Consider the following 115,343-nt stretch of genomic DNA (forward strand, 5'->3'; position numbering starts at 1 on the left):
TGATATTTTGAGGATGGGGGAAACTATAATCTTCAAGATAAATATGCCAAATCTTCCTAACTTTGATATTGTGGCTTTAGCGGCTTCTGCTGGTGGGTTGACGGCGTTAATTGAGGTACTTTCACATTTACCGGCAGATTTCAAAGCAGCAATTGTGATTGTTCAACATTTAGATCCTCGTCATCCATCTCTCATGGCAGAAATTCTCAGTCGTCGGACTCCACTGACAGTAAAACAGGCAAAGGAAGGAGACAAACTCACACCCGGGACTGTTTATATTGCTCCTCCTAATAATCATTTGTTGGTGAATAGTGATGGTACAGCCTCTTTATCGCAGTCGGAAATGGTGCATTTTCTCCGTCCTTCGGCAGATTTATTGTTTGAATCTCTGGCTGGAAGTTATAAAGAAAGAGCGATCGCTGTTGTCCTCACAGGAACCGGCAGTGATGGGGCAATGGGAGTAGAAGCAATTCAAAAAATGGGTGGGACGGTAATTGCCCAAGATGAAAAAAGTGCTGAATTTCCAGGAATGCCGTCCGCAGCAATTAAGACTGGGAATGTAGATTTTATCCTGCCTTTAGCAGAAATTTCTTCAGCTTTGCTAACTTTGGTGATGCCTCATCCTGATTTGTAATCTATTACCAATTTAGTTTATTATAAAAGATTGACTATAAAAACATAGATACCCGACTTCTTTGAGAAGTCGGGTATCTGGGGGGATCTGGTGATTCTGTATCTCTATAACGTAGTTCATTTATTAGCAAAATCCTGATTTATTTTATGAATGTCCCACAGAAAGACCCTGATTTTGAAAACCTCCTCGAATATTTACGAATCAACCGAGGCTTTGATTTCACAGGTTATAAACGTTCAACTTTAATGCGCCGTGTTACGAAAGAAATGGAGACTTTAAATATAGATACTTTTGGCAATTATCAAGATTATTTAGAAGTTCATCCAGATGAGTTTAAAAATTTATTTAATACTATTTTAATTAACGTCACCGCTTTTTTTAGAGATGCTTCAGCGTGGGAATATTTAGCCAAAGAAGTTATTCCTAATATCATCAAAAATAAACAACCAGATCAACAGATTCGATTTTGGAGTGCTGGTTGTGCTTCTGGGCAAGAAGCTTATACTTTAGCAATAGTAATAGCGGAAATATTGGGAATAGAAGAGTTTCGTAATCGGGTAAAAATCTACGCAACAGATGTAGATGAAGAAGCTCTCGTTCAAGCTCGTCAAGCTAGTTATTCAACCAAAAATATTGATGAAGTCCCGTTAGAATTACGCGATAAATATTTTGATATAGTCAATAAAAATTATGTTTTTCGCCAAGATTTGCGTCGTTGTGTAATTTTTGGTCGTCATGATTTACTTCAAGATGCACCGATTTCTCGGTTAGATTTATTGATTTGTCGCAATACCTTAATGTATTTTAATTCGGAAACCCAAGGAAAGATTATCAATCGCTTTCATTTTGCTCTTAATGATCATGGCTATCTGTTTTTAGGAAAAGCAGAAATGCTAGTTATGCACTCTAATTTATTTATCCCTATAGATTTAAAAGACCGTGTATTTGAAAAAGTAGCTTTAGGAAACTTCCGCAGTCGTCAAATAGTTATGAACAATTTAGAAAATCAAGAATCAACTACTGATTTGTCTCAAGAAATACGCATTAGAGATTTGGCTTTTGATACAGCATCTAGTGCCCAAGTTGTAGTAGATAATGATGGCATATTAATTATGATTAATGAACAAGCTCGTAATTTATTTGGTCTGACAACAAAGGATTTAAATCGCCCTTTTCAGGATTTAGAATTATCCTATAGACCTGTGGAATTACGCTCAGTAATTGAGCAAGTATATAATGAACGTCATCCGATTACACTCACAAATGTTGAACGTTATCAGTCTAATTCAGAAATTCAAAATTTAGATGTGCGGGTGATTCCTTTACAAGATAATAATCAAATTATTCTTGGTGTAACAGTTGCCTTTAATGATATCACCCGTTATCTGAAACTCCAAACAGCATTACAACGTTCTCGACAGGAACTAGAAACAACCAATGAAGAATTGCAATCAACTAATGAAGAGCTAGAAACAACCAATGAAGAATTACAATCTACCAATGAAGAATTAGAAACAACCAATGAAGAATTGCAATCAACAAATCAAGAAATGGAGACAATGAATGAAGAACTGCAATCGGCTAATGAGGAGTTACAAACAATTAATCATGAATTAAGCGATCGCACCAGTGAACTTGACCAAAGTAATATTTTTCTTTCTTCTATTTTAGGCTGTCTGCAAATGGGAATGGTAGTCTTAGATAATAACTTGAATATTTTAATTTGGAATCATACAGTTGAAGATATGTGGGGTTTACACAGTGAGGAAGTAGTTCATAAATCTTGGTTTAGCTTGGATATTGGTTTACCTGTAGAAAAATTGCGAAATCCAATTCGTGATATTATGTCCGGTAAAAAGAAGTTCCAGGAAATACTCCTTAATGGCACTAATCGTCGCGGCAGACAAATCCAATGTTATATTGCCTGTAGTCCCCTAATGAATGAAACAGTAAAAGGTGTTATTATCATGATGACAGATATTGAAAAAATCAACAGTATGATTTCTCCAACAAAAATTGAAGAAAGACAACGGGAAGGATAATTGTCAGTGGTCAGTGGTCAGTGGTCAGTAGTTAGAATATATGATCTTAGAGGTTGTTTGAAAACTTTTTCGTGTGGGATCTGACACCCGCAGATCCCCCTAAATCCCCCTTGAAAAGGGGGACTTTGAGGAATTTAGCCCCCCTTTGTAAGGGGGGTTGGGGGGATCTCGATTAATTCTGATACTTTTCAAACATCCTCTTAGTTTTTAATTGTTAATTTTGAATTTTTAATTGTTGATCTATGTCTATAATTATTGCTGGAGAACGGAGTGGAGTCGGGAAAACAACAGTTACACTTACCCTATTAGCATCTTTACGTCGTCGTGGTGTGAAAGTACAATCTTTTAAAGTCGGACCCGATTATATTGATCCGATGTTTCATCAATATGTAACTGGTCTTCCTTGTCGAAATTTAGATGCTGTACTAACTTCAGAAAATTATATTCAAAAATGCTTTAACCATCATTCTCCTCAAAGTGAATATACTTTAATTGAAGGTGTAATGGGTTTATTTGATGGTATTGGTCAGTTAGCAAATACAAATGGAAAAACAGACTTTGCAAGTACAGCGCACGTTGCCAGATTATTAGATATCCCCATCATCTTAGTCATAGATTGTAGTCGCTTATCGGGTTCAGTAGCCGCAATTGCACACGGTTATTGTTCTTTAGATAGTAGAATTAAAGTTGCTGGTTTGGTATTAAATCGGGTAGGAAGTGATCGACATTTATCATTATTAAAAACTTCCCTTGCACCTTTACAATTACCCATACTTGGTGTTTTAAGAAGACAAGATAACATTACCATTCCTGACCGTCATCTGGGTTTAATTCCCACTTCAGAATTACCAGAATTAGATCAGATAATTAATAGTTTAGCAGATATAGGTGATACTTACTTTGATTGGGACAAACTTCTACCACTTTTAAAATCATCATCTTCCCCAATTCCCAATTCTCAATTACCAATTACCAATTCCTCAGTAAAAATTGCCGTAGCGCGAGATCAAGCTTTTAATTTTTATTATCAAGATAACTTAGATTTACTAGAACAATTAGGAGCAGAATTGGTATTTTGGAGTCCATTAAATGATTCTCAATTACCAAAAGATATCCAAGGAATGTATTTTGGTGGTGGATTTCCTGAAGTATTTGCACCACAATTAGCTGCAAATATTAGCCTAATTCAAGCAGTCAAAAATTCAATTTCAGCAGGAATACCCACAATTGCTGAATGTGGAGGATTGATGTATTTGTGTGAGCAAATTATTGACTTTGACGGTAACTCCTGGCCAATGGTGGGAATATTACCCACTCATGCACAAATGGATAAAAGATTAACATTAGGATATCGTCGCGCGGTAATTTTAGAAAATACTTTTTTACTTGATAGCAATAAACATATTTTTGGCCATGAATTTCATCGTTCTCATTTAATCACTAATTCTCCTCAACCATTATTTAATACCTATCGCTATGATTGTGATGAAAATACAGGTTTTGAAGGTTGGTATTTACCTAATGTTCATGCTTCCTATATTCATCAACATTGGGGAGAAAGTAGAGAAATACCTCAAAGATTTATCCAGGAATGTTTAAAATCCTAGTGAAAAATGACATTAAATGTTTTAGAAATGAAAACTATTAGAGTTTTTATAGGCTGTTTGGGTTTGTGGCTATTCTTAGATATAGCTGCTCATTTGGGTGCGGAAATTTTTTGGTTTCAGGAAGTTGGTTATCTAGAAGTATTTCTACAAAGATTGTTAACTCAGGGGAGTTTATGGTTATTTATTGTGAGTTTGAGTGCCATTTACTTGTTAGGAAATCTCACTTTGGCCCAGAGGTTAGAATATCCCCCTTTTCCTAATTCTATGCCGATACAGGAAATAAAAATTAGTCGGAAATTAACCACTTTTCTTAGTCCTCAGTATCCCACAAATAATCAATCTCCTCAATGGCATAATTATACCAATAAAATTAAATTGCGATGGCTTTTACCTCTAATCCTAGGATTAATTTTTTTGATGTGTTTAGTGTTAGCACAATATGGAGAAATTGCCCTCTCTTATTGGCCAGGGAAAGTTAATCAATCCAGTTTATCAGTGCCACTGCTATTGCGAGTAGATATAATTTTGCAGTTGGGAAAACAGATAATTTCTCAACCTTTGTATTTAGGATTATTTGGGGGATTGTCCATGGCTATATTAATTTATAGCAAATTCTTCCTCAGAGCGATCGCTATTATTTTTAGTCTCAGTTTGGGCTGGATAATGTCTCAATATTGGTCAAAAATTCTCTTATCTTTTCATCCTATTTCCTTTGATCATTCTGAACCATTATTTGGCAAAGATATCAGTTTTTATATTTTCCATCTGCCGATCTGGGAACTCTTAGGATTTTGGTTAATAGGATTATCTCTATATGGTTTTATTAGCGTTATTCTCACCTATTTATTATCAGCTAATAGCTTCAGAGAAGCTATTTTTCCAGGATTTTCTTCTCCACAAATGCGCCATTTATTGGGCTTATCTGGCTGTTTAATGTTAGTAGTATCTTTAAATTATTGGCTGAGTCGTTATCAACTGCTTTACTCGGTTCGTGGAGTGAGTTATGGAGCTAGTTATACTGATGTTAAAGCCCAATTACCAGCAGATACAATATTATATATTTTATCGGTAGCTATAGCCTTATATTTATTGTGGTTAACTGTATTTTGGCAACAAAAATCCTCACATCATCGCTGGGCAATTTATACATTAGGTATGTATATAACTTTTATATTAATTGGTAATTTTATTTTACCTATGGCTGTACAAAGTTTTATTGTTGAGCCAAATGAATTACAAAAAGAACAACCTTATATAATGCGAAATATTGACCTTACTCGTCAAGCATTTAATTTAGATGTCATTGATTCTCAAATATTTAACCCCACAGGAAAACTCACAGAAGCAGATATTAAAGCTAATGAATTAACAATTAAAAATATTCGGCTTTGGGATCAAGAACCATTATTAAAAACCAATCGTCAATTACAACAAATTCGTCCTTATTATCAATTCCCTGATGCTGATATTGATAGATATTTAATTAAAAATAACGGGACTCAAGAAAAACAACAGGTACTAATTGCAGCGAGAGAATTAAATTATCCAGATGTTCCTCTCCCCGCACAAACATGGGTAAACCAAAATATGATTTATACTCATGGTTATGGCTTCACTATGAGTCCAGTTAATACCGTTGCTGCTGCTGGATTACCAGAATATTTTGTCAAAGATATTAGCCAAAATGGTAGCGTCTTAAATACTTCTAATGCCAATATTCGTGCCAGTATTCCCATCGGACAACCCCGAATTTATTATGGAGAAATTAGTAATACTCATGTTATGACTGGGACAAAAGTTAAAGAATTAGATTATCCCAGTGGCAGCGATAATGTTTATAATACCTATGATGGATTAGGTGGTATTCATATCAACTCTCTATGGAAAAGATGGCTATTTTCTATATATTTAAAAGATTGGAAAATGGTATTTACCAGAGATTTTTTGCCAGAAACTAAAGTATTATTACGACGAAATATTAACCAACGAATTCAAACTATTGCCCCTTTTTTAAAATTCGATAGTGATCCTTATTTAGTTGCGGTAGATGCCCATATAGATGGTAAAAATCAACAATTTCCTGGCCAAGAAAATTATCTTTATTGGATAGTTGATGCTTACACCACAAGCGATCGCTATCCTTACTCAGACACAGGTAAAAATAGTATTAACTATATCCGTAATTCCGTCAAAGTCGTTATTGATGCTAATAACGGTACAGTCAGATTTTACATTGCCGATGCCGCCGATCCATTGATTACAGCTTGGTCAAAAATATTTCCCAAAATGTTTCAACCACTGAGGAATTTACCAGTCAATCTCCGCAGTCATCTCCGTTATCCAGTAGATTATTTCAAAATTCAATCTGAACGCTTAATGATCTACCACATGACAGATCCTCAAGTATTTTATAACAGAGAAGATCAATGGCAAATTCCCAATGAAATCTATGACAACGAAAGCCGTAAAGTTGAACCCTACTATTTAATAACCAGTCTCCCCAACGTCTCCTTTGAAGAATTCATCCTCTTACTTCCCTACACACCCAAACAACGCACCAATTTAATCGCTTGGTTAGCAGCACGTTCTGATGGCGAAAATTATGGCAAATTACTATTATATAACTTTCCTAAAGAACGCTTAATTTATGGACAAGAACAAATTGAAGCCAGAATAAATCAAGATCCAGTTATTTCTCAACAAATTTCTCTGTGGAATCGTCAAGGTTCAAGAGTAATTCAAGGTAATCTGTTAATAGTTCCCATTGAGCAATCATTACTATATGTTGAACCAATTTATTTAGAAGCCACACAAAATAGTTTACCAACATTAGTAAGAGTAGTTGTAGCCTATGAAAATCGCATCATTATGGCACCCACCTTAGAACAAGCACTACAAGGAATCTTTCAACCAGAAATTGCACCACCAACAACTATCATTCGTCCCCTGTAGGGGCAATGATCCTGTGCTTACCCCAAAACCCTATCAGGACAACCACGAGGGTTTACCCCTACCATTAAATTAATAGACATCTCCGGTAATTAAATGTGCGTGGTTTGAAACCCTTGTACAGACGTTCTATAGAACGTCTCTACATTCATTTTCGGAGAGGTCTAATGTATCGGTCTTCTAGAAATTCAAAAATTTAAACAACTATTACAATACTGTATTTTTAATATCCACCTACCACTTCAGGTATATATTCACATAATAAAAAACAAAACTATTGACAGAGATAACTAATCTTTGCTTTTGCTAAACCTATAATCAGAAGCTATATACAGCTTTACCTAAACAAATCCTAGACTTAAATTAAAAGTTTGAAAATTCAACATCAGTCACAATTAAAACAGACTTTATATTGAGGGGTTTGCCACTTGGTTCTGTCACACTTGTTAATTAAGAACCATTATAGATTATTAAGGAAAATAAGATGTATATAGAGCAGGTATTGGGAAATACACTCATGGCCGACAATACCAATTTGTCCATTGCTCAAAGTGCAGTTCAACAGGAAAAAGTCCAAGTCCAATATCACAACATCCAAATACCAGATTTAGCACTATCTTTAGCTCCTCTGGGATTTATTTTTGTTTGGGCTATGTTTCTCCTACTTTTTCATAAAATCCGCACCAATACAGATGATCGGATATGCGTGAAAAGTAAAATTCTACAAAAAGTTCCCTGTAAAAAATGTCAATTTTTTGCCAATAACCATTATTTAAAATGTGCTGTCAAACCTGATTCTGTTCTCACAGAAGCAGCCATAGACTGTTCTGAATACGTACCTAAAAAAGTTGGCTTTTCCCATAAAAAGTTATTTCGCTAAATACCAAATCATACCAGATCCCCGACTTCTTCAAGAAGTCGGGGATCTATTTCCGATTAGTCCATAAGTGCCATCTATCCGTCCTAAAAAGCGTCTGTGAGTACGTGGAATCCCGATTTCTAAATAGGGCTTGCTGAAAAAGTGGAAAAAGGCAAGAAAAAAGATGACTAAGTAATTAGGCAAAAGTAAGTATAAGTTTTTGTTGTTTAAAATTAGGCAAAATATCACCTTTACTAATAAAATCAGAGAAATTAAAGAGAATTGCGGTAAAATTGCTGTTGTAATTCGTTTTTCAGAGGATGTTTGAAAAGTTTTAGAAAGTGAAAAATTAAGCAAGCCGTCTAACCATAATACGGATCATGGCAAGGTAGATAAAAGTTTCAGAAGTTTCGGGCAATAATTCATAATCTCTAACCAAACGCCGACACCCCATCAGCCACCCAAAAGTGCGTTCTACGACCCAACGCTTTTTGAGCAAGACAAAGCCCTTGGTTTGTTCTGGGCGCAAAACTACCTGTACAATCCAACGAAAAAAATCCATCACCCATTGCATGAACGGTTCACCGTCAAAGCCGCCATCTACCCAAATAGTTGTTAAACCTCAGAAACTCATATTGGGCAAGGGTCAGGTTACTGGGGTATGCTTTACTCATCTCACTCTCTCGGTGCTGTCTATTATCTATTTACAGCTTATACTGAGAGAGCTTTTTTACCACCTTTCCGACTTTTCAAACATCCTCTTAGACTTAGCAGGAAACAATCACGGTACGGTGATTGAGGCGATTACTGTAAATGATCAGACTTTACCCATTGCCTCTAATGCCCTGCTGTGTAATGAGTATAGTAGCGTTTCCTTAGATTCCAATACGAAGCGGAAAGTAGCGATGATGCGCCGTTTCTTTGCTCATCCCTCACCCAATGGCGTTACATTACTCCCTGATAAGCGGGTTGAGGCTTTGGAATTGAAATGGATTGGTAACGCCCAGTTTGCGCCGACGTTGTTGGGCTACATCGAAGGACCACCTCCCGTACCCAGTGAAAACCTGACCTTAGAGGACGATTACAACGGTGCGACATCTGTGGAATTAACCATGTCGGAAGATGTGGAATTTAACTGGACGCGATCGCAGGATTCTGGTTTAGGAGGAACTTTGGACACCTTTATCGGTGCCGGAGGTGCAATGTCGATTCTAACCGCGCCAATGGGTGTCGGTTCGTCAATCGAAACCACTGCCAAGGTGGGTTTCAAAGGGAATTTTGATTTCAACTACCAATTCCAAAATGAGAGTAGCATTACCTCTAGTTCGTCTTTGAGCATGACGGATAAACTAGAACTACGAGGAACACCAGAAGTTACTCCCAAATTCCCTCATCTAGGGACTCGTTTTGTTCCTAAAAACATCGGTTATGCCTTAGTCGTTTCGGCTATGGCTGATGTTTTTGTGACTCGTCTTGCTCGCAGTGGTAAAATGATCGGCTATCAAGTGCAACCTGTGGATGGCATTCCTCCCGATGTCAATACCATCACCTTTTTAATGAATCCTGCCTATACCATGAATGGCAGCTTAGATGGGATGACAGGTAGCAGTGCTACGAGCGATCGCTTCTTTAAGCACGTTCCTGAAATGCGCTCTCAGTATGGCTCTCTCTATCCAGCTAGTTACTACCGTCTGCAAGAAGCCTACGATCTCAAACGGCAAATTGAGGCTGAGGATAAACGCCGAGAATCCTATTTCTCTAACTTTGATGTGCGTTTAGTGGATGAAACCTCCTTAAACCGCAATATTGACAGTGGGGATGCCCCCTCAACGGTGGGATTACAACGGGAAGAAGACAAACCGGGTACTCAGATGACAGATGAGGAAAAGAAAAAAGCCCAAGACGACAAAGCACAAAATTTTCAAGATAGTGCGGCTCAGTCTGCTGACAAGACGAGTGCAGCTACTAAACGGAAACAGGCCGAAATCCAAAGCAAAATCGACGACCAAGAGAAACGGGTACAAGCTACTGACAGTTTTGCGGGTTGGCAAAAACGCATGGAAAGTATCCAAATTCGCTCCGGTAAGCGTAATATTGTCAATACCTACGTTTGGGATGCCGATGGCGGACTACGCACAGAAGCTCAAAGTTTTGCTAATACGGTAGAGCATACCATTGGTGGGTCTTTTAGCATGAATGCAGGGTTAGGGCTTCAAAGTGAGTTTTCAGCCTTTGGCGTTGATGTAGAACTCACCGCCCAAGCTACGGTAAACTTAACTCAAACCATGAGTAAAACGGAACTGCGGAGTAAGGGGTTTGAGTTGAATGTGGATTTGAGTGGTTTAGAGTATAAAGGAATTACGGATTATAAAGACCGACCCATTTTACCCGGGGAAAAAGTCGATCGATATCGGTTTATGAGTTTCTACCTCGAAGGTAGCACCAATCACTTCCAAGACTTCTTTAACTATGTGGTTGATCCCGAATGGTTAGCAAGTAATGATGAGGAAGCACGAGCGTTACGTCAAGCTCAAGCCGGAAAACCCAATAAAGCCTGGCGGGTTTTACACCGTGTGACTTATGTAGAACGTCCAGCTTTGATGGGTTTTGGTCATGATGTTCGCAAGTTACGGGCGGCTACTGAGACTTCCGAAAATCAAAGACTCATGGATAAAATTGGCGATTTGGAGAAGAAAAACCAAGAATTAGAGAACAAACTTGATCAAATTCTTGACTACCTAAAACCAAAGCAATAGTTGATCATTGAAGAAGAGCTTAAAAGATCCCCGACTTCTTAAAGAAGTCGGGGATCTATTTCTGATCTATTTCCTGAGTTGTAAATCTACTCCAATCCGATGAGCGCAAGCAAACCCAGAAAAAGCCACAGCATTCACACCTTGTCCGGGGAATGTACTATCTCCTACACAATACAAATTAGGAATCACAGTACGATTGAAAGGCATTCCCAATAACCCCGACAACTTACGTTTAGGTATTGGTCCATAAGTTCCATCTATCCGTCCTAAAAAGCGTCTGTGAGTACGTGGAGTCCCGATTTCTAAATAATCTAACCCAGCATTTAAACCAGGAAAAATAGCCTCTAATCTGTCAATAATTTGCCCCGCTGCTATTTCTTTTTTATCCGCATACTCGCTTTCGGAAAGTCCTTGCCAATTACTAATCCAGTCAGGTGTAAAGGCATGAATAATATGATATCCTGGTGGTGCTAAATCCGGGTCAAGGAGGGTAGGAATAGAAACAAAAATTGTTCCTGTTGCTGTGGTCATTTCCTGCCAATCTGTTAATAAAATATGATGGCATTCTGTTCCTAGAGGTAAAACAGATGATTTTACCCCTATATGCAAACTTAAAAAACTAGGTGATTTAATATATCGTTGTTGCCAATTTTTTTCTTTAACTGGCATTTTTTTGGCTGGTAGTAGTTTTGTAAATGTGTCCCAGCGAGTGGCATTAGATACTATTTTTTTACCATAATAAACTTGACCATTTGCTAATTGTACACCTACAGCTTTTCCCTGTTTGGTAATGATTTTTGTGACTCGCGCTTGGTATTTAATTTCACCCCCCAATTGTGCTAAACCTGTGACTAATTTTTCGGCAATTTTCCCAACTCCACCCCGAGGATAATTAACTCCTCCATAATGTCTATCAGAAAAAACCATACCAGCATTAATCATTGGTGTCATGTCCGCTGGAACGACTGACCAGCAATAACACTCGATATCAATAAATTTTAATAACTGAGGATCTTGAATATACTTTCGTGCCACTTCTCCCACATTTAAGGGTAAATACTTGGCTAAACCTAGACAAGCTAATGGATTTTTAAGAAATACCCGCAGTAGATATTTAGGTTCTTCTAATGATAATAGTTCAATGTTATTCAGGCAATTAAAAACTTTTTGACATTCATCATAAAATCGCCTGATTCCCTTGGCTTCCTGGGGAAAATAAGCAATTAGATTTTGGAGAAATTTTTCATAATCTCGATCAATTTTTAAGTCCAAGCCATTGGGTAAATGATAGTGAATCTGGACAGAATCAGGAATGGTTTCGAGATTAACATTGACTGCATCTAAGGCACGGGTGAGTAAGTTGGTTGTTCCTTTATTTCCCATGCCAAAAATCATTGATGCACCGACATCAAATGTATATCCTTGGCTTTGAAAATAACCGGCACTACCACCGGGAATAAGATAACTTTCAAAAACTATAACTTTTGCACCTTTGGCTGCTAATTGGGTGGCTGTCACTAAACCACCAATACCAGAACCAATGATAATGACATCAAATAATTCAGAACTCATAATTTGTAATTTAATCCAAAAAAGAGGGAAAAGTCTGCTGCTGCTGACTAATCCCGCCTGCCGATTCTTTAAAGAGAGGAGAACACTTGAGAATAATATAACTCTGATTGAGAATCTTTGTCAACTATTAATGAGAAGATTTATCAATAAATATATTTAGGGCTTGCACATAATTCACTTTTTTAACCCGGAAACTCTTAATATATCTAGGTTTTCGGTTTATATGGCTAACTATCAGCAACCCCTATTTACTCCTGACTTCTTCCTGGGCGCAGACCCTGCGCCCCTACCTTCTTCTTTCTTCTTTCTCCTTTCTCCTTTCTTCTTCCTGACTCCTGACTCGGTGACTCCTGACTCGGTGACTCCTGACTCGGTGACTCCTGATTCGGTGAATTCTGCTATGATGTTCCAGTAAAAAGACAATTATCCAGTCGCCCTTTTCTAGCTATGACACAACAACTCCGTGTTTATGTTCCACCTCATCCTTTAATTCAGCACTGGTTGGGAGTTGCTCGTGATGTAGCTACGCCATCTGTATTATTTCGTTCTGCTATGACTGAGTTGGGTAGGTGGCTAACTTACGAGGCTGCTAGGGAGTGGTTGCTGACTCAAGAAACAACGGTGCAAACGCCTCTGACTACCTGTTCAGCAACTTTTATTAATCCTCACATACCTGTGGCTGTTGTGCCGATTTTACGGGCTGGTTTAGGCTTGTTGGAGGGAGCGCAGGGTGTACTGCCTTTGGCATCAATTTACCATGTTGGCTTGGTGCGAAATGAAGAAACTCTAGAACCTAGTTGTTATTTAAATAAATTACCTGAAAGATTTGCCCCCGAAACGCGGGTGTTAATTACTGAGCCGATGTTGGCTACTGGAGGCTCTATAATGGCAGTAATGGCGGAATTGAGCCAAAGAGGTGTTGATCCGGCGTTAATTCGGATTATATCTGTAGTTGTTGCTCCCCCAGCGTTAAAAAAATTGGCTGCTGTCTATCCTGGCTTAATCCTTTACACCGCTACTATTGATGAAACGCTTGATGATCATGGGTATATTGTACCAGGGTTGGGTGATGCGGGCGATCGCATTTTTGGAACTTGAGCTAGGATGCCGCTAAGGCCGGAAAATAGCTAAAGTATTGTCAAAGTTGCTTATTTTCGAGAAGACGGTAAAAAATATGAGTCAGCAAGATGGTTTTGCTAGTGGTTTGTTACTGGGGTCATTGATTGGGGGTGTAGTTGGTGGTGTTTTAGGGGCGGTGATTACTTCGCGCTTAGATGCTAAGTTTGCAAATGAAGAGAATGAAGGGTTAACTGCTGGGGAAAATGATGGACAGACAGGGACTAAAAAGCGGCAAATGAGGGCTTCTGCTCATGAAAGTTTGGAAATAGAAGCAACCAGGCGATCGCTCGAAGATAAAATTGCCCAACTTAATGCCACAATTGATGATGTGCGGAAGCAATTAGGTAATGTCAACAGCAACTCATCCCAGGAAGTTAATGAGCATTCTTAAGCTTTCCCTTAGTTATATTGATTGGCTACACAATGCGACGTGAGCTAAATTAAAATCAATCATGAATCTATGTTTGACATTTAACAGGAAAGTTACCCATGAATTTACTAATTACAACCCTAGCCACCTTTGTCTCCCTTTACAGCTATTTGCTGATTATTCGAGTCTTGTTGACTTGGTTCCCTACGGTTGACTGGTCTAGTCAACCATTTGCGGCTTTAAGCCAAATTAGTGATCCCTACCTCAATCTATTTCGTTCCATAATTCCCCCCTTGGGTGGCATGGATTTCTCCCCTATCCTGGCATTTTTGGCATTGAACATAGTTGGTGGTGTTTTAGATAGTTTAGCTCGCGCCACCTTGGTACAAGGGTTTTAAGCCCCAAATTACGATTTTCAATGTAAGGACGTTCCCAGGAACGTCTCTACACTCTTATCTTCTCACTTGTCCGCTAAATCCAGCAGCTTTAAATTGTTTAAGTTGTAATGGTAAAGGTTGATTACTAGGGACAGTGATTCTAAATTCAAAATCACTAACTCCGGGAGGAACTTCCGCGATTAAACCCAGACGAGTCCGATTTTGTAAGGTTGAATCACCGTTAGCATCATATATGCGCCCAAAAATATCCGCATCATAGACGGTTTTACGAGTGCTATTTTCCGCTTTACCTGTAACTATGAAGCAACTAGCAGAATTTGAACCGCTACTACCCACTACTCCGCTTGTAAGTTCTGATGGACATTCGTGGTAGGAAATATTAGATAGTTTAATCTGTGTTAATGCTAAGGCTGTGGGTGTCCATATCCAGGAAAGTAACCCCATTAGTCCTGCTATAAAAATTAACTGCATTGAGCGTAACCGCATAAAATACACCTTTGATTGGAAATTTACGAATGTCACGAGTACAATTTTACCTCACGCAGAGGCGCAGAGTCCCAAAGACTAAAATTTCCAGTTATTGATTTTTGGTGTTACATGATATAGATATCAAAGTCTGCTAAAGCTATTTTAGGAATAAATCATAATTAAAACTTATAAAAATATAATAATACTTTTAATATTCATAACTCATCACAATTCAAGTTTAGATTTTCTTAATAATTAATTGAGAATTATTTTTATTTAGCAACGAGCTTGCAATACTTTCGGCGATTTGCTATAATCATGAAGATTTTCATAATTGGCCTTATATTGTCAATTTTATATCTGTCTGACAATATGATCCTCAAAACCCTTTATTTATAGTCGTTTCAGAAATCAATATCTAGAAATAATACAAAACTTCATAAATTAGCAGCAATTTTTGAGAGAGATTTAGACAAAAATTAGCCAAGAAATTATGGAAGTTGACTGGGAGAAAAATGTACTGTTGACAAATAAGTTAATTTATGGTATGTAACCCGTGCGACTTAACGGAAGTTTTCTTACCCAATAATCAATCTAAGTAGGTAAACACAATAAAACCAAACTGTGTAAAGAAACGTAAAATCGCTGAAAACTTCTTTACTCTTGCCTCAAGCCTAGTGCTATAACGACCATTTTCAACGCCAACCTACTTATGTGACGGAAAAATTTATTCATGATTTTATTGTCAAGAAGCTTGAAAAATTTGATTTGCTGTAATATTTAAGTCAGGAAAAGTTTGGGAAATAATCCGTTCATGATCTCTAAACTTACTAATTTGATATTCTTCATCAACCAAATTACAAACAGAAATTGTCGGTTGTTTAGGATTACCAATAAAATTCCTGCCACCTAAAGCTGCATAATCTACAATCCAATATTCAGAAATTCCCATTTCTTCATAATCAGCATATTTCAAATGGTAATCATCACGCCAATTAGTTGAGACAACTTCAATCACCAAAGGTATAGATGCACCATTACTCAGAATAGATTCTTTTTTCCATAATTTTTCGTTTACCAGATTTTCACGATTTAGCACCAACACATCTGGAAAATAACCAGAATCTTTACCTTCTGGTCTAACTATAACTTGGTTGGGAATACCGTAGGGTAATCCAAGTCGTTTGATTTCAAAGGGAATTTCTACGCCTAGAAATCCTTTTACTTCCTCGTGTTCTCCTACTGGTTGTGCCATTTCAATGATATTCCCATTATGTAGTTCGTAACGTACCCCAGAATTTTCAGGAAGCCCAGCGACAAATTCCTCAAAGGTAGTAACTTTAGATAAGGTTTGAATCATGGCTGTTGAGTATTGCTGACAATAAAAATATTATAACGGCATCGTCATCTTAGAGGATGTTTGAAAAGTATCAGAATTAATTGAGATCCCCCCAACCCCCCTTACAAAGGGGGGCTAAATTCCTCAAAGTCCCCCTTTCCAAGGGGGATTTAGGGGGATCTGCGGGTGTCAGATCCCACACGAAAAAGTTTTCAAACAACCTCTTACAGTTATCACAATCAAGGGCAGGGTTTCCCCGCCCCTAAAGGTTTTGCATACCGCTATATCAGCAACGCCGATTTTTTAAGTTGTATACTCAGCGTTAATTTTCACATAATCATAACTCAAGTCACAACCCCAAGCCTGACCTGTTCCATGACCATTACCAACACCGACGGAAATTAACACCGTGTCTGATTGCAGATATTCACCATTAGCTGCTGCTTTTAAATATGCACTAGCTGCGGCTTTATCAAAGGGTAAAGGTTGACCATTTTCAAATAGCAAAATATCCCCTAATTTAACGGAGAGGTTTTCTTGTTCAAAGGGGACTCCAGCCCGTCCAGCAGCAGCAGCAATCCGTCCCCAATTGGGATCATGACCGAAAATGGCAGCTTTGACTAAAGATGACCCGGCAATGGTTTTGGCGATTTGTCGGGCTGATAATTCATCGTGAGCGCCAGTGACTTGGACTTCTATTAAACAAGTTGCACCTTCGCCATCACGAGCGATCGCTTTCGCCAAATGCTGACACACATAAGTTAACATAGCTTCTAGCTTCTGTGCCTCTGCCCCCATTTCGGTAATTGCTGGGGTGCGAGATTGACCATTTGCTAAAGCAATTAAACAATCATTTGTACTTGTGTCACCGTCAACTGTGATAGAATTGAAGCTTCTATCCGCTGCTCTGGTTAACATTTGTTGCCAAAGCGTAGAAGAGACTGCTGCATCACAGGTAACAAAGGCTAACATTGTCGCCATGTTGGGGTGAATCATCCCTGAACCTTTAGCAATGCCACCAATTCGCACTGGACGGTCATGGATAATGGTTTCTAAGGCTATGGATTTGGTGATTAGATCTGTGGTGACTATTGCTCCTGCGGCTGCGTCTGAGCCTGTTTCTGATAGTTCTGCAACTACTTTGGGGATACCACCCCGCAATATATCCATTTTAATCCGTTGACCAATTACGCCGGTGGAAGCTAATAAAATGGATTCTGGGTTAATACCCAATTCTTTACCTAACAAGTCTGCACTTTCTTGAGCATCTTTAATCCCTTGTTCACCTGTTGCGGCGTTAGCTTGTCCCGCATTACAAAGAATGGCTCTCGCGCTATGTTTCCCTTGTAATACCTGACGACAGTAATCTACACAGGCTGCTTTAACTTGGCTAGTGGTGAATACACCTGCGGCGATCGCTTCCACGTCTGATACAATTAAAGCTAAATCCGGTAATCCCGAAGCTTTCAGTCCTGCTGTAATTCCCGAAGCTTTATACCCCCGCGCTGCTGTCACACCACCAGTAATTATTTGCCAGTCTGCCATAATTTTGCTCACAATTATCTATATCACGTTTACTGCTCAATTACCTTCCGCCTCTGGTTTGATATCAGCGTCCAGTATTTATCTCTATAAGTGAGTTTATCTGTTGACGACAATCTTTTTTAGGTTGGCGTTGAAAATTGTCGTTATAGCAAGAGGCAATACTTCGACTTCGCTCAGTAACCAGAGGCAAGAGTAAAGAAGTTTTCAGCGATTTTACGTTTCTTTACACAGTTTGGTTTTTTCCGTTCACCTACTTACCGAAATTTAGTTTTATCAAGTACCAAACCTCGACGGGAAAAATTTTCGTCATTATTGACTGGAATCTGCCAAATTTTAATTAAATTATCTTCACCACCACTAACTAAAAACTTCCCGTCAGCACTAAAAGCAAGGGAGATAACAGCATTACTATGTCCCGTCAATGTTAGCATTTCCTCTCCTGTAGCCACGTTCCAGAGTTTAATGGTGTGATAGATTTGTTCTTCAGAAATATTTCGTCCAGCACTTGCTAAAATTTTACCATCAGGACTAAAAGCAATAGTATTAACACTATTATCTTCTACCATGAGAGTCCGAATTTCTTTTAGGGTTTGTAGATTCCATAATTTAATTGTGCGGTTGCGGCTGGAACTTGCTAAAATTTTACCATTAGGACTAAAAGCCACAGCTATGACTGTTTGTGAACTGGTACTTAAAGTCTGAATCGGTTCTTCTTGATTAATATTCCATAGTTTAATAGTTTTATCAAAACTACCACTTGCTAAGGTGACACCATCAGGACTAATATCTACAGAACGTACCCAATATTTATGACCAATTAAAGTACGAATTAGCTTACCTGTTGTTAAATTCCAAATTTTGATAGTTTTATCATCACTAGCACTAACTAAAGTTTTACCATCACCACTAATAGCTAAACTATGAATTGCATCAGTATGACTTTTTAAGGTGTGAATTAATTGATTTGTTTCTAAATTCCAAATTTTAATAGTTTTATCATCACTACCACTAACTAAAGTTTTCCCATTAGCAGTTATAGCTAGTGCATTAACATTTTGGGAATGTCCCTGGAGACTGGTAATTTCTTTACCTGTTATGACATCCCATAATTTAATATTATGACATTGACTATTACTACTTTTCTCGCAATCACCACTACTGATAATCAGTTTACCATTTGGACTCATAACCACTGACAAAACTTTGCTTTTATGTCCAGAAAAAGTATTGACTAAAGATAATTTTTTTGCTGATATTTCAGATATTGGTGGACTATTGTGAGGTTGACTCCAACTAAAAGAAAAATTAGTTTTTAACTTGCGAAATTCTCGATAACCAGATTCTGCTAATCCAAAAAAAACAATTATCCCCAAGATGAAAATTAAATTTCTAACCCAAATATATTTTGATGAATGTGGGTGAGAATTTTTTCTAGGTGATTCTATAATTGTAAGATTCGCTGCTGGTAGAATATGAGTATGCTTTTTCATCAAATCTCTAATTACTTCATCAGCAGATTGATAACGATCCTGTATTTCTTTTTGTAGTAGCTTATCTATAATTTCTGCTAATTCTAAACTCAAAGGAAAACGTAAATAATGCCGCCAATTTCCTACCCAAGCATAACCATATTCCATCCATAATTGAAAAGGAGAAATTCCTGTTAATAGATGAAAACAAGTCGCACCCAAACCAAATAAATCACTTGCAGGATAGGCTTTTCCATCTCTAATTTGTTCAATGGGAGAATAACCATGGGAACCGATAGAAGTACCATTTTTTCGCTGTACTTGTGCAGTTAACTGTTTAGAAGAACCAAAATCAATAAGTGTTAATCTCCCATCAGATTTTCGACGAATAATATTTTCTGGTTTAATATCACGATGAATTACCCCATGTTGATGCACAAATTTGATAATTGGTAATAAATCTAATAAAATAGATTGAATATCCCAATCTTTATAAATTCTTCGAGACTTTAATTCATTAAATAAATTTTGACCATCAATAAATTGTTGTACTAAATATAAACAATTATCTTGTTCAAAATAAGCTATTAATGTGGGAATTTGGGGATGTTCTCCTAATTCTTGAAGTCGTCTTGCTTCTTCTGAGAATAGCTGAATTGCTTTTTTTTGTGACCAAGTACCTTGAAATTTTGGTGCTAGTTGTTTAACTACACATAATTCATTTAATTTATCAATATCTTCTGATATATAAGTTCTGCCAAATCCGCCTTCATCAGAAAGAACACGGAGTACACGAAACCGATTTCTCAAAAGTGGCACTAACGGAGTGTGACAAGTTTGACAAATTTGATGATGATCTGGATTTTGAGGATTTGAACAATCGGGATTTAGACAGCAGATCATAATCTATATGGTGCATCTGCATGATAAAATATATAGATAAACCTAGATTTTACTAAGGCAATTAGTAATTATATTTAACCTGGAACTTCACAAGTAGGGAAGATGTATTATTGCCAATTATTTTGATGATATCTCATTTTAAATAGAAAATAACGGCATTTTGCCATTATTATGGTGATGTATATTTTAGTGGAAAATGGCAGTTATATTTTAGGTAAAAATAATTATTTCTTTACCTATATTCTCCCATACAAATCATTTGTTAAACTGTATTTTTGTTTACAGATATGTCAAATTGTGATGAGAATTTACAAGATTTTATCTAGCTTCTCAATAAAAATGTCCAAAAAATAAACTTGCCCAAAATCTATTGCTTTGTCACAACGTTTCACAAAGTATATTTTATTTGATTTCTGTTGCGGATATTGCGTTTAGAGGATATAAAAGATATGATGTAGATATCAAAAATATATTCATTATGAAGACTATCACTGAGCAAAACCTGCCTTTAGAGTCAGTTATGGCTCAAGAACCGGAAAAATCATCTATCAAGCATCTTGAAAGTATACTCCAGCTTGAAGGCTCTCAAGCAAAATTAGTAGGAGTAGACGGTCAAGAAATTCCCATTCCCGAATCGGTTTATCAGATTTTACATCAAGCTGTTCATGCACTAGCATTAGGCAAGGTAATATCTGTAGTCATTCAGGATAGAGAACTAACAACACAAAAAGCCGCAGACATTCTCAAAGTTTCCCGTCCTTACCTGATTAAGTTATTAGACCAGGGTGAAATTCCTTGTATTAGAGTGGGAACACATCGCCGTGTCCGGTTTGATGATTTAATGAAATATAAAGAACAACGTGATATAAACCGGAAAAAATGCCTACAGGAACTTATTGAAGTAACTGAAGAAGCGGGACTGTATGATTATGAGGAATGAGTAAATTTTCTTGGTGAACTATTTGAAGAATACCCTCAAACAATGGTTCAAATTTTACTCACACAATCTCAAAAATATAAAAGAACTCCTTTAACTTTGATTCAATTACTAGATAAATTAAATAACCAAATACCAGGATTTGTTGAAAAAATCCATACTTCCATAACCTAAAGTTGACCACAAAATGTTAAATCTAGTAACGTTAAATAGTGGAAAACCAACGTGAAAGCACAAGTATTTAGAGGCGTAAATCAATTATCCTACGAAGAAGTCCCAGTTCCTACCCTAGACGCAGATGAAGTGCTGGTGCAGGTGCGGGTTGTGGGTTTGTGTCAGTCAGATATTAAAAAGATTCGTTATCCTTTGTATGAACCGCCACGCATATTTGGACATGAAACCGCTGGAACTATTGCGGCTGTTGGTTCACAGGTAAAAGGGTGGCAAGTAGGACAACGGGTAGCGGTGATGCACCATATACCATGTATGCGTTGCGCTTACTGTTTAAATGATAATTTCTCGATGTGCGATGTTTATAAAAATATCTCTACTACCGCAGGTTTTAACGCCAGTGGTGGCGGTTTTGCGGAGTATGTGAAAGTTCCAGGTCACATTGTCGAAAATGGTGGCTTAATTCCCATCCCTGATGATATCAGTTTTGAAGAGGCGAGTTTTGTTGAACCAACTAATTGCTGTTTAAAAGCGGTGAAAAAAGCCCAAATTGCACCGGGACAAACTGTATTAGTAACTGGTGCAGGTCCAATCGGGTTAATGTTTATGATGTTGGTGAAGTATTTTGGAGCGAAAGCGATCGCTACTGACCTCTTGCCATCTAGAATTGAAAAAGCTCTAGAAGTAGGCGCAGAAGCGGCTTTTGATGCCCGTGACGCTGATTTATCTACCAAAATTCAGGCTTTAACTGGGGGAATGGGTGTTGATGTCACCTTGTTAGCTGTTCCCAGTGATAAAGCGTTTTTCCAAGCTTTAGACTGTACTCGCAAAGGTGGAAAAATTCTCTTCTTTGCGGAGTTCCCAGACGAGTTGACAATCCCCATTAACCCCAATACTCTCTACCGTCGGGAAATAGATTTAATGGGCAGTTATAGCTCATCCTACCGCCTGCAAAGCCTATCTGCGGACATCGTATTTAATCGCCGCATTGATGTGAAAGCCTTAATTAGCGATCGCTATCCCCTCCAAGATTTACCACAAGCAGTAGACCAAGCGATCGCCCCCACGGCGGAAACTTATAAGATTTTGATTTATCCCTAGTGGAGGAGTAGGGGAGTAGGGGAGTAGGGGGAGTAGGGGGAGTAGGGGGAGTAGGGGGGGTAGGGGAGTAGGGGGAGTAGGGGAGTAGGGGGAGTAGGGGAGTAGGGGGAGTAGGGGGAGTAGGGGGAGTAGGGGAGTAGGGGGAGTAGGGGGAGTAGGGGGAGTAGGAGGGGTAGGGGAGAGAAATATTCTTTTGCAACTGACAACTGACAACTGACAACTGACCAATTTCATGAAGTTTTATAACAAAAATATCATTTTGTAGTTTACGCTACAGATTTTTATGTTCTCATCGAAAATGCAAGCAGGATAGAGGAGATATAATCATATCAATCCTATTCATTTAAGATTCTGTAGCGTAAACTACAGATTTTTGTGTTATCATCAGATCGCAGGGAATAGTAAATTATTCCTTAGTAAATAAATACAGGGAGGTAGTGTCATGTCTATTCAAGAAAAAGCCCGTCAATCAATGGTACGTCAACATCAGCAAGCTAAGAATCGTCAACAATCCATGTTGATGCGGGCTGCACAGGAACTTAATTTGCATGAAGGAATATCTCACTACTGGAATCCCATTCAAGGTAAAATGGATGCAGCTACTCAGACGCTTTATGGACGTAGCCAAGCGACTATGAGTTAAGTGAAAAAGAAAGCCACCCTCTGGGGTGGCTAAAAAATTCACTAGTTGTACGTTAGTAATTGTTGTAATTAGCAATCGTAATACAAGAAGAATTCATAAGGATGTGGACGCAATTGCATTTGCTTAACTTCGTTAGCAACCTTGTAGTCAATCCAATTTTGGATAAAGTCTTCAGAGAAAACGCCAGTTTCAGTTAAGAAAGCGTGGTCATTTTCCAAAGCTTCCAAAGCCAATTCTAAAGAACCAGGAGTAGAAGGAATCTTAGATAATTCTTCTGGTGAAAGTTCATAGATATTTTTATCTAAGGGTTCACCAGGATGAATTTTGTTTTTGATACCATCAATCCCAGCACAAAGCATAGCCGCAAAAGCCAAGTAAGGGTTAGAAGTAGCGTCTGGACAACGGAATTCTAAACGCTTGGCTTTGGGGTTGTCTCCAGAAAGAGGAATCCGCACAGAAGCAGAACGATTACCTTGGGAATAAGCCAAGTTTACAGGTGCTTCATAACCAGGTACAAGGCGTTTGTAAGAATTGGTAGTGGGGTTGGTGATTGCCAACAGTGCTGGAGCGTGTTTGAGAATACCACCAATGTAGTAAAGTCCCATTTCGCTCATACCAGCGTACTTGTCACCTGCAAATAGGGGCTGACCATTTTTCCAGATAGATTGGTGACAGTGCATACCAGAACCGTTATCGCCAAAAATGGGTTTTGGCATGAAGGTGACGGTTTTGCCATACTTTCTAGCCACGTTTTTGATCACATACTTGTAAGTCATCAACCAATCAGCGGCTTCAATCAACTTACCAAATTTGAAACCAAGTTCGCACTGACCACCAGTCGCAACTTCATGGTGTTGCTTTTCAATGGGTACGCCACAATCTTTCATGGTTAGCAGCATTTCTGTCCGCATATCTTGAAAGCTGTCAGTGGGAGGAACTGGGAAATAACCTTCTTTGACGCGGGTTTTGTAACCCAGGTTAGGTCCTTCTTCTCTACCAGTGTTCCAACGACCTTCTACAGAATCAACGTAGTAGTAACCGGAGTTGGTGGTTTGGTCGTAACGGACATCATCAAAAATGAAAAATTCAGCTTCAGGACCAAAGAAAGCTGTATCACCAAGTCCAGTAGAAGCTAGATAATCTATCGCTTTTTGGGCAATAACGCGAGGACAACGGTTGTACCATTGGCCAGTACGTGGTTCTTTAATACTACAAATGATACTGAGAGTTGGCTCTTTCATGAATGGGTCAATCCAAGCGGTGTTAGGATCAAGCACCATGGTCATGTCAGATTCTTCGATACCTTTCCAACCCCGAATACTAGAACCGTCGAAAGGTACACCGTCAGAGAATGAACTTTCATCAATCTGGTCTTGGTACATGGTCAAATGTTGCCAAGTTCCCAGTGTATCAATGAATTTCAGATCAATCATCTGAATTTTTTCGTCTTGAATCTTCTTCAAGATTTCTTTTGGGGTTGTCATTTTTACTTTACTCCTGATGTAGCCAATTACCTAATATAAACCCAGAGTCTGCCCAAGCGTCCTCACCTTGTTACGCTAACCCAAGTTGTCATACACCACCTGGAATATCGTAAATAGTTAACTTGACATGATTTTGTCATGTTTGTTACAGATTGTCTGGATTACAGGTTATGTTAACCTTTCTTTCTTAATCTGTACAAAACTAGAAAATTCATGATCAGGGGTCAACTTTGGCATAAAATCCTTAGATAGCAGATGGATAGTTTTTGTGCCAGTGTCTATTTTATGTGAATTGGCACGGAATCTTGTTGGTGCTTCATGGCAACCAAATTAATATCAAATCATAGATAACTCATGATTGGGAGAAAAAAGAATGCGTGATGCCGTTACAACTTTAATTAAGAATTATGACGTAACCGGGCGTTATTTTGACCGGAATGCCATTGATACCCTCAAATCCTACTTTGATAGTGGAACAGCTAGAGTTCAAGCTGCAGCAGCGATTAATTCCAATGCTGCCGCAATTGTGAAACAAGCTGGGGCAAAGTTATTTGAAGAACTACCAGAATTAATTCGTCCTGGTGGCAATGCTTATACAACCCGTCGTTTTGCCGCTTGTTTGCGGGATATGGACTATTATCTCCGCTACGCTACCTATGCGCTAGTTGCTGGTAATATGAATGTTCTTGATGAGCGTGTATTACAAGGACTCAGGGAAACTTACAATTCCTTGGGTGTACCCATTGGTTCAACTGTTCAAGGTATTCAGATAATGAAGGGTATCGTCAAGGAACAGGTAGCGGCTGCTGGTATTGCTAATACTGCTTTTGTGGATGAGCCTTTTGATCATATCACTCGTGAATTGAGTGAGATTGATGTTTAGGATTTCAAAAATAGACATCTGAGGACAAGGTAGAGGCGTTCTATAGAACGTCTTTACTCATAATTGCGCCCGAAAACATGGAGATGTCTATTAATATTCTGGAACTATTAGTTCTAAGGTGGGAAAATAAGTGCGGTAACGATTCACATCTCTGGTTAAAAGTATCATATCCATAATTACCGCATGAGCGCCTATGTAGAAATCAGGTAAAGGAGATTTTTTAGTTCCACCTTGTTGACGATATTTTACAAGATTACTCGGTAAGCGTAAAGCTCAGTCACAAAGCGTGCTGAGATATAAGCGACACGGGCGAAAATATTTAGCCTAACTCGTTGACTAGTAACAGTAGGTGTGATATACTTTTAAAAGTTCCATAATTTAAGTATAACTAAACAACGTAAAAACTTAACTAATTTGGTTGAGTGCGTAGTCATACCTAACAGTATTGCAGTTTAGGAAAGCTAAATTTGGTGAAAAATGAAATACAAAAATCGAGTACGGTAGGGATACGGTCATTAACGCTTTAGGAGAATCGACCTCTGTTTTTGTTGGAGTAATCCAGCAATTGTAAGTTGGCTCATTGATTAAAGAATCTCAGTGTCTTTAGACCTGAGAGTGTCAAAAAGCATTTTCCCGCTAAAAATGCTGATTCCCAAGGTAGGTCTAAACGGTGAAAAAACTTGATAGGTAATATGGCTTCTAGTTCTTCTATCTTTTGAAAACCAATTGAGACTTCAGCATAGATAATGGGATTAATGTTAAGTTTTGTCTTTTCAGCATATTCAGTTAACTTATTAGCTGACCAATCAAACCAATTTGGATCTTCTGTAACAATATCCAAGATTATATTGCTATCAACGAGTATTTCTTTCATTAGTCTTGTCTCGTTAATGCCATTATTTCATCGGTGGTCATTTTGACTGTAGCTTTACCTCGCATCATTTCTATGAGAGTTTTACCTGGGTTGGGTTTCGCTTTGGTTTTTTTTACGTAAACTGCATCTCCGATGATTTCAAATTCTACTTCTGTGTTGGGTGTAAGTCCTAATTGTTCACGTATTTCTACGGGAATAGTGACTTGTCCTTTGGATGTAATTCTCATGGTTTTGATCTCAAGTAAGAAAATTATTACTTTTAGTATTACATAATGGTTTTAAAATTGAATATCCACCCAGTTTTTTGCCTCAGCAAAGCGACTTAAATGTTTGACATTTGTAGTTGCTATCACAATATAGCGACCAGGAAACTCTTCTTTAAGTTTTTGCCAATGACTACAGATAATAATATCAATATCCAAACTTTTATTATCTGCTGTTGGTATTCCTTGACTACGAGCAGAAGCCCAAAGTGTAGATGCTTCTTTTAATAATTCCCAGTCTATAGGTAAAAACGAGATTATTTCTTGGAGTTCATCTAAATTCTGAATACTAGATGATTTAGGTTTATTTTGAGAGATTAAGATTAAACTTCTTCTAATTTCGTAATCACATAATTGAGAAGAACAAATATACACTCCACGAGCAAGCAAAGCATAAAGCCATTCTTCACAATCTTTAGCTGCATCCATTTTATAGGGATTTGTGAGCAGTCCTAGCACACCTGAATCAATAAATACTATCATAATTCTGAATATAATTTTTGTCCTATTGGTCTTTGTGAATCAACTGTTTTTTTTAATTCTTCAAAAAACTCTTGTTGCTGTAATGATTCTTCATCGGACATATTTTTATGTTCTGCAATACGTTGTGCTAAAATTGCCATTGCTTTTTGATTTTTTTGGAGTTGTTCTTGTTGATTCCATGTTGATTTATGGGTGCTAATTGGGGTATTTTGATCTAGTTTTGATTGCAAAATTATTTTCAGATTTTGAGCATCTGATGATTCTAAGTTGATAGGATGAGGATATCCTTCTAAAATTAGTTGATAATCACTATCAATATTATTGTTATTGGGAATTAGAGCAATAAATCGGGTGATGTTGAGGATTTTACCGCTGGGAAGTTCTATGGAGGTGTTCATGGTATTCTCCTTGGTTTTACTAATCAATATTTCTTCTATTCTATCATATAGCAATCCTAAATTAGTTATGAACAACAATATATAGCAACTGCTCTAAGAAGTCGGGGATTTTATCTCTTGCAATAGAATCAGGATGTACACCAATTGTAGTTATACTCAAAGATACTTTTTTAAAACTTCAACTGTAACCAGTCCGGTTTTTTCCCAACTAAATTGATTTGCTCTTTTTAGACCTTTTTCTGAAAGTTGTTTTCTGGTTTCTGAATCATTAATTATGATTTTCATTGCTGCTGTAATTTCTTCTATATTATAGGGATTAATTAAAATAGCAGCATCTCCTGCAACTTCTGGAAGGGAGGAAACATTAGAGGTAATAACGGGAGTACCACAAGCCATTGCTTCTAACACTGGTAAACCAAATCCTTCCCACAAACTAGGAAAAACTAGCGCAATTGCTTGATTTATAATTATTGGTAATTCGTCATAGGAGACATAGTTAAGGAATTTAACAAGATGACTTATTCCTAATTCTTGAGTTTGTATTTCTAATAATGGGGAGTAACGTTGATCATAGGGTCCCGCTAACCATAGTTCATAATCATTTCTGTGAGGTAGTGCGGAAAAAGCGGTAATTAGTCTTTGCAGGTTTTTGTAAGGGTCTTGACGACCAACATATAGGAAGTAATTGCGGGTGGGGAGGTTGAGGAATTGGAAATGCGAGTTATCTCCCGCCAAGAGAATTGGTGTTATTTTATGACTAGGAATCTGGTAAAATTGGATAATATCATTGGCTGTTGATTCTGATATACAAATAATATGCTCTGCTTGTTTAAAAACTTCAGGAGTATAGTATTTATGGTATGTGGTTAATGGTGAGAAGCGGTTAGGAAACCGCAAGGGTATCATATCAAAGGCTGTGACAATAAAACGACAGTTGGTATATAGGGGTGCTTCGGGAATAGGGGAAAATAAAAGTTGCGATTTGAGGTTTTGATAGATTTTTGGAAGTTGGAATTGTGTCCAAACTAAGCGGTTTAAATGTCCTTTTAAACCTTGTTCTGATGTGAGGTTAGGAGGAGTTGGATAACATTTATAGTCAGGGAAAGATTGGGAAGTTAAAAGTATCGGATCAAGTTTCTGTAAATGAGGTAGAAGATTAAGAGTGTAAGTAGTTGTACCTGTGGGTTTGGTTAGGAGAAATGAAAGATTGATTAATAAAGACATAATTATTTATACATAAAACTTAATTTGATAATTTCCCAACTATAAGGATTAGATGTTTTGAGATATTCAGATAAAAACTTAAACATTAAATATATTTTTAAAATCAAAATCTCCCACATTGGACGATGTTTATGATAGTAGTAAATCTGGCTACGTCTATATTCTACAGCCATTCTATTAGATATTTTATTAACAGAATATCCTCTGATATGAATTAGGGATACATGGGGAGTATATAGAATTTTATAACCTTCATTTCTGACTCTTTGACACAAATCAGACTCTTCAAAATACATAAAGAATTTTTCGTCAAAACCACCTAATAAATTAAATAAATCTGCTCTAATAAAAAATGCTGCTCCGACAACAATATCTACTTCTTGAATATCTTGAAAATCCTGTTCTATAATATCCAATTTATTTTTATTTTCAGCATTCTTATGTAATTTTCTTGCTGTAAATTCTCCTTTAATACTAATTTCCGGTGAGAAAGAAATTTGAAAACTTTTATCTGGAAAAAGTAATTTAGGTCCAATAATTCCTACATCTGGATTTTCAGACATTAATTCTAAAAGATGGGGAAGAATGTTATTAGTAAGAATTGTATCAGTATTTAATAAAAATAAAAACTCACCTTTAGCTACTTTTGCACCAGCATTATTTCCTGATCCAAAACCAACGTTTTTTGGTAGTTTAATTAATTTAATATGAGGGAATTGATTTTCAATAATATCTACACTATCATCTTGAGAGTTATTATCAACTGCAATGATTTCACAGTTATTTCTAGGAATAAATTTTTCTAGAGAGTTTAAACAATCTATTAAAACATCTACACCATTATAGTTAACTAAGATAATTGATACTGAATTAGTTAATTGTCTATTCATGCTTATTATTATTTTTGGAAAACAGGTATCTAATTTTTTGTGAATCTAATAAAACTTTCAAAACCCAAATTCTCAAAGCTATACCTTCTGAGTTATAGCCTGACAATAAACTTTTATAGCATAGTTTGAGTATTTTAAAACCAAAATCTAAATTTTTATCATCAAAAGGATTAGACCAATTTACATTATCTAATTCTTGTTGAAATCGTTCATAGAATAATTTACTAAAGTCTCTATGAACTAAATAACTATTACCAGTAATTTTAAATTTTTTACTTATCCAAGCTAATAACTCACGGTAAAATTTACCTGCATCTTGTGTTACTCCCACATTATTTAAACCATGAATTCTATACATAACTAAAGGTTGATGAATATGTGCAATTTTACCTTTTTGGGCTGCAATTAGAGCTATCCACCAATCATGATACCAGTGAATTCGTTTTTGAGGAGGAAATGGCAGAACATCTTTTATTAGAGAAGTGCAAAATAATACGGAACAGCCAGTTACTACATTACGCAGTAATAATAAATCAGTAGATAATTTCTCAGGTTTACGTGCTTCAAATTTCCACGTAGAATAATTAATGATTTGATCATTACTATCTATCATTTCTAAGTCTGAATGTACTAATACTGCTTTTTCAGAACGTAGTTTTTCCAGTGATACAGATAATTTTTTAGGATACCAAATATCATCTTGATCTGCTAAAGCTATGGCAGTGATTTCTGAATCTTGAATAGCATATTTTAAACCTCTTTCAAAGTTATGATAATGATTGAGATTATTATTATGGAAGTGGCAAATAAACCTTAGATCTTCAGCAATAACTTTTTGAATAGCTATTTGATATTCCATTTGAGAACAGTCATCAATTATGTGACAAACCCAATTTTTATAAGTTTGATTTTTAATTGATTCAATCTGTTTTTGGAAATATTCCAGGTTAGGGTTGTAGGTGGCTAAAACAATAGCAATTTTTTGTGTAACCAACATATTTATTACTCAATACTCATATTTACTTAAATAAATGAAATTTAATGGCTAATCTTCTTATAAATTCCCAAATTCCAAAGAAGTTTTGCTTAAAATAATCAAAATGTTTTGATTTTTGAGAAAGAGGTACTCTTAAGTGTTTTTTAAGCCGCATATTATTAATAATAATGTTATTAATTTCTATATCTAATTGAATTTGTTGTATTTTTAACTGTGTTTCTTCTAGTTGTTTTTGTATAACACTTACTAAACTTGTATCAGTTAAATTTTTATTATTTATTTCAGTAATATTAGATGTAATTATTTTTTCGTAATCATCAATCATTTGCTGTAAATTTGAATGTGATTCTTGTGAAAGATTTTTTGCTACTTCTAAGATAAGATTTCTATTCTCTGACAAATATTTTATTTTTTGGATCAAGGCATTTTTTTCAGCTAAAAATAAAAAGCCATTTAATTCATCAATTATGCGGTTTTCAAAACTACCTAGCTTTGTTGCTAATGGTGGAACACCTAATAGCATTAATTCACTTAAAGTATAGCTAAAAGTTTCTGGCAAAACTGACAATAAAAGACCTATATCTGGTGATATTTTTTTTATATGTCTTGGTAAATCATTTAATGAATAATTATAGGCTGTAATTTCAATACCTTTAGTTCCTGTAAATAATATACCATTGTCTCCACATCCTAATAGTATAATATCAGCATATTTGAGAATTTCCTCATAGCTTTCTTTAAAAAGATTTAAACCTTTTTGGATAGATAGTCTGCCTAATATAAGAATTTTTAACTTTTCTTGAATGATTGTTTTTTGCTGATTCAAATTTTTATTTTGATATGATTTTAAATCTTCTACTTCTATACTATGAGGAATAACCACAAAATTTACATTACCAAATTTAGGTTCTAAAAGGATTAAGTTGGTCTTTACAGATAAAGACGGTACAACTAATGTAATTTTATAATCTAAAATAAGTTTGATAAAAATTTTGCGAATTAGTATCCATTCTGAAGCTGATATACCGGGAAAAAATTTATTATATTGATTTTCTACTAAACAACTCTGTAAATGGCTTAACTTACATTCACGGCATATTTTTTCAAAATAAATATTTATAGCAGGACAGAAAGGATAATAGTCATGACAAATAATAATAGTTTTAATTCCTGTGTTTAAAATATCTAATGAATGCCCGATAAATGAAGATATCATAATTACACTAACATTGAAATCGCTAATGATTTCTTCTAAGGCAAAGTAATAATCCAAGTTATAAATAGAAGTAGCAAAAATAGAACTTGTTAGTGACCACACTCTAATAGGATTTTGATCATCAATGTGCTGATAAAGTGATAATTTTTGACCAGGGATTCCTGATATACCAATAGATTTTAATACTATATTTTTTCTAGAAGTATCTGTACGACAATAATCTTGTACCCATCTTTCTACACCCCCTCCCCAATTGTGCATGATATGAAGAACTGCTCTTTCTGAAGGATGAGTTTCCATTTGTGTTTTTGACATATATCCTATGTTAAATCATGATAATTTTTACTTTTATGATTTAGACCAAATAACACGATTAATATAGTCAACGTAACTTAAAACAATACGTACAATCTGCTTTGATACATGAGAATTTTTATAATCAGCTACTGGCAAAATAGGCGTTGTAGATTCAGCAAATTGGGTAGTAACTACTCTTACAGCATCTAAGACACTAATGCTTTTAAGTCCACTCATCACAAGCACACCAGCATCCATTCCTTCAGGCCGTTCATGTGCGTTGCGAATCGTAATTGCTGGTAAATTGAGTAATGACGCTTCTTCAGTAATTGTGCCACTATCAGACAACACACAAAATGCTTGCATTTGTAATTGTATATAGTCCAAAAAACCAAAAGGATTACTAAAAACAATCTTCTCACTCAAAGCTATAGGTTCAATATTTTCTAACCGCTTACGAGTCCGAGGATGGGTGGAAACAATTACAGATAATTCATATTCCTTGACCAAGGCATTTAAAGTATCGAGAAAATCGGTTAAAACTTGAGGAGAATCTACATTTTCTTCCCGGTGTGCGCTGATCACAAAATACTTACGAGGTTCCAATCCTAACCGCGTCAAGATATCAGACTGACGAATTTTGGGCAAATAATAATCAAGCACTTCCGGCATATGAGAGCCGGTTTTAAATATCATATCGGGACGAATTCCTTCGGCTAAGAGATAGCGTCTTGCGTGTTCCGTTAGAACCATATTCACGTCCGAAAGATGATCGAGAACTTTTCTGTTTATTTCTTCTGGTACTCTTTGATCAAAACAACGATTGCCAGCTTCCATGTGAAAGATAGGGATTTTTCGGCGTTTAGCAGACAAAACGGCCAAACAGGAATTTGTATCTCCGTAAAGCATGACAGCATCAGGAGTTTCTTTTTCTAAAATTTCATCAGTTTTACCAATTACTTGGGCAATAGTTTGCGCCGCATTAGCACCAGCAGCAGCGAGAAAGTAGTCAGGTTTACGAATTTCCAAGTCATCAAAAAAAACCTGATTCAGTTCATAATCATAGTTCTGTCCAGTATGCACCAAAATATGCCTAGTATACTTATCTAATTCGGCAATAACTCGGCTCATTTTGATGAGTTCTGGACGCGTACCAACAATGGTCATCACCTTAAGCATTGAGTTGCTCCTGAATGAAATCGAGTTTTAACAGCAATTGTTTGACTCCTTCAACTTCTAGCTGTTCTGTATTATGAGATGTATAGTCAGATAACTTAGCGATCGCTGGTTCACCCTCTGTAAAGTAAAGATTGTAATTCAGATCACGATTATCTGCTGGAATGCGAAAATACTGTCCTATATCCTCAGCTTTTGCCATTTCTTCACGAGACACTAAAGACTCATACAATTTCTCACCATGACGAGTACCAATAATACGAATTGAGCTATTCCCCTGGAATATCTCTTTTAAAGCCAAAGCCAAAACTTCTACAGTCGAAGCTGGAGATTTTTGCACAAAAATATCTCCCTGTTCTCCATGTTTAAAAGCATAAAGTACCAGATCCACAGAATCCTCCAAAGACATCAAAAAGCGTGTCATTGACGGATCAGTTATGGTAATTTCTTTTCCTTGCTTCAATTGGCTGACAAACAGAGGAATTACTGAACCACGAGAAGCCATTACATTGCCGTAGCGAGTCCCACAAAGAACCGTTTCTCCAGCACCAAGCGTTCTTGCTTTGGCAACTATCAGCTTTTCCATCATAGCTTTAGATAGTCCCATAGCATTGATAGGATATACAGCTTTATCTGTACTTAGTGCTATTACTCGTTCTACACGATTAGCAATAGCAGCATTAATTACATTCTCAGCACCAAGTACATTAGTCCGTATTGCTTCCATCGGATAGAATTCACAAGCAGGTACTTGTTTCAATGCGGCTGCATGAAAAACATAGTTTACGCCTTTCATGGCATCTTGAATACTATCGTAGTTTCGCACATCACCAAGATAAAACTTTAACTTGGGATTACCGAAAGCAATCCGCATATCCTCCTGTTTTTTCTCATCCCGGCTGAAAATCCGAATTTCTCGCACATCAGTTTCCAGAAACTTCTTCAGGACGGCATGACCAAAAGAACCAGTCCCACCAGTAATCATTAACACTTTATCTTTAAACATATTTCCTACCTTAATTATTTGAACTCATACATTTGTGCTACTAAATCTTGCCATGCTGGGGCTACATAACCAGTCTTCTCATAAAACCTGTGAGCATTCAAAGAACGATCAATAACAAAGCCATCATCAGCCACAATTTCTATTTTTTTGCCATAGATTTCGGCTACTAGCTTCAGCAAATTATGCTTATCAATGGGCTTTGCTGCTACATGATATAAACCATGCAAATCTGGATGAGGCAACACAAAATCATGTACCACCCTTCCTAACTCCATAGTTGGTAGTCCTGAAAATATAGCACGGGTGAAACCCTTAACTTTATTTTCCTGTGAAAGAAACCAACCAATCAGACTATGATTCCCAGAAAGTTCATGTCCAATTATTGAAGTACGCAGTGTTATAGCATGAGGATAATCTACCTCTCCTAATAACTTAGAACGACCATAGAGATCCTGGGCATCAGCAAAGTCAGACTCAAGATAATTCCCCTTGTCCCCTGAGAAAACGCAATCGGTACTAATATGAATTAAGCGAGCGCCGACAAGAGAACACAAAGCCGCAAGCCGATGTGGTAGCAAGGTATTGAGGGGTACTGCCAACAGTGGATTATTTGCTTCAGCAAGTTGTTTTACTAAACCAACACAATTTATCACTATTTGTGGGCGTACTTTTGCGAATATCCTAACCAACGAGTCATGGTTTTCGACATCAACACCTGTAATAATCTGCTCAGAAGTTGCTCCATCAAACCAATCTAAAGCATTTGTGCTACGTGCCGTACCCACTACATCGTGACCAAAATTGCTATTTAAGAAGGTTCGGAACATGGCATTGCCTAACATTCCCGTCACACCAATGACCAGAATTTTCATATTTTGCTATCTATAAACTATAGGATTTCAACTACAGAGGTTATACGGAGAGAGGAAAATATCTGAATTTATGGCATTAGTGAAGCCTATTCCAGAATCTTTCCTTTTTTGGGTCAGTATGACTGTTTTAAGACCTGTTTAGTATATAACGATTCCAGGTCAAGTTTACACTTGATCATAGATATAACTATTTGGGCTGGATTTGTATAGGGATTTTTCCCTGTATGTCGCTAAAAGCCAGGACTTTTAAAAACTTTTCTAATTTTTCTCAAAACTCTAACTACTGGGTGTTCGGAAATTTTCTGTAGTTGATGTTGTGTGTTGACTAATTCATCTTGTATGTTAACTAATTGATGTTGTGTGTTAACTAAAGCAGCTTGAGTATTCATCAACTCTACCCTAACTTTTTCCAGTTCAATCTCAGATGGTAAAAGTTTACGAATATTTGGAATTGATTGCGGTTCTGGGGTGGGTTTACCAAAGAAATTCTTAATGGCAAAAAAAGCACCATATTCTTTATTCAGCAATTGATTCCTAAAATCAAATTTATGAAATGTTTCACAGATATGAAGATCCCATCCTGAGCCAAAATCTTCGGGAGTCCAACCAGAAAGATGTTCTTGGACTGATGCACCTCCTAATCCCCAACCATCTTTTTCTCCTTCATGAACAGTTTGAGGCATAAAACCCAAAGGAGTAAACACAATGATCTGCTTTCTTGCCACCCGTTCAGCATGGGATAGTATATTTACACCATCTTCTTTGTGAAGATGCTCAATTACATCCAATAAAAAAACTGTATCTACAGAATTGGCAGCAAAACTACTCATTAACTCTTGGGCTGTACCAGATATAACAAAAATACTGCCATCATTGGCAAATCTATGGTTTAAAATTTGCACATACTCATCAAATGGTTCTAATAATATATGAAATTTTGGTCTGAAATAATTCATTGGTGCAATACCTGGACCAACATCCAAGACAACATCTACCTGTTGAATGGCTTTTTCTGCTGCTAATAATAAATCTGTAGGATTTTTATAACTAAAATAACGATTCTGAAACTGAAGAATAGAGTCTTGAGAACAAGCCAACATTTCTGTTTTTACATATTCTATAGTTACTGGTTGAATTGGAAAGTCAAACATTTCTCTAACAGGAGGTAAACCTTCACGACTAGCTACACACAGGATCATATTTGCGTCAGATGGTTTGTTAGCAGCATCATAAATTGTGCCGTCTAGTCCTTCATAAAATAACTCGTAGTTTTCATAATCTTGAAACGCATCCTCTTTAATACCAACAATAATATGATGATCATTTCCCGGTTTTTCATTATAGGGAACATCAATAATTAAGCGTTGAGTATAATTCGAGTTTTTGGTTAAACTAAGTCCATTGGGTATGTGTTCTAAGACTCCTCTTGATGTAATGTAACCAAAGGGGTGTTTTTGTGCTAGGTATTCTCCAGCATCTACTACCACAAAATCAATGTTTCTTGCTCCATAGTTTTCTTGAGCATAAGATTTACAAGCATAGGATACATCTATTCCTGTTACCTGTTTTATACCTGGTATTTTAGAAAGTATTAAACAACCATATCCACAGCCAAAGCCAACATCTAAAACATCAGCTTCTTCAACATTATTGTTTTCAACATCCATCTTAATGATTTTAGCAAAGAAATCATAGGAGCTAAAATGTCTGATTACCTCATCCTCGTTGTGAGTGATAAAGGGAATTAATCTTTCACCCTCATTGTAAATAACATCTAAAATGTCGTTATTCATTAAAAACCTCTTAATCAATTAAGTAAAATTTTGTGGATTGATAATTATAACTATTGCATAAGATAAACACTATCTATTAAAGGTTCTATCATTACTCCACGATAGTCAAATCTTTCAACTCCAAATTGTAAAGCATCATAAATCCAGTGTAATTGTCTATAGTTATCTACACTACCTTCAGCAATTGCCAAATCTATAGTGTAATTACCATTTGCTATTTTGGGTAAATTAAACTCAAATACAACGGCATAAACTTGATTCGCTAAAATATTGAGCGGCAATTTACAATCAAAGGAATTCAATCCTAAGATATACTGACCAAGCTTATCTTTGACAATAAAACCAACTACAGCATTAGGCAAGTCCTTAAGTGATCGCAAGTAAACCACTAATCGGCAAGACTCATTACCTGTAAATACTACAGAATCACTTGGATTGATCTTTTCAAATGATGCGTCTAGTATTTCTGCTTCACGAGTGCCAATACAATCATATTTGTCGAAAACCCCAGATTTGGCATGAGCTAATAAGTCAATTTTAATTTTTTTCTGATCTGATATCTCATCAGACAATTGTACAGTATTTGATTTTGATATAGATATATTTTGCTCAAATTTAATGTCTTGGATGTTTTCAGTATAATTTCGTCCAAATTCTTCATTAGCAGCGCCAACATATCTATCGCAAATTTCCTTAGCATCGCCAAATTCTCTAATCTTTCCGTCTTCAATCCATAATGCTTTAGTGCAAATTTTTTTAACAGATGATGGATCGTGACTTACAAATAAAACAGTTCCTTGAGTACAAAACTCAATCAGGCTTCGCATACATTTCTGTTGAAATAAAATATCTCCAACTGCCAATGCTTCATCAATAATAAGAATATCTGGAGCATTAATAATATTCATAGCAAAAGCCAAACGCACAAACATACCACTAGAATAGGTCTTAACGGGTTGATCGATAAAGTTACCAATATCAGCAAAATTGATGATTCTTTCAGTAGCATCTTTGGTAATATTTTTACCAGAATTTAAGGTTGTAGTTAAAAAATCTACATTTTCCCTCCCAGTTAATTCTGGATTAAATCCCGCTCCCAATTCGAGCAATGCAGAAACACGCCCATTGATTTCTACTGTTCCGCTAGTAGGAGTTAACACCCCAGCCAAAATCTGTAAAAGAGTTGACTTACCAGCACCATTCATCCCGATAATGCCCAAATGTTCGTTTTTTTGGAGATCAAAACTAATATCTTGAAGGGCAAAAAAAGAAGAATGATAAGTACGCCAAGGGAACAGTAATTCTTTGAGCCGATCAGCAGGCTTAGAATAGAGACGATAGGATTTACTTAAATTACGAACAGAAATTATACTATCAGACATAGATTAAAGCACATCGGCAAAATGAGTACGAACACGCTGGAAGAAAAACATACCAAAAAAGAAAATCAGTAGTGCAGTAATCCAGAATATGATAGTTTCCACTGGACGCTGCCAAAAAGGTAAAGCATCAAATAGACTATCACGGTATCCAGTAACAATATAGGCAAATGGACTATAGAGCAGAAATCGAAATTTTGTATTGATAATTAGATCAGTTCTCCAAAAGATTGGCGTAGCCCAGAATAAGGCTTGTAAAATCACTCCCATAATACTACCAACATCCCTGGTAAAGACCTGAGCGGCTGAAGTAAGATAATTTATGCCCAGGGTTAGAATTGTTGCACAGAGGAAGTAGTAGGGCAATTGTAGCCAGTACGTAAAAGATCCAACACCTTGCACCGCCATTACCAGCATGAGAATCAACATCAATAAAATATGAATTGGCATGGCAGAAACCACCTTTACTATCACTAATAGGCGCAAAGGAAACCGAATTTTTGTCACTAAATGGGAGTTTTCTACAATAGCATTAATTCCTGTGGACATAATTTCTAGCATAAAAGACCAAGCTAACATCCCAGAAATTAGCCAACTAACATAGGGTGCATTCCCTACTGCACCTCCAGCTTTTAATCCATATATCATCACAATATAGATTAAACTAGTGTTTATTAAAGGGGAAAGAATTGCCCAGGTACTACCTAACAGAGTGCCAAGATAACGTTTGCGGATTTCCATCTTCGACATCTCTATCAACAGCCGTAATTGAGGATATAATTTTCGGTTCATAGATGAAAAATGAAATAATGTTAGTTACAAAAAGCAGTAGAAATAAATAATTGTTATTCAGGATTTTTGTTCAAAAAAGGCTTTGGTCAGTCTGTAATTGTTATTTTTAAAGGTTTGAAATTCTTATTAACTTTAACTGTCACCGTAAACCCAGAAAACTCTTCAACATCGTCTTAATTCCTGGGGGGATAGCTGAACGGATATCTTTCATTTTTATAAATATGTATGTAGCAATAGTATCTTTTTTTATCTTGACTAAATTTCTACTTCTTTTAAAGTAAGTTATGCCAATAACACTGGGGTCAAAAAATATAGATTTACCAATGTACTTAAATTGCAACAGTTTGTTACTACCGCAATAAGCAGAGGCTATAAAATGTGCATTCGCTAAAATTACCCGATTTTTCTGAATAATGGATAATGGCAACATTGATGATTTTAGGCTGGATGTAGCTAGACGAAGGACTTCTTTTGCCATTAAACTTCCTTGAGATGTTGAAGAAGCTGCTCTAGAATGCACTCGGTGTGTGGCCAAAAAAACCGGAATGTGAGCTAAACTACCCTCTAGAGCCAAACGGAAAGATAAATCTAAATCACCAGTATATTTTAAAGATTCATTTCTATATCCTACCTTCATAAGGGCGCTACTTTTGATAAACATCCCAGGTCCTAAAGCGACATTAAATTCCTCTAGCATATTTTTGATAGTATATTGGGGCAAAATAATACGATTGATGATATTTCCTTCTTCATCAATAGAAACCCAGTCAGGATATACGGCTAAAGCATTGGAATTTTTTTGAAAACATTCGACTATACGAGAAACTGCTTCATCTGTAAACAAAGGATCGTCTGAATTAACAATACCAATTACATCACCAGAACACAGATGATAACCTTTATTTACTGTTTTACTTTCACCGATATTTTCGTGACGAACATATTTCAAACGATCAATATAGGACATCAAAATTTGATCTGTACCATCATTTGAACCGTCGTCCAAGACAATGTACTCAATGTCAGGATAATCTTGATTGAGTACACTATTAATTGTTTCTTCAATAAATTGTGCTTGATTATACGCAGGTGTTATAATAGATACTTTCATGCTTTGAATTTTTAGTTTCCTGTATTTTTATGAATTTGATAATACCTGCTCGTATACACGAAAAATAGAATTGGCATATGTGTCAAAATCATATTTTTTTTCGGCAAGATATCGAGCTTTCTGCCCCATAGCTAATCGCTTTTGCTGATCCTGTATTAGTGAATAAAGTGCTTGGCTTAGTTGCCAAGAATCACCTCGGGTTACCGCAATTCCACCTTCTGGAGCAAAACAAATTTCGGATAATGGTGTGCCATAAAATATAACTGATGGAACACCACAAGCAGCAGCTTCCATAGCCATCATCCCAAAGCTCTCAGCCATAGAAGGCATCAGGTGGATGTCCGTCGCCCGAAAAAAATCTACCATTGCTGTATCACTATGAAGTTCCCCTAGTTCTGTGATCGGAAACTTATCTGCAAGAGATAATAGTAAGCCTTTTGTTTGACAAGTTAATATATGGATTGGTGCATTAGCAGGTAATAATCCCAGTGCTTTAATAGAATACTCAAGTCCTTTATATGGGCCTGGAAGAGACCTTAGCCCGATCACAATTTCATCAGCAGGAATTCCAAGTTTTGTTTTGGCTTCAGCTTTGTTACCGGGTGAAAATAAATTCAAGTCTAATCCAAACGGTATTTGATGCACTGGAAAGTTACTCAGTAATGGAGATTGCTCAACCAAATTTTGCATCCATTGACTTGCCACAATCAAATGTAACTGAGAATTTTGATAAGCAAAATTTTTAAGTTTGTAATTAAGCCATGCACGGTCATGATGTATGGCAAATGGATAATCAAGGTGTGGACAAGGATTACAGCCTGTTTTCCAACCCTGACAATCGAATGGGTGAATACAATGCCCTGTAATTGCCCAAGGGTCGTGTAATGACCACACTGCTGGCTTGAGTTTGGTTAACCAAGGAAAAGCTAGATAGCTGAAAAATTGATTGTGGATAATATGATAATGGACTACATCTGCTTCTTTGAATATTGAATTAAAAGGTAAAAGGAAAGACTGTGGATACAGAACATTATGAATACTAATGAAGTTTTCTATCCGGTTAACTAATTGGGAAAGTTTATTCGACTGAGTTGGAATTAGATTAATAGAAGTATCTCCCATATTTTGTTTTATTCCTACTGCTTGAATTGCATTGTGTCCGCGATCGCGCAACCAAGGAATCAAAGATCCACCGTTAAAACGGTGTCCTAATATATCTGTGTAATTGACTTGTAATATATTCATCTATCAAATTTAATTTAATTGCCACAACCCTAAACACTTGTCGCCAAACAAATTACCACCCTCTGTACATCCTTCGTTGATGTAACGATGTGCTTTAGGCAGATTATAAGGAGGTTTCTCCAGATTTAGAGGTCGCCAAATAGCTCCTTCGTATAGATCAGTATTGCTGTCTCTTTCAGTAAATGTGGTTGTGAGTAACCATTTTGCCCCACTTTTACGAAACTGTTCCAGGGCTGTTAATCCATCAATAAAGTTTAGATGAACTAAACAATCTCGACAAAGGATCAGATCAGCCTTTGGTAGCGGTCCAGTAATAATGTTTAGATACTCGAATTTGCAATTTTCATTACCATGTAATTTGTTATTATTATCAATAATAGTTTGAACTATATCACCACCAGTGTAGTAGATGTTGGACAAATTCACATATCGCATCCAATTCCAGTCTCCGCAAGGAACATCAAGAAGATATTTGACTTCTAACTCGTCTAATAGTTTGATAATTTCCTCACGGATAATGCGAGTTTGAAAGAGACTAGAGCCTTCTCCTGATCGGGATTCTGTGCCAGCAAATCCATTGTTTTCATAGATTTTCTCAAAATCTAAGGAAGCAAGGCGTGTTTTCTCGTTCTCTTGGGTAGCAGGCTGACTTGATAATAGGATATGTCGCAGATTATATCGCAATTGCTGAAGTTTAATCCTCACCTGTGGTGGTAGCCATCGGCGTGCCAATACTTTGAGTTTGTTATCAGTATATGGTGCAGATGAATGTTGATCTGTTTGAATATTTAGCTTTTCCACAGTCACAGAATAGTCTTTGATAGTTAGTTGATAAATAGCTTGCCACAAGGATTCTGGTTCTGCTCGTTGTGCTTCGCAATAAATTAATTGCTTGGCAACTGTGAGCAAAGCATTCGGAAAGTGGCGATCGCACATCTGTTTGCCTAATGCCAAAAACGCATCAATACTTTCCTGACTTCTGAAGTTAGTAGACATATACTCGGCTGATAGCAAAGGGATGTGTTCTGCAAAAAAATGTTCAACTTCTTTCAAATGTCCAAGAGTTAAACTTCCCTGTTCTGAATGTGAGCGTGCTTTTAAAAGTACCTCTGGTATCTCTATAAAAGGGTGTTTCAGTCCAATTTTTACTAATAAATCGTAGTCTTGTGTAGTTGGTAAGTCTTCCCTAAAACTACCACTTTCCAGATACAAGGATGTGGGTGCTAAGATGGTACAGCAATGAAGCCACTGTTTTAAAATCAATTGATAAGCAGCTTGATGAGGTGGAAACTGAGGTGGGAGGGGAGCATCATATAGATATTGTCCATCAGAATTGATAATGGAATACCGACAGAACACTACACTATTGGGATCAGGTAGTGACAGCAGCTTTTCCATTTCTTTGGCTACTTTATCTGGAAGATAGACATCATCATGAGATAGCCAACAAAAATATTCACCTTTAGCTTCTTTTAATGCCAAATTTAAAGCTGAAGCCACTCCACCATTGGGCTTGGAAAAATAACGAATGCGATCGCCATAGGAAAGAGCTATTTCCTCTGTTGTGCCTCCATCTCGTGAGCCATCATTGACTACCAATACCTCAAAATTAGAATATGTTTGTGCCAAAACACTGTTAATGGCATCACGCATATAATTTTCACCGTTGTAGACTGGAATAGCAACGGACACTAAGGGATACATATCTTCTTGAACCTTACTGGAGTACATTAGCTGCCACCATTGATACCGGAAAAACACTGACTGGCAAGCGAATTTTATTTAATAATGCACCATTTCCAACCACGCTGGATAAAGCTTGGGATGTGCAAGCTGAGAAAAAATTGATGACCAACAGCCCCGTCAGTGCTGCCAGCATATAGTTAATAATGGAGTTACCATAATAAGATGCAAAGGTAGCACCAAAAATGGCAGTATACAGCCCTGTCATGATTAAAGGGTTTAATAGTGACCAATAAACCCCCAGAAAAGAACCCCGGTAGCGAACTTTCAGAGTCCTTCCTACTAAGACGTGCAGGAGTTCAGAATAACGTTGCACTTGTAACCAATGTAAATTATCTTTCAGGGAAAGTGTCATTTTTATAGCACCATTACACACCAGAAAAAACTCATTTGGGCATTATATACTATATAAGTCCGATTCTTTACGATTAATTTTAAGATTAGTAAAATTTCATCTATCTTTAGGTATTACTTACAAACTATCAATACTTTCGCCATTTTTTGCTTTGTTGGGTTAAGCGACAGCGCGACTCAACAAATACATTGGATTTCATGCTATTGCTTGCCAACGCTAACGTTCCACAACCCAACCTCCAAATCAAGGCTTTTTTCAATTTGGCGAAGGTATTGAACTATCAGGATCTATTGCCATAAAGTAATGAGTACATTTAATTATGAATAGTGATTTATCTGGCTTACGAGTTCGAGATATTGGCGAACAAGGTCTTTTAGAAAGATTACAACGCTTTTGTCCACCCGATATAATTGGTGATGATGCCGCAGTTTTAGAAACCTTACCAAATCAATCTTTGATAGTTACTACAGATATGCTCGTTGACGGTGTGCATTTTAGTGATGTTACCACCTCTCCAGAGGATGCTGGTTGGCGGGCTGCGGCGGCTAATTTATCCGATTTAGCAGCAATGGGGGCGACTCCCGTGGGCATAACTGTGGGATTAGGTTTACCGGGAGATGTAACTGTAAATTGGGTTGAGCGACTATATCAGGGCATGACAGAATGCTTGTCAAAGTATCATGTTCTCATAGTTGGTGGTGATATAGTGCGATCGCCCATTACCACTTTAGCAATTACTGCCTTAGGTCAAGCTAACCCCAATTTCATCATCCGTCGTGCCACCGCTCAAGTAGGAAATGCTATTGTCATCACAGGTATACATGGAGCCTCCCGTGCAGGCTTAGAATTACTCTTACATCCCGAAATAGCTCAAAACCTCAAAACTGAAGCCAAGGCAGCCTTAATCACCGCCCACCAACGCCCCAAACCCCGTTTAGATGTAATCTCTATCCTCAAAGAAATTCTCATATCCCCCTGTTCCCTGCCTATGTCCGGTATGGATAGCAGCGACGGTTTAGCAGACGCAATATTACAAATTTGCCGAGCCAGTAACGTCGGTGCGGTTATAGAATCTAGTAAAATACCCTTACCATCAGCCTTTGAAGGGTGGCTCACACCAGAAAAATCATTAAAATACGCCCTCTATGGTGGCGAAGATTTTGAATTAGTCCTGTGTTTACCACCAGAACCTGCATTAGCATTAGTGCAAAAATTAGGCACAGGTGCAGCCATAATTGGCACAATTACCCCAGGCTCAAAAGTGATTTTACACCACGAAAAAGCAGAAATCCCCGACCAAGTTCTCAGCCTCAGCCAGGGATTCCAACATTTTGGTCAGTAGGGGCGAAGCATTTGGAAGATAAATTATCGGTCATTGCCAAAAATAGTTCTCCAAATGCTTCGCCCGTACAGTGGTCAGTAGTCAGTAGTCAGTGGTCAGTGGTAAAGAAAAACAACGGACAAAGGACAAAGGACAACTGACAAAGGACAATTAAACCCATTTTTCAGCTACTAATTCCGCCAAATCAAGAACACGTTGGCTATAACCCCATTCATTGTCATACCATGCCATGACTTTCACCATGTCATTGCCCATAACTAGAGTCAAGTTGGCATCAACAATAGAAGATTCATCTGTACCTTGATAGTCAGAAGATACAAGTTCCAATTCGCTGTAACCTAAAATGCCTTTCAATGGACCTTCAGCAGCTTCTTTCAGAGCTTGGTTAACCTCTTCGGCAATAGTGCGCTTTTCAGTTTGTACTACAAAATCCACCATGGAAACATTAGGGGTTGGTACACGCAAAGCCACACCATTTAGCTTACCCTTCAACTGAGGAAGTACCAACGCTACTGCTTTTGCTGCACCAGTAGAGGTGGGAACGATGTTGATAGCTGCTGCTCTTGCCCGACGCAAATCACGATGAGAAGCGTCTAGTAAACGCTGATCACCTGTGTAGCTGTGGGTAGTGGTCATTATGCCTTTGATGATCCCAAATTTTTCATCTAATACCTTGGCAATGGGAGCTAAACAGTTAGTTGTACAACTGGCATTACTGATAATGTTATGGATGTTGTGGTCATAATCATGATGATTGACACCAATTACAAAAGTACCATCTTCATTTTTGCCAGGAGCGGTAATCAGAACCTTTTTAGCTCCGGCATTTACGTGCCTCATTGCCCCTTCTTTGCTGGTAAAAACGCCTGTTGATTCGATAATCAGGTCAATTCCCCACTCTTTCCAGGGTAAGTTATCTGGGTTGCGATCAGATACGCACTTAACTGTATTACCATTAAGGGTTATAGAGTTATCATCAGCACTAATATCTACACCTTGCAGCTTGCCTAACATTGAGTCATATCTAAGCAAGTGAGCATTAGTTCTAGGGTCAGATGTGTCATTAATCCCGACCAGTTGAATATTGCTATTTTCTCTACCCACCCAGCAGCGGGCAAAGTTACGTCCAATGCGCCCAAAACCGTTAATTGCAACTCTAATCACAGTATCTTGCCCTCTGTATTTATGCCTATAAGTTGATATCGTTGACCCCAATCATATCGCAAAGGGGGCGGCTATTTATAACGATAAAGTCTTTGATCAACAAAAAAATACAGAATTTTATAAGAAGGAGTCAGGAGTCAGGAGTCAGGAGTCAGGAGTTAGAAAGAAGGAAGGAAGAAGAAGAAGAAGAAAATTCTTCCCCTGTTCCCTGTTCCCTGTTCCCAATAATGATTTCTATTTAAACAATAATTTCACTACCAATGTACTATTGTAGACAATTCCGACAGAGGCTTTTGGTAAGTGATGCAAATTGCTATATCTAAAGCCATCCTACTTAGTGCTAAAAAAGTCATCACGAAATGTATTTAAATTTACACAATTTTCTTTCCCGATGTAGCAGATATTTTCAGAATAATCTTATGAGCAGATTAAAAATAATTTTCGGGGGGTAATCTGGCTCAGGGGGCAAAACAAAAGTCAAAATTTACTCATTCAGCAGGGATGAATATTTTAGATGGGATAATTAGGATCTGTAAAAATCAAAATCCTGGTATGATACGCGTGTCTTATGTGATTCTGGTGTGGTGTGGTGTAAGAGGTAAATAAAATGAGTAATTCTATAGATTTTAGTGGTAGACCATTTCATTTCATCGGAATTGGTGGGATTGGAATGTCTGCTTTGGCTTATGTTCTAACCAAACGTCAATTACCAGTATCTGGTTCAGACTTGCGTCCTAACCATATTACGCACAAGTTAGAATCTCTAGGCGCTCACATTTTTAGTAAGCAAGAAGCAAACAATCTGGAGTTCTTTGTCCCTGAAGCATCAGCTGATGATTTATTGTTAACTTCACCAGAAAAGTTGTCTGCGGCAAAAACAACCTGGCCTCAAGTGATTTGTTCCACAGCTATTAATGCTAATAATTTGGAATATAAAGCGGCGCTGGCATTAGGTTGCCCAATTTGGCATCGTTCTGATGTTCTTGCGGCTTTGATTGCTGATTATTACAGTATTGCTGTGGCCGGAACCCATGGGAAAACTACTACTAGTAGTCTGATTGGTTATATGCTTTTGCAAGCTGGACTTGATCCGACGATTTTGGTCGGTGGTGAAGTTAAGGCTTGGGAAGGTAATGCCAGAATGGGGTCTAGCCGTTATTTAGTAGCGGAAGCAGATGAGTCTGATGGTTCTTTGGTGAAGCACGCTCCAGAGATTGGTATTATTACTAATATTGAATTAGATCATCCTGACCACTACGAAAGTTTAGAAGAGGTAGTTAATACCTTCCAAACCTTTGCTCAAGGTTGCAAAACTTTGGTAGGTAGTATTGATTGCGAAACAGTGCGCGAGCGCCTGAAACCAACCATTAGCTATAGTCTTTACCCAGATAAAGGTGCTGACTACACCGTTACTAATATAGATTATCGGGCTGATGGGACAACAGCTTTAGTATGGGAAAAAGGTCAAGCCTTGGGGGTACTAAATTTACAGCTATTAAGTCATCATAACCTCAGCAATTCTTTAGCAGCAGTAGCTGTGGGTAGAGTTTTGGGATTAGAATTTGGAGAAATTGCCAAAGGGATTACTAGCTTTGAAGGTGCAAGACGACGGTTTGAGTTTCGAGGTGAAGCTGCTGGGGTGACTTTTATTGATGACTATGCCCATCATCCTAGTGAAATTCGTGTTACTCTAGCCGCAGCTCGTCTTCAAACTAGACCTGGACAAAGGGTAGTTGCTATCTTCCAACCCCATCGTTATACTCGGACATTAACGTTTTTAAAAGAGTTCGCTGAGTCTTTTACCCATGCTGATTTAGTTGTGCTAACTGATATTTATAGTGCGGGTGAGCCTGATTTAGGACAAGTTAGTGGACAGGATTTAGCCACTGCAATTAGTAAATACAACCCTGAAGTGGTTTATCAGCACACTTTACCTTTAGTGAGTGAATTTTTACTGCAAACCCTCCGTCCGGGAGATTTGGCATTATTTTTAGGTGCGGGTAATTTGAATCAGGCTATTCCTGAACTTATTACCACTATGAGTGAACCGGCAATTGCCACATCTTAGGATCAGAACTGCACTCTGGCAGGGTTTGATTAGTTAACTCCAGTACCGGATTTTTCTGGTAAATAAAGAACATAAGTCAAAAATTACCAATTTAAGTAAAGATGATAACTTCCCAGGGATTTAGCAAAATCTGCAAATTTTCTGATTTGACTCCACAACTACAAACTAAAGATGATGTGGATAATAGCAAATTAATTTACTTACCAGGAACTGATTGTCCGCTCAAAACCCATACTTCCTTGTCGGCATTTACTTCTTATCGGGTGGGAGGAGAGGCTGAATGCTACGTTTCTCCCCGCGATTTAGGAGCGTTGCAAGCAAGTATTGAGTACGCCAAAGAGAATGATTTAGCAGTCACAATACTAGGTGCTGGTTCTAACTTGTTGGTGAGCGATCGCGGTATCCCCGGTTTAGTCATCGCTACTCGTCATCTCCGGTCTAAAAACTTTGATCCAGCTACAGGTCAATTAACTGTATCCGCGGGAGAACCTATCCCTAGTTTAGCATGGGACGCAGCGGCTTTGGGATGGGAAGGATTGGAATGGGCTGTGGGTATTCCTGGAACTTTGGGCGGTGCGGTGGTGATGAATGCTGGAGCGCATGATAGCTGTATCGCAGATATGTTAGTTAGCGCTCAAGTTCTTTCTCCAGATGGAACTTTGGTAACTCTCACCCCAGAAGAATTAGGCTACAGATACCGAAGTTCACTACTACAAGGTGGTAAGCGGGTTGTGACTCAAGCCACCTTCCAACTGCAACCAGGAGCAGATCCGGTGCAAGTGACAGCTAGAACTAAGGAACATAAAAAACACCGCCTCAGCACCCAACCTTACAGCTATCCTAGTTGTGGCAGTGTGTTTAGAAATCCTAAACCTTATACTGCTGGTTGGTTAATTGAACAAACCGGACTCAAAGGTTATCAATTAGGGGGAGCGCAAGTTGCCCAACTCCATGCTAATTTTATTGTCAACCGGGGAGGAGCTAAAGCCAGTGATATTTTCTGCCTCATTCGTCATATTCAACATGAGGTACAAGAACGCTGGTCAATTTGGCTAGAACCAGAAGTGAAAATGTTGGGTGAGTTTCAAGTAGTTGCTTAAAGGCAAGAGGCAAAAGGCAAAAGGCAAAAGGCAAGAGGCAGGGATTTTCTCTATTCCCAATTACCAATTACCAATTACCCATCACCAATTACTCATCGCATCTATAATTGAATTTGATTTGTAAGTAATCGTACGGCGGATAACCAGTTATGGCAGAAAAAGGACAGGGATTTGGCTTTGGCTTAGGCAAAATGAAAGAATTAGCGGAAGCGTTTAAAAAAGCCCAACAGGTTCAAGAAGGTGCAAAGCGTCTTCAAGAAGAATTGGAGAAAATGGAGATTCTAGGAGAATCTGGTGGTGGACTTGTTAAAGTTATTGTCAGTGGTAACCAAGAACCCAAACGGGTGGAAATTGCTCCATCTGCTTTAGAAGAAGGTGCAGAAGTGCTTTCTGATTTGGTAGCTGCGGCCATGAAAGATGCCTATCAAAAGTCTACCGAAACCATGCGGGAACGGATGGAAGATCTAACCAGTGGACTGGAATTACCTGGAATGTAGTCATTAGTTAATAGTCAGTGGTCAGTAGTATAAAATAACTGGCGACTGACACAAAAATTAAATCAAAATATTATGCCTCCTATTATGGGGGAGTTGAGGGCTTTAATCAAGTTATTGATTTACTGATGGATGCTTGTGAAGGTTTGCTGAAACATATTACCCAGAAGTAATCAGGTATAAGGTTTGATTATTCCCTCTGCTTTTTGCAGGGGGTTTAATTTTGGTTGAAATATGATTTTTTTCACGCAGAGACGCGGAGCCACAGAGAAGAGCGCAAGAGTAAATTAGAGTTGTTTTGACAATTTTGATTTAATCATATTACAAAATTGTATGAAGGTTTGGAAGGTAGGTAAATGTTCAGTTTCATTTTGAACCCTGGCTATTAATTGTTCTAAATATTCTTCTTTTATGACTTCATTTGTAATTTTATAATGTTTAAGATTGTTGATCTTAAACAATTCTCTTAAATAATCCTTATGAAATTGAGCATGAGTATTAAAATGTAGTTTACCCTTAAAAAGATAATAGTTATTATGATCAACTTGATGGGGTAGTCCAATTCGTGTTAATTCTGGTAGAAGATACTTAAGCCAAGCTTTATAAACTTTTTCTTCAGTATCTCCCTCCACAAGAAAATAGATATTCATTATGCTGATATTCCTTCATTATATTCATCGAGATTAATCAATTGCATAAATGCTTCATGTCTGGATTTACCTAATCCAAAATCTTTTGCATCTTTAGCAGTTACTACACCACCCTGCGAGTAACTATTTTCCAGTGTTCCATTCCTACTTTATTGATTATATAAGGATGATGACTGGTGATTATAAATTGTAAATTTCTGCTTTCAGCTAGTAAATCACTTAAAACATTAATGCAATTAACTCCTAAACTATTCTCAAACTCATCAATTAAAATTACCGTACCTTCAGTAGATAAATAAATTGCACTGATAAGCATCAAAATTTTAAACATTCCTGAAGAAATTCGATGTTGATTAATCCAAGTATTTACACCTTTCTCCTTGATTTTCACAAAAGGATATTCTGTTAAAATCAGATGTAGATCTTCATTTTCATCTGGTCTTAACTTTATATCTTCTACTTGGTTAAAAATTTCTATAAAATTCTCTTTTATCAAATTAAATTCATTCGGAAAATGATCATATACTAATGCTAGTTTAATTTGAACTGGTAAGTTACTTCCTTTGAGATCACATAAAGTTAAAGATGAATACTTTTGAGTTAATGAAGCATATTTAATCGTCGGATAAATTGCATTAACTGAACTAGATTGATCGCTGTAAATTATTTGATTGAAACTATCCTGCACTGGTGCGATATCCGGTTCTTCACTTAATAGTGATACTGCACTTTGAAATCGAGATAATTTTGGTACAAATTTATCTTTAAATTTTATTCCTTTATCATCTCTTTTAATAAGAATTTCTCCATTTACAGATAAAGATTCATAAATAATTTGAAATTCTTGTTCTTCATTTTCTTCGCCATCTAAAATATCTTCCAAAATAAAAGCATCAAAATTATCAAGTTTTTTAGTTTCAAATTCTCCAACCCAATGATATTGTGAATTGTTATTTGCCGTAAAACAAATATCCCATTTTACACCATTTAATGACTTACCTTTGGCTATGCTTCGCATAGTAACTATTGCTTTCAGTATTTGTGTTTTACCTACACCAGAAATACCAACCAACAGCGTTAGTACAGAAAACTGAATTGGCTCAAAACGCCACTCAAATTCACGGTCATAGTAGGTTATTTCATTTATTCTCATATTTTTTATATTTAGTATTTAGCGAATGTTTTGAACAAAAAAAGTGACGCAACTTATTTTAACTTAATCTTTTTGGCTTAAATAAAAATTTATAACCATAAATTGATTAATTATAAATATCTGGTAAATTTTCTTACCCATTACTATAGCTCAACCCTCAATAAACCTTATATCTGCTACAACTAAACAATAACTCTCTCGTAGCTGCTCCTGTAACTGAACTAGTAAAAACTGAAATCGCCTCTAAATATACGCTAAAATACCGAATGTAACTAGCTTTTTAAACTTTTAATTTTTAATTCTTAATTGGTTATGACCATGCACAATGCCGCTGAATTTCCAGACGCTTATGATGTAATTGTCGTCGGTGCAGGTCACGCAGGTTGCGAAGCAGCACTGGCTACTGCCCGCCTCGGTTGTCGGACACTGCTATTGACCCTAAACTTAGATAAAATCGCTTGGCAACCTTGTAACCCCGCTGTGGGTGGACCTGCCAAGTCCCAATTAACCCATGAAATAGATGCTTTAGGGGGGGAAATTGGCAAAGTAGCAGACCGGACATACCTGCAAAAACGCATCCTCAATTCTTCACGAGGTCCTGCGGTATGGGCATTGCGAGCGCAAACTGATAAGCGGGAATATGCGGCGATAATGAAGGGAATTGTCGAAAATCAAGAGAATTTGACAATTCGTGAAGCCATGGTAACAGATTTAATCTTAAATGATAGTAATGAAGTTATTGGCTTAGAAACTTATTTTGGCGTATCTTTCCACTGTAAAGCGGTAATTCTCACCACTGGCACATTTTTAGGTGGTAAAATTTGGGTGGGAAATAAATCCATGGCCGCAGGACGCGCGGGAGAGTTTGCAGCAGAAGGTTTAACACAAACTCTCAACCGCTTAGGATTTGAAACCGGGAGACTGAAAACTGGCACACCGGCACGGGTTGATAAGCGTTCCGTTGATTACAGTCAAATGGAAATTCAACCGGGTGACGAAGCTGTGCGGTGGTTCAGTTTTGACCCCCAAGTGTGGGTAGAACGGGAACAAATGCCTTGTCACATGACCCGCACCACTAAAGAAACTCATCGTTTAATTCAAGAAAATTTACATCTGTCCCCTGTGTATGGTGGTTGGGTAGAAGCAAAAGGACCCCGCTATTGTCCGAGTATTGAAGATAAAATTGTCCGCTTTGCTGATAAGGAAAGTCACCAAATCTTTATTGAACCGGAAGGAAGGGATATTCCTGAATTGTATATCCAAGGGTTTTCCACTGGTTTACCTGAAACTTTACAAATTTTAATGTTGCGGAGTTTGACAGGTTTGGAAAACTGTGTAATGTTACGTCCTGCTTATGCAGTAGAGTATGACTATTTACCCGCAACTCAGTGTTTTCCCACATTAATGACTAAGAAAGTCCCCGGATTATTTTGTGCAGGACAGGTAAACGGGACTACAGGTTATGAAGAAGCCGCCGCTCAAGGGATAGTAGCGGGAATCAATGCAGCGCGGTTTGTGCGGGGTGAAGAAATGATTATTTTTCCTCGTGAGCAAAGTTATATTGGCACTCTAATTGATGACCTGTGTACGAAGGATTTACGCGAACCTTATCGAATGCTTACCAGTCGCTCAGAGTATCGGTTATTACTGCGTTCTGACAATGCTGATCTGCGTATGACACCTCTGGGACGGGAAATAGGTTTAATTGATGACCGGCGCTGGGACTTGTATACTCAAAAACAAGCACAAATTACTGCGGAGAAAGAACGCCTACATTGTACTAGAATAAAGGAGAATGAGCCGATGGGGCAAGCGATCGCTAATGATACCCAACAAGCAATTAAAGGCTCTATTACCCTGGCTGACTTACTGCGTCGTTCAGGTATCCATTACATTGATTTAGAACGTCACGGACTCCATAACCCCAAGCTCAAACAAGCGGAAAAAGAAGGAGCAGAAATTGATATTAAGTACGCGGGTTATTTAGCAAGACAGCAACACCAAATTGACCAAGTTGCCCGTCAAGCAAATCGCCAGCTACCTGGTGATTTAAACTACTCAACCATTGAAACTCTCTCTAAAGAATCTAGAGAAAAGCTGAACAAAGTTAAACCCCTCACCATTGGACAAGCTGCGAGAATTGGGGGAGTTAACCCAGCCGATATCAACGCCCTGCTGATATATTTAGAAATAGCTAAAAACAAGGGTACTCCAGCGATTTCCCAATAAGTAATAGATAAGTAGGTTAGCATTGAAAATCGTCGTTATGGCACTAGGCAAGAGGCAATACTTCGACTTCGCTCAGTAACCAACTTCGACTTCGCTCAGTAACCAGAGGCAAGAGGCAAGAGTGAAGAGGGTTTGGGCGATTTTACTTTTCGTTGTTGGTTATTTACTGACTCCTTTTTCCCAACTCTGGCCATAAACTTTTCTAACTAAATATCACCAAAATTTTCCAGAACAGATTAAAATTCAGGTAAAAGAGCTAGTTGATTTCCACAGCAGTAGCGGCGTTGTTTTTTATTATTTTTAGCTACAACCGAAAAAGCCTATGTTACCCAAATCTAGCACTGATTTACTTGTTTCAGAAGCATCCGATAGCACCAGCATGGCGTTAGCCATAGATTCCGTCACCAGCGAGCCTGGGATGATAGAAACCTATGCTGAAAGTTTAATGGATGAACTTTTTAATGATATTGAAAATATTTTAGATAGTCCAAGTAAGCGGAATCATCATATAGACAGAAGAGAATCTATACCTGTCCAACCCATGTCATTTAAAATGCCTGATGTGGTTTTGCCATCAACAGTTAATAAGCTGTTACAGTCCGCTTCACCTATTAAAAATATCCAAACTACAACACTGGTAGTTAATCCTCCATCTATCGGGGGAATTACTACCAAAGGTGAACCACAAATTAGTAGTTTAAGTAAAGTAATATTCATGGGATTAAGCTTAACTTTAGGGACGCTAGGGATGGTTTACTTAACTGAGTCTGGTTTATTAACTACAATAAATACTCAATTAACTTCCCAAAGTTGGCCAAATCCTCAAATATCATCACCTGTTTCTGTGACAACAGATCCTCAATTAGATTTAGTAAATTATATGTTGGCAGCCTTGACTTTAATAGAACAGCAGGGAACAACTAATGATAAAATAACTATTAAACCAGGATTTCCTGCTGGTAATATTAATCAAACAACTGCCGCACCTTTATTAAATACCCAACCTACTGCAACTTTGCCTTTACCTGTAGCAGCGAATAATGCACTACCTGCTACTAATCAGCCAAGTTCCCCTAATGTGATTGAGCGTATGTATATTCCAGTTGATCAGTCACCAGTAACCCAATATCAACTACCAACTGTTACCCCAGTACCAATACCACCCAAATTACCTTCATCTTCTTCTTTAGCAGTTCATAATCTTCCTATTAATGATAAACAACCAGCAACTAAACCCATAGCAGAAACAACGCAGGTTAAGCCCAACCCAGTCGCAGTTAATCTTCTACCAGCAAAAGAACCTACTAACATAGTAGAACAGGTTTCTGTGCCTAGCTATTCCGCACAATTAGATGGATTATTGGAGTTAGGGAATGAATCCGTGGCTTTGTTTAAAGTGGATGGTATCAGTCACCGGATTAGTTTAGGTGAAAATATTGGTCATACAGGTTGGATATTAGTAGAAGTCAGTAACGGTGAAGCTATTATTCGTCGTAATGGTGAGGTGCGATCTATTTATACAGGACAAAAGCTTTAATTCTACTCTTGACTGAAAATCAGGTAGAATTTCCTAAGTTGAGTTACAATTAAAGATGTTCACACAAAAAAGCTGGAAGGATTTTAAGGTATTTGCAGGTGTATTTTGTGCTGTTGCTCTGACACCGTTTTTTGTAGTTAACACCTCTGCACAGGCTGCAGATACCGTTGTAATTCGCTATGGACCTTTGGAGGAATCTGTATCCTTAGAAGAGTTAAAAAAGTCTACAGAAACTGGCAAATTACCAGCTAGTTTGGGAACTTATACCAAGAGAATGACTGAAGAACAACGGCGCTTTTTGGTGGAGGGACTAAAAATCCGAATTCCCATAAATGTTATTACTTTAGATAGATTAATCAATACCCAAATTGGGACTACAATCCTCAGTGATGTCTCTACAGCTATTAGCCGTGGGGATCAAGCTGGATTACAAGCGATGAAAGGCGGATTAGTTTTAGGCGCTAATTCTCCACAGGGTTTATCTATACTGAGTTTTATAGCCGCATATCCCAGTCAACGTCTAGAAATTAATTTACCTCAAGCTATAACTGTAGCGAGGAGTTTGAATGGTGCATTTATCCGCACTCAGCGGTTTATGTTTGGTCTTTCTCCCCAGGTTAACCCCAAAGATATCAAAGATATCAAAGTTGCTTCTTTAGACCCGACTCAAGGAGGAAGCGCGCAGGTACAGACACTCAAGTTAAGTTTTAACGACCAAAAGCGTCAACGACAAATTCCCCTAGATGTTTATTTTTCTAGTGCTGCAAGTACAAATAAACCTGTAATTGTCTTTTCTCATGGTCGGGGTTCAGTGCGAACTGACTTGCGTTATTTAGCTGAACATTTAGCCTCTCGTGGTTATGTGGTTGCAGCTTTAGAACATCCTGGTAGTAATGAAACTAGTTTTAAAGCAGTCAAAAAAAATAAAAACCAACTGGTTGCACCCCAAGAATTTTTAAACCGTCCCCGTGATGTCAGTTTTATTTTAGATGAATTGGAAAAACTTAACCAAACTGCGAATAGTCCCTTACAAGGAAAACTAGCAACTAATAATGTGATGGTTGTAGGTTATTCTTTTGGTGGAGGAACGGCTTTAGCATTAGCGGGAGGTGAGTTACAAATCGAAAACCTGAAACAAAGCTGTCAGCGGAAATTAGGTAAAACTAACTTGAGTGAAAGTCTTCAGTGTGCGGCGCAAGCATTACCAGAAAAGACTTATCAATTGAGAGATGCTAGAATTAAACAAGCGATCGCTCTTAATCCTACCACTTCTTTAATGTTTGGAGAAACTGGGTTAACAAAAGTACAAATCCCCACATTAATCCTCTCCAGTTCCGCAGATAAAATCACCCCACCATTAACTGAACAAGTTATCGGTTTTGCGAAAATTCCCTCTCCAAAATGGTTAGTTGGTGTGGTTGGTGGTTCTCATTTGAGTGTGATAGATCCTAAAATCACTCCATATCAACAAGGAAAACCAGGTAAACCTATATTGAATAAAGAAGTAACTGGAAAACAAGCTCAAGACGTGCGGAAGTTCCTCAAAGGTGTTACCCTAGCAATGGCGGCACAGTTAACGCCTGAAGCTAGTCAATATGCTCCTTTTTTGACTTCTGACTACGCTCAAATTTCCTCAACTCGTCTATTTCCCTTGCGGATAGTGCGAGAACTTTCTCCTGAGATGATACAAGAAGCACAAGGTCCAGGTATGACAGCCAATAAATAATAGGTTAAAGGACGAGCAAATAAGTAAAAAGGCTTGGAGGGTAAACCAAGCCCAACTTCACTCAGGGTAAAATATATAATCCATCCTACAGATTATTAATATGTTAATAATCCTTCTCAAGAGAGAATATTCAACATGATATTATATATTAATTATTTAATATTACAAATCATTAAACTTTAAGCATAAATAAACTTTCTTAATCTATATCTATAGGAAGATGAAATTTGCAACCCTCATGAGGATTTCCCCTAATGAAAAAGATGATCGTTGCCTTCTTAATGATGCCGTCTTTATTCTTCTCGCTAGTACAAGAACAAGCATTAGCTCAAGACTGTATCCAAACAGTGTTACAGGGTGCGGCTACTACAGCTCTTGGTATTTATGAACAAAAGTGCCTTACACTTAATTATTCTGGAGGCGTAGTAAAAAAAGATGTCCAATACAACTGCTGTGGTCCATCTGCCACAATCCGCATCAACGCGAATGACTGGGAATTACTCAGAAAAGCTGGAAAACTAGATGGTCTGCGCTATCAAAAAGTGACAGTAGGTGATGATAGCCGGACAGTTGAGTTCAAAAAGATTACGAATGACACACCTTCATTAATCGACGGCAAAGATTTCTTTAAATAAGCCAGATGAACGAAAATTTTTAAACTTGATTTTTTTAGGGACATAACAATGTTGTGTCCCTAGTTTTTTGACTCACACTTGCACTTCCATAAGGATGCTTATTTATTTGTGTTAATCAATAAATTTTGGGTTGCGCTTTGCTTAACCCAACCTACGGTACTATGGTACTAGGAAAATGTTTTTGAATTGAGCCAGTCAAGTCTTCGGTTTCCCTACCAAGCTAACTGGCTCGGTTTTATATTTGGATATAGTCACCCACATCACTGGGTTTGAGTTTGGACTCTCTGGTGTACGCTTGATAGAATCCCTCCTATCAACTCTGACTGTAGAGAGTGCTGGCGAGGAAGACCCGAACACAACACGAAAACCGAGATTATTGTCTTGATTACGCGCGTTGTTCCTGTTACGATTCGCCGAACGGCAATTGATAGCATTGTTGTACCAAGAACCGCCCCGTTTAATAACTCAACCCCAAGCTATGTGCCATACATACTAAGAAGTATAAGCAAGGATAGCCACCCTCAATTTACAACATCCGAATATTAATCGGCGATATTGTTTACAAGTCTTTAACAAATGATTTTTGATGATATTAAACCCTTTGTAGAGACGTTCCATGGAACGTCTCTACATTTTTGAAGATGTATATAATAAAAAAAATTCGCTCGCTGGCGCTCGCAAGGGTAAAGAAATAAAGAGAAGAGCGCAAAAGCGCAAGAGGGTAAAGGGCTAAGAAAGTCCTGGCGAGGAAGACCCGAACACAACACGAAAACCGAGAAGATCGACCTGATCACGCGCGCGGTACCTGCTACGATCCGCCGAACGGCAATGGATAGCAAAGGTGCACCAAGAACCGCCCCGACATATATAAGCACGGTTATCTTCTTTAACTACCTTTAATTCTCCCCAAGGTTCATTGCCATTACTTTTTAAACGCGCTGGCTTTTCGCTATAACTGTCGTGAAATTCATCCCAGCACCATTCCCAGACATTCCCGTGCATTTGATATAAACCCCAGGGGTTAGGGGTGAAACTATCCACATTTACGGTACATTCTCGATATTTGCCCTTGGGGGTATCCGCATAAGGATAATTGCCGTTATAGTTAACTTGATCAGTTGTAATAGTCTTACCAAAAGCAAAGGCTGTAGTTGTTCCAGCCCGACAGGAATATTCCCATTCTGCCTCTGTGGGCAATCTGACAGCCCGCTTTGTTTGTTCAGATAGCTTTTCACAAAAAGCCTGGGCTTCGTGCCAGGAAACGCCAATTACAGGCTGCTTATCGCCTTGAAACTCGGAATCATATTGCTCAGATGGCTTAGTTTTCATGACAGCGTACCATTGGGCATTGGTAACAGCATATTTGCCCATTAAAAACTCTTGCAAATACACCTCATGCTGGGGGGTAGACCAGTCTAACCATGTTTCAACATCTTCACGCTCTACGTTATATTTCAGAGCATTTTCTAGGGCTATTTGGCGTTCTTCTGGGGGCATTCCCATCATAAACTTCCCTGTAGGCACTCGCACCAGTTCCAGGGTTAAACCTTGACCTAAATTTACAGTCAACTCAGAGCCTTTTACTACTGCTATTTTCTGTCCCTGTTCCTCTGAAGAACCTCTCTCCAAACCTCTCTCCTGGGAGGAGAGAGGCTTTGATTTCTCCCCCTTCCCTGGTAGGGAAGGGGGTTGGGGGGTTAGGTTCTGCTTATTTGACAATCTCCCAAAGGCTGCAATGGCTTTCATATCCTGTCCACCTGCGGCCACGTTCACACGCACCCATAACTGAAAAGCTAAATCAAAATTTCCTTCAATTTCTGCTTGCATAGCATCTTCTCTGAGGGTGCTAATATCCCTGTCAGTGGCAGATTTAGGCAATAAAATATAATGCAATTTTGTAGCAGGTTCTATGGCAGCATAGGGAGTCTGAGGATAATTTTTATGCTTTTGGGTCAATTGGGGAACTTGATAGCGCAAATAGTTATACAACCGTTCAACCGTCGCGCAGTTGCTTTCACCTTGAATTTGCAACCCATTGAGTAATACATGAGTAAAAGCGCCTTGTTTAATTTCCTCAATTTCGTAGGAAACCTGACTGGGACTACAGGAATAGAAGGTAATTACACCTTGCTGTTTTTCTTCACCAATTCCCAAACCAGCGCTTTTTTGACCAGTGCTGCGACAAGCATCAATAAACAACACTACATTATCCGCACCACTGCGCCGCAAACGTTCTGTGATGTAGGTAATGGGAATTGCTAAATTGGGTACAGTGCGAGGATTTCCATCTATGGGTAATAAATAATCTCGTCCTTCGTGGGGCATCCCATGACCGCTAAAATAAAACCAGAGGGTATCCCCAGGATTTAAGAAAGGGGTTTGAAAAGTTTCGTCTAAAAATGACAATAGCGTGGTGTAAGTTGGTTGGGTTTCTCGTGGGGAATCATCACAGAAAAACCTGAGATAATCTGATTTTACAGACAAATGATGCTGAAAATAATCCCGCACCTTTTCTGCATCAGTTTTTGCGTAATTAAGGGGCGAAATGCCGTTATAATATCCATTGATGCCAATGACAATAGCGCAATTTTCAGCCATATTCTGATCAATTTACAGGAGATTGGGAGGATGAACGCTTAAATTTTAGCTCAATTGCGCCTTTACCAGCAGCTTTTACACCTGTACCAAGCCATTTAATTTCCCCTTCACTACCAATTTCTACAGTGAGGGTAATTTCATCAAGCTGGAGTTCTCCTTGGGTTGTGATTTGCTTTTGGACATCAGTAAACACACCGCTGATTACTCCCACAAAATGCGACATCTGCTTCGCTAACATCCCCGCGTTTATGCGACTGTCTTTCGTTTCTTCATCTTTCGGAGGATTAGCGCTGGGAAAACCACCTTTTGCACCTGATTTTAAGCCATTATCGGAACTACTTGCGGTGACAATCCACAGTTCTTCATCTTGCCAGTTTTTGTCTGTCATATTACATCCTCACACCTTCTTGGACAATTCTCGCACATAAGATGAGTAAAGTAGGTAGTCGGACAAAATTAAATTCACTCGTTAAGAAAGGGAACAGAGATCAAAACTATAACTTACGAATTGACAAAAAAAAACAGAATATATATTAGTGAAAAATCAGGTTCCTCGTAGGGGTTTAGCAGTGCTAAACCCCTACCATACTTGTCTGTTTACGATCAATGTAATCATCAATGAAAGCCTGAAACAACGTATTTCCTTCAATACATAAAATGATTAATTTGTATAGTGCGTAAGTCCTAAAAACATATAAATTTGATTAATATTAGACTTCCTTGCATCAACCTAACCTACAACGCTACTCATCCTCTCTGCGTCTCTGCGTCTCTGCGTCTCTGCGTGAAATAAATCCATATTTTCATTCACCAAAGCCAAATGCTGGGTTTCCTTGTGTCAACCCAACCTACGATACTAGATACTTTTGACACAATTGCCGAAAGTCTTCACCCCGCATTTCAAAGTTAGGATATTGGTCAAAACTAGCGCAAGCTGGAGATAATAATACCACTGATACTTGATGTTTTTTCGCTAATTCCGCAGACATGGGTAAAGCATTTTCCATTGTCTCAACTATTTGATAATTACTATATCCCACCTCTTCCAGCCGTTTAGCAAATGCTGGTGCTGCATTCCCAATGAGTAAGACGGCGGCGGCTTTGGCTTGAATTTGAGCTAACCAAGCGGTATCATCTCCGGCTTTGGCTTCCCCACCAGCGATTAAAATGGCGGGACTTTGCACAGATGCTAATCCTACTTCGGCTGCGTCGTAATTGGTGGCTTTGCTATCGTTAATAAAATCAATACCTTGCCAAGTGCAGATATGCTCTAAGCGGTGGGGAACGCCAGGGAATTCACGGACAGCTTGAGAAATGGCGGTAATATCTATACCTGCTAATCTGGCGGCGGCTACGGACATGAGGAGATTTTGCTGGTTATGTTCCCCTACCATTCGCAATGCAGATACCTCTACAATGGGTTGGGGTGTGGCGGTGATTTTTTCGATTACCCAGCCATTTTCTATATAAAAGCCTTTTTCACCTATGAGAAATTCTTGACCTTTAACGCTTGTCCAATAGGCGTTTGGCCAATGATTTAATCCTAATTTGCTCAAATAAGCATCATCACCATTAAATATTTGAATTTGGGAATTATGTAATAATTTGGCTTTGATATTATAGTAATTTTCTAATGTTTTATGCCGGGCTAAATGATCTGGGGTGAAGGTTGTCCAAATCCCAATACGAGGCGCTAAAGTTACAGAAGATTCAATTTGATAACTACTAAGTTCGCCAATTATCCAATCTGGTTTTTTCGGAGATAAAGCAACTTCACAAGCAGCATAACCAATGTTACCACAGGCGGGGGCGTTTAATCCTGCGGTTTGGAAAATGGCCGCAGTTAACGCGGTGGTGGTGGTTTTACCATTTGTACCAGTGATTGCTACCCAAGGAATATCTTGTAAATTTCGCCAAGCTAGTTCCATTTCGCCAATAGTTTCTATGCCCAATTCTCGCGCTTTGGCTAGAATAGGAATATCCCAAGGAACTCCGGGACTGACAACTATTAACTTGGATATATCAGAATCGGTAAATTCTGGTGTGTTTCCTAATTTGACGGTAATGTGTTCACTGGCGAGTTTTTGTTGTTGTTCGAGGAGGGTTGGGGAGGTGCTACTATCGCAAAGTTCAACCTCCCAGCCTTCCTGTTTCAACAATCTTGCCGCAGCAACACCGGATTTTCCGAATCCAATAATTAGCGCTTCTGGCATAGACTATGTAGCATCCCTGGTTAAGCTTCCCTATTGTAGTGTTAATTGGCAGAAATTACACCACTTTTTGTTGCTTTAGGCTACAAATTTTTGACTATTGCGCCAAAGTCCGCCAGTACACGGGCGTGATTTCGCAGTAATCCCAGTAAATTTAAGCGATTTTGCTTAATATCGGGATTTGCGTCCATGACTAAAACGCTGTCTTCACCATCAAAAAATGTACCCACGGTAGGAGCGATTTTTGTCAGTGCGGTTACTAACAGTTGATAATCCCGGTTTTGTTGTGCTGCTTGGGTTTGGGGAACTAGTTCCAGCAAAGCGTTATAAAATGCAGATTCGGATTTTTTCTGGAACAGTTCGGGATTAATTAAAGATTGTGGTTCTAGGGTTTGAAAATCTAAATTTCCCTGTGCTGCTAACCGGGTGGAACGGTTGACAGTTTCGTAGATTTTATCTAATGTACCATCTTTGCGGATTTTTTGTAAATAGAGAGAGCGATCGCGGACATCTAATAAATCCGTTAATGCCCGTTCTGTGTATTCAGGATCATTTTCTCCCAAAACTGCATTTACTAAATCGTAATCTATCTGTTTTTCGTCTTGTAATAAAGTGCGAATCCGTTGCAGGAAAAATTCTTGCAAGGTTTTAATTAAGGATTTGGCATCTTTATTAAAAGTTGTAGCAAAATCTGTGGCGATTTGTTCTAAAAGGGTTGATAAATTAATTTGCAAATTCGCCAACCAGGTAATATTAACAATCGCATTTGCCGCGCGACGCAATGCAAAAGGATCTGATGAACCTGTGGGAATTAAACCCAAACCAAAGATACTAACTAATGTATCTAATCTATCAGCTAAACCGACAATTTGCCCTGTGAGAGTTTGGGGGAAAATATCATCAGCATTTCTGGGTAAATAATGCTCAAAAATCGCTTTTGCAACTTCTGGATTTTCACCATTTGCTAAAGCGTATTTTTCGCCCATAATTCCCTGTAATTCAGGAAACTCATAAACCATTTGCGTGACTAAATCGGCTTTACAAAGTAATGCGGCTCTTTGTATATTATGGGTTTGGACTGGATTTAATTGTAATTGAGTAGTAATTTTTTCGGCATTTTTAACTACTCTTTCGACCTTAGCGCGAACTGAACCTAAATCTTCTTGGAATGTGACTTTTTCTAATTGGGGTAAATAGCTTTCTAAAGGTTTAGATAAATCAGCTTCATAGAAAAATCTGCCGTCTGCTAACCGCGCTCGAATTACTCTCGCATTCCCGACAGCGATAATATCTGATTTGGCAGGATCTCCGTTACTAATAGTAATAAAATTGGGTAATAATTCCTGACAGTCAGCATTTTTGAAGACGGGAAAATAACGCTGATGACTTACCATGACTTCGGTAATTACTTCTTTTGGTAAGTTGAGAAATTCTTCTTCAAATTGGCCGATAACTGCGGTGGGATATTCAACTAAGTTGATTACTTCTGCTAGTAAATCGGGGTAAATTGGGGTATACCCACCTAATTTTTCGGCGGCGGCTTTGACTTGATTTGTGATAATTTCGGCACGGTTTTCTGGGGGGACATTTACATAACCGGAAGCCAATGTTTTCACATATTCTGTAGCGTGGGAAATACTGACTGGTTCGGGGTGTAATACTCTATGGGTGCGAGAAATGCGATTACTCTTGACAACTTTTGCCCCATTTTCTAATTCTAATGGTAAAATTTCCCCATCTAATAATGTGACTAAAGTGCGAATTGGCCGGGAAAATCGTCCGTCACCATGTCCCCACCGCATTAACCGCTTACCTTCTAAGTTCCAGACCCATTGGGGGACAAGTTCGGTTAAAATGTCGGCTATGGGACGACCGGGAATTTGTTTGTTCACAAAGACGAAATCGCCTTTTTCTGTGGGACGAATTTCTAAAGCGGAAATATCTACACCTTGCTTAGTCGCAAAACCAATGGCGGCTTTAGTGGGTTGTCCATCTTTAAAAGCTGCTTGTGCGGGTGGTCCTTTAATTTCTTCTTCCCTGTCTGCTTGTTGGGAGGGTAAACCGGTAATGAGAACTGCTAACCGTCGCGGTGTTCCATAGACTTCAACCACAGTGTTGGGGAGATTGTGGGTTTTGAGACTTTCAGGAATGCGCGATTTCCATTGTCCAATAGCGTCACTCAAAAAACCTGCGGGTAATTCTTCTGTACCGACCTCTAATAAAAATGCTGGCATAAGATACTGTTTTTAACTTGGCGTGGCTTAATATTAGTCAATTCCAGTATTGTACGCCAGTTCTGACTCTTGGGAGTAACTCCATTCATAATTGTAAGGTTTATCTTTATAAAACACTATTCATGGCAATAAATACCCCAATTGAGAAAGTGTAATCAACTATCTTTATTGTCTGAATCAGGATGTCCAGGATTAGAGGATTTACAGGATGGTAATTTGTAAGTTGTTGGTGGGATACTGAAATTGTAATTGTCTGAATCAGGATATCCAGGATTTGAGGATTTTCAGGATGTGATTGTTTATTTGAAGTGGCGATTTTGAGGATTTTTTCGTCTGAATCAGATATTTTCATTATGTTGGGTTGCGTTCCTTAATCTAAGCTCCTACTGAACCGAATTGACAATATCAGCGATAGCACTTAAAATTTTATATAATAATTAGCTGACTGCTGAAAGCTATTAATTAACTATAAGCCTCTATCGGTAAACAAGAACAAACAAAATTCCTATCCCCAAAAGCCGCGTCAATTCTCCCCACACTTGGACATAACTTATATTCCTTATTCCAAAGTGCAGGATAAGCAAAGTCTACTTCCCCATGAACGATTAGAATTAGTAAAGGAAAATACACGGGATAAAAAACGAATTTCGGTTTTTAATTAATCAGAGTGCGTTGAAACGCAATTTAGCGATAAGACCGTAAGTTTATTAGACATCTGGTGAAAATTAAATATGCGTGACTTACAACCCTTGTAGAGACGTTCCATGGAACGTCTCTACATTCTTTTCTGGAGAAATTTATTTCGTGGTTGGGGTAGAAGCCAATAGATAAGCCATTTCTAGCTTCAGTTGACACCTCCTGATTCCTTCCTTGTGCTTCCGACTCCCGACTCCTACTTTTTTATTTTTATCACTTGTGTTATTACAGATAAAAATAACTAACGCTGTATAATTAACCCATCTTCTCAATCAAAACGATATTTTGAGTATTGGCGTTGGCGAGTAGTTCATTTATATTAGCTAAATCAGGGATATATGTGGCAACAACAAAAAAAAGATCGTGTAATGATCAAACTGGCCTTATTAACGGCTATAACTACCAGTCCAGTGGGAGCAAATCTCTTGATTTCCCTACCCGTCCGCGCGGAATCTGAGAGTAATACCCCGGCTTTTGCTTTACCGAAAAAAGTAGAAAATGGTACTGTCATTAAAATTGACGGTTCTCTTAACTCTATCATTGTCAACCAACGCCTCAAAGAAAACTTTGAAAAACAGTTTTCAGGAACTCAGGTAGAAATTGGCGTAAATGGGAATGAATATGCTATAAAATCGGTTTTAGATGGTAAAGTTGACCTAGCATCCCTTGGTCGTAGACTCACCCCAGAAGAAAAAGCACAAGGGTTAAAACAGGTGTTGGTGCGTCGAGAAAAAATTGCCATCATTGTTGGTATGAATAATCTCTTTTCTGACAGTTTAACTATTGAGCAATTTGCCAAGATTTTTCGAGGAGAAATTGCAGATTGGTCAGAAATAGGAAAAGGTAAAGGTAAGATTAGATTTATAGATCGTCCCTTAAATAGTGATACTCGCAGTTCTTTTGGTGAATATTCAACATTTAAGTCTGGACAATTACTAACAGGTGCTAATGCTGTGCAAATGCTGGAAGATAACACAACTGACATCATTAGAGAATTAGGTAATGATGGCATTAGCTATGTTTTAGCAAATCAAATTTCCAATCTGCCAGATGTGCGAGTATTAAAAGTACAAAATTACTTACCAAATGATTCTAAATATCCCTTTTCTCAGTCTTTTGTTTACGTTTATAAAGAAAATCCCAGTCCTAAAATTAGAGATTTTCTAGGCTTTATTTTAGCTAAACCAGGAGAAGAGTCAATAAAAGCTGCTAGAGAAACAGAAGCAATTGCTATTGCAGCCAGAACATTACAAACTATTTCTAGACCTATGGCTACCACAGCCACTCCTCAAGTTTCTCAAACTCCATCTTTAACAACGATTCCCGAAACATTAGTTACACCCCAATCTATAAAAAATAAAGGGGAAACAGGGTTGATAAATCCTCTTGATAATCCTTCAATGATTACCAAGAATATGAAGTTTTTCTTACTACTACCTTTATTTTTTATTGCGGGATTAAGTATTTTTTTACCATTGTGGTTGAGAAGAAAAAATCGAGTTGCTTCCAGCGGCGCTTCGCTATCCTCAAATCCGGAAACCGATTCCCTTCCAGAAACAGTTTTTACTCTGTCAGATTCAGAAGCATTCGCATCAATTCTCGCTAACAATGGTAATGGCAATGGTAATGGTGCAAATCACTACAAACAAGAAAACTCCGAGGAAATAACAGCAATTGGCAATATAGCTGTCATAGATATACCGCAGACAAGTTCCCCTCACAATCAAATAAACAAAATTTCTGAAATTGATCTGAATATAGATTATGATGAAGTAGTTTGGGATACGGAAGACCCGGTAATTGTTGTTAATAATCACTTTCCCCCAATCCCGAATATTCACCACCAACCAAATGATGCAGATATCTCCACAGATGAAGTCAGCAATTTTCTCTTAGAAGTACTAGAACTACCTGTAACTAGATCTAATCAAAATATTACATCCCTATCAGAATTACTTGGTATCACTTCGACACCAGTTAAGCCAGATAGCAGCCTATCAGAACTCCTGAATACAACCCCTAAACCAGTCAACCAACCACCGCAAAATCAAGATTTACCATCAGAGTTAGGAGAGGCTTTAAACGCTATTAACAGTCCAATTGCACTCACACAACTGGAAATAGAAGAAGAGATATATCCTACTCTATTGCATCCCACAGCCACAAATGAAGACATAGCTATCGAGTTAGATGCAGAGATAGAAGCTTGGACTAATATTAATCCCATGACTGTGACTGGAAATACCAGAATTATCTTCACACCTCGCACTCCCAAATGGGCTTACCTGTCTTGGTATATTTCCGATAATCATCAACAAACATTACAGAATCAAGGACTTACCATTTTAGCAATTCGGGTCTATGATGTTACAAACCTTGATCTAAGCTATCAACGTCCTCAATTTGATGCACAATATGAATGTGAAACCGCAACATCTAGTCGTTATGTGCCTATTCCCAGGGGTGAACGGGACTACATGACAGAAATTGGTTATGTGAATAATGATAATCAGTGGTTGTGTTTAGCGCGTTCTGGTACAGTCCGTATTTTCAGTCGTCCGAGTACGGATTTCTGGGTTGTCGTTGATGCAGAATTAGTTCTTCATGGTGCAACAGAAGAAGGTGCAAATGTCACTATTGATGGTCAAAAAGTCAAAGTAAATCCTGATGGTACATTTAAGTTAACGATTCCCTTTGTAGATGATCTACTTAGTTATCATATAACAGCAACTTCTGTCAATAGAGAACATACCAAAGCTATTGATAAGAAGTTTTTCCAGGAATAAAAAGAGAGTTAAAAGGTAGGTTGGGTTGTTCGCGTTAGCGTTGCGGAGCAATGGCTTTGCGAAACCCAACAAAACCAATTATTTCTAATGTTCAAATGTTGGATTTTCCATTATTTCTAATGTTCAAATGTTGGGTTTTCAATTATTTCTAAGAGGTTGTTTGAAAAGTATTATATGAAACCCATAATCTCCAAAAACCTAACCCCCCTCCCCCCCCTTCCCTACAAGGGAATGGGGGTTTTAAAGCCTCTCCCCTACCAGGGGAGAGGTTTGGAGAGGGGTCTGTTTACACATTAAAAACTTTTAAAACATCCTCTAATGTTCAAATGTTGGATTTTCCATTATTTCTGATGTTCAAATGTTGGGTTTCCTTACGTCAACCCAACCTACGAAATGAGATTATTTACCAATCATGGCAACAATAATAGATAGAGGAACATGAGAAAAATAATCTCTTTGAAATTGTTCTTCTCTGACTGCGGCTAAAAATTGACTAATAGCATAATCAGCAGGTTTTTGATAATATTTAAAATCCCAACTTATTTGTAAGTGATGATTTTGACGTTGGACGATAAAGCCTAAATATTTTAAAGCTTGAAATCCTAAATATAGGCTTTGGTCACTGATACCCAATTTCTCTAAAATCTGCACACGGGTAACTAGCTGGTTTGTGCGACCAAGATATTTAGCAATACCTACCAGAGTTACTAAAACATCTCTAGGAGTCTGATTTTGGGGTTTTCTCCAAGCAATCACTAATTGTTTTTGTTGATTTAGCGATTGTTTCCACCATAACCGGAGATTATCCCAATTAGTAGGACAATCTTTCATAATTAATAATGATTTTTCTGATTTTAATTCTCCTAAATCTTCCTGATTTCTCCAATCTAAAATCATTGCCGAATTCTGAGTTTTCAGTTCAGTTTCCGTATGGGAACGTACTGCAACTAATCTAATTTCATAGCGTTTTTTAAAGCTATTAAAATCAATTTCGGCAATACAATCACATTTACCTATAGGCAATTCTTCCTTATAATGTCCCCACCAAATTCCTGGAAAGGGATTATTAGTAGAATCATCTCGAAGATTAAAATCAGTTTTAATATATTGGATTTTATTTCCTTTTAAATCTTGTTCATTTCTATGCCAAGAATTTTCAAACCAACAATTTTTAATTAGTAGCTTGGGAATAGGATTTCCCATACCACAGGGTTCTAAAAGTTTCAATTCTAAAAATAAATCTTTACCCAAATCTGCAACCGTCACCACCAAATCAGCTTGGACTGTGGGAGTAAGATTAATTCCTCCTAAAGATTGGCGTAATTTTTGGTTAATTGCGGCTGTAAATAAGGGGATATTTTCTACTAATAAACTCAAACCCGCTGCAAAAGGATGTCCACCAAAACGATGTAATAAATGGGCTTGTTCTTGAACTAATTGATATAAATCAACAGAATTAATTGAACGTGCCGAACCTCGCGCAAAGGATGGGCTAGAATCTGCCCCATTTTCTTTTCCTTCTGTACTTAATAAAATTGTCGGTCGTCCCGTTTCCTGGGCAATTTGACCAGCAACCAAACCCAAAACACCACCTGCCCATTGAGGATCTTCTAAAACAATGACGCTGGTAGTGGATAAGTCTAATTGATTGAGTTTTTTCGTAACTTGGACTTGGACATCTTTTTGTAAAGACTTACGACGGGAATTAGCTAATTCTGTTTCTTCTGCAAGTTGTTGACAACGCTGCATATCTCTACTCGTCAATAATTCTACACAAAAACTAGCGTCACCATGAATGCGACTAACCGCATTAATTCGCGGTCCCAAACCAAAAGAAATATCTGTAGGGCGATCGCCACTTTTCTGGCATAATTCTAATAACTTACCCACACCTGGCCTTCTTCTGGCTGTTGGTAGTTTTTGATAATCCGTGTGTAATTGTTGAATTCCCAATTGTGCCAAATACCGACAATCACCACTTAATTGGACCAAATCGGCAATTAATCCCACTGCAACTAAATCTAGTAAATCAGTTAAAGGATGTGCAGGAATATCTGGCAAACTTATATATAAAGCTTCCACCAATTTATAAGCAACAGCCACACCTGAAAGATGATATAAAGGATGTTCCTTAGCTAAATAACGAGGATTGATAATTGCGACTACGGGAGGACGTTCTGAGGGTAATGTATGATGGTCAGTCACAATCACATCTATCCCTAAACTTTGGGCATAAATGATTTCGGCAATATTTGTACTGCCCGTGTCACAAGTAACAATTAACTGACAACCTTGTGCAGCTAAAATATCAATTCCTGGTTTATTTAAACCATGAGATTCAGTTAAACGATTGGGAATATAATAACTTAATTGACGATGTTGCTGAAAAAATTCACCCAAACCATCCCATAATACCGCAGTCGAAGTAATTCCATCTGCATCAAAATCTCCCCAAATAACAATTTTTGCTCCCGTTTTCCCCGCAGTGATTAACCTTTCTACAGCCAAATTCATTTCCTGTCCAAATTCAAAAGAACTGGCAGGTTGATAACTTTGATAATTAATAAAAGCCGCTAACTTTTCCTGATCTTGAATTCCCCGTTGCCAAAATAATTGAGCCGCAAAATCACCACCTGTTGGGTAACTTTTCACTAATTCAATAAACCAATCAGGGGGTTTTTCCGTTCCTGTTAAAATCCATTCCATTTTAGATCACATTGTGAACTACCTACACTTCCCTTGCGGGTAAGTATAGGCTTCCTACCCAGTTAACAGCTTTTTGCTTGCTCTTCGAGAACAACAAGACTGATGTTAAGGCGATAGGCTGACCCCTCGTTCCAAAGGCAAAATCAAGGTTAATCAACAAAAATGATCATGTATCTAGCTTGGTTATCGCTATTCTCTCGCCTTGCCGAGATATTCAATTCATAACACAAATTTTGTGAATTGTCTCCATGTTTTCCTTCCTTGCTGTCGCGTTGGTCGGAAAACCGTCGTCAATTCACGCGCCATTCATCCCCCGCTGCCCTATCGGGTCAGACGTGGGGCTTCTGTCGGTTAAGCTAACTTTTGTATTTCTTTCTTTCTTTGCGCCTACTCTTCGAGATCAGGAAGCGTGATTGCGCCTTTGCGTGAGACAAGGAATTTATTCATCATTATTAATTATATCTGTGCTTAATTCATTGATTAAAGGATTGATAACTACATCATTAGGAATTACTTCTGTTTTGCCAGGACTCATGGTAGTTCGGGTACGCTTATAACCATGCTTAAACTGCTGTAATATTTGTGCAATATAGATTTTAGCAGTTTTTGACCCCGATTTTCTGTTTATTTGTGAGAAATCCGGGCTAGGAGAAGCATTATTAGACTTCGTGGACATTACCGACCTAGAACAATAGCTAACACCCACACAGACCTGATCTAAGCTACTTTTTTGAAATTTTAATTTCCCTCTGCGGGACTAGCTTATAATTACCAAGGGGCTGATGATGCTCCTGTACTTGTAAGTCTAAGGGGGATAGATGACAATTAAACGGTTGCTGTTAATTGGGCTAACTTTGTTAGCAATAATGTTGTCGGGCTTATCTTTATTGAATAGCTGGCAAAAACCTCAGTTCCAGAGTCGTCTAGAATTGTACCAGACTAATATCGTCTTACAAGCCCAAGCATGGAAACCAGAAGATAGCAGCGACAAAAGTATTCAAACACTTCAAGAATCTATTCTCGGTGCAAATCCTTTAGAAAGCGCGATAAAGCAATATCAGGAAGCAAGTGAATCTATTCAAACTAGTTTAGAGACAACTAATAAAAAATTAGCAGCACTACAATCTTCAGCAGTTACTCCTGTTTCCGCAGAGGAAAAAAGTTTACAGAAATCTAGCCAACAACAAGGAAAATTGTTAGCGGAAGTAGATTTGCGGTTGGGAATTTTGCAAGCACAGCAACAGGAAGCAGATAAGGCTATTAAAACTTGGAATCAATTACAGCAACATTCAGATATCAACCCCAAATATCAAGAAACTGCTCAAGTATTAAGCGGAATATGGAGTAAACCTCCCCGTCTATTACCCAAAGCTGAACAAATAATTCAACAAAATTTAAATAGTTGGTTTCGTTTTACGGCTTTAGATCAATTATATCAACTTCAACAACGTCAAGAAGCTTTATTATCTCTAAAAATTGCCCAACAAGCAGCAGCAACCCAAGCATTGTTAAAATTAGCGATAATTGCTACTATCCCCACCTTAACAGCTTTTATAGGGCTAATTCTGCTGATTTTCTTATTGTTTCAACGCTTGCTTAAAGGTCAAGCATCCCTATTAGCGACAAATGGCAATTTGGTTTGGTCAACTCCTTGGAATTGGGAAATAATTATTCAGGTTTTTATCCTGGGATTTTTCTTGATGGGGCAATTATTTATACCAGAGTTATTATCTATTTTGCCTATTCCTCGTGGTACAGGAAATGCCAGAATTGAGGCTTTTGTGGTTTTAGTTAGTTATATGTTTGTGGCTTTTGGTTGCTTTTCAGTTCTATATTTTTCCATTAGGCGTTTTTTCCCCCTTCCTGAGAACTGGTTTCGCTTCAATTTCTTCAGTAATTGGTTTTTGTGGGGACTCGGTGGCTATTGTACAGCTTTACCGATTGTGGTGATAGTATCACTGATTAATCAAAAATTGTGGCAAGGACAAGGTGGCAGTAATCCACTTTTACAAATGGCACTAGAAAGCCGGGATAATACCGCATTGGGGATATTTTTCTTTACCGCAGCCATAGCTGCACCGTTTTTTGAGGAATTCCTATTTCGCGGCTTTTTATTACCATCTCTGACTCGTTATACGTCGGTTTGGGGGGCAATTTTGATCAGTAGCTTGTTATTCGCGGCTGCTCACCTAAGTTTATCAGAAATACTGCCGCTGACAGCATTAGGAATCGTCTTAGGAATAGTTTACACGCGATCGCGCAATTTACTTTCTTCTATGCTTCTCCACAGTCTTTGGAATAGTGGCACATTAATTAGTTTGTTTCTTTTAGGTAGTAATAATTAAGTTAGTTGTCAGTAGGGGCGAAGCATTTGGAAGATAAATTATCGGTCATTGCCAAAAATAGTTCTCCAAATGCTTCGCCCGTACAGTTGTCAGCATTTGGAAGATAAATTATCGGTCATTGCCAAAAATAGTTCTCCAAATGCTTCGCCCGTACAGTTGTCAGCATTTGGAAGATAAATTATCGGTCATTGCCAAAAATAGTTCTCCAAATGCTTCGCCCGTACAGTTGTCAGCATTTGGAAGATAAATTATCGGTCATTGCCAAAAATAGTTCTCCAAATGCTTCGCCCGTACAGTTGTCAGCATTTGGAAGATAAATTATCGGTCATTGCCAAAAATAGTTCTCCAAATGCTTCGCCCGTACAGTTGTCAGCATTTGGAAGATAAATTATCGGTCATTGCCAAAAATAGTTCTCCAAATGCTTCGCCCGTACAGTTGTCAGCATTTGGAAGATAAATTATCGGTCATTGCCAAAAATAGTTCTCCAAATGCTTCGCCCGTACAGTTGTCAGTGAACAGGTCAAGATAATTCATTAGGTTGTTGGTAACTGTTTTTATTATCACTGCTAACTACTTAATTACTTCTCAAACAAAATCCTCCGGATTTCATAACAATAAATATGTAGAAAAATCTATAGTGTCGGATCTTTACTAACTTTGAGGTTAATTACTACCTGAAAATTAGCGAAGATACTGCACAATATTTTTCTGCCAAATTTGTGATGTTTTATCAGAAAATTTGATATTTTTACGATTACTTTTCAGGAAAATTTATCCACATTTAAATCTTACCAATTACCAATCACCAATTACCAATTACCAATCACCAATCACCAATCACCAATCACCAATTACCAATTACCAATTATCAATCACCAATCATCAAGGAGTATAACTAAATATGAGTAATCTCAACCCATCTTACACTACTAAACAACTGTTGGCTGGTTATGCTGGAATTATTTTTGGTGGATTTGGGCTGCATAAATTTATTCTTGGTTACACATCAGAAGGTTTTATTATGTTAGCAATTTCTGTAATTGGTGGCTCTTTTACCTACGGATTTACATTGATAGTTATGCAAATCGTTGGTTTGATTGAAGCCATGATTTATTTCAATAAACCCCATGAAGAATTTGTTAATACTTATTTTGTGAATAAGCAAGGTTGGTTTTAGAAAGTTTATTAATTAATTGAAATTGATATGCAAATTATCAAACACAACCGAACTCACTTACTCATTTTACTAATGATGAGTATGGGATATTTCAGTATCGTATCAGATTGGGAAATTAATTATTTCTGCAAAAGCCTGATTTTGATGTTACCAGTACAATTAACGGCTGTAATTTACACAGCTAAAAGCAAACTATGATTTTTGTGATTTAAATGATTTTTAGGATTTTGGTGAAAGTGGCAGATTTCGCTTAACCTCAAAAATAACATCTGAACTATGATTTTTGTGATTTTGAGGATTTTGAGGATTTTGGGGAGTTGGGGAAACTTAATATTGTTCACTTAGTCAAAGTGGCGGATTTGGCTTAACCTCAAAGTAGAGACGCTAGTTATTAAGCGCTAAACTAACAAGAACGAACCTAAAAACTGGCCATGCAACTGATCCCCAAATCTGAAATAGTTATAGAATCTGCCCCTCCCACAAAAATACTTAACTCAGAGAAAATTATTTTAGATGTTGGAGGGATGAAGTGTGCTGGATGTGTTAATGCGGTAGAAAAACAGCTTATTCAGCATCCAGGAGTTAAAAGCGTTTGTGTTAATCTCGCAACAGAAGTCGCAGTCGTAGAGGCGGAAATTGGTACTGTAGATGCAGAGGCGTTAATTCAGGGATTAACGGCTACAGGATTTCCTAGCCAATTACGGACGGCTAAAGGTGCTGGTGATAAATCTACAATCCCTAACCCAGAAGTAAGACAACGCCAAGAAATGCAGGGGATAGTTAGACAGTTAGGAATTGCTAGTTTACTACTGTTACTATCGGGAATTGGTCATTTTGGTAATATTGGATCTGTTATTTTTCCCTTTTTAAATGACATTTGGTTTCATTGTGGACTGGCTACTATCGCCATTATTATTCCTGGTAGACCAATTTTAGTGGAAGGTTGGCTAGGTTGGCGACGGGGTGCGCCGAATATGAATACTCTCATTGGTTTGGGAACGTTAACAGCCTATACTGCAAGTTTGGTGGCGTTATTGTTTCCCCAAATGGGTTGGGAATGCTTTTTTGATGAACCGGTGATGATGTTGGGTTTTATTCTTTTGGGGAGAACTTTAGAAAAACAGGCTAGAGTCCGTGCTGCTAAAGCGTTTCGCCAATTGTTGGCTTTAGCCCCCCAAACAGCCCGGTTAATTATTAACCCAGAATCGGAAAAATTGATTGCTGGGGCTAATATTATGGAAATTCCGGCGGAACAGGTGCGTGTGGGTGAATGGTTGCAGGTGTTACCGGGGGATAAAATTCCGGTAGATGGTGAAGTGCGCTTTGGACAAACTACCATAGATGAATCCATGCTGACAGGGGAATCTGTACCCGTGATCAAGCAAGCAGGAGATACTGTGACTGGAGGCACTTTAAATCAGTCAGGAGCGATCGCTATTCAAGCTACTCGCACTGGTGATGATACAATTCTAGCCCAAATTGTGGCTTTGGTAGAAGCTGCCCAAACTCGCAAAGCCCCAGTTCAAAAATTAGCAGATACGGTGGCTGGATATTTTACTTATGGTGTCTTAACAGCGGCTGGTTTAACCTTCCTATTTTGGTATTTGTTGGGAACTCATCTTTGGCCAGATGTGACGATGACTGGTGGCATGATCATGGCTCACAATATGGGACATAATCCCCAGCATTTAATCCCCCATACCCAATATTCTGCCCTGTTAATTAGTTTAAAATTAGCGATCGCTGTCATGGTAGTTGCTTGTCCCTGTGCTTTAGGATTAGCTACCCCTACAGCCATCTTAGTGGGAACAGGTATGGGTGCAGAACGGGGATTATTAATCAAAGGTGGCGACGTTTTAGAAAAAGTCCATAAACTAGACACGGTAGTTTTTGATAAAACCGGAACTCTCACCACAGGTAAACCCACCGTAACTGATTGTCTAGTTATTACCGAATCAACTTTACCATTATCTCTCATTCAACTAGCCGCAGCCGTAGAAAGCGGTACTTATCATCCCCTGGCTACAGCCATTCAACAAGAAGCCAAACGCCAAGATTTAGCTATTCCCCATGCTGTAGAATTCCATACTGAACCAGGTATGGGCGTATCCGCTGTCGTTGAGGGAAAAAAAGTTCTTTTAGGTAACTGGGAATGGTTTAATTACCACCAAATTAATATTACTGAAACCGCAGAAAAACAGGGACAAAAACTAGCTACAGAGGGAAAAACCGTGATTGGTGTAGCTGTAGATGGAACTTTAACCGGATTAATTGCTGTTAGTGATACCCTTAGACCAGATGCAAAAACCGCAGTAGATAAACTCCGACAAATGGGTTTGCGAGTTATGCTCCTGAGTGGTGATAGATTAGAAGCAGCCAGTGCGATCGCTAAACAACTAGGAATCGCCAACACCGACATCATGGCAGGTATCCCCCCAGCCCAAAAAGCCGCCACCATTCAATCTCTTCAATGTGGGAAAATCAAAACTTATGTCGCTATGGTAGGAGATGGCATCAATGACGCTCCAGCCTTATCACAGGCAGATGTGGGCATAGCCTTACATTCAGGAACAGATGTCGCTATGGAAACGGCTGAAATTATTTTAATGCGAAATTCCCTAACCGATGTTGTCAAGGCGATTCAGCTAAGTCGGGCCACTTTTAATACCATTCGTCAGAATTTATTTTGGGCTTTTGCCTATAATACAATAGGTATTCCCCTCGCGGCTGGTGTATTATTACCTAGCTGGGGTTTTGTTCTCGGTCCTGCCAGTGCAGCGGCATTAATGGCCTTTAGCTCCGTTAGTGTTGTTACCAACTCAATTTTATTAAGGAGGTTTGCCCCATAGTTAATTATTTAGCCAATTTTTCTGTAATCTCCAAGAATTGCAAAAAAAAGATTCCCCGGTAGTGCGGGCATATTGCCCGCTACATAAGTACCTCATAACACCAGAAAGTTCTGTAAATTAAAATTTGTCCTTTATTTAATTCCCATTCCTCAGTAGGTATACTAAACACGGGTGAGATTTAAACTTTTGCCAAATGACAAAGAACCCAGATGTGTAGGGGTTTAGCAGTGCTAAACCCCTACGTTTAGAATCAAACAATCAAGCCGTTTTGAGTATAATCAACAACCAGCAATATCAATGAAAATAGCAATTAGTGGTGCAACAGGATTTGTGGGTAGTCGGTTGGTAGAAAGACTACACACGGAAGGTCATAGAATTTTGGTATTAACCCGCAATCCTACCTTTGCTCAAAAAGTATTTCCCTCCCCAGCTTTTCCTAACTTAGAAATTATTGCCTATACCCCCAGTGTATCCGGCTCTTGGCAAGATGCCATATCTGGTTGTGACGGCGTAGTTAATTTAGCCGGAGAACCCATTGCTGAGGGACGTTGGACACCAGAACGCAAGCAGGAAATTCTCAACACTCGCAAACTAGGAACACAAAAAATTGTCGAAGCTATAGCTAAAGCTAATCCTCACCCCATTGTCCTAGTCAATACTTCGGCTATTGGTTATTACGGAACCAGTGAAACTGCCAGTTTTGATGAAGATAGTGCTTCTGGTAATGACTTTCTCGCTCAAGTCTGTCAAGAGTGGGAAGCGGAAGCGAGAAAGGTAAAAGATACCAATGTGCGGTTAGTAATTTTACGCTTTGGGATTGTTTTGGGTAATGGTGGCGCTTTAGGGAAAATGATTACCCCCTTTAAACTCTTTGCTGGTGGACCTATTGGCAGTGGTCAGCAGTGGTTTTCGTGGATTCACTTAGATGATATTGTCAGTTTAATTATCCAAGCTTTAACTAAACCAACAATGGAGGGAGTATATAATGCCACTGCTCCTCAACCAGTTCGCATGAATGATTTAAGTACCACAATGGGTAACGTCATGAATCGTCCCTCTTGGTTGCCTGTGCCGGGATTCGCTATAGAAGCTATATTAGGAGACGGGGCTAAGGTGGTTTTGGAAGGACAACAGGTTTTACCCAAACGCACTTTAGAGTCAGGTTTTGAATATCAATATCCGAATTTGCAATCAGCACTAACACAAATTCTTACCTAATTCTTAGTTAATAGATAGTTAAAAAATTCACAAATGCTATACAAACGTTTTGGCCGGACAGAAATACAAATGCCTGTGTTTTCCTGCGGAGGAATGCGATATCAATATAAATGGCAAGATGTCACACCAGAGGAAATTCCCGTAGATAATCAGGAAAATTTAGAGGCTGTAATTCGTCGTTCTGTAGAATTGGGAATTAATCATATTGAAACTGCACGCGGTTATGGAACATCGGAAATGCAGTTAGGAAAAATCCTCCCCCAATTTCCCCGTGAGAAATTAATAGTCCAAACTAAACTTTCTCCTGTTGCAGACCCTCAAGAATTTCGCAAAACCTTTGAAAAATCTTTGGCTTATCTTCAGTTAGATTATGTTGATTTGTTTAGTTTACATGGCATTAATAATGCAGAAACTTGGAATGATAGTATTTGTGAAGGTGGTTGTTTAGAAGTAGCAAAACAGTTACAGTCTGAAGGTAAGATCAGATTTATTGGCTTTTCTACTCATGCTCCCACAGAGATAATTTTGCAAGCAATTAATAGTAATCAATTTGATTATGTGAATTTGCATTGGTACTATATTAATCGCCAGAACTGGGCTGCTATTGAAGCTGCAACTAAATTAGATATGGGTGTATTTATTATTAGCCCTTCTAATAAAGGTGGGTTATTATATCAACCTCCCAAAAAGTTAGTGGATTTGTGTGCGCCTTTAAGTCCAATGGTGTTTAATGATTTATTTTGTTTGAGTCATCCTCAAGTGCATACTTTGAGTATAGGTGCAGCCAAACCAACTGATTTTGATGAGCATTTAAAGACTTTGGAATTATTAGATAATGCGGCAGAAATTCTACCACCAATTATTTCCAGATTGGAATCAGAAGCAATCAATATTTTAGGAGAAGATTGGGTAAAAACCTGGGAAACTAATTTACCAACTTGGGAAGAAACACCAGGGGAAGTAAATATGCGGGTGATTTTGTGGTTGTTAAATATGGCTTTGGCTTATGATATGATTGACTATGGCAAAATGCGTTATAATCTCTTAGGACAAGCTGATCATTGGTTTCCTGGTAATCGGGCTGATAAGTTAGATGAATTAGATTTACGAGAATGTCTTATTAATAGTCCCCAAGCTGAAAAAATTCCCCAAATGTTGGCGAAAGCCCACAATATTTTAGGAAGTGCAGAGATAAAGCGTTTGTCTCAGAGTTGAAAACTGCAAAACCTAGTATATTTGATCATATACTAGGTTCTCACATATATTTATTCTTCGACTAAAGACTATGAGCAAGAATTACAAGCAGGCTTTTAAACACATATTTCTTCAAAGTATCCAATGAATTCAAAATATTTTATCGTAAAATGGGTAGTGCAATAGCGAAGCGCTCCGTAGGAATCGCCTATTTACGAAATGTTGCTAGGTAAAAAAACAAACTGTTGCTCAAGTTTTAAAATATCGTTGCGCTATCTAAATGACTACTCTCTTTTGAGTATTTATGCTTATTGCACAATTGATATGCTTTGTGTAATAATAACTATACTCAAAATAGCTTAATAATCTGATTCTATAGGTAAGAGTTTAGCAGTGTTAAACCCCTAAACATCTAGGTTTTTCGTAATCTTGTGAAAATTCAAATCTCAGCCGTCACAAGTATACAGTATTTTTTGAATAAAGATAGTCTTCGTTATGTTTTATTCTTCAATAAATCCTCAAGACCTTTCTATTTTTTCAACAGGTATTTCTACCTCCTACAGCGACGGGGCTTATGGGCTTTCCTCCGAAGTTTTCAACCCTTTGACTCATATTCAAAATACATCAGCAATATTTAGCATAGAAAGCGAATTAGTTAACGGGATAACAAATTATTCTCTCCCAGAAAAAATTATCTCTGCGGATTATTTAATCAGAGAAAAGTTTAGCAATTTTATCACTAATTCTAACATTGATGACTGGTTAGGTATTGCTTATGGAGGAGATTATCAAATAAACTTAGCACAATCTTTGTTACAAAGTCAAATTAATGACGGTTTTAAAGATGTACAAATTAGTGTTATCAATTCAGAAATTTTAGGTAATGCTAATGGAGCTTATGCCGAATCTATTAATACTATCTTTTTGGGGAATGAGTTTGTAAACTCTAATTCAACAGAAGTAATTGCTCAAGTAATTACAGAAGAATTTGGACATTTTCTTGATGCTCAAATTAATGAGACAGATAGTCAAGGAGACGAAGGAGATATTTTTGCAAAGCTAGTATTTAATCAATCATTGACATCAGAAGAATTAAATAGCTTAAAAGCAGAAAATGATCATGGAATTATTCAATTTAATGATCAATTTATCAATATTGAAAAATCAGCATTTAAAATAACTAACAATATAGGAGAAACTTTAGCCGTAACTGAAGATACGACTTTAGTTTTTCAATGGACACAACGAGAAGCACAATATAACAATGAAGTTGGAATTATAGTATTTGATAATCCTGAAGGAAAAATAGATGGAGTCTCACCCCAACAAGCAGGTTATTTCCAAAAAGTATTAAATTCAGAAAAAAGCGAAGTTATTTTTAGCAAAGGAAGTAGTGCAGGAAACTGGAAACAACTAGATTTTAAAGCTGGAGATTATGTTGGTTTTTATTTAATTCAAAATGGTAATAGCGCAGAATATTTAAATAACCCCAATTGTATCAATATTTTCTCATCCATTACATCTGCAAATACAGACAATTTTGATCATGTTCTCAGCACCAATCTAGGTAATAATATTTATCGTTTTAATTGGGAAGACTTAACCGGAGGAGGAGATAAAGATTTTAATGATGTAGTGTTTAATGTGTTCGAGAAGGGCTTTAAAGCTGGAGAAAATAATACTCAAACAGTGCCATTAACCGTTGAATTTTTATCTAATGAAGCAGCTTATAAAAACGAAATTGGTTTTTATTATGTTGATGATATCAATGGTAATATTAATGGCATTTCTCCTGATGATGCTAATTATGCAAAAGAAGTTTTTAAACAAGATAATTATCAAGTCACTTTTGGAGAAGGTAACTATAGCGGAGTTAAAGAATATTCTCTAGAAGGAAATCAATATATTGGTTGGTATTTGATTGCTGACAATACCAGCCAAGGATTTTTACAAACTAATCCCAATAACAATCCTAATGGTGAAGCTTTAGCTTACTTTTCTTATGCTGAAGCTAACCCAGATAACTTAAATCATCTAATTCATTATTCTAGTAACCAAATGGGTTGGGAAGATATTTTTGATGGTGGAGATAAAGATTTTAATGACTTAGTGTTCCGCTTTGAGTTAGGAAATCCCATTAGTGAGCATAATGATGAAAATCAAGCTCCTAGAGAATTAAAGTTAACGCCAAGTAGTAAACAAGAAAATGTTAATCATAATACCGTTATTGGAGTATTTAATACTATTGATCCTGATCTAGAAAACATTTTTACCTATAACCTAATTTCTGGAGAGGGAGATAGTGATAATATTGCTTTTACGATTACTGGAAATGAACTTAAAATTAAAGATTCCCCTAATTTTGAAGATAAACCGAACTACAGAATTCGTGTTAGGACTACTGATGTCAAGGGATTAAGCTATGAACAATCATTGATTGTCGATATTATTAACGTTAATGAAACATTGACTGATATTGCCTTAGATAATGACATTGTTGAGGAGAATATTTCTGGTGCAGCGATCGCCACAATCTCAATAACTGACCCAGATACGGTAGCTACCTTCCGCAACAATACCGTTACGGTCAATGATAGTCGTTTTGAAGTCATCAATAACAACGGCATTATCCAATTAAAGCTCAAAGGTGGTCAGAGCCTTGATTATGAAACCGAACCGACAATTGCGATCGCCCTTACTGCCACTGATAATAGTAATAGCTCTCTGACCTACAGTGAGAACTTCACCATCAACGTCACTAATGTTAATGAAACCCCGACTAATATCGCCCTAAATAACAATAGCGTTACCGAAAATAGCGGAGGTGCAGTTATTGGGAATATTACTGTTACTGATCCTGATCAGGTAGCTACCTTCCGCAACAATACCGTTACTGTCAGCAACAATCGCTTTGAAGTCATCAACAATAACGGCATTCTCCAATTAAAGCTCAAAGGTGGTCAGAGCCTTGATTATGAAACCGAACCGACAATTGCGATCGCTCTTACTGCCACTGATAATAGTAATAGCTCTCTGACCTACAGTGAGAACTTCACCATCAACGTCATTGATGTTGATGAAAACATTGAAACTCCAACCATTAGCGCAGCGCTCACCAACGATACGGGAGTAAGTAACAGCGATCGCCTGACTCTCGACCCCACTGTTAACGGACAGACACAGGGGGCTACTTCTCTGCAAGGGAATCTCAACGGCAATGGCTTTGTTGATATTAGCAGTGCGCTGAATGAAGACGGCAGTTTTACTATCTCTTTTGAGCAATATGATGTTTTAAGTAATGATACCTTGCCCAATGGAATTTATCTCCTTGAGTTAAAAGCAAAAAATAGCTCTGGTCAAGAATCCGAGATAGTTACGGTCAGCTTTACCCTTGACTGGATTGCTCCGCCTCTGAGCTTTGAATTAGCTTCCGAAAGCGATACTGGAGAGAAGGGGGATAACGTTACCACTGCCTATAAAGTTAATCTCATCGGCCAGACAGATCCGGGTCTGGAAGTAATGTTGGTTGAGACTCAGCAGAAAGCAGTCGCTGATGACACGGGAGCATTTAGGTTTAATGATGTTGCCCTGCCCTCTGCCGGAAAAGCTCCCTACTCGTTGATGGTGTCAGATGCGGCGGGAAATCAGGGACAAACGCGCCAGTTTTTGACAAGGGAAGGAATCAACGGCGCACCGGAAATTACCAGCACTCCTGAAATAGTCTTCGATACCACCCAGCAAACAACGTACACTTATCAAATCGCAGCAATTGACCCTGATAACGATGCACTTACTTATACTCTTCTCAATGCCCTACAAGAAGTAGAAATTGACGAAGATGGATTATTGAGCTTCACGCCATCAGGAGTTTTGAAACCATTTTATAACTTTAATCTCGAAGTCAGCGACGGTCGCGGTGGAAAGGATACTCAAACCTTTACCGTTGATGTTATGAATGAGAATCTAGGAACTATCAGAGGTACAAAGTGGGAAGATTTGAATAAAAATGGATTGCGAGATTTAGCGATATTTTCCAATTTTGACGACATATCAAGATTAAGCCTAAAAGGTGACACCACTATTGTTGAGTCTGACTTAAGCGGAGAAACTGCCTTAAGATTAACGAGAAATAGAGGTTTTCGTGTTGACACTTCTGGTAATGCTCTACTCCAAAATCCTTTTGATCTTGTAGATGAAGATGGAAATATTTTATCATTTTCAACCAAGTTTGAATTTGCCATCACCTCTAGTATGGGCATATCTGATGAAGATGGAGTAGGTGCTGATGGTATTACATTTATTATTTCTCCCACGGATACTTTAGGTAGTTACGGAGGAGGACTAGGCTATGGCGGCTTACTCAATAGCATTGCGATCGAATTAGATACTTTTAATAATAATCCCTTTGGAATCAGTGATGTTAGTGGAAATCATATCGGTATTGATCTGAATGGAGATTTGAACTCCATAGCACAAACTAATATTGACGGTCGTTTCAATGATGGAGAAATTTGGACTGTTTGGATTGATTATAATGGCGAATCACAAACTTTAGAGGCTAGGGTAGCTCAAGGAGATACACGTCCTCAAGAAGTATCTGTCTCCACAATAGTTAATATTCCCGAAGTTTTAGATCAAGAAAATTTCTTTGTTGGTTTTGGTTCGGGTATTGCTGCTGGTTGGGGAAATCATGACATTTTATCTTGGGAGTTCGGTCTTAATGAACCAGGACTAGCAGGAGTTAGTGTTTATTTAGACAGCAATAATAATGGCAAGCTTGACCCAGATGAACCTGTTAAATTAACGGCAGAAGATGACCTCAGCACTCTTGATATTGATGAAACAGGGAAATATGAATTTAATAACCTTTTGTCTGGTAATTACACTGTTCGGGAAATAATTCCACCTGATTTTAAGCAAACTTTTCCAACTGGCAGTATTTCTGGACCTGACTTCTATACTGTTGAATTAGATGTAGGAGGAATTGTCGAGAATATTAATTTTGGCAATGTAAGATCCACTTCAGAAAATCGCTCTCCACTGATTATTTCTGAACCTGTTACTCTTACTGTTCCTGATGTTCCTTATCGTTATCAGATAAGAGCTACTGATGCTAACGGAGATACTCTAACTTACACCTTAAAAAATCCTCCAGATGGCATGGCAATTGATGAAAATGGACTAATTACTTGGAATCCAAATGCCATTGGCAATAATGCCGTAGCGATTGAAGTTAGCGATGGTAAAGGTGGAGTAGCTACGCAAAACTATAGTCTTAACGTTATTGAAGTTACGGTTGATACCGAAGTTCCTCAAGTCTATCTGGGATTTAGCAGTAATGTTTTTGAGCGGGGCGAAACTATTAACTTACAAATTCAAGGTTTTGATAATGTTGGTTTGGCTGATTTAGACCTTTCCTTTGACGGTAATTCCTTAACTTTAGATCCAGATTACGCCATTGTCGGTGGAATCAGTACAGCTTCTGTGCAGCTTACTCAACCGGGAATCTTTACAGTAGTGGCAACGGCCACAGACTTGGCTGGCAATAAGGATACGGAAACCCTTTCTGTACGGGTACTCGATCCCAATGACACCTCAGCACCGATCGCCAAGCTTGATTTAAGTGGTTTTGACCCATTGAATCTGGTTATTCGTCAAAAGACAGAAGTTAAAGGTAAGATTAACGATCAGAATTTAGAATTTTATCGAGTTGAACTTGCTCCTGTTAGCTTAATCGATCTCAGTAATCCCGCCGCTAAAGATCCTGATTACATCACGATTGCAGAAGGAACAGGCAATATTGATGGGATATTAGCAAGCATTGATCCTGCTCTTTATCGTAACGATAATTACTTTGTCAGGATTTATGCCCAAGATATTAATGGGAATATCACAGTTGAAGGGTTCGGAGTCGGCATTGACTCTCAAACGAAACCCGGAGAGTTCAGCCTCGACTATACCGATCTATCCATTCCCTTAACCGGAATTCCCATTGAAGTGACTCGTCGTTATAGCAGTCTCGATGCTAATTTCCAAGGTGACTTTGGTTATGGTTGGGAACTCGGCTTACAAGATGCCCAAATTGTGGAATCAGCACCCACAGGGGTCGATCTCAATTTTGATGATTTCTTTGGCGGCAATTCCTTTACGGAAGGAACGCGGGTAACACTGACCACACCTGATGGACGGCGTGTGGGCTTTACCTTTACCCCTGAAGTGTTTAGTGCCAGTGCTGGAATTTTCTTGGGACCAGACTATTATGCTTGGCAACCGAAATTTACCCCAGATCCAGGCGTTTATGAAACTTTGGAAGTTCCTTATGTACCGATTATGCGCCTGAAGGATGGCTCTTTTGGTATCTACTTGTTTGGTTTGACCTACAATCCCAGCGATTACATTCTGACGACGAAGGATGGGACAAAGTACACTTATGACCAATATGAAGGATTAGAGACTATAGTAGACCGCAACGCCAACAAACTGACCTACACCGACAACGGCATTACCAGTTCTACGGGAGCAAAAATTGACTTTATCCGCGATACTCAGGGGCGGATTACGGAAATCATTGACCCCGATGGCAAATCCTTGAAATACAGCTATGACACAAATGGCAATCTCATCGAGTTTGGCGATCGCACTAATAACGAAACTACTTTCAAGTATCAAGCTCAACGCGACCACTACCTCACTAAAGTCATCGATCCGTTAAACAGAACTAGCGTTCGCACGGAATACGATGAAAATGGACAAATTAGCAAGATTATTGACGCTAATGGCAATGAATTAGAAATTAACTTTGATGCTGCTGCTTCTAGTCAAACTATCAAAGATCCTTTCGGTAATAACATTACTCGAATTTTTGATAAACAAGGTAATGTGATTCAAGAAGTTGACCAATTGGGAGGTATTACTTTAAGAACATACAACGCTAATAATAACCTTTTGAGTGAAACAGATCCAGAAGGTAATACCACCAGTTACACCTATGATAATCGGGGTAATAAGCTTATAGAAACTGATGGAGAAGGTAACACTAAAACCTATACCTACAATGCTAAAAACGACATCCTTACAGAAACCGATGCTTTAGGCAATAAAACCACTTACACTTATGATGTTAGTGGCAATCTCACTCAACGAGAAGATGCAGAAGGTAATGTCACTACCTATAACTATGGTGCAAATGGATTATTAACAAAAGTCATTGATGCTAATAATAAAACCAGCACTTTTAGTTATGATAATTTTGGCAATCTCACTGAATTAATCGATCCTACTGGTGCAAAAACTACCTTTACTTATGATAATAATGGACGGGTTAAAAGTGTCACCGATGCTTTAGGAGCAATTACCAATTACATCTATGATGCACAAGGGCGGTTAATTGAAAAAGCAGATCCTGAAGGTAGTAGCTGTGGTTGTGCAAGAGGTATTACCAAAACTGAATACAATGCCGCAGGAGAAAAAATCGCGGAAACAGACGCATTAGGAAGACGAACAGAATACCGTTACAATGAGCGCGGTTTATTAATTGAAACCATCCTTCCTGATAGCACTCCAGATATTTTAACCGATAATCCTCGCACCAAAAATGAATATGATGCTTTAGATCGTTTAACGATTTTTACTGATGAATTAGGACGGAAAACTTACTATGTCTATGACAAATTAGGACGACAAATTGAGGTTATTCATCCTGATAGCACTCCTAATAATTTAGAGGATAATCCTCGCACTAAGAAAGAATACGATAAAGCCGGATTAGTGATTGCGGAAATTGACGAATTAGGAAATCGGACTGAATTAAAATATGATAATGCTGAACGCTTAATTAGCCGGACTAATGCCCTGAATGAAGTCACCACCTATACTTATGATGCAGACGGGCGACAAATTTCCATGACTGACGCTTTAGGGCGTAAAACGACTTACAGTTATGATAATTTAGATCGTTTAGATTCTACAATTTACGCTAATAACACAGCAATGACTACCAGTTATGATGGCTTAGGAAGAGTTATTGCAAAAACCGATTTAGCAGGAAATACCACTAATTATGAATATGATGCTTTAGGAAGACTGACGACGGTAATTGATGCTTTAAATCAACGCACGGAATATAAATATGATGCGGTGGGTAATTTAATTGAACAAAAAGACGCAAATGGAAATATCACTAAGTTTGAATATGATAGTTTACGCCGTCTTCAAGCCACAATTTTACCGGAAGGACAAGAAAATGAGACAATTCATAATAAGATTGGCAATTTAATTGAGGTGACAGATTTTAACGGTGTTGTTACTACTTATAAATACAATGAGCGTAATTGGTTGATTGAAAAATCTTTCTCTGATGGTACACCAACAGAAACTTTTACCTATACTCTCACAGGAGAATTAGTCACTGTTACCGATAATCGAGGAGTGACAAGTTATGTTTATGATGAGCGTGATAGGTTAATTTCTCGGACTGAACCTGATAGCCGTAAGATTCAATATACCTATGATAATGCAGGAAATATCCTTACTTTAATCGTTCCCTCCAGCACAACTACTTACACCTACGATAAAATCAACCGCATTGATACAGTCAAAGACGCTGATAATGGGGTGACTGACTATGATTATGATGCTGTAGGTAATTTGATTAAAACAGAGTTTGGGAATGGTGTGATTGAAAATCAACAATATGACCTTTTAAACCGTTTAACTTACCTCGAAAATCGCAATCAAACGGATGTTATTTCTAGTTATACCTACACTTTAGATGCGATGGGTAATCGTCTGAAAGTGGAGGAAAATGACGGGCGGATTGTTGAATATAGTTATGATGATATTTATCGTCTTACCCAAGAAAAAACCACTGATTCTGTTGTTGGTAATAAGACTATTCAGTATCAATTTGATGCTGTAGGTAATCGTTTACAAAAGATAGATTCTGTTGAGGGAACAACTAGCTACAGTTATGATGATAATGACCGATTATTACAAGAAACCCTTGGCGGTAAGGTTACAAACTATCAATATGATAATGAAGGTAATCTCAAAGCTAAAGTTGAAAATGGCACAACTCAAGCTGAATATGAATGGAATGCTAAAGGGGAATTAACAGCAGTAGAAGTCACGGAAAATGGGGAAACGGGACGGATTGAATTTGAATATGACCATAATGGGATTCGAGTTGCTATTAATGTTGATGGTGAAGAAACTCGCTTTTTAATTGACAATAATCAACAGCAATATGCCCAAGTGATAGAATATCAAGTTAATGGTGATGTTAAGACTACCTATACTCACGGTTGGGACTTGATTTCTCAAGATAATGGCAATAATCGTATTTACTATCAAGTAGATGGTTTAGGTAGCGCTCGTCTATTAACAGATAATAATGGGGCTGTTGTTGTTGAATATGATTATGATGCTTATGGTAATTTAACCCGTAAAGTGGGGGATGCGGATAATAATTATCTGTTTGCTGGTGAGCAGTTTGATGATGCGGTAGATGGTTATTATTTACGTGCAAGGTATTATGATTCTGCTACGGGGCGGTTTGTTTCGACTGATCCTTTTGAGGGTTACAATAATCAGCCGATAACGTTGCATGATTATTTATATGCTGGGGTTAATCCTGTAAATGCGATCGATCCTAGTGGGGAGGTTTCTATGCTAGAATATACTATCTTAAGCACTACTATTCTGGCAAAGCAAATTGCCGCTTCATATATTTGTCCCGATTCTTCGTTTGGTACAGCAACAACTGTAGCTACTTTCTTCTTAGGACTTGCTCTTCATTATTATCAAGTATCACTTCTGCTTAGTTTAGCCATAGGTAATATTGCTGCAACTGGTGTATTGGCGATCAGTCCTCTTTGTAAGCTTTTATAAATTTTTGTGTTATCGCTGATGTTCTAATGTGATCGCTCTTGTGGATGCGTTAAGTGGCGATAATATTTGACAAAAAAACCAAATTAACAATCCACCGTAACGCACCAACTCTATCATCAATTCGGTGCGTTATGCTGTCGCTAACACACCCTACTTGTTTATTACCTAAACATCATTTTTAAAAATAATAAAAAATGTTTTTTACGAATATTTAGTATAACAATTGGAGGAGTGAAACAATGATGTGGCTGAATTCAATTATTAGCGCCCTTCCTGGAGCTTTAATTAGTGGTGCTGTTATATCATCAATATTTAATTGGCAATTAAATCAAAGACGTTTACAATTACAAACAACCTTTGAGCTTCATCGTGAATGGAATGGTGAATCACTATGCCTTGGGTTGAGTGGGATGGAGTTTAGAGGGTGTTTGTAAAGTATCGGAATTGATCTAGATCCCCCTAAATCCCCCTTAAAAAGGGGGACTTTGATTGATATATTTCCTTACTTAAAAAGGGGAATTTCTTATTTATTGTTGCCTCTTTAGAGGTTGCTTTAAAACTTTTTTCTGTGAGATATGACACCCGGAGATCCCCCTAAATCCCCCTTAAAAAGGGGGACTTTGAGGAATTTAGCCCCCCTTTGATAAGGGGGGTTGGGGGGATCTCGATTAATTCTGATACTTTTCAAACATCCTCTGAGTAAGGGGGGCTAGGGGGGATCTAATCCTTCAATAATAGTGACAACACCAGCTAAATTATCCAAAACATCATGATTATTAAACCTAATCACTTTTAAACCGTAACCTTGTAATATTTCCGTTCTTTGGCGATCGCACTCCTGAGCATTTTCTGTGTAGTGACTATCACCATCTACCTCAATGACTAACTTTAATTGAGGACAGTAAAAATCCACAATAAAGTTATCAATGGGGCGTTGACGATGAACCCTATATTTGAAGTCCCGTAAATAGTCATACCACAGCTTTTTCTCCGCCAAAGTCATATTTTTTCTTAATTCCTTGGCTCTTGGTACAAGGTTTTTGTTGTATGGTAAATACATTTTGATCCCCCCAACCCCCCTTAACAAGGGGGGCTTTTTAGGTTTTATTTTAACCTATAGTCTGTGCGATCGCACTCTTGTGAAATAGGCGTTCAGGTTGGTTTGGTTATTGAAATAGCGATGATGGTACTGTGAAATAGGCGATAGTGCAAGCTTTTAGGATGCGTTAATTAAATATAACCGACAATTTAAAAAAATGGAGGATTTGAGAAGTATCTCCTATCTTCCTAACAAATTGAAGAATGTTTCTTTATCAATACCAACATCTTGAATCATTCCTGTTAAAGTACCTTGTTTGATATCTTTTCCCGAATGAATAGGAATAACAACCCTACGCCCATCATTATGCTTGTAAATGACGTGACTGCCCTTTTGACGATCAAAATAAAAACCTAATTTTTCAACAACTTTAATAAACTCTTTAGCTTTGACACTTGGAAAAATACTCATACTAAAACAGTTAATGGCTTGACAATAAAATCTTCTTTAGGAATAGGTTGATTATCAGCCATGAGACTTTCAAGATATAATTCTACAGCTTCTGTGATATTGGCGATCGCTTCTTCAAAAGTATCTCCTTGAGAATGACAGCCCTTAAGAAGGGGACAAAAAGCATGATAGCCTCCATCTTCTTCCCTTTCGAGAATGACGGTGTAATTATAAACTTGTTTGCCCTGATTATTCATATACTTGTAAGTTACTCACTAATAACTATTTTATTATAAACTGTTTTGATAAATTTTAAAGTCAGATTTTAATAATTATTGACCGCAGATAAACGCAGATAAACGCAGATAAAGACGGATGATTTTATGATTCTGTACCACAAAAAATTGATATTAGAAATTTAAAATATCTAAAGATGCTTCTATTTCTAATTCTATTATTCTAGCTTGTGTATCTTTATATTCTGCTAATTTTCCTGCTTGCCAATATAAATTTGCTGCTTTATGGAAATCCTCAACTGCTCCCTGTTTATCTGCAATTTCTAATAGGGCATTTCCTCGATTATAATAAGCATTAACATAGTGAAAATTCATTTTAATTACCTGAGTATAATCGGCAATTGCTGCTGCATATTTTCCTAAATCAAAATGAGCATTACCCCGACAATAATAAGCATCAATATCATCAGGATTAATTTGAATTACCTGATTATAATCAGTAATTGCTCCTTCATAATCTCCTAATTCAACCCGATCATGTCCACGATTTTTATAACCAATAGCATCATGAGGATCAATATCAATTATTTGCTTTAATTGCTGTTGTTTATCTAATAAATATCGAGATATTTGTCTATCTTTTTGCGTGGTAGCATAATCAGGATTAAGGTTAATTGCCTGATTATAATCTTCAATTGCTCCTTGAGTATCACCAATATGAGAACGAACATCAGCACGATTTTTATAATTAATCGCAATATGAGGATTAATTCTAATTGCTTGGGTGTAAGCTTCTATGGCTATGTGATAATTACCTATTTGATAATGTACTAAACCTATTTGATTGTAAGCTTGAGGATGATTTATATTAATATTTATTGCTTGACTATAATTAGTAATTGCTGTGTGATATTCACCTAATTGATAATTAACTAAACCGAGTTTATAATAAATATCAGCATCACTATTATTAAACTGTAGAGCTTGATTGTAACTATTAATTGCCGCTGCATATTCCCCTTTTTGGAAATATTCATCACCGAGATTTAAATAAAAAATAGTTAAATCAACAGGTGTAGATTGGGGTTTAATTATTTGACTTTGAGGTAAATCAGATTTATGAGAATTTGCCGAAATTGAAAATTGTTCTAAATAGGAAAATAAACCACCACCATACAATAATTGATTAATTCCAAAGGAAATTTTCCCAGTTTTCAATTTAATCATTTGCGTGGGGAGAAATCCAGCTAAAAAAAGGTGATATGCAGATTGAGCTTCATTGACTTCTTCTTGAATCAAAATACAAACAATTACTGCATTTTTTTCCACTTCTTCTGCACTCACTGACCATCTAACTCTATCAATACTACCGTGACGAGATTTGACTTCAACGCCAATTACAGAATTAGCAGTGAGTGTAAAATCACTTTTACCATCACCACCAAAGCGTTTTTCATAATCTACTTCCGTAATAAAATCCGCTAATCTTTCTTTAACAACTTCCTCGCCTAATTTACCTTTAAGATTATTAATAAAAACGTCACGGACTGGGGAAGTGCGTTTATATTTTTCCGCCATTAACCAGCAAAATTCCCGTAATGCCTTTAATCTCTCACCAGAAATGATAGTTAATTCACTATGTTGACCTTCTATTTCACAATGAAGTAGACAACTAGATGTTAACCTTTTCAGAAAGTCAGATTGTAGCGATCGCAGGAGAGTAATCCAATCCATGTCTAATATTTCTGCGGTCTTTTTATGTAAGGGTAAAGCAAGAGCTTCATTGGTGTCAACTTAACGCAAAACCCCATGCCGAACTCAAGTTCCTTGCTAATATCGAAAGTTCTCTTTTGATGACTAAACACTAGAAAAATTTATTAGTCCGTTTTAACGGACTTGAGCTATGAGACAGGGAATTTATTCCCTGGCGGTTCTTACGTTGACACCAATAAACACTGCTAAACCCTTACAAATCTATAGAAATCCGGTTTGATTCTTAAAAGATACGTAAGGTGTGTTAACGATAACGTAACGCACCAGATCCTTGATCATGGTGCTAAGGATTTTTTCTTTCTTCCTTGATTTGGCGTAAAGTTTGGATAAGTTTCTGATTAGATTCAGTAGATACAGCCGGCGAATTACTACTGGATTTTTCAGAAGTGACAGAATTAGAAGTATTTACTGATGGAGTTTCGGGACGATTTTTAGTATTTTCAGGTTCGGGTAATTTTTGAGAATTTGGTGTGGCTGTTGGTTGGATTTGGAGTTCAGGTAATTTTTGAGAATTTGGTGTCGCTGTTGGTTGGATTTTAGATTCAAATACTTTTTCAGTATTTGAAGTGGCTGTTGGTTGAGTCTTAGAACTTACTCCCGCAGAATTGGGATTATTTTGGAACTTGAGTTGGAAAGGATAAGAGCTAATTAACTGCTTATCAGCTTGAGGTGGATTAGCACTGAAAAATTCCCTAGCCTTAGATTGTAACTTAGGCGATTCTGTTCCTGCTTGGAATTTAATATCTAAAACCTTACCATCTGGATCTACAACTAATCTACCCACAACTGTCCCTTCCATCTCCGGTGTATCTGTAGAGATGGTTTCACGAATTACCCCTTTCTCTTTAACATTGGGATATTCTTGACGAATATTTTGTCTAAGAGTATTGTAGGAGTTCAGTTTAGCCAGTAATTGTTCAGTTTTTTTACCTTTTGATTCAGATTCATTTGTGATGATTTCTGGCGATTGTCCCCTAGAATTATCTGTTAAAGCTAATTTTTCTCCACCTTGAGGAATCTTAACAGCATTATTTCCTGATGCCACTGTTTGTGGTGGTGAAATACCTGCTGTTGTTGTACTGCCAATATCAATAGCTTCAGCAGACGGATTATTCAGTGGTTCTCCAGGTATTTCATGACTTTGTCGCAGTTCTGGTAACCGATTAATACCGAGAGATCCGGTTTCTTTCATTCTCTGATCTAGATTATTGACAAAAGGAGAAGTCGAGGAAGTCGAGGGAGTATATGTACTTCTTGGTAATCTAGACATTGCTATCTGTAAATCATTGCGAGTCAATCTTTCAATAGATTGCTTGCTAGGCAGATAAGAAAGGTTCAAGTTAGTTGGCGAACTCGGAATAGCTGGTAATACCGACTGACTAGATAATTCCGGTTGTAAAGCGGGATAGTTAGTTAATGGACTGCTTAAATTAGCACCTGGTAGTTGTTGCTGTAGCGGTAATTGGGGTTGCTGTAAAGCTACCGGGGATGTACTAGGGGGTTGTGGTAATCGGCTTTGATCAGCGGTACTCAGTTCCATCAATCCCACTGCTTTGGGTGAGTCAGTTTTAGAAGATTGACCAGAGTTAACTGGCATTAATGGCACAATTAAGGCAATAGCGCCGTGGATACCAAGGGAAGCTATAGCGGCTATTCCCGTTGGTTGGCTGAATATTTCTGGTATGTTTTTTAGGAGAGATACGTAAGACATACTGTTATGGTTGATTCTGATCAGTTAAACTTGAATAGAAATTTTATCAACAAAGAATTCAGGGGTTATCTTCATAATACCTGCGCTATTTTTGCTTTGTTGGGTTAAGCAACAAACCAACCTACGAATCAAGGCTTTTTTCAATTTGGCGAAGGTATTGCTCAATAATGAAGTTAATATCCCACAGTATCATCTACTTAGGGAAGGGGAATAATAATACTCAAGTAAAACTGATTAACTCCTGAAATTTGTGTCTTCTCAATTATTTTTGATCTTTTAGGCTATTTTGTCATAAGAATACCCGGTAAGCGTGAAACTCAGCGGCTTGGCTCCCTGAGAGGGAAACGACACGGGCGGTTTTAACCGCTGTGAATATTTTTTCATTACCGCCTTGGAGTTGAGAAATTCGGGGTACTTTTGTGGTGTACTTTCAACGGGACAATTACCGATTCAAATTTCCCAACTCTGTACGCATAATGTGTTGCTCCGAAGAGCCTCCCATTTCTGGGGTAATGTTAGCTGAATGCCTCCGGCACGCTTGCGCGAACGTCAATGTTTTAAGAGCTTGTTAGGCTTGCAACACTGTTTCAGTGACTTTGAAACTGTTTAATCACAAGCGACAGAGCAGGGAACTAGCTACGCATTCCAGGGTGTCGTGACTCAAAAAACGTAGTCAGTTAAGACTTAGACTGGTCAGTACAGCTTGCAATTTCTTACAAGCTCAGTCCCTTTAGGGCTGAGTTACTGACTGCCAAGAAGCACCTTACTCCCATACATAATAACTTCCCAAGGGGATAAGTTCAACAGGGGAATTAATGATATCTTCAGTTTTTATGTTCCCGTGATCTGAATATGACACATAACCTTAGCAACAGACTAAGTCTGAATGATGTCTAGGACAAGCTACGCTGAAGCATCTTGGGAATAATGGGGTGCAATCAACATCAAAATTCTCCGAATGCTATACTTTTCCCTGTTCCCTGACTCCATGAATGAATTTAATTTTATTCAACTACTTATATGATAATAAATCAAGCAATTTGATACTTAGGAGTATTAAAATGGGACTGAATGAAGAATTAATGAATTCTGGTCATAAGGACTTGATTGTCCAAGACTGCTGCACCATGATAGACGCACAACTGGCATCTAAGTCAGGCATAAGCGGTATGGCCATGAAAGCCGCCTTTGCTGCACTCAAGGGAATTCAACCGGGTTATATCACCAATGTGGTTGAGTCCCTCCTACCGGTTTGCTTAACTGCAATTGATCCCATTTGGAGTGAAGGAGTGCAACAGGGTGAACCGGTGGAATACCTCACAGCCAATAGTAATCAGACCGCAAATGCGCTGCTAGGTGTAACTGATGCCAGGGTTAAAAATACCAAACGCCAACTGGTGCGAGGAACTTACGAAAAATTCCGTAATTCCGCAGAAAAACACGTACAAGAGGCAGTACCAGATTTTGCTCAGGTGATTGGTAAGTATGTTAATAACTAGCTGAAAAATAGAAGTTAGTTTTTAAGTCTTCAGATGCGCTTCCACATAAATAATGGGAGCGCCTATCACCAAAAGCCGATTTGCTGATATATTCCTTCATGATATAATCGTCTGCTGAGGATATTAAGTTAAAAAGTCCCTAATTGAGCCGAAAACATGAGTTTTTCAAGACTCTAAAAGTTTCAATCTAACCGATGTGCCTGCGCTCAAAAATAAATCCAACTATGATATAAAGTTAAAGGAGAATTAGATTAATGACACTTACCTATGGAACAGAGGGATGTCTCCGGATTGGTCAGCAGGCTCCCGATTTTACAGCAACAACCGTAGTAGATCAGGAGTTTAAGTCAATTAAATTGTCTGACTATCGTGGTAGATATGTTGTTCTGATGTTCTACCCCTTGAATTTTACCTTTGTTTGTCCCACTGAAGTTACAGCATTTAGCGATCGCTACGCAGAATTTAGCCAACTAAATACAGAAATTTTGGGTATTTCCGTTGATAGTGAATTTTCTCACCTCGCTTGGATTCAAACAGATCGTAAATCTGGTGGAGTCGGTGACATAAATTATCCCCTAGTTTCTGACATCAAAAAAGAAATTAGTGCCGCTTATAACGTTCTCGATCCCACCGCTGGTATTGCTTTACGCGGTTTATTTATCATAGATAAAGATGGCATTCTACAACACTCCACTATTAATAATCTAGCCTTTGGTCGGAATGTAGATGAAACCCTGCGAACATTACAAGCAATTCAGCACGTTCAGTCCCATAGCGATGAAGTTTGTCCTGTTAATTGGCAACCTGGGGACAAAACCATGAATCCTGATCCCGTGAAGTCTAAAATTTACTTTGCTGATATTTAGAGAGTTGGGAATTTGGTAATTAAACTTTTAATTTTGAATATCTTATGTTGACTTCAACTGATTTTACTGGCTTATTTAACGAGCGATTTTTCCATAATTTTCTCCCTATACCCGCGTTAGATAATTTCAGATTGGGTATAGGCACACCAGATTTTAAATTATCAGATATTACTAACAATACTGTTGTTAAGCTATCTGATTTTCGAGGTAAACAACCTGTAATAATTGCCTTTACCAGAATTTTTACCGAAAAGCAATATTGCCCATTTTGTTATCCCCATATTCAAGCCTTAAATGAAAATTATGAACAGTTTAAAAATCGGGGAATTGAAATTCTATTAATTACTAGCACCGACAAAAAGCAAAGTCAAATAATAGTTCAAGACTTGGGCTTAAAAATGCCATTATTGAGTGATTCCAGTTGCCATACATTTCGTACTTATAGAACTGGACAGGCATTAGGAGCGCCATTACCAGCACAATTTATATTAGATAAAGATGGCAAACTGCTCTACAGACATTTATTTTCCTTCTTAGATCATAATGCCGGTGTAGAGACACTTCTAGAAAAATATAATTGAATAGGACACAGTTCATTTCCAAGATTCTAACCTACCTGTACCGCGATTGTATTGATAATTTTTCTGAATTAAACTAGGATGAGGATTGACACAATATTGTTTACCATCAATCATAATTTGCACTATTTTTTCTCCAGAGGTACAGGAAACATTTGTTAATTCCCAGCTTTTAATTAACTCTATATTGGCATCAGTGGTAAGCTGGGAAGTTTGTTTTGGCTTTTCCTCGACTTGAGAAGTAGATTTTTTAACATAACGTCTATTAAATATTTCTGAAGATTTTTGATAATCTGCAAGAGCGCCTTGATAATCATTAGTCAGAGTGCGAGCTATGGCACGATTTGTGTAGGCACTGAAATTATCAGGATCAATCAAAATAGCTGTACTTGATACTTTTATAGCTGATTGATAGTCTTTTAAAGCATTAAAAATATTTGCCTGAATAGAATACCCATAACTATTGTTAGGATCAAGACGAATAGCTTGTTTAGAAGATTCTAATGCCGCTTCATAGTTTCCTAACTTTAGATAAGCCATACCTTGATGAGCATGAGTAATAGCATAGTTAGGATTAAGACGCATAGCGCGATTAAAATCCTCAAGGGCTGCTTGATTATTTTGTAACGAAATCTGAGTCCAGCCACGATTAAGATAACCATCCAAATAATTAGGATCAATAGCAATAACTTGGTTAAAATCTACAAGAGCTTCTGAATATTTTCTTAACCATGTGTAGACATATCCCCGTTTAAAGTAAGCTTCTGAATATTTAGGGTCAAGCTTGATTGCTTGATTAAAATCTTCCACCGATTCTTGATAATTATATTGATCAAGTTTAGTAATACCCCTAGCATAAAAGTCTCTTGCTGACTGAGGATTACTTAAACGAGTAGCAGGAGGTTCATTCGTAGAACTCTGATTTTTTTGAATCGGAGTATTTTTAATACTTGGTTCACTTATAGCTAAAAAAGTATTAACAGGAATCCCCGCATTAAATCCTGTCTTCTGAGTCACGATTTCTCCTGTTTCTGTTTTATTCTTGGCTGATGTATCAGCTAATCCATGAATTGCCACAACTCTACCAATAATATCAAACACAGGACCACCACTATTACCAGTTACAGTTCTGGCATCGTAAATCAAACCATAGCCATTAATAGGACTATTATTCCGAGAAACAACTATTCCCTTGGTAAAAGCAAAGTCTCTGGCAGATCCAACTTTACCAAATACGGCTGGAAACCCACCAACAAAGATATCCGTACCCTCTACCATCTCATCAGAATTGCCTAAAGTAGCAATGGGATAATCTTCTGTAGCCACAAAAGTAGCTAAAGCTAAATCTGGGTCGTTTCTACCCTTCTGCAACACTTTGATATCTTTAACAGCATAATCTTTCCCTGTATTTGTCCGAATAGAATAAGTAATGTCTTTAGCGCAAACAATTTCTCCCGGTCTGTCTAACACATCACACACCACATGATTAGCTGTAAGTACGGTATAAGTATTACCTTGTCTAGCAATAATTACACCTGAACCTCCAGGAGTAATATCACCCTCTGCATTAATTTGGACTGAGGTGTTTTTGGCAATTTGGGCAATCTTTTGAAGACTGATAGGATCAGCAGCAGGTGTTGGGATAGAAATGACAATAGCTGCCACTATTGCCGTAGTCAAAACTGGATAATTTACCCTAGTAAAATATAAACTCATATGCTTAATTATTTTTGTAAATTCTGGTAATGACAGGAATTCGGTTTAATTTCTGTATCTCTGGCAGGAGACGTAAGCAGGTTGGCGTTCAAAATTGCCCTTGTCGTTATGACAATTTTTAACATCAACCCACTTATAGCAACTTCAATTAATAATTACAAGCCACTAGATTTATTTTCAACAGCAGGTTTTCTTGTAGTTTGCCGAAGTGAGCGATTGACATTGTTTGTGAGTAAATCGCTCAATCTAACCTTTACACGACCTTGTGTTTCCCGAATTACACCAGCGCTAGAACCTTTACGACTGATTTGGATGATTTGGGCAAGAATTTGGTCTGCTTTCTTGGCATTTTCGGGTTTGAGGGTAAACAGAGTATTGCGTCCATTACAACCAGTATCATTTGCAGAAACTACGCAAATGACAGTGTTGTTATTAACTCGACCGTTCATCAATACAACATCTTTGAGGCTACCCCCACTTTCAGCTACGGCCGCATTTAATTTCGGTGTGACGATTTGGCAACGACTTTGAGGAGTAAATTTCTGACCAAAGTATTTTGAAGATGCTGAAGTCCAGATAATTACAGGGATTGGCTCTCCACCAGGTCGCTGACCCACTGTAGCCACGTTACCATCACCTTGGGATACACAGGTAAATTGAGTTCCAGTGTTGGCTTCCTCCGATGGGTCTACATCTGCCACCGGACTACTGTTGCTATTATTGACTTTGTTGTTGCCATTATCTACTGGTGGTAAGGCTTGAACTGAAGATCCCAAGGCAACAATGCTGGATATGGCTAAGGTAGTAACTAAAATTGCTGTCTTCAATTGATGTTTCATAAAACCTCGTAAATTTTAAAAGTGAACTACCTACACTGACCTGACGGTACAGTGTAGGCTTCCCAATTCAATGGGGACTGCCTCGGACTTCATGGATTTTTTACGTCCCGAAGACTTTGGTCTTACATCCCCTCCAAGGGCAGAAGCGCTAGTTCCTAACGCCCAAAGTCGCAAACCTTCATTTCTAATATTTATTGCGGCATTGATATCTCTATCATGCTGTTTTTGGCAGTGAGGGCAATCTACAAACCTAACTCCTAACGAATCATATCCTTTTTGCCACACCGGAATTGGTAGTAGAGTTTCACTACAAAGTTGAGAAGACGGGAAGAAACGACCTATTTCTTGATAAGTATGACCAAATCTTTCAGCTTTGTATTTGAGCATGGTTTGAAACATTCCCCAACAAGAGTCACTAATAGCTTTTGCCAAGTTGGGATTTTTAACCATATTCTTAACTGCCAAATCTTCTACACAAATAACTTGGTTTTCGGATGCTATTTTGCGAGATAGTTTGTGTAGAAAGTCTTCACGGACTCTAGCTATTTTGCTAGAAACTTTTGCGACTAAACGTTTGGCTTTACGACGTTTATTAGATGTTTTATCGGTCTTCTTAGCTAGTTTTTTCTGCTTGCGCTTTTTATTCTTTTCAAGAAGAGCTAATTGCTTCTTAGGAAGGTCATATTTTGAGCCTTCGGAAGTTATAGCAAAGTTTTTCAATCCCAAATCAACACCAATAGCTTTTCTAATTGCAACTACCGGATTGTCATTTTGGTTAAAAAGAATAGATGCATAATACTTACCGTCTGCATTTCTTGATATTGTTACAGCCGTGAATTTTGCATCGGGCAATTCTTTATGGAACACGGTTTTCATCATCCCTAAATTGCCAGGAAACTTAATCACAGAATCCTCTGGCATCAGTTTCACATTTTGGGGATATTGAATTGATTGTTTACCATGTTTAGATTTAAAGTTAGGAAATTTAGCACGGCCTTCAAAAAAGTTGACAAACGCACTAGAAAGATTGAATGTGACTCGTTGCAACACTTGACTGTATGCAAGTCCTAACCATTCATATTCCTTTTTTAATCCTGGAAGCAACTTATCCATAGCCGCTTTAGAAAGCCCAATGCTTATTTCTTTATCCGCGACAGTAGTGGCATTAAGCATATAATTCCACAACCATCGAGTATTACCAAAACATTGAGCTAAATATGATTCTTGCTCATCAGTGGGATAAATTCTAACTTTAATTGCTCTATACATGGTATCGACCTTACCGTGTTCGTATATTCATGGTAACACAAATAATCAAAACATACCGAATAAAAAACGAATATTTTGCTCGTTTCGTCGTTGTAGTCTTTCCGGTTTTCGCGGCGCACCCTGCGGGAAGCAAGCTACAAATCTGGTCAGACTACACTCCTTTCCTCACGCGCAATTCATCTCAACACTGACCTGAGTACAGGTACAGTGTGAGCCTTCTTGCTGTTTAAGGTAATTACAAACCACCAGAGTTATTTTCAACAGCAGGTTTTTTGGTAGTTTGCCGCAGTGAGCGATTAGCTTTCTTGGTGAGCAAATCGTTCAATCTAACTTGCACACGACCTTTTGTTTCCCGAATAACACCAGCGCTAGAACCCTCACGACTGAGTTGCATCATTTGGGCAAGAATTTCTTCAGACCGCTTGGCGTTTTTTGGGTTTAAGGTGAAGAGAGTATTAGTCCCATCACAACCAGTATCACTGATAGAAACTACGCAAATGACGGTTTTCTCTCCGACTCGACCGTTCATCAATACAACATCTTTGAGGCTACCCCCACTTTCAGCGACGGACGCATTTAATTTCGATGTGACGATTTGGCAACGGCTTTGAGGAGTAGATTTCTCACCAAAGTATTTTAAAGATGCTGAAGTCCAAATAATTACAGGGATTGGTTCTCCACCGGGTCGCTGACCAACTGTAGCTACGTTACCATCACCTTGGGATACACAGGTAAATTGAGTTCCAGTGTTGGCTTCCTCCGATGGGTCTACATCCGGCATGGCGGTACTGTTACTATTATCATCTGTATTATCCACAGGTGGTAAGGCTTGAACCGTAGATCCCCAGGACAAAATACTGGATAGGGCTAAGGTGGCAATTGTGATAGCGAAGCCCGACCTCGGAATCGTTGTTTTCCATTGATGTTTCATAAAACCTCGTAAATGTTTAAAGTAAGAGGAGCATCAGCATGAGATGTAAGTAGGTGGGCGGAGGAAAATCAAAATATATTTCGTTTTGTGAAATGGCTAAAACTCAAGCACAATAACGCATTGAGGTAAATTTACATATCGTTATACATTTTGGTTATTTTACGTCCACCTACTTAGTACCCATTAAATTAATAATTACAAACCACCAGACTTATTTCTAATAGCAGGTTTTTTTCTGATTTGCCGAGGTACGCGATTATTCTTATTCTTTCTGGGTAGTAAATCGCTCAATGTTACCTGCACACGACCTTTTGTTTCCCGAATTACGCCAGCACTAGAACCCTCACGACTGATTTGCATCATTTGGGTAAGAATTTCCTCTGGCTTTTTGGCGTTGTCCGGGTTTAAAGTAAATAGAGTATTATTACCATCACAACCAGTGTCATTGACAGAAACTACGCAAATGACAGTTTTATTGCGGACTTTACCGCTCATCAGCACGACATCTTTGAGGCTACCGCCACTTTCAGCTACAGCCGCATTTAATTTCGGTGTGACGATTTGGCAACGGCTTTGAGGAGTAAATTTCTCACCAAAGTATTTTAAAGATGCTGAAGTCCAAATAATTACAGGGATTGGTTCTCCACCGGGTCGCTGACCAACTGTAGCTACGTTACCATCACCTTGGGATACACAGGTAAATTGAGTTCCAGTGTTGGCTTCCTCCGATGGGTCTACATCCGGCATGGCAGTACTGTTACTATTATCATCTGTATTATCCACAGGTGGTAAGGCTTGAACCGTAGATCCCCAGGACAAAATACTGGATAGGGCTAAGGTGGCAATTGTGATAGCGAAGCCCGACCTCGGAATCGTTGTTTTCCATTGATGTTTCATAAGACCTCGTAAATGTTTAAAGTAAGAGGAGATTAGACTTTTCCGTTTTCTGACTAAAAAGGTGGAAATAATTGATAAAGAACAAAAACACAGATCCTATAAACCCTCTTTTTTCGGACGGGAAGCTCTGTTGGGGGAATTGACTAAAGCTTTGAGGTTGCCATTACTCTGATTATATTCGTAACTATTGGCTGTTAAGTCAGGATGGGGCATAACACAGTATTGTTTACCACCCATCATGATGGTAATTACTTGGCTGCCAGAGGCACAGGAAATGGGTGTTAATTCCCATTTTTGTAGCAATGCGATGTTGGGATCGTTGGCTGATAAATCATCGCTTTGGGAGGAATACGGTGTTGATCTTTGGCTGTTACCTATTTCGACTGAACCAGCAATGCGTGAGGCATCAACATTGTTACCAACAGCAGAAATGAAGTTTTTGGTAGCATTGTAGAGGTTGTAACGACCATTATTGCTGATACTATTGCTACCAGGATTATTGTTAGTCCCCAGATCTGGTGAAGCATTTAGAATGAGGACAATACCATCCCGTTGATTATTCTGAATTACATTTTTACGCAGTAAAGGTTTGGCTGATTCAGAGATGACCATACCATCTTTATTTTGGACTATTTGATTTTCTGTGATTAAGGGTGTGGAAGTATCACCAATAGCTAAACCAAAGCCATTATTTTGAAATAGATTATTGCGAATTTCTCCCCGGCTTGATTTTGTGATAGCAATGCCATTGGCACTGTTTTGCACAAATTGGTTATTTTCAACTTGAGGATTTCCCGTGCCTGTGACAAATACACCTTCCCTGAAGTTGTTAGTAAATGTATTGTTTATGATTATGGGGTTGCTTGATTCTACCCATAGACCCGTACCCCTTTCATTGGTATTGGTGACTGTGATACCAGCAATTGTGGTATCTTGATCTGCCAGGATAGTAATGTTCTGTTTAGCGAAGGTGCGACTGATATAAATACCACCACCGGAAATAACTACTCTTCTACCTTTGCTTGATTCGTCACCCCGTAATGTTATTCCTGGTTTGAGTAATATAGGGAATGTTTCGCTGCTATAGTTGCCGGGAGCTAACTGAATCACTGAACCCGGTTTAGTCTGACTCAGTGCGAAGGTAATGGTTTTGTAAGGAGTTGTTGCAGATGTGCCAGCCTCAGCAGTATTTACACCAATAGCTGGATCAACATAAATTACCTGTGCAACGGTCGGCAATTGCGCCTGGACTGGAAAAGTGACGATTAAGGAACTAGATATAGCTAAGTTCGCCAATAAAACAGAGGTTTTTGATCTAAACTGGCTGCTCATAAGTACATCCTTGATTTGATACGTGTATCGTTACATGACTTAATAGGAATTAAACCATAAATTCTCTGATAAGACAAGTAAAACTTATAACGAAATTGGGTGAAAACTCTGGTAAGCTGTTACGCATCTAGTTTTTGAACCCAATCTGGGCTATAGGCGGGTTTCCACCTCCAAATTATACAATTTAAGTGCGCGACAGCTTAGTTTAGTCATAGAGAACCCATCAAAAGCCAAAAAGTTTTGATGGGTGAGTGGAGAACCCCGTTAAAAAGAGAGATTAAAGCGTCAAGTCAGTTCAATTTGAGAATCATCACCAATTAAAAAGCGTAATGCTTTAGGACGACGGGGGGCAATACTTAACTGGGCGCGTTGTCCAATTAAACTATCAATAATTCGTTGCTGAATTCCAGTAATTTTAGCACCTTCTAAAACCACGCTGTGTTCTAAATCTGTTTCTATGAGTGTTGAATTATCAGCAATACTACTATATGGACCGATAAAACAGTTTTCTAAATAGCAATTATTACCAATTACCACGGGTCCGCGAATTGTACAGTTGATGATTTTAGATTCAGTCCCAATTTGCACTCTGCCAGTAATTTGAGTTTTCGGATCAATATCGCCTAAAATTGATTTTTGCAAATAGGTATCAAGAATGAGACGGTTAGCTTCTAATAAATCATCTTTTTTGCCCGTATCTAACCACCAACCATCAAGATTATAAGCTAAAACTTCTTTTTCTTGATCTATTAAACATTGAATTGCATCAGTAATTTCTAATTCTCCTCTAGCTGAAGGTTTAATCAGAGAAATCGCATCATGGATAACTGGTGAAAAAAAATAAACCCCTACCAATGCTAAATTTGACGGGGGAACTTTTGGCTTTTCAATTAACTGTAATACTTTGCCTTTTTCGTCTACCTTTGCCACACCAAAAGCGCTAGGATTTGTGACTTCACGTAACAGAATCAAAGCATCTGGTTGTTGTTGAGTAAATTTATCTAAAAATGAACTTAAATCTCCTTGTTGAATCAGGTTATCTCCCAAATACATGGCAAATGGGGAATCTCCTAAAAAAGTCTGGGCAACTTGGACAGCTTGAGCTAATCCTGCTGGCTTTTCTTGTAAAATATAGGTGATATTAACACCGAATTTTTCGCCATTTCCAGTTTTATTCTTAACTTCTGCCCCTGTTTCTGGGCTGATAATAATACCAATTTCAGTAATCCCCGCAGCAGCCATTTCTTCAATGCCATACCATAAAATTGGTTTGTTGGCAACTGGAACAAGTTGTTTTGCTCCTGTATAAGTTAAGGGGCGTAATCTTGTCCCTTTTCCACCGGATAAAATCAGTGCTTTCATAGAGATTTTCCTTGTAATTCTTTTAACATTAATCTTAGTTCTTGTCGCCAATGAGGAGGATAAGTTCCTAAGATTTGAGATATTTTCTCACAAGCTAAGACAGAATAAGCAGGACGTTTTGCGGGTGTGGGATATTCGGGGGTAGTAATGGGAATAATATTGGCAATTTTGAGGAGGAAACCGAGTTTTTCTGCTTCTTCAAAGATTGCTATGGCAAAGTCATACCAACTGGCTACACCACTATTTGTATAGTGATAAATTCCCGCATTTTCTGAGGTTAATTGGGGGATAATTTGGGTAATTGTTGAAGCTATATCTTGCGCCCAAGTAGGACTACCAATTTGATCGGCAACTACTCTAACTTCTGATCTTTCTTGACCAACTCGTAACATGGTTTTTACGAAGTTGCTTTTTCCATAAGTTCCATAAACCCAAGCTGTCCGCAAAATTATGTGGTGGGGACAATTTTGTTGAATTGCTATCTCTCCCGCTAATTTTGTTTGTCCATATACACTCAATGGATTGGTACTATCTGTTTCTCGATAGGGATAATGACTATTACCATTAAATACGTAATCGGTGGAAAGATGAATTAAGAAACTTCCTAATTTTTGACTTTCTTCAGCGATAATTTGCGGGGCGACAGTATTGATCAGGTGAGCATTTTCTGGTTCACTTTCGGCTTTATCTACTGCGGTATAAGCAGCAGCATTGATAATTATTTCGGGTTGGGTTTCTCTGATAATTTGGCGTAATTTGTCAGGGTGAGTTAAGTCTATTTCTGGACGGGCAAGGGCAATAACTTTGTAGTTGGATGCTAGGGTATGTTGTAGTTCTGTACCAACTTGTCCGTTACTACCTATTAGTAATATTGATTTACTCATAAACTTCGGCGTTTTTGAAAGTTGGAGCGTTGCTATCTTTAGCTGATAAAATTGGGGGTGTTTCTAGAGGCCAATCTATAGCTAAATCTGGATCATTCCAAAGGATAGCGCGATCGCCTCCTGGTGTATAATAATCTGTAGCTTTATAGATAACTTCGGCAATTTCTGAAAGCACGAGAAAGCCATGGGCAAAACCTGCTGGTATCCACAATTGGCGTTTGTTTTCGGCACTGAGTTCGTAACCTACCCATTGTCCAAAGGTAGAGGAATTTTTTCTAATGTCTACTGCAACATCAAAAATTGTCCCAACAATAGCGCGGACTAATTTACCTTGAGGTTGGATGCTTTGATAATGCAATCCTCGCAGCACATTGTATTCAGATTTGGAGTGATTATCTTGGACGAAGTTGGCTGTGATTCCCAGTTTTTCTGTGAATGTTTTTTGATTGTAGGATTCCAAGAACAAGCCCCGTGAGTCTTGGAATACTTTGGGTTCTAGGAGGAGGATATCAGGAATAGAGGTGGGGATAATATTCATTGAATGGTTGAATATTTCAAAGAACACTTAAAACAATATCACTATTTCAATTTGACTATATAATTTGTTTATGAATAAATGTAGTTGCTTTAATGCGAGGATTAAAACTAGCTCCAGTTCGATTAGTCACAATCCACAAAAAAGATCGCCCACAATCTCGCATGACTCGCAGCAGAGATTCTGATTTGTACACCGAAGAAGGTACAGCAATAGGTGTAACCACAATCCCTTGACTACCAAGGACAATAGTAGCGATAGCTCTTGATCTTCGGATATGATAATCCGATGTAATTAAATAAAGATGCTGTAACTTACTGTCAGCAAATTTTTCTACCATTGTTGTAAAATTAGTTACTGTATCTGTCGCTATGCCATCAAACCGTAATTTACTATTCGGAACACCAAACCTTTGAAAAATCAGCCGATTATAATTTAATTCAGAGTCAAAATCAGAAATCCAAATATCTAAATTTCTGTGAGATTGCCAGAACTGGGCGGCAAATTCCATCCGACTACCATTACCACCCAATACAAGAATTGCTTGGGGTACAGGAACTTGGTGAAAGGCTATCGCTATCTTCACAGGAATTATGCCCACTAACCCCAACATGATCCCGAAAACAAACCAAGCTAATTTCAACTTCCATTTCATAGGCTATCAAGTTCTACATAATTCTTCTTCCTCTTTCTTCCTCCTGACTCCTGACTCCTGACTCCTGACTTCTAACTCCTAACTCCTGACTCCTGACTCCTGACTCCTGCTATAGCTTCCAAAACTGTTCCCCGCAAACACACCCGATCTAAATTTGCGCCATTTAACTTCACTGCATCTAATTCAGCACAGAGTAAATTAGCTCCGGTTAAATCAGCCCCTGCTAAATTTGCTGCTCTTAAATCTGCTTCTTCAAGATTCGCTTCAATTAGTACAGCACCTTGTAAGTCTGCACCGCTTAAATCTGCACCTTTGAGATTAGCTGCAGTTAAATTTGCACCTCGTAAATCTGCACATCGCAAGTCAACACTCTGCAAATTTACACCATGCAAATTAGCACCACTTAAAAAAGCACCCGCTAAGGACGCATCATTGAGGATTGCTCCCATCAAGTTACTACCCCGTAAGTTGCTACCACGTAAATCCGCACTTGTCAAGTTAGCCTGCATCAAGTTTGCACCCATGAGGTTAGCCCGCAAGTCGGTTTCTTGCAGATTAGCCCCCATTAAATTTGCACCTTCAAAATGACCACCCTCTAATTTAGAACCAGTGAAGTCAGTCCCCACCAGTTTAGCCCCTGTTAAATTTATCTTCCTTAAATCTAGGTGAGATAGATCCTCATCTTCTAAATTTGCACCGGGGAGTTGTTTGTTTTGTCCTAATCTAATGGTTTCTATATTCATTTGCTGTACACTGAAATCTGCTCACTACTTTTGCTGTCGGTATCCCAACGGGAGTCAAGTAACCATAAACCGCTGCTGACCTTGGGTGTCATTATCGGTAAATCAAGCCCCTGTTGTAAACCCATCACTAATAAAGTTAATGTATCTACAAGTTTAGGATCAAAGCGAGTAGATTGTTGTTTTCGGCACTGATCTAAGGCTTGAGAAAATATCTCTGCTCCCCCTTTGCTAGAGTATTTATACTGGTTAACTTGTAGCTGAAATTCTGCAACCAATGATAAAATTCTTGATTCTAAAGGAATATCATCACCAGCTAAACCGGCGGGTTCGCCTGTACCATTCCACCATTCGCTTTGGTGGGTGATAATTTGAGCTATAGCCCGTAGTCTTGGCATGATTCGTAGTGCTTGCGCTGCTGGTACGAGGGGACAAGCCAGAGGACAACTAGGAGATTGTTCTTGATAAGCTGTTGTTATATGACTGGGACTAATCAGGCTTTCGGCTTTTTGCAGTGGGTCTAAGCGATGCAATAAAGCAGCTAGGCGTAATCTTTTAATTTGCCATGCTGGTAAATCCAATAATTGCCCCATTGTTTCAGCGAGAGATGCTACTTCTGACGCGGCTACAGGATTACGGCTATCTGCTAGATCAATCAATTGTGCCATCCGCAAAAATGCCTGAATTTCGTTAGATACCAAGTTATGATCTAGAAATTTTTGGTGAGATGCTGTGAGAACAGGTAAGTTACCTTGTCCGGTTTTGAGGTAATCAACAACACGAGAGACAACGGTAGCTACTTCTTCTCCTGGACAGATAGCTGGGTGAATTGCTTGTTTATATTGACTTAGTTTGAGTGCTAGTTCAGGATGATAGTCTTTGATATGAGCGATCGCTAACTCTGCGGTTTCTTCCACTAATTCCGGTTCAAATGTCCATAAACCGTAGAATTTACGCTCTAAATCGCAAGTTGGCAAACCATCCTTCCCATAGTCAGCTTCAGATAACTCTTGACAAATTACCATAGCTGTGTAGTCAGGAGCTAAAATCATCAAATGCCACTCCTGCGCCACAGGATCATCAGCAGCTAATCCCACTAAATCAATGTTAGATAATTGACCAGTAGGATGTTCGGCAAAACCAGCATCAGCCGCCGCCATAATCACAATTGCCCGGCTGTGTTGCGCGATATCTGCGTATCTTTGAGCCTCTTCCAGATACCATTTACCCTGCTGGAAAGCCGTAATCACCAAAGGATCATTATCTTTCGTTAAAATATGATCTTCCAAGGCATGGCAGAGAGACACTAAGGTATTTTTATAGTACACGCCAAAATGAATAGGTCTAGCACTATGGCGGTGAGATGCTTCTAACTGTTGAAGAATTGAACCTTGTAACATGGAATTAATTGGGGATTTCGGATAATAGGGCGGTTAGAAACCGCGTCTACACAGGCAAAACCCACACTTCGGCAAGCTCAGTGACCGCCTTCGTGGGTTCAATATCTTAAGTTTTAATTAGTCCGCACAGGCGGACTTCGTTTGTGTAGCCGCGTATCCCTAACGGAAGCGAGAGGCATCTTTCTGATCACCTGGGCTTATGTTTTCTATAATACGCCAGCCAATTGTTTCTCTGGTTTTTCTATCGGTGCAGAAAGTGCATCTTCCAAATCAGCGCAACCCAATTTGATTTCCAAAATATTCATCACTTCCCGTCCGAAGTCATTGGGATTTTGTCGCCAAGCTTGTAAGCAAACTTCACCAAAGAAAGAACCTAATGGTTCAGGATTCCAAAGGAGTTTTTTTGCTGTCCAAGGCATTAAACTCATGGGATCATAACCAGGTTTGAGAATCCCCTCTTTAAAGGCATATTCTTCTAAATGGGTATGGGGTTGGAGTCCAATAAAGAAAATAGCAGGTTCAACTTTATCAGCCCCAAAAATCCGTTCGAGTTCGCGGTGATAAGCAATAGTTTGGCGAATAGTTTCAGGACGTTCATCTATTACATTAAAGGAGTAGTTAACAGAAACTACATCATTGAAACCGGCGGATTTTAAATCACGACAATTTTGTAAAACAGTTCGTAAGTTATAACCCATTCGCATTTTGCGAACCAGTTCTTGAGAACCGCTTGTAATACCGATTTCAAAATAATTCATGCCTGTTTTTACCATCAACTCACACAATTCGGGTGTTAAGTTGTCGGCTCTAATGTATGCTGCCCAATGAATATCTGACATTCCCGAATCAACGATTTTCTGGAGAAGTTCTACAGCATCATCAATGAATTTACGGGCGGGAATAAATTGAGCATCTGTAAACCAAAAGTTACGAATTCCTCGATTGTATAATTCTCGAATTTCCGCAACAACTTCGTCACTAGGGTTAATGCGGACTTGTTTACCCTCGACTACTGTATAAACACAATAACAGCAATTATGAGGACAACCACGTTTGGTTTGGACACCAATATAAAAATCCTGTTCTTGCAGGTAATAATTAAATTCTGGCCAAATGGTTTCGATGTAATCGTAATTACAAACTGTTTTTTCTAGGGGTGTAGGTTGTTCGTGAATTAGGCGTTGACGGGGTTGATTTTCTCCCACTACATAACAGCGTTCATCCTGAAAATCTTCACCCTTGAGTAGTTTTGTGAGTAGGGTTTCTCCTTCACCGACGGAAATAATTGTTCCGGGCGGTAAGCTTTTACCCAACTGTTCATAAAAGACGCTAACTGCACCGCCACCTAAGACTACACGGGCTTGAGATTGATATTTTTGGGCGCGTTTTAAACCCCGTTTAACTAATCCTAAATTGCGCCATAATTCTACATAATAAGCAATAAAAATTCGTAATCCGCCAAAAGCACCACGCAATTTAATCAAGGGATTTTTTGCGTAGTAAAATTCAAAGGCGTTTTGGAGAGGATTACCGCCCCGTCCACCTACTGGCGCATAAATTTGAATATCCCGCCAAGAAAAGACGAGCAATGTGGGTTGAAACTCGTCAATACATCTGTCTAAGGCAGAAGTATAATCTAGTGGGGGGATTGTGCCTAAGTCAAAAATCCGCTGTTCTGCATGGGGAAATAGCTTGTGAACATGATCTGCAAGATAGACAACACCAATGGGAAAGATGGGGTTACAGGGAAGGCGAACGTAGAGGATTTTATTTGCGTTCATACGTATTTAAACTGTAATGCTTGCCGTAGTTGAGGAAAAGAGAGTTATACCAGCATTATCTTTGACATTTCAGTTGTTTTGTGGTGTGCAAAAATTTTTGCCGTTAGCAATCAGATTGAAAGCGAAAACTGCACTGCATAAAATTTGCTTTTTATATTATGTGGATGGTGTTTATACCACGGGGATTAAAATCCCTCCTGTCGCGGCTGGTGAGCCATGTCGAACCATCCCTTTCAGGGAGCCAAGCCCCCGAGTTTCCCACTTACCGCGAGATATTATGAACAAAATTTTCATATACATTTACCATAACATCGAGTTTATAAATTTAGCGATGATTTTTAGTTGTAATTCTAGAGATAGAGTCAGAGATAATTCAACTTACCAGCGAGAATAAAGTTTGGGGATAAGAGGCTGAAATTCTTATCTACAAACTATTTACAGAGATTCTATCGAAAATAAACAGCCAGATTTTCGTTTATTAGCTATTTTGTAAAGTAAATATAAATTTATTTACAAAATTTTTAGAGAAACACTTGGTAAGCGAAAAACCCAGTGACTTCAGCCCTGAAAGTGTTAATCAACTTCGCTATTATTAGTTTCTGTGCTTTGCATAACCGTATCAAAACCCATTCTTTGTTCTGCATTTCGCAAAAAATAACCACTAATCATCGCAGATGCCAATAAGCGACCTAAATTTTCCCGATTAGTAGAAATAGTAATCCCGAACTGTTCAGAAGGTAAATTTCCTAAAAGTCCGATAATATTCCGTTCCATTACCTGCAAAACTTCCGTAGAAGTAGGTTTAGATAATTGGTTAACTGTTTCTGGACTTAATGATTTAACGTATTGCCATAATAAATTACTTGTTTCCGACTCACTATTAAAAAATTCTGATACTCGATTAGATTTGTTACTCACCTTTGACCTCCTGTACTGCCACTACTAACGACGGTGTTTGTGACTGGAATAACTGGTAGTTATTGCTGATTCTATTTAGCTAACTATTATATAATTCATGTCAACCAATCTAACAGTTTATTCCTTTCGAGGGAGTCGGTTTAACCGTACTAAAATGGGAGTGTTTTTCACCTATTTAGTGAGTATGGGTGGGGAAACTCCACCCACAAAGCAAAAAATAACTGACCATTGACTAATAACAACCGACTAACTGGCAAGGTACTCATTCATAGTGGCTTTAGATTTGCGAAGTTTGTTTAAAGCTTCGCGTTCAATTTGGCGGACTCTTTCCCGGCTAATATTCAAGACTTCACCAATTTTAGCCAGAGTTAAAGATTGTCCATCTACTAACCCAAAGCGGAGACTAATGACTTCCTTTTGTTGGGGAGTGAGTTCTGACATGATCCGTTCTAAGTCATAGGAGAGGGAAGTTTGCATGACAAAATCTTCCGGTGTTGCCCCTGTGTCTTCTAACATTTCTCCCAGTTCAGTATCATAGTTATCTCCTAACCGCAAGTCTAGAGATAATGGCAGACGGGCTTTTTCTAAATATTCTCGCACCTGCTTGGGTGTTAGATCTAACTCTTGGGATAATTCCGCTACTGTGGGCGCACGTCCTAGACCTTGGGACAGTTGCCGCTGGGCTTTTTTAATTTTGTTGAGTTTTTCCGTAATATGAATGGGCAAGCGAATAGTCCGGGCTTTTTCGGCGATCGCCCGAGTAATAGCTTGACGTATCCACCAATAGGCATAGGTAGAAAATCTGTACCCTTTGGTGGGGTCAAATTTTTCTACACCTCGTTGCATTCCGATGCTGCCTTCTTGAATGAGGTCAAGTAAATCAACATTGCGTTTAATGTACTTTTTGGCAACGGATACAACTAAACGGAGATTGGCTTCTACCATTTTCCGTTTGGCTATTTCACCAACAGCGATCGCCTGATTTAATTCTGATACTTCTATATCAGAGGCTGCTGCCCATTCTTCTACAGTTGGTTCATGACCTAACTGGGCAGCAAGACCTTCCCGGATCTCATGCAAAGCAGTAGATCGTTGCACCTGTTTACCATAAAAAATTTCTTCTTCGTGGGTGAGGAGTGGCACACGGCCAATCTCACGCAGGTAAGTCCGCACGAGGTCGGTGGCTGATTGAGCGGTCTTCATGGCGCTACTCTTGGGTAATGGTGGGTTTGCTGATAGGGTCGTTAACGGAATAATGTTTTGAGTTGGTCACACCCGATCAACTCAGGTTACTCTTATTTGGGAAATTAGGTACTTTACTGCTAAAGGTTACACCTGTCTGCTTGTTTCCACAAGTATCTATAGTTAGATACACAGTAGCAAGTCAAACATTTTTTGTGTTTTCGGGAATATTAATAATTGTAACATTTATGAGAATAATTTGACTATAGGGAAACCCGCACTTTGGCCGTAATTTGAGATCACCTCAGACGCTGAAATTACTGAATAGCATACATTTACTGGGATAACGATCAATTCTCTAGCCCGGAAATAGCTTCCTCATATTTGTTAAAATATCTCAATGATAACCATAATTATTCTTTTGTAACAATTGCTTAATAATGTCGGACTATGATTTTTAGGATTATTTTGATGAAGATGAGGAAAACGTCTGAACTATGATTTTTCTGATTATTTTGATTAATATGAGGGATTTTCCCGATAAATCCGCAGGATTCATCATAAAAATCATCAAAGGTCTGAACTATGATTCTTGTGATTCTTTTAATTAAGATGATATATCTGTCGTAAAAATCATAGATTTCTGCGAAAAACTAGCCAAATAATCATAAAAATCATCAAAATCACAAAAATCATAGTTTAGACAATTAACTCATGGGACAGTATTCTTGGATTACCTTGACATCCAAAGTTGTGTTTTGCAGAGAATAGATAGCAGCGGCTGTGGCTCTAGCACCTGCAATAGTGGTAATAATGGGGATTTTGTAGCCTAAAGCCGTGCGACGAATTAGCTTAGAATCGGCATGAGCTTCTTCTCCAGAGGGTGTATTGATGATGAGTTGAATTTTTTGATTTTTAATCGCATCCAGGACGTGGGGACGACCTTCATGGAGTTTGAGGACAGATTGAATTTCTAACCCTTGTTCCTGAAGAACTTGACGCGTTCCTTGGGTAGCCATGATTGTAAAGCCTAACTTAATAAACTCCTTGACTACATCTGCTGCGAGAGGTTTGTCTCTGTCACTCATGGAAACAAATACAGTTCCTTGAAGCGGTAATTTTTCCCCTGCGCCTAATTCTGCTTTAGCAAAGGCGCGGCCGAAATCGCTATCAATACCCATTACTTCGCCAGTTGAGCGCATTTCTGGACCCAAAATGGTATCTGTACCAGGGAACTTACTAAATGGTAAAACCGCTTCTTTGACGGCAATATGAGAGGGAATGACTTCTTTTGTAAATTTCACTTCCTCTAAGGTTTTCCCCGACATAATTAAGGATGCGAGTTTGGCTAATTGTACGCCCGTAGCTTTAGATACAAAAGGAACTG

General features: G+C 38.2%; 88 protein-coding genes and 3 pseudogenes (1 of these 91 only partly in view). 35 read left to right on the top strand and 56 right to left on the bottom strand.

All coding sequences use genetic code 11. The annotated features are described in order from the left end of the window. Positions 1-43 precede the first annotated feature (43 nt). The 5 genes from ANA_RS12035 to ANA_RS12055 all read left to right on the top strand — a co-directional run bounded on the left by ANA_RS12035 (position 44) and on the right by ANA_RS12055 (position 8,112). Positions 44-634: a chemotaxis protein CheB gene (locus tag ANA_RS12035; RefSeq protein ID WP_235081823.1), complete on the top strand. Its 591-nt coding sequence runs from the start codon at positions 44-46 to the stop codon at positions 632-634. Between the two features lie 146 nt (positions 635-780). Continuing rightward, positions 781-2,676: a CheR family methyltransferase gene (locus tag ANA_RS12040; RefSeq protein WP_015080338.1), complete on the top strand. Its 1,896-nt coding sequence runs from the start codon at positions 781-783 to the stop codon at positions 2,674-2,676. 242 nt (positions 2,677-2,918) lie between these two features. Beyond that, positions 2,919-4,283: a cobyrinate a,c-diamide synthase gene (locus ANA_RS12045; RefSeq protein ID WP_015080339.1), complete on the top strand. Its 1,365-nt coding sequence runs from the start codon at positions 2,919-2,921 to the stop codon at positions 4,281-4,283. Positions 4,284-4,289: 6 nt separating this feature from the next. Continuing rightward, positions 4,290-7,235, top strand: a complete 2,946-nt coding sequence (locus ANA_RS12050; RefSeq protein ID WP_015080340.1) for a UPF0182 family protein — start codon at positions 4,290-4,292, stop codon at positions 7,233-7,235. A 481-nt stretch (positions 7,236-7,716) separates the two neighbouring features. Beyond that, the gene (locus ANA_RS12055) at positions 7,717-8,112 is read left to right on the top strand and encodes a hypothetical protein (RefSeq protein WP_015080341.1); all 396 of its coding nucleotides are present in this window, start codon (positions 7,717-7,719) and stop codon (positions 8,110-8,112) included. A gap of 328 nt (positions 8,113-8,440) precedes the next feature. Here ANA_RS12055 and ANA_RS12060 read toward each other — a convergent pair. Beyond that, positions 8,441-8,710: pseudogene (locus ANA_RS12060) on the bottom strand (transposase); the annotation flags it as partial. Between ANA_RS12060 and ANA_RS12065 the strand changes: the two are divergent. Beyond that, the gene (locus ANA_RS12065) at positions 8,664-10,847 is read left to right on the top strand and encodes a hypothetical protein (protein WP_235081825.1); all 2,184 of its coding nucleotides are present in this window, start codon (positions 8,664-8,666) and stop codon (positions 10,845-10,847) included. The pseudogene ANA_RS12060 and the gene ANA_RS12065 sit on opposite strands and share 47 nt — an antisense overlap. 66 nt (positions 10,848-10,913) lie before the next feature. Here ANA_RS12065 and crtH read toward each other — a convergent pair whose 3' ends face one another. Further along, the gene (crtH, locus tag ANA_RS12070) at positions 10,914-12,419 is read right to left on the bottom strand and encodes a carotenoid isomerase (RefSeq protein ID WP_015080342.1); all 1,506 of its coding nucleotides are present in this window, start codon (positions 12,417-12,419) and stop codon (positions 10,914-10,916) included. Between the two features lie 234 nt (positions 12,420-12,653). Next, complete coding sequence (locus ANA_RS25970) at positions 12,654-12,842, bottom strand: hypothetical protein (RefSeq protein ID WP_148279048.1); 189 nt, start codon at positions 12,840-12,842, stop codon at positions 12,654-12,656. Positions 12,843-12,866: 24 nt separating this feature from the next. Here ANA_RS25970 and upp point away from each other — a divergent pair, with 24 nt between their 5' ends. The 3 genes from upp (at position 12,867) to ANA_RS12085 (ending at position 14,306) form a co-directional block, all read left to right on the top strand. Further along, complete coding sequence (gene upp, locus ANA_RS12075) at positions 12,867-13,517, top strand: uracil phosphoribosyltransferase (protein WP_015080344.1); 651 nt, start codon at positions 12,867-12,869, stop codon at positions 13,515-13,517. A 76-nt stretch (positions 13,518-13,593) separates the two neighbouring features. After that, a complete protein-coding gene (locus ANA_RS12080) occupies positions 13,594-13,929 on the top strand; it encodes a hypothetical protein (protein ID WP_015080345.1) in 336 nt (111 codons plus the stop codon). 98 nt (positions 13,930-14,027) lie between these two features. Then, the gene (locus ANA_RS12085) at positions 14,028-14,306 is read left to right on the top strand and encodes a YggT family protein (protein ID WP_015080346.1); all 279 of its coding nucleotides are present in this window, start codon (positions 14,028-14,030) and stop codon (positions 14,304-14,306) included. 54 nt (positions 14,307-14,360) lie between these two features. On the opposite strand, the gene ANA_RS12090 is transcribed toward ANA_RS12085, so the two are convergent. From ANA_RS12090 to ANA_RS12105, 4 genes are all read right to left on the bottom strand, one after another. After that, positions 14,361-14,792 (bottom strand): hypothetical protein, encoded by a 432-nt coding sequence (locus tag ANA_RS12090; protein ID WP_015080347.1) that lies wholly within the window; start codon positions 14,790-14,792, stop codon positions 14,361-14,363. Positions 14,793-15,519: 727 nt separating this feature from the next. Further along, positions 15,520-16,134, bottom strand: coding sequence for a Uma2 family endonuclease (locus ANA_RS12095; RefSeq protein WP_015080348.1), 615 nt, complete (start codon positions 16,132-16,134; stop codon positions 15,520-15,522). 282 nt (positions 16,135-16,416) lie between these two features. Continuing rightward, positions 16,417-17,658: a bifunctional ornithine acetyltransferase/N-acetylglutamate synthase gene (gene argJ, locus ANA_RS12100; protein WP_015080349.1), complete on the bottom strand. Its 1,242-nt coding sequence runs from the start codon at positions 17,656-17,658 to the stop codon at positions 16,417-16,419. Positions 17,659-17,912: 254 nt separating this feature from the next. After that, positions 17,913-20,030, bottom strand: a complete 2,118-nt coding sequence (locus tag ANA_RS12105; protein WP_015080350.1) for a serine/threonine-protein kinase — start codon at positions 20,028-20,030, stop codon at positions 17,913-17,915. 478 nt (positions 20,031-20,508) lie between these two features. On the opposite strand from ANA_RS12105, the gene ANA_RS12110 reads away from it, so the two are divergent. The 3 genes from ANA_RS12110 (at position 20,509) to ANA_RS12120 (ending at position 22,882) form a co-directional block, all read left to right on the top strand. Continuing rightward, entirely contained in the window at positions 20,509-20,970 is a 462-nt protein-coding gene (locus tag ANA_RS12110; protein WP_015080351.1) for a helix-turn-helix domain-containing protein, read from the top strand. Positions 20,971-21,192: 222 nt separating this feature from the next. After that, positions 21,193-22,239: a zinc-dependent dehydrogenase gene (locus tag ANA_RS12115; RefSeq protein ID WP_015080353.1), complete on the top strand. Its 1,047-nt coding sequence runs from the start codon at positions 21,193-21,195 to the stop codon at positions 22,237-22,239. 442 nt (positions 22,240-22,681) lie between these two features. Then, entirely contained in the window at positions 22,682-22,882 is a 201-nt protein-coding gene (locus ANA_RS12120; protein WP_015080354.1) for a hypothetical protein, read from the top strand. Between the two features lie 68 nt (positions 22,883-22,950). Here the strand turns inward: ANA_RS12120 and glnA are convergent, their stop codons facing one another. Continuing rightward, positions 22,951-24,366: a type I glutamate--ammonia ligase gene (glnA, locus tag ANA_RS12125; RefSeq protein ID WP_015080355.1), complete on the bottom strand. Its 1,416-nt coding sequence runs from the start codon at positions 24,364-24,366 to the stop codon at positions 22,951-22,953. A gap of 373 nt (positions 24,367-24,739) precedes the next feature. On the opposite strand from glnA, the gene apcB reads away from it, so the two are divergent. Continuing rightward, on the top strand, positions 24,740-25,249 hold the full coding sequence (gene apcB / locus ANA_RS12130) for an allophycocyanin subunit beta (RefSeq protein ID WP_015080356.1): 510 nt from the start codon (positions 24,740-24,742) through the stop codon (positions 25,247-25,249). A 577-nt stretch (positions 25,250-25,826) separates the two neighbouring features. On the opposite strand, the gene ANA_RS12135 is transcribed toward apcB, so the two are convergent. The 18 genes and pseudogenes from ANA_RS12135 to ANA_RS12230 form a co-directional block, all read right to left on the bottom strand. Beyond that, complete coding sequence (locus tag ANA_RS12135; protein WP_051155181.1) at positions 25,827-26,123, bottom strand: type II toxin-antitoxin system VapC family toxin; 297 nt, start codon at positions 26,121-26,123, stop codon at positions 25,827-25,829. Then, on the bottom strand, positions 26,123-26,350 hold the full coding sequence (locus tag ANA_RS12140; protein ID WP_015080357.1) for an AbrB/MazE/SpoVT family DNA-binding domain-containing protein: 228 nt from the start codon (positions 26,348-26,350) through the stop codon (positions 26,123-26,125). Before ANA_RS12140 ends, ANA_RS12135 begins: the two co-directional genes overlap by 1 nt. A 51-nt stretch (positions 26,351-26,401) precedes the next feature. Next, a complete protein-coding gene (locus ANA_RS12145; protein WP_015080358.1) occupies positions 26,402-26,869 on the bottom strand; it encodes a type II toxin-antitoxin system VapC family toxin in 468 nt (155 codons plus the stop codon). Beyond that, positions 26,866-27,267 (bottom strand): hypothetical protein, encoded by a 402-nt coding sequence (locus ANA_RS12150; RefSeq protein WP_015080359.1) that lies wholly within the window; start codon positions 27,265-27,267, stop codon positions 26,866-26,868. Before ANA_RS12150 ends, ANA_RS12145 begins: the two co-directional genes overlap by 4 nt. A gap of 156 nt (positions 27,268-27,423) precedes the next feature. Continuing rightward, entirely contained in the window at positions 27,424-28,491 is a 1,068-nt protein-coding gene (locus ANA_RS12155) for a glycosyltransferase family 4 protein (protein ID WP_015080360.1), read from the bottom strand. Between the two features lie 2 nt (positions 28,492-28,493). Further along, positions 28,494-29,381 (bottom strand): glycosyltransferase family 2 protein, encoded by an 888-nt coding sequence (locus tag ANA_RS12160; RefSeq protein ID WP_015080361.1) that lies wholly within the window; start codon positions 29,379-29,381, stop codon positions 28,494-28,496. Then, on the bottom strand, positions 29,374-30,378 hold the full coding sequence (locus tag ANA_RS12165) for a glycosyltransferase (protein ID WP_015080362.1): 1,005 nt from the start codon (positions 30,376-30,378) through the stop codon (positions 29,374-29,376). The genes ANA_RS12160 and ANA_RS12165 overlap by 8 nt, the downstream gene beginning before the upstream one ends. A gap of 22 nt (positions 30,379-30,400) precedes the next feature. Further along, on the bottom strand, positions 30,401-31,909 hold the full coding sequence (locus ANA_RS12170) for a glycosyltransferase (RefSeq protein WP_015080363.1): 1,509 nt from the start codon (positions 31,907-31,909) through the stop codon (positions 30,401-30,403). A gap of 33 nt (positions 31,910-31,942) precedes the next feature. Next, positions 31,943-33,070, bottom strand: coding sequence for a non-hydrolyzing UDP-N-acetylglucosamine 2-epimerase (gene wecB / locus ANA_RS12175; RefSeq protein WP_015080364.1), 1,128 nt, complete (start codon positions 33,068-33,070; stop codon positions 31,943-31,945). Continuing rightward, on the bottom strand, positions 33,063-34,073 hold the full coding sequence (locus tag ANA_RS12180; protein WP_015080365.1) for a polysaccharide biosynthesis protein: 1,011 nt from the start codon (positions 34,071-34,073) through the stop codon (positions 33,063-33,065). The genes wecB and ANA_RS12180 overlap by 8 nt, the downstream gene beginning before the upstream one ends. A gap of 14 nt (positions 34,074-34,087) precedes the next feature. Beyond that, a complete protein-coding gene (locus ANA_RS12185; RefSeq protein WP_015080366.1) occupies positions 34,088-34,945 on the bottom strand; it encodes a dTDP-4-dehydrorhamnose reductase family protein in 858 nt (285 codons plus the stop codon). Between the two features lie 230 nt (positions 34,946-35,175). Beyond that, a complete protein-coding gene (locus ANA_RS23585) occupies positions 35,176-36,738 on the bottom strand; it encodes a class I SAM-dependent methyltransferase (protein ID WP_015080367.1) in 1,563 nt (520 codons plus the stop codon). 50 nt (positions 36,739-36,788) lie between these two features. Then, positions 36,789-38,120: an ABC transporter ATP-binding protein gene (locus tag ANA_RS12200; protein WP_015080368.1), complete on the bottom strand. Its 1,332-nt coding sequence runs from the start codon at positions 38,118-38,120 to the stop codon at positions 36,789-36,791. 3 nt (positions 38,121-38,123) lie between these two features. Then, on the bottom strand, positions 38,124-38,909 hold the full coding sequence (locus tag ANA_RS12205) for an ABC transporter permease (RefSeq protein WP_015080369.1): 786 nt from the start codon (positions 38,907-38,909) through the stop codon (positions 38,124-38,126). A gap of 139 nt (positions 38,910-39,048) precedes the next feature. Beyond that, positions 39,049-40,020: a glycosyltransferase gene (locus ANA_RS23590; RefSeq protein ID WP_015080370.1), complete on the bottom strand. Its 972-nt coding sequence runs from the start codon at positions 40,018-40,020 to the stop codon at positions 39,049-39,051. Positions 40,021-40,047: 27 nt separating this feature from the next. Beyond that, on the bottom strand, positions 40,048-41,265 hold the full coding sequence (locus ANA_RS12215) for a glycosyltransferase (RefSeq protein WP_015080371.1): 1,218 nt from the start codon (positions 41,263-41,265) through the stop codon (positions 40,048-40,050). A gap of 9 nt (positions 41,266-41,274) precedes the next feature. Next, positions 41,275-42,996 (bottom strand): glycosyltransferase, encoded by a 1,722-nt coding sequence (locus ANA_RS23595; RefSeq protein ID WP_015080372.1) that lies wholly within the window; start codon positions 42,994-42,996, stop codon positions 41,275-41,277. Then, positions 42,986-43,363, bottom strand: a pseudogene (locus tag ANA_RS12230) (ABC transporter permease); the annotation flags it as partial. The gene ANA_RS23595 and the pseudogene ANA_RS12230, both read right to left, overlap by 11 nt. 319 nt (positions 43,364-43,682) lie before the next feature. Between ANA_RS12230 and thiL the strand changes: the two are divergent. Beyond that, complete coding sequence (gene thiL, locus ANA_RS12235; protein ID WP_015080374.1) at positions 43,683-44,705, top strand: thiamine-phosphate kinase; 1,023 nt, start codon at positions 43,683-43,685, stop codon at positions 44,703-44,705. A gap of 11 nt (positions 44,706-44,716) precedes the next feature. After that, entirely contained in the window at positions 44,717-44,845 is a 129-nt protein-coding gene (locus tag ANA_RS28225; protein WP_256370231.1) for a hypothetical protein, read from the top strand. Between the two features lie 10 nt (positions 44,846-44,855). Here ANA_RS28225 and ANA_RS12240 read toward each other — a convergent pair whose 3' ends face one another. Continuing rightward, positions 44,856-45,869, bottom strand: a complete 1,014-nt coding sequence (locus ANA_RS12240) for a type I glyceraldehyde-3-phosphate dehydrogenase (protein ID WP_015080375.1) — start codon at positions 45,867-45,869, stop codon at positions 44,856-44,858. Positions 45,870-45,961: 92 nt separating this feature from the next. Between ANA_RS12240 and ANA_RS26595 the strand changes: the two genes are divergently transcribed. The 5 genes and pseudogenes from ANA_RS26595 to ANA_RS27700 all read left to right on the top strand — a co-directional run. After that, the gene (locus tag ANA_RS26595) at positions 45,962-46,111 is read left to right on the top strand and encodes a hypothetical protein (RefSeq protein ID WP_158310531.1); all 150 of its coding nucleotides are present in this window, start codon (positions 45,962-45,964) and stop codon (positions 46,109-46,111) included. A gap of 365 nt (positions 46,112-46,476) precedes the next feature. Then, positions 46,477-47,937 carry a UDP-N-acetylmuramate--L-alanine ligase gene (gene murC / locus ANA_RS12245; RefSeq protein ID WP_015080376.1) on the top strand — a complete coding sequence of 487 codons (1,461 nt, stop codon included), beginning with the start codon at positions 46,477-46,479 and terminating at the stop codon, positions 47,935-47,937. A gap of 101 nt (positions 47,938-48,038) precedes the next feature. Further along, positions 48,039-49,037: a UDP-N-acetylmuramate dehydrogenase gene (gene murB, locus ANA_RS12250; RefSeq protein WP_015080377.1), complete on the top strand. Its 999-nt coding sequence runs from the start codon at positions 48,039-48,041 to the stop codon at positions 49,035-49,037. 149 nt (positions 49,038-49,186) lie between these two features. Continuing rightward, positions 49,187-49,534 carry a YbaB/EbfC family nucleoid-associated protein gene (locus ANA_RS12255; protein WP_015080378.1) on the top strand — a complete coding sequence of 116 codons (348 nt, stop codon included), beginning with the start codon at positions 49,187-49,189 and terminating at the stop codon, positions 49,532-49,534. Positions 49,535-49,614: 80 nt separating this feature from the next. Then, positions 49,615-49,704: pseudogene (locus ANA_RS27700) on the top strand (low molecular weight phosphotyrosine protein phosphatase); the annotation flags it as partial. A gap of 114 nt (positions 49,705-49,818) precedes the next feature. Here the strand turns inward: ANA_RS27700 and ANA_RS12260 are convergent. Next, positions 49,819-50,181 carry a hypothetical protein gene (locus tag ANA_RS12260; protein ID WP_015080379.1) on the bottom strand — a complete coding sequence of 121 codons (363 nt, stop codon included), beginning with the start codon at positions 50,179-50,181 and terminating at the stop codon, positions 49,819-49,821. A gap of 103 nt (positions 50,182-50,284) precedes the next feature. After that, positions 50,285-51,334, bottom strand: coding sequence for an AAA family ATPase (locus ANA_RS12265; RefSeq protein WP_015080380.1), 1,050 nt, complete (start codon positions 51,332-51,334; stop codon positions 50,285-50,287). Between the two features lie 312 nt (positions 51,335-51,646). Between ANA_RS12265 and mnmG the strand changes: the two genes are divergently transcribed. From mnmG to ANA_RS12285, 4 genes are all read left to right on the top strand, one after another. Beyond that, positions 51,647-53,563 (top strand): tRNA uridine-5-carboxymethylaminomethyl(34) synthesis enzyme MnmG, encoded by a 1,917-nt coding sequence (gene mnmG / locus ANA_RS12270; protein ID WP_015080381.1) that lies wholly within the window; start codon positions 51,647-51,649, stop codon positions 53,561-53,563. 322 nt (positions 53,564-53,885) lie between these two features. Next, positions 53,886-55,100, top strand: a complete 1,215-nt coding sequence (locus tag ANA_RS12275) for a hypothetical protein (RefSeq protein ID WP_015080382.1) — start codon at positions 53,886-53,888, stop codon at positions 55,098-55,100. A gap of 55 nt (positions 55,101-55,155) precedes the next feature. After that, the gene (locus ANA_RS12280; RefSeq protein WP_015080383.1) at positions 55,156-56,826 is read left to right on the top strand and encodes an alpha/beta hydrolase; all 1,671 of its coding nucleotides are present in this window, start codon (positions 55,156-55,158) and stop codon (positions 56,824-56,826) included. 254 nt (positions 56,827-57,080) lie between these two features. Beyond that, positions 57,081-57,461 carry a hypothetical protein gene (locus ANA_RS12285; protein WP_015080384.1) on the top strand — a complete coding sequence of 127 codons (381 nt, stop codon included), beginning with the start codon at positions 57,081-57,083 and terminating at the stop codon, positions 57,459-57,461. A gap of 729 nt (positions 57,462-58,190) precedes the next feature. Here ANA_RS12285 and ANA_RS12290 read toward each other — a convergent pair. From ANA_RS12290 to glyS, 4 genes are all read right to left on the bottom strand, one after another. Then, positions 58,191-60,059 (bottom strand): SUMF1/EgtB/PvdO family nonheme iron enzyme, encoded by a 1,869-nt coding sequence (locus ANA_RS12290; protein ID WP_015080385.1) that lies wholly within the window; start codon positions 60,057-60,059, stop codon positions 58,191-58,193. 7 nt (positions 60,060-60,066) lie between these two features. Next, positions 60,067-60,447, bottom strand: a complete 381-nt coding sequence (locus ANA_RS12295; protein WP_015080386.1) for a Pepco domain-containing protein — start codon at positions 60,445-60,447, stop codon at positions 60,067-60,069. Positions 60,448-60,907: 460 nt separating this feature from the next. Continuing rightward, positions 60,908-62,272 carry a UDP-N-acetylmuramoyl-L-alanine--D-glutamate ligase gene (murD, locus tag ANA_RS12300; RefSeq protein ID WP_015080387.1) on the bottom strand — a complete coding sequence of 455 codons (1,365 nt, stop codon included), beginning with the start codon at positions 62,270-62,272 and terminating at the stop codon, positions 60,908-60,910. Positions 62,273-62,352: 80 nt separating this feature from the next. Beyond that, entirely contained in the window at positions 62,353-64,503 is a 2,151-nt protein-coding gene (gene glyS, locus ANA_RS12305; protein ID WP_015080388.1) for a glycine--tRNA ligase subunit beta, read from the bottom strand. A gap of 1,034 nt (positions 64,504-65,537) precedes the next feature. On the opposite strand from glyS, the gene ANA_RS12315 reads away from it, so the two are divergent. Continuing rightward, complete coding sequence (locus ANA_RS12315) at positions 65,538-67,985, top strand: DUF4912 domain-containing protein (RefSeq protein WP_015080390.1); 2,448 nt, start codon at positions 65,538-65,540, stop codon at positions 67,983-67,985. 399 nt (positions 67,986-68,384) lie between these two features. Here ANA_RS12315 and recJ read toward each other — a convergent pair whose 3' ends face one another. Together recJ and ANA_RS12325 are read right to left on the bottom strand one after the other, a co-directional pair. Further along, the gene (gene recJ / locus ANA_RS12320; protein ID WP_015080391.1) at positions 68,385-70,691 is read right to left on the bottom strand and encodes a single-stranded-DNA-specific exonuclease RecJ; all 2,307 of its coding nucleotides are present in this window, start codon (positions 70,689-70,691) and stop codon (positions 68,385-68,387) included. Between the two features lie 439 nt (positions 70,692-71,130). After that, positions 71,131-71,367 carry a hypothetical protein gene (locus ANA_RS12325; RefSeq protein WP_041458038.1) on the bottom strand — a complete coding sequence of 79 codons (237 nt, stop codon included), beginning with the start codon at positions 71,365-71,367 and terminating at the stop codon, positions 71,131-71,133. Between the two features lie 142 nt (positions 71,368-71,509). On the opposite strand from ANA_RS12325, the gene ANA_RS12330 reads away from it, so the two are divergent. From ANA_RS12330 to ANA_RS12360, 7 genes are all read left to right on the top strand, one after another. Further along, on the top strand, positions 71,510-73,036 hold the full coding sequence (locus tag ANA_RS12330; protein ID WP_015080392.1) for a type II CAAX endopeptidase family protein: 1,527 nt from the start codon (positions 71,510-71,512) through the stop codon (positions 73,034-73,036). A 902-nt stretch (positions 73,037-73,938) separates the two neighbouring features. After that, on the top strand, positions 73,939-74,214 hold the full coding sequence (locus ANA_RS12335; RefSeq protein WP_015080393.1) for a TM2 domain-containing protein: 276 nt from the start codon (positions 73,939-73,941) through the stop codon (positions 74,212-74,214). A gap of 431 nt (positions 74,215-74,645) precedes the next feature. Next, a complete protein-coding gene (locus ANA_RS12340) occupies positions 74,646-77,063 on the top strand; it encodes a heavy metal translocating P-type ATPase (protein WP_015080395.1) in 2,418 nt (805 codons plus the stop codon). A 297-nt stretch (positions 77,064-77,360) separates the two neighbouring features. Continuing rightward, positions 77,361-78,281 carry a thylakoid membrane protein ThyD gene (locus ANA_RS12345; RefSeq protein WP_015080396.1) on the top strand — a complete coding sequence of 307 codons (921 nt, stop codon included), beginning with the start codon at positions 77,361-77,363 and terminating at the stop codon, positions 78,279-78,281. A 33-nt stretch (positions 78,282-78,314) separates the two neighbouring features. Next, positions 78,315-79,496: an aldo/keto reductase gene (locus ANA_RS12350; protein WP_015080397.1), complete on the top strand. Its 1,182-nt coding sequence runs from the start codon at positions 78,315-78,317 to the stop codon at positions 79,494-79,496. A 474-nt stretch (positions 79,497-79,970) separates the two neighbouring features. Continuing rightward, positions 79,971-89,363 (top strand): DUF4114 domain-containing protein, encoded by a 9,393-nt coding sequence (locus ANA_RS24610; RefSeq protein WP_015080398.1) that lies wholly within the window; start codon positions 79,971-79,973, stop codon positions 89,361-89,363. Positions 89,364-89,602: 239 nt separating this feature from the next. Continuing rightward, the gene (locus ANA_RS12360; protein WP_015080399.1) at positions 89,603-89,797 is read left to right on the top strand and encodes a hypothetical protein; all 195 of its coding nucleotides are present in this window, start codon (positions 89,603-89,605) and stop codon (positions 89,795-89,797) included. Between the two features lie 275 nt (positions 89,798-90,072). Here the strand turns inward: ANA_RS12360 and ANA_RS12365 are convergent, their stop codons facing one another. The 5 genes from ANA_RS12365 to ANA_RS12385 form a co-directional block, all read right to left on the bottom strand. Beyond that, positions 90,073-90,423, bottom strand: a complete 351-nt coding sequence (locus ANA_RS12365) for an endonuclease domain-containing protein (protein WP_174782864.1) — start codon at positions 90,421-90,423, stop codon at positions 90,073-90,075. Positions 90,424-90,642: 219 nt separating this feature from the next. Then, positions 90,643-90,873 (bottom strand): type II toxin-antitoxin system HicA family toxin, encoded by a 231-nt coding sequence (locus ANA_RS12370; protein ID WP_015080401.1) that lies wholly within the window; start codon positions 90,871-90,873, stop codon positions 90,643-90,645. Then, positions 90,870-91,109: a type II toxin-antitoxin system HicB family antitoxin gene (locus ANA_RS12375; RefSeq protein ID WP_015080402.1), complete on the bottom strand. Its 240-nt coding sequence runs from the start codon at positions 91,107-91,109 to the stop codon at positions 90,870-90,872. The genes ANA_RS12370 and ANA_RS12375 overlap by 4 nt, the downstream gene beginning before the upstream one ends. A 153-nt stretch (positions 91,110-91,262) precedes the next feature. Continuing rightward, on the bottom strand, positions 91,263-92,822 hold the full coding sequence (locus ANA_RS12380) for a tetratricopeptide repeat protein (RefSeq protein ID WP_015080403.1): 1,560 nt from the start codon (positions 92,820-92,822) through the stop codon (positions 91,263-91,265). A 322-nt stretch (positions 92,823-93,144) separates the two neighbouring features. Next, on the bottom strand, positions 93,145-94,572 hold the full coding sequence (locus ANA_RS12385) for a hypothetical protein (protein ID WP_015080404.1): 1,428 nt from the start codon (positions 94,570-94,572) through the stop codon (positions 93,145-93,147). Between the two features lie 1,061 nt (positions 94,573-95,633). Here ANA_RS12385 and ANA_RS12390 point away from each other — a divergent pair. From ANA_RS12390 to ANA_RS12400, 3 genes are all read left to right on the top strand, one after another. Then, on the top strand, positions 95,634-96,071 hold the full coding sequence (locus ANA_RS12390; RefSeq protein ID WP_015080405.1) for a DUF6918 family protein: 438 nt from the start codon (positions 95,634-95,636) through the stop codon (positions 96,069-96,071). Positions 96,072-96,325: 254 nt separating this feature from the next. Next, entirely contained in the window at positions 96,326-96,937 is a 612-nt protein-coding gene (locus tag ANA_RS12395; protein ID WP_015080406.1) for a peroxiredoxin, read from the top strand. A gap of 44 nt (positions 96,938-96,981) precedes the next feature. Continuing rightward, positions 96,982-97,518, top strand: a complete 537-nt coding sequence (locus ANA_RS12400) for a peroxiredoxin family protein (protein ID WP_015080407.1) — start codon at positions 96,982-96,984, stop codon at positions 97,516-97,518. A 12-nt stretch (positions 97,519-97,530) separates the two neighbouring features. Here the strand turns inward: ANA_RS12400 and ANA_RS23600 are convergent, their stop codons facing one another. The 16 genes from ANA_RS23600 to carB all read right to left on the bottom strand — a co-directional run. Beyond that, positions 97,531-99,231: a tetratricopeptide repeat-containing S1 family peptidase gene (locus tag ANA_RS23600; RefSeq protein WP_015080408.1), complete on the bottom strand. Its 1,701-nt coding sequence runs from the start codon at positions 99,229-99,231 to the stop codon at positions 97,531-97,533. 155 nt (positions 99,232-99,386) lie between these two features. Further along, positions 99,387-100,070 carry a COP23 domain-containing protein gene (locus tag ANA_RS12410; protein ID WP_015080409.1) on the bottom strand — a complete coding sequence of 228 codons (684 nt, stop codon included), beginning with the start codon at positions 100,068-100,070 and terminating at the stop codon, positions 99,387-99,389. A 30-nt stretch (positions 100,071-100,100) separates the two neighbouring features. Continuing rightward, on the bottom strand, positions 100,101-101,339 hold the full coding sequence (locus ANA_RS12415; RefSeq protein ID WP_015080410.1) for an RNA-guided endonuclease InsQ/TnpB family protein: 1,239 nt from the start codon (positions 101,337-101,339) through the stop codon (positions 100,101-100,103). A 235-nt stretch (positions 101,340-101,574) separates the two neighbouring features. Further along, positions 101,575-102,270 (bottom strand): COP23 domain-containing protein, encoded by a 696-nt coding sequence (locus ANA_RS12420; RefSeq protein WP_015080411.1) that lies wholly within the window; start codon positions 102,268-102,270, stop codon positions 101,575-101,577. A 195-nt stretch (positions 102,271-102,465) separates the two neighbouring features. After that, complete coding sequence (locus ANA_RS12425; protein ID WP_015080412.1) at positions 102,466-103,167, bottom strand: COP23 domain-containing protein; 702 nt, start codon at positions 103,165-103,167, stop codon at positions 102,466-102,468. A gap of 96 nt (positions 103,168-103,263) precedes the next feature. Continuing rightward, positions 103,264-104,499: a DUF1565 domain-containing protein gene (locus ANA_RS12430; RefSeq protein WP_015080413.1), complete on the bottom strand. Its 1,236-nt coding sequence runs from the start codon at positions 104,497-104,499 to the stop codon at positions 103,264-103,266. A 285-nt stretch (positions 104,500-104,784) separates the two neighbouring features. Continuing rightward, complete coding sequence (locus ANA_RS12435; protein WP_015080414.1) at positions 104,785-105,861, bottom strand: glucose-1-phosphate thymidylyltransferase; 1,077 nt, start codon at positions 105,859-105,861, stop codon at positions 104,785-104,787. Beyond that, positions 105,858-106,745: a dTDP-4-dehydrorhamnose reductase gene (gene rfbD / locus ANA_RS12440; RefSeq protein ID WP_015080415.1), complete on the bottom strand. Its 888-nt coding sequence runs from the start codon at positions 106,743-106,745 to the stop codon at positions 105,858-105,860. Before rfbD ends, ANA_RS12435 begins: the two co-directional genes overlap by 4 nt. Further along, positions 106,738-107,283, bottom strand: coding sequence for a dTDP-4-dehydrorhamnose 3,5-epimerase (rfbC, locus tag ANA_RS12445; protein WP_015080416.1), 546 nt, complete (start codon positions 107,281-107,283; stop codon positions 106,738-106,740). Before rfbC ends, rfbD begins: the two co-directional genes overlap by 8 nt. Before the next feature lie 55 nt (positions 107,284-107,338). Beyond that, positions 107,339-107,935 (bottom strand): YdcF family protein, encoded by a 597-nt coding sequence (locus tag ANA_RS12450; protein ID WP_015080417.1) that lies wholly within the window; start codon positions 107,933-107,935, stop codon positions 107,339-107,341. A gap of 71 nt (positions 107,936-108,006) precedes the next feature. Next, complete coding sequence (locus ANA_RS12455; RefSeq protein ID WP_015080418.1) at positions 108,007-108,678, bottom strand: pentapeptide repeat-containing protein; 672 nt, start codon at positions 108,676-108,678, stop codon at positions 108,007-108,009. Continuing rightward, positions 108,675-110,075 carry a DICT sensory domain-containing protein gene (locus ANA_RS12460; protein WP_015080419.1) on the bottom strand — a complete coding sequence of 467 codons (1,401 nt, stop codon included), beginning with the start codon at positions 110,073-110,075 and terminating at the stop codon, positions 108,675-108,677. Before ANA_RS12460 ends, ANA_RS12455 begins: the two co-directional genes overlap by 4 nt. Positions 110,076-110,281: 206 nt before the next feature. Continuing rightward, on the bottom strand, positions 110,282-111,856 hold the full coding sequence (locus ANA_RS12465) for a photosystem II high light acclimation radical SAM protein (RefSeq protein ID WP_015080420.1): 1,575 nt from the start codon (positions 111,854-111,856) through the stop codon (positions 110,282-110,284). Between the two features lie 573 nt (positions 111,857-112,429). Beyond that, positions 112,430-112,774, bottom strand: a complete 345-nt coding sequence (locus ANA_RS12475) for a DUF760 domain-containing protein (RefSeq protein WP_015080421.1) — start codon at positions 112,772-112,774, stop codon at positions 112,430-112,432. Positions 112,775-113,020: 246 nt separating this feature from the next. Continuing rightward, the gene (locus tag ANA_RS12480; RefSeq protein ID WP_015080422.1) at positions 113,021-113,977 is read right to left on the bottom strand and encodes an RNA polymerase sigma factor, RpoD/SigA family; all 957 of its coding nucleotides are present in this window, start codon (positions 113,975-113,977) and stop codon (positions 113,021-113,023) included. Positions 113,978-114,663: 686 nt separating this feature from the next. Further along, on the bottom strand, positions 114,664-115,343 hold the final stretch of the coding sequence (gene carB / locus ANA_RS12485; protein ID WP_015080423.1) for a carbamoyl-phosphate synthase large subunit. Its footprint extends 2,575 nt past the window's final position; only the last 680 of its 3,255 coding nucleotides appear in the window; its start codon lies off the right edge, out of view — the gene reads right to left on this strand; its stop codon occupies positions 114,664-114,666.

This window comes from Anabaena sp. 90 (assembly GCF_000312705.1).
Lineage (GTDB): Bacteria > Cyanobacteriota > Cyanobacteriia > Cyanobacteriales > Nostocaceae > Dolichospermum > Dolichospermum lemmermannii.

What these genes read in the sequence shown, in the direction of transcription:
- ANA_RS12035 (WP_235081823.1), top strand. Translation starts at nt 44, where the DNA reads ATGCCAAATCTTCCTAACTTTGATATTGTGGCTTTAGCGGCTTCTGCT.
- ANA_RS12040 (WP_015080338.1), top strand. Translation starts at nt 781, where the DNA reads ATGAATGTCCCACAGAAAGACCCTGATTTTGAAAACCTCCTCGAATAT.
- ANA_RS12045 (WP_015080339.1), top strand. Translation starts at nt 2,919, where the DNA reads ATGTCTATAATTATTGCTGGAGAACGGAGTGGAGTCGGGAAAACAACA.
- ANA_RS12050 (WP_015080340.1), top strand. Translation starts at nt 4,290, where the DNA reads ATGACATTAAATGTTTTAGAAATGAAAACTATTAGAGTTTTTATAGGC.
- ANA_RS12055 (WP_015080341.1), top strand. Translation starts at nt 7,717, where the DNA reads ATGTATATAGAGCAGGTATTGGGAAATACACTCATGGCCGACAATACC.
- ANA_RS12065 (WP_235081825.1), top strand. Translation starts at nt 8,664, where the DNA reads ATGAACGGTTCACCGTCAAAGCCGCCATCTACCCAAATAGTTGTTAAA.
- crtH (WP_015080342.1), bottom strand. Translation starts at nt 12,419, where the DNA reads ATGAGTTCTGAATTATTTGATGTCATTATCATTGGTTCTGGTATTGGT.
- upp (WP_015080344.1), top strand. Translation starts at nt 12,867, where the DNA reads ATGACACAACAACTCCGTGTTTATGTTCCACCTCATCCTTTAATTCAG.
- ANA_RS12080 (WP_015080345.1), top strand. Translation starts at nt 13,594, where the DNA reads ATGAGTCAGCAAGATGGTTTTGCTAGTGGTTTGTTACTGGGGTCATTG.
- ANA_RS12085 (WP_015080346.1), top strand. Translation starts at nt 14,028, where the DNA reads ATGAATTTACTAATTACAACCCTAGCCACCTTTGTCTCCCTTTACAGC.
- ANA_RS12090 (WP_015080347.1), bottom strand. Translation starts at nt 14,792, where the DNA reads ATGCGGTTACGCTCAATGCAGTTAATTTTTATAGCAGGACTAATGGGG.
- ANA_RS12095 (WP_015080348.1), bottom strand. Translation starts at nt 16,134, where the DNA reads ATGATTCAAACCTTATCTAAAGTTACTACCTTTGAGGAATTTGTCGCT.
- argJ (WP_015080349.1), bottom strand. Translation starts at nt 17,658, where the DNA reads ATGGCAGACTGGCAAATAATTACTGGTGGTGTGACAGCAGCGCGGGGG.
- ANA_RS12105 (WP_015080350.1), bottom strand. Translation starts at nt 20,030, where the DNA reads ATGATCTGCTGTCTAAATCCCGATTGTTCAAATCCTCAAAATCCAGAT.
- ANA_RS12110 (WP_015080351.1), top strand. Translation starts at nt 20,509, where the DNA reads ATGAAGACTATCACTGAGCAAAACCTGCCTTTAGAGTCAGTTATGGCT.
- ANA_RS12120 (WP_015080354.1), top strand. Translation starts at nt 22,682, where the DNA reads ATGTCTATTCAAGAAAAAGCCCGTCAATCAATGGTACGTCAACATCAG.
- glnA (WP_015080355.1), bottom strand. Translation starts at nt 24,366, where the DNA reads ATGACAACCCCAAAAGAAATCTTGAAGAAGATTCAAGACGAAAAAATT.
- apcB (WP_015080356.1), top strand. Translation starts at nt 24,740, where the DNA reads ATGCGTGATGCCGTTACAACTTTAATTAAGAATTATGACGTAACCGGG.
- ANA_RS12135 (WP_051155181.1), bottom strand. Translation starts at nt 26,123, where the DNA reads ATGAAAGAAATACTCGTTGATAGCAATATAATCTTGGATATTGTTACA.
- ANA_RS12140 (WP_015080357.1), bottom strand. Translation starts at nt 26,350, where the DNA reads ATGAGAATTACATCCAAAGGACAAGTCACTATTCCCGTAGAAATACGT.
- ANA_RS12145 (WP_015080358.1), bottom strand. Translation starts at nt 26,869, where the DNA reads ATGATAGTATTTATTGATTCAGGTGTGCTAGGACTGCTCACAAATCCC.
- ANA_RS12150 (WP_015080359.1), bottom strand. Translation starts at nt 27,267, where the DNA reads ATGAACACCTCCATAGAACTTCCCAGCGGTAAAATCCTCAACATCACC.
- ANA_RS12155 (WP_015080360.1), bottom strand. Translation starts at nt 28,491, where the DNA reads ATGTCTTTATTAATCAATCTTTCATTTCTCCTAACCAAACCCACAGGT.
- ANA_RS12160 (WP_015080361.1), bottom strand. Translation starts at nt 29,381, where the DNA reads ATGAATAGACAATTAACTAATTCAGTATCAATTATCTTAGTTAACTAT.
- ANA_RS12165 (WP_015080362.1), bottom strand. Translation starts at nt 30,378, where the DNA reads ATGTTGGTTACACAAAAAATTGCTATTGTTTTAGCCACCTACAACCCT.
- ANA_RS12170 (WP_015080363.1), bottom strand. Translation starts at nt 31,909, where the DNA reads ATGTCAAAAACACAAATGGAAACTCATCCTTCAGAAAGAGCAGTTCTT.
- wecB (WP_015080364.1), bottom strand. Translation starts at nt 33,070, where the DNA reads ATGCTTAAGGTGATGACCATTGTTGGTACGCGTCCAGAACTCATCAAA.
- ANA_RS12180 (WP_015080365.1), bottom strand. Translation starts at nt 34,073, where the DNA reads ATGTTTAAAGATAAAGTGTTAATGATTACTGGTGGGACTGGTTCTTTT.
- ANA_RS12185 (WP_015080366.1), bottom strand. Translation starts at nt 34,945, where the DNA reads ATGAAAATTCTGGTCATTGGTGTGACGGGAATGTTAGGCAATGCCATG.
- ANA_RS23585 (WP_015080367.1), bottom strand. Translation starts at nt 36,738, where the DNA reads ATGAATAACGACATTTTAGATGTTATTTACAATGAGGGTGAAAGATTA.
- ANA_RS12200 (WP_015080368.1), bottom strand. Translation starts at nt 38,120, where the DNA reads ATGTCTGATAGTATAATTTCTGTTCGTAATTTAAGTAAATCCTATCGT.
- ANA_RS12205 (WP_015080369.1), bottom strand. Translation starts at nt 38,909, where the DNA reads ATGAACCGAAAATTATATCCTCAATTACGGCTGTTGATAGAGATGTCG.
- ANA_RS23590 (WP_015080370.1), bottom strand. Translation starts at nt 40,020, where the DNA reads ATGAAAGTATCTATTATAACACCTGCGTATAATCAAGCACAATTTATT.
- ANA_RS12215 (WP_015080371.1), bottom strand. Translation starts at nt 41,265, where the DNA reads ATGAATATATTACAAGTCAATTACACAGATATATTAGGACACCGTTTT.
- ANA_RS23595 (WP_015080372.1), bottom strand. Translation starts at nt 42,996, where the DNA reads ATGTACTCCAGTAAGGTTCAAGAAGATATGTATCCCTTAGTGTCCGTT.
- thiL (WP_015080374.1), top strand. Translation starts at nt 43,683, where the DNA reads ATGAATAGTGATTTATCTGGCTTACGAGTTCGAGATATTGGCGAACAA.
- murC (WP_015080376.1), top strand. Translation starts at nt 46,477, where the DNA reads ATGAGTAATTCTATAGATTTTAGTGGTAGACCATTTCATTTCATCGGA.
- murB (WP_015080377.1), top strand. Translation starts at nt 48,039, where the DNA reads ATGATAACTTCCCAGGGATTTAGCAAAATCTGCAAATTTTCTGATTTG.
- ANA_RS12255 (WP_015080378.1), top strand. Translation starts at nt 49,187, where the DNA reads ATGGCAGAAAAAGGACAGGGATTTGGCTTTGGCTTAGGCAAAATGAAA.
- ANA_RS12260 (WP_015080379.1), bottom strand. Translation starts at nt 50,181, where the DNA reads ATGAATATCTATTTTCTTGTGGAGGGAGATACTGAAGAAAAAGTTTAT.
- ANA_RS12265 (WP_015080380.1), bottom strand. Translation starts at nt 51,334, where the DNA reads ATGAGAATAAATGAAATAACCTACTATGACCGTGAATTTGAGTGGCGT.
- mnmG (WP_015080381.1), top strand. Translation starts at nt 51,647, where the DNA reads ATGACCATGCACAATGCCGCTGAATTTCCAGACGCTTATGATGTAATT.
- ANA_RS12275 (WP_015080382.1), top strand. Translation starts at nt 53,886, where the DNA reads ATGTTACCCAAATCTAGCACTGATTTACTTGTTTCAGAAGCATCCGAT.
- ANA_RS12280 (WP_015080383.1), top strand. Translation starts at nt 55,156, where the DNA reads ATGTTCACACAAAAAAGCTGGAAGGATTTTAAGGTATTTGCAGGTGTA.
- ANA_RS12285 (WP_015080384.1), top strand. Translation starts at nt 57,081, where the DNA reads ATGAAAAAGATGATCGTTGCCTTCTTAATGATGCCGTCTTTATTCTTC.
- ANA_RS12290 (WP_015080385.1), bottom strand. Translation starts at nt 60,059, where the DNA reads ATGGCTGAAAATTGCGCTATTGTCATTGGCATCAATGGATATTATAAC.
- ANA_RS12295 (WP_015080386.1), bottom strand. Translation starts at nt 60,447, where the DNA reads ATGACAGACAAAAACTGGCAAGATGAAGAACTGTGGATTGTCACCGCA.
- murD (WP_015080387.1), bottom strand. Translation starts at nt 62,272, where the DNA reads ATGCCAGAAGCGCTAATTATTGGATTCGGAAAATCCGGTGTTGCTGCG.
- glyS (WP_015080388.1), bottom strand. Translation starts at nt 64,503, where the DNA reads ATGCCAGCATTTTTATTAGAGGTCGGTACAGAAGAATTACCCGCAGGT.
- ANA_RS12315 (WP_015080390.1), top strand. Translation starts at nt 65,538, where the DNA reads ATGTGGCAACAACAAAAAAAAGATCGTGTAATGATCAAACTGGCCTTA.
- recJ (WP_015080391.1), bottom strand. Translation starts at nt 70,691, where the DNA reads ATGGAATGGATTTTAACAGGAACGGAAAAACCCCCTGATTGGTTTATT.
- ANA_RS12325 (WP_041458038.1), bottom strand. Translation starts at nt 71,367, where the DNA reads ATGTCCACGAAGTCTAATAATGCTTCTCCTAGCCCGGATTTCTCACAA.
- ANA_RS12330 (WP_015080392.1), top strand. Translation starts at nt 71,510, where the DNA reads ATGACAATTAAACGGTTGCTGTTAATTGGGCTAACTTTGTTAGCAATA.
- ANA_RS12335 (WP_015080393.1), top strand. Translation starts at nt 73,939, where the DNA reads ATGAGTAATCTCAACCCATCTTACACTACTAAACAACTGTTGGCTGGT.
- ANA_RS12340 (WP_015080395.1), top strand. Translation starts at nt 74,646, where the DNA reads ATGCAACTGATCCCCAAATCTGAAATAGTTATAGAATCTGCCCCTCCC.
- ANA_RS12345 (WP_015080396.1), top strand. Translation starts at nt 77,361, where the DNA reads ATGAAAATAGCAATTAGTGGTGCAACAGGATTTGTGGGTAGTCGGTTG.
- ANA_RS12350 (WP_015080397.1), top strand. Translation starts at nt 78,315, where the DNA reads ATGCTATACAAACGTTTTGGCCGGACAGAAATACAAATGCCTGTGTTT.
- ANA_RS24610 (WP_015080398.1), top strand. Translation starts at nt 79,971, where the DNA reads ATGTTTTATTCTTCAATAAATCCTCAAGACCTTTCTATTTTTTCAACA.
- ANA_RS12360 (WP_015080399.1), top strand. Translation starts at nt 89,603, where the DNA reads ATGATGTGGCTGAATTCAATTATTAGCGCCCTTCCTGGAGCTTTAATT.
- ANA_RS12365 (WP_174782864.1), bottom strand. Translation starts at nt 90,423, where the DNA reads ATGTATTTACCATACAACAAAAACCTTGTACCAAGAGCCAAGGAATTA.
- ANA_RS12370 (WP_015080401.1), bottom strand. Translation starts at nt 90,873, where the DNA reads ATGAGTATTTTTCCAAGTGTCAAAGCTAAAGAGTTTATTAAAGTTGTT.
- ANA_RS12375 (WP_015080402.1), bottom strand. Translation starts at nt 91,109, where the DNA reads ATGAATAATCAGGGCAAACAAGTTTATAATTACACCGTCATTCTCGAA.
- ANA_RS12380 (WP_015080403.1), bottom strand. Translation starts at nt 92,822, where the DNA reads ATGGATTGGATTACTCTCCTGCGATCGCTACAATCTGACTTTCTGAAA.
- ANA_RS12385 (WP_015080404.1), bottom strand. Translation starts at nt 94,572, where the DNA reads ATGTCTTACGTATCTCTCCTAAAAAACATACCAGAAATATTCAGCCAA.
- ANA_RS12390 (WP_015080405.1), top strand. Translation starts at nt 95,634, where the DNA reads ATGGGACTGAATGAAGAATTAATGAATTCTGGTCATAAGGACTTGATT.
- ANA_RS12395 (WP_015080406.1), top strand. Translation starts at nt 96,326, where the DNA reads ATGACACTTACCTATGGAACAGAGGGATGTCTCCGGATTGGTCAGCAG.
- ANA_RS12400 (WP_015080407.1), top strand. Translation starts at nt 96,982, where the DNA reads ATGTTGACTTCAACTGATTTTACTGGCTTATTTAACGAGCGATTTTTC.
- ANA_RS23600 (WP_015080408.1), bottom strand. Translation starts at nt 99,231, where the DNA reads ATGAGTTTATATTTTACTAGGGTAAATTATCCAGTTTTGACTACGGCA.
- ANA_RS12410 (WP_015080409.1), bottom strand. Translation starts at nt 100,070, where the DNA reads ATGAAACATCAATTGAAGACAGCAATTTTAGTTACTACCTTAGCCATA.
- ANA_RS12415 (WP_015080410.1), bottom strand. Translation starts at nt 101,339, where the DNA reads ATGTATAGAGCAATTAAAGTTAGAATTTATCCCACTGATGAGCAAGAA.
- ANA_RS12420 (WP_015080411.1), bottom strand. Translation starts at nt 102,270, where the DNA reads ATGAAACATCAATGGAAAACAACGATTCCGAGGTCGGGCTTCGCTATC.
- ANA_RS12425 (WP_015080412.1), bottom strand. Translation starts at nt 103,167, where the DNA reads ATGAAACATCAATGGAAAACAACGATTCCGAGGTCGGGCTTCGCTATC.
- ANA_RS12430 (WP_015080413.1), bottom strand. Translation starts at nt 104,499, where the DNA reads ATGAGCAGCCAGTTTAGATCAAAAACCTCTGTTTTATTGGCGAACTTA.
- ANA_RS12435 (WP_015080414.1), bottom strand. Translation starts at nt 105,861, where the DNA reads ATGAAAGCACTGATTTTATCCGGTGGAAAAGGGACAAGATTACGCCCC.
- rfbD (WP_015080415.1), bottom strand. Translation starts at nt 106,745, where the DNA reads ATGAGTAAATCAATATTACTAATAGGTAGTAACGGACAAGTTGGTACA.
- rfbC (WP_015080416.1), bottom strand. Translation starts at nt 107,283, where the DNA reads ATGAATATTATCCCCACCTCTATTCCTGATATCCTCCTCCTAGAACCC.
- ANA_RS12450 (WP_015080417.1), bottom strand. Translation starts at nt 107,935, where the DNA reads ATGAAATGGAAGTTGAAATTAGCTTGGTTTGTTTTCGGGATCATGTTG.
- ANA_RS12455 (WP_015080418.1), bottom strand. Translation starts at nt 108,678, where the DNA reads ATGAATATAGAAACCATTAGATTAGGACAAAACAAACAACTCCCCGGT.
- ANA_RS12460 (WP_015080419.1), bottom strand. Translation starts at nt 110,075, where the DNA reads ATGTTACAAGGTTCAATTCTTCAACAGTTAGAAGCATCTCACCGCCAT.
- ANA_RS12465 (WP_015080420.1), bottom strand. Translation starts at nt 111,856, where the DNA reads ATGAACGCAAATAAAATCCTCTACGTTCGCCTTCCCTGTAACCCCATC.
- ANA_RS12480 (WP_015080422.1), bottom strand. Translation starts at nt 113,977, where the DNA reads ATGAAGACCGCTCAATCAGCCACCGACCTCGTGCGGACTTACCTGCGT.